Here is a 91,149-nt window from a genome sequence, read left to right as displayed (position 1 = left end):
CCCCCCTCCACCCCACCTAACGGCGGGGGGGGCCTGCTCTTTTTATAAAACCCCCCCCCCCCCCCCACCCCCCCCCCCCGGCCGGGGGGGGGGGGGGGGCCCCGCCCCGCGCGGGGGGGGGGGCCTCGACTGTTCATCAGATCCATACGAATGATCAGTTCATCAACAACATTGATCAAAAATCGGTCGGCGCGCCGCCTTCGGACGTGCGCTTTTCGACGAAGTCGTTGAGCTCTTCGCGGATCGCCGGGTCCATATAAGGTTCCTCGTAGGATGCCAGCCGCTCCTTCCAGACCTTGTTGGCCTTTTCCAGCGCGGTCGGCGATCCGGCTTCGGCCCAGGTCTCGAAATTGCGCCAGTCGGAGAGGATGGGCGAGTAGAAGGCTGTCTTGTAGCGGTCCTGCGTGTGCTGGGTGCCGAAGAAATGGCCGCCGGGGCCGACCGACTGGATGGCGTCGAAGCCGAGCGCTTCGTCGGACAGGTCGAGCGGGGTGAGGAACTCGGCCACCATCTGCAACAGGTCGATGTCCAGCATGGTCTTCTCGTAGGAACAGCGCAGGCCGCCTTCGAGCCAGCCGGCGCCGTGCATCATCAGATTGCCGCCGCCCTGGATGGCGCCCCACAGCGAGAACACACTTTCATAGGCTGCCTGCGCGTCGACGGTGTTGGCGGCGCAGGTATTGGAGGTGCGGTAGGGGATCTTGTAACGGCGGGCAAGCTGGCCGCCGACAAGCTGCGCCTTCATATATTCAGGCGTGCCGAAGGCCGGCGAGCCCGACTTCATGTCGACATTCGAGGTGAAGCCGCCATAGCCAACCGGCGCGCCCTTTCTCACCATCTGGGCAAAGGCGATGCCGGACAGCGCCTCGGCATTTTGCTGCACCAGCGCACCGGCGATGGTCACCGGCGCCATCGCGCCGGACAGGGTGAAGGGCGTGATGACGACGACCTGACCCTTGCTCGACATCTGGATGATGCCTTCCATCATCGGCACATCCAGTTTCAGCGGCGAATTGGTGTTGATGATGGTGAAGACGGACGGCTCTTCGAGCATCTGCTCATGGCTGATGCCGCGGGCGATCCTGGCGATCTCGATGCCGTCGACATTGCGCTCCTTGCCGAGCGAATAGATGTGGAACACCTTGTCGGTCAGCGTGGCGAGGTCGCGGATGCATTCGAGGTGGCGCACGGAAGGATGGATGTCGGTCGGCTCGACCGGATAACCGCCGGTGCAGTTCAGGATGTTGTGCATCTGCGCCAGGCGCAGGAAGTTGCGGTAGTCCTGCTGGTTGCCCGGACGGCGGCCGCGATCGAGATCGGAGCAGTTCGGTGCCGACGCCATCATCGACAGGATCACATTGTTGCCGCCGAAGCGCACATTGTGCGCCGGGTTGCGGGCATGGAGCGTGAATTCCGACGGGCAGTTGGAGATGAGATCGAGGATCATGTCGCTGTCGAAGCGCACGCGCTCGCTGCCCTCGCGGACATCAGCGCCATTTTCCTTCATGATGCGGCGCGCTTCGTCATGCAGCACGTCGACGCCTATTTCCCTCAAGACGCGCAGCGAGGCGAGGTGGATCGATTCCAGCTCGTCGTCCGAGATCAGCTTGGTCGGCGTCAGCGGATTTCTCAGTTGTCGAAAAGCCGGCTGTTCGAAGGCGGCCGAGCCGCCGGCGCGCTTGCCCGCACGGCCACCGCGACGGGCACGGTCGGCTGCCAAAGGCGGTTCGGCTGGATGCAGGGCGGCGGTCATGATGGTCCTCGTACGATGCTGGTAGCGGGCGGCATAATGGACCGGCGGCTGTCCGGCCATTGCGGAGGCGGCGACCACTAGGACGAGGGAAGCGACATGCCCGAACGGCAGTCCGATAGCTGACAACCTTGCCGGGGATTGGCGGACAGGACGCGCCCACTGCGGCTCTTGGCGCAAGGGGATTTCAGGCGCGGCCCTTCCTTTCCCTAAATCGAACCGCTAGCTCAATGGTTTGCCGCTGGATCGGGCCGGCAATTCATGTGGAAGGCATCATGGCTGCGACCGGTTCGAGCGATGGCGAAGCGGGGACGCAATGGGCGGCGCTTGCCGGCGTAACTGCCGCCCTCGCGATGTTCGGTGCGGCGCAAGGGCTGAGCTCGCCGCTGTTTACGCTGCTGATGCAGAAGCAAGGCATGTCGCCGGCGCTGATCGGCTTGTCGGCAGCGATGATGCCGCTTGGCCTGATCCTTTCGGCCTCGTTCGTGCCGGCAGCCGTTCGGCTGGTCGGCGCGCGCAACCTGGCTGTGGGTTGCTCATTGATTGGGGCGCTGTGCTTCCTCGGCATCGGCTACCTGCAGGACTGGGTGGGCTGGTTCGTCATCCGCTTCATCATCGGTATCGTCATCAACCCGCTCTATATACTGGGCGAAGTATGGGCGCTGTCGCTGGCGCCGCCGTCGCGCCGCGGCAGGGTGATGGGGGCATTCAACACCGTGCTGGGCGCTGGCTATGCTGCGGGGCCTTTGGTCCTGACCGCGGTTGGGATATCGGGCTGGGTTCCTTTCCTGGTCGGCATGGCCGGCTTCATCCTGTGCGCCGCGATCCTTCGTGCTGTTTCGTCAAGCCTCGCCGGCTTCGAGGATGACGGCCAATTGCCCGGCGGCTTTTTCGGTTTCGCCAGGCTGGCGCCGGCGCTGTTGTTTGCCGTGCTGGTTTCGGCGGCGGTCCAGCAGGGCACCTACGCTTTGATGCCGGTCTTCGGTGCCGCCTATGGCCTGCCCGAAAGGACGCTGGCGGCCCTGGTGATGGCACTGTCGCTGGGAAACATCTTCCTGCAAATCCCGCTCGGCCTGCTGGCCGAGCGTTTCGGCGGGCGGGCGATGATCATCTTCTGTGCGTTGGCGACAACGGCCTGCGCGGTTTTGCTGCCGTTGCTGATCACGACGCCGGCGATCTGGCTCGTCCTTCTCGTCATGGGCGCTGTAGGCTACGGCGTCTACACCATGGCGCTGGTGGAGCTCGGCAGCCGCTTCAGGGGAACCGTGCTGGTCGCCGGCAACGCCGCCTTCGCATTGATGTGGGGCGCCGGCGGCATTGTCGGCCCGCCTGGCGCCGGTGCCTTGATGCAGATCATCGGTCCGCTCGGTCTGCCGGTGGTGATCGCCGGCCTCGACGCGCTGCTGGTGAGCTTCGCGCTCTATCGATCGTTCAAGCGCCAAAACTCCTGACGGCCCAAAACTCCTGACAGGCCAAAACTCCTGACAGGCCCAAAAACTCCTGACAGGCCAAAACTCCTGACAGGCCCAAAAACTCCTGACAGGCGTTGTCTGGAGCAAACGGTTTTTCCCGGGGCGGGGCTTACCCGCGTCGGACAGAAAAGCTAGTCCTGAACCTGGTTTAGGTGCCAATGATGAACCTGGCGGAAGCTGACAACGAGAAGATGCAGTGGGCGGCGATCAGCGGCGTGATCGCGACCGTCTCGGTGTTCGCCATCGCGCAAGGCCTGTCCTATCCGTTGCTGAGCTTCATCCTGCAACGCCAAGGCGTTTCGCCGGCCATCATCGGGCTCTCGGCGGCAATGACGCCGATCGGCTTCATCGTCTCGTCGCCGCTGATCCCGGCACTGGCGCGCCGGTTCGGCGCAGGACGCACCGCGCTTACCTGCGCGGCCCTTTCGGCTATTGTGCTTGCGCTGATCGGCTGGACGCAGAATGTCTATCTGTGGTTTCCGCTGCGCTTCTTGATCGGCGTGGTGACCAATCCGCTCTATGTCTTGAGCGAAATCTGGGTCATCGCACTGGCGCCGCCATCGCGCCGCGGTCGCGTCATGGGTGTCTATTCAACCATCATCTCGGCCGGCTTCGCTGCCGGGCCGCTCTGCCTGCTCGCTGTCGGCACCGTGGGATGGCCGCCATTCCTGGTGGGGATCGCCGCCTTCATCTTTTGCGGCGCCTGCCTGGGGCTGGTGCTGCCGCGACTGCCGAAGGTCGACGAAGCCGGGCGCAGGGTTTCGGTCATGGGCTTCGTGCCACTGGCATGGCTACTGCTGTCGGCGGTGGTCGTAGCCGCCGGTTTCGAACAGGGCGTGCTGGCGCTGCTGCCGGTCTACGGCACGCACCATGGCATCGCGGAAGCGCGCATGTCGGCGCTGCTGTCGGTGATGATCGCAGGCAACATCGCCATGCAGGTGCCGCTCGGCTTGCTGGCGGAACTGCTGACGGCGCGGCTGGTGCGATTCATCTGCGTCGTGGTGACGGTGCTGGGCTGCGCCCTGTTGCCGCTGCTCATCGAGACGCCGCTGATCTGGCCTTGCGTCTTTATCTGGGGCGCGGTCTCCTATGGCATCTACACCATGTCGATCATCGAGCTCGGCGACCGCTTTACCGGCTCGGCGCTGGTCGCCGGCAATGCCGCCTTCTCCCTGATGTGGGGCGTCGGCGGCATCGTGGTGCCGCCGCTGGCGGGTGGCGTCATGGATGTGATCGGCGCCTCCGGCCTGCCGATCACGCTGGGCACGATTTGTCTGGCACTGGCTGTGGCCACGGTCCTGCGCCGGCGGATGGTTTGAGGCCGCATTCCCCCGATGACCTGACGTACCATCTTGAATAAAACCGCTTGCAACGCGATGTAGGCAGGGCTGCCCGCCACTAGCCTGGAGACCATGCGTGACCCAATCGACGACAAAACGCCAGACGGATGCCACCGCAGAGGACAAGTTCCTCTGGCTGGAGGACCGGACCAGCAAGGAATCGCTCGACTGGGTGCATCGCCAGAACGAGATCACCGTGGCCGAACTACAGGGCGATCCATCCTACCAGGCGGCCTTCGAGACGGCGCTCGACCTGATGACGGCCGAGGACAACATTGCGGTCGGTGCCGCGCTCAACGGCCAAGTCTATAATTTCTGGCAGGACAAGACCAATGTGCTCGGCCTCTGGCGCCGCACGACGGTTGCTTCCTACAAGACCGAGAAGCCTGTGTGGGAGACGATCATCGACTTCGACGTGCTGTCGGCCAAGGAGGGGGTGAAGTGGGTGTTCAGCGGCGCCAGCCGCCTTTACCCCGATTTCAACCTTTGCCTGGTGGCGATGTCGCCGGATGGCGGCGATGCGAGCGAGATGCGCGAATTCGACATCGAGACCAAATCATTCATCGAGGGCGGCTTCCGCGCTCCCGCCTCGAAATCCGGCTTTTCCTGGCTGGACAGGGACACGGTCATTGTCTCGGCTGCCTTCGATGAAGACGACAAGACCCAGTCCGGTTATCCGCGCGTCGTCAAGCTGTGGAAGCGCGGCACCCGGTTGGAGGAGGCGACGCCGATCTTCGAGGCCGAGAAGCAGGATCTCGCGGCCGGCGCGGGGGTCGAGCATGATGGCGACAGGCAGTATTTGTTTCTGGCCCGCACGATCGCCTTCTTCTCCTCGCACAGTTTTCTGCGCCTGCCGTCGGGCGAAAACCGGCGCATCCCGCTGCCGGACGATGTCACCGACACCGCGCTGTTCAAGGGCCGGTTCGTGTTCGGGGTGCGCAGCCCATGGACGGCGCCGGGCGGCACTGAGTGCTTGCCGGACGGCCTCTATTCCTTCGATTTCGAACACTGGATGGACACCGGCGACCTGGGCCCTGTTGAAACCATGCTCGCGCCAGCGCACCGTGTTTCGGTCGCCGGCATTGCCCGCACTCAGGACCGGCTGTTCATCAATCTGATGGACAATGTGCGCGGCAAGGTCGTTGTCGCCGAGCGCAGCGGCGACCGCTGGTCGCTGAAGCCGGTGGCGCTGCCCGAGAACGGCAATGTCGGCATCGCGCATGCCGAGCATTTCGGTTCCAGCGTCTCCTTCTCCTTCACCGATTTCCTGACGCCGAGTTCGATCATCTGGTCGGATGATAACGGGGCGACGCTGGCCACCGTGAAATCGCAGCCGGCTCGGTTCGACGCCGCGCCGCTGGTCTCCGAACAGTTCGAGGCGCGCTCGAAGGACGGCACAATGGTCCCGTATTTCGTCGTCAGGCGGCGCGACCAGAAGGGTCCGGTGCCGACGCTGCTCTACGGCTATGGCGGCTTCGAAATACCGCTGCTGCCCGGCTATGCCGGCGTGCGCGGCAGGCTGTGGCTGGAAAAGGGCAACGCCTATGTGCAGGCCTGCATCCGCGGTGGCGGCGAGTTCGGGCCGGCCTGGCATCAGGCCGCGCTGAAGGGCAATCGCCAGACTGCCTTCGACGATTTCGCCGCGGTGGCTGAGGACGTCGTCAGGCGCGGCATAGCCACGGCTGCTTCCCTCGGCATCCAGGGCGGCTCGAATGGCGGCCTGCTTACCGGCGTTTCCCTGACGCAGCATCCCGAACTGTTCGGCGCCGTCATCATCGAGGTGCCGCTGCTCGACATGCTGCGCTACACCGAACTGCCGCCAGGCGCCTCGTGGATCGGCGAATATGGCGATCCGGCAAAACCGGAAGAGGCCAAGTGGCTCGCCGCCTATTCGCCGTACCATCATGTCTCGGCCGATGCCGACTATCCCCCGGTGCTGCTCACGACATCGACCGCCGACGACCGCGTCCATCCCGGCCATGCCCGCAAGATGGCCGCGAAGCTGCAGGAAGCAGGTCACGGCAAGACGTTGTTCTTCGAGGAGACGGAAGGCGGCCATGGCGGGCGCGGCGACCGCCGGCCGCAAGCGGCGCAAACCGCCATGAAATACGTGTTCCTGCAAAGGGTATTGAGCGGCACCGCTTGAATTCCGGGCCTCGGGCGGCATAGACTGCCGCCATGGTCTACATGAGCACATCCGGCGCCTTCGGGGTCGCGGTGACACCGTCGCCGCGCACGCTGCGCGCCGAACTGCTCAGGCTGTGCGCCCGCATCGGCTATTCGCCGCCCGCCGTCCTCTGACGAAGTCGCCCCGGCAGCTTGCCGGTTTGATTCCAGAGGAAAGAGCAAACCCATGACTTACCAGAACTATTCGCTGAAGCAGCTTCAGCAGATTGACGCCGCGCATCATCTGCATCCCTTCACCGACCACAAGGAATTGCGCGAGACCGGCTCGCGCATCATCACCCACGCCAACGGCCCGTTCATCTACGATGCCGACGGCACCGAAATACTCGACGGCATGGCCGGGCTGTGGTGCGTCAATGTCGGCTATGGCCGCGACGAGCTGGCCGACGCCGCTTACGCGCAGATGAAGGAATTGCCCTACTACAATTCCTTCTTCAAATGCTCGACGCCGACGCCCGTGCTGCTGTCGAAGAAGCTGGCCGAGCTGGCGCCCAAGGGCATCGCCCAGGTGTTTTACGGCTCCTCCGGCTCGGAGGCCAACGACACGGCGCTGCGGCTCGTGCGCCACTATTGGGTGCTGGAAGGCAAACCGGAGAAGAACCGCATCATCTCGCGCAAGTCGGCCTATCACGGCTCGACCGTCGCCGGCACGTCGCTCGGCGGCATGGATTTGATGCACAAGCAGCTCGGCGGGGCGGTTCCCAACATCGTCCATGTGATGATGCCCTATGCCTATGAGTTGGCGTTGCCTGGCGAAAGCGACCATGATTTCGGCCTGCGCGCGGCCAAGGCGGTCGAGGATGCCATTCTGGAGGCCGGCGCCGACAAGGTCGCCGCCTTCATCGGCGAGCCGGTGATGGGAGCGGGCGGGGTGAAAATACCGCCGATGAGCTATTGGCCGGAAGTGCAGCGCATCTGCCGCAAATACGATGTGCTTTTGATGCTGGACGAGGTCATCACCGGCTATGGCCGCACCGGCGAATGGTTTGCGGCGCAGACCTTCGGCGTCGAGGCCGACACCATCACCACGGCCAAGGCACTGACCTCGGGCTATCAGCCGCTGTCGGCGCTGCTGGTCGGCGACCGTATCGCGGCGACGCTGGTCGAAAAGGGCGGCGAATTCTACCACGGCTATACCTATTCGGGTCACCCGGTGGCCTGCGCGGTGGCGCTGAAGAATCTCGAGATCATGGAGCGCGAAGGCCTGGTCGACAGGGTCAGGAACGACACCGGACCTTACTTCGCCCAGGCGCTGCAAGAGCGCATTGCCGGCCACGAACTGGTCGGCGAGGTGCGATCGATCGGGCTGATGGGCGCGATCGAGATCGTCAAGGACAAGGCGACCAAGGAGCGCTTCCTGCCGGCGGGCAGTGCCGCCGTCACCGTCCGCGACCACGCCATCGCCCAAGGCCTGATGCTGCGCGCCACCGGCGACACGATGATCCTGTCGCCGCCGCTGATCTGGACCCGCGCGACGATCGACATGGCTTGCGATCGCATCGCCAAAGCGCTGGATCTGGCGCAAGCGGATTTGCGCAAGAAGTAGATGGAACGAGCGCCGGGCGCCTTGCAAACAGGGCGCCCGGACTGTGCGCCTGCTTATCGTCAGGGTCGACGGGGTCAGCGCACCGATCGTGCTGGTCAATGAAGACCATGAGGCAATTCCGAACGCTGCAATCGGAATAATAATTCAGACTGAGCAGTATAGGACTGCAAAACGCAAAAACCGCGCTCCATGGGAACGCGGCTTTGCCAGATACGCATGGCATTTCGCCAACAATACACTTGCGAAACTTACGGGCTCCGGTACGCGAGACCTGATCCGGAGCGCCGGGCGGATGCGATATGTCCGCCTCGCCATCCCTTATATAGGCACATCGTTACCGCCGGGTTATCGAGAGCTTAAGCAAATCTAAATTTGCAATTTTTCCGCGCAATAAAAATGAGAAAAGCGCTGCCAAATTCGAAACTTATAGAGAACTGCCGCGAAGGAAATTTATGATGCCGGAAAAATCCGATCCGCCATTTCCCTGGGCGTTGAACAGCGCATAAAGCTGGGCCGCTTCGGCCCCCATCGGCGTCACCGCGCCGGCGCTTTGGGCGGCTTCCTGCGCCAGCTTCAGGTCCTTCAGCATGAGTGCCGCGGCAAAGCCCGGTTTGTAGTCGCGGTTGGCGGGTGAGGCCGGCACGGGACCCGGCACCGGGCAGTAGGTGGTCAGCGACCAGCACTGGCCCGACGAGGTCGAGGCAACGTCGAACAGCGCCTGATGCGAGAGGCCGAGCTTTTCGGCCAGCACGAAAGCCTCGGCAACCCCGATCATCGAAATGCCGAGCATCATGTTGTTGCAGATTTTGGCTGCCTGACCGGCGCCGTCGTCGCCGCAATGGACGATGCGGCCTGCCATCGGCTTCAGGACCGGTTCGGCCTTGGCGAAGGCATCCTTGGCGCCGCCGGCCATGAAGGTCAGTGTTCCCGCAGCAGCACCGCCGGTGCCGCCGGAGACGGGGGCGTCGATCGAATGCAGCCCGTGTTCCCTTGCTACGGCATGCGCCTTGCGGGCCGACTCGACATCGATGGTCGAGGAATCAATGAACAGGGCGCCTGGTTTGGCCTTGGGTGCGATGTCCTCGTAGACCGAGAGCACGTGCTTGCCGGCGGGAAGCATGGTGATCACGACATCAGCGTCTTTCACCGCCGCCACGGCATTCGCCGTGACAATGACGCGATGCTCGTGGGCGACGGTGAGGTTTTCCGGCATCAGGTCAAAGCCGTGCACCGCGTGCCCCGCCTTGACGAGATTGGCAGCCATCGGGTTGCCCATATTTCCGAGACCAATGAAGGCGACAGTGGTCATAGTGGTGCTCCATGATGAGTAGGCAGTAGGCAGTAGGCAGTAGGCAGTAGGCAGTAGGCAGTAGGCAGTAGGCAGTAGGCAGTAGGCAGTAGGCAGTAGGGCGACCTATTCGGGTGCGAGTTTGAGAATAAGTTGGCGAAGCATCTTTCCGATGGCCTCGGCCGCCAGAAGCAGGTGCTCAGCTTGCCCATGCGTGGCAACGCCAATGCGTTGAGCGATTTGGAGGTGTGTCTCGAACTCCTTCAGCGAGCCTTGGGCTATCCTGAGAAATTGCTGATAGGAGCCTCGGTTGTCTCGGCCATAGCCTTCCGCGATGTTTGCAGGGATAGAGGTTGCTGAACGGCGGATTTGGCTGGTCAGCCCATACAATTCCTCTTTGGGCCATGTCTTGGTCAATGAGTAGGTGCTGACAGCCAGATCCATCGCCTGCTGCCATACGATAAGATCCTTGTACGAGTTGATCTTGGCGGTCATCCTTTGCCTACTGCCTACTGCCTACTGCCTACTGCCTACTGCCTACTGCCTACTGCCGACTGCCTACTGCCGTCCGATCAACGCCCGCGCGATGATGACGCGCATGATCTCGTTGGTGCCTTCGAGGATTTGGTGGACGCGCAGGTCGCGCACCAGTTTTTCGATACCGTAATCATGAAGATAGCCGTAACCGCCATGCAGCTGCAGCGCCTCGTTGGCGACGTTGAAGCCGATGTCGGTGACGAACCGCTTGGCCATGGCCGACCATTTGCCGGCATCCGGCGCCTTGCGGTCGAGTTTCGAGGCGGCGGCGTAGAGAAAGATCCGCGCTGCCTGCAATTCGGTCTCCATGTCGGCCAACCTGAACTGCAGCGCCTGGAACTGGTTGATCTTCGAGCCGAAAGCCTTGCGCTCGGCGGTATAGGACAGCGCCTTGTCGAGTGCAGATTGCGCGCCGCCGAGCGAACAGGCGGCGATGTTGAGGCGGCCGCCATCAAGCCCGGCCATTGCGATGCCGAAACCGGCGCCTTCGCCCGACAGCAGATTCTCTGCAGGCACCTTGCAGTCCTCGAAGATAACTTGGCGGGTCGACTGCATGTGCCAGCCCATCTTGTGCTCGTTGGCGCCGAAGGACAGGCCGGGCGCATCCTTTGATACAACGAAGGTGGAAATGCCTTTCGGCCCGTCGGCGCCGGTGCGCGCCATGACGACATAGAGGTCGCTGTCGCCGGCCCCGGAGATGAACTGCTTGGCGCCGTTAAGCACATAGTCGACGCCGCTCTTCACCGCGCGCGTCTTCAGCGCCGCGGCATCCGAGCCGGAGCCCGGCTCGGTCAGGCAGTAGCTCGCCAGCCATTCCATCGAGGTCAGCTTCGGCAGGAAGCGTTGGCGCTGCTCGTCGTCGCCGAAGCGGTCTATCATCGACGCCGCCATATTGTGGATCGAGATGAAGGAGGAAAACGCCGGATCGGCGTGCGACAGTGCCTCGAAGATCAGCACGGCGTCGAGCCGGCCGAGCGCCGAGCCGCCGACATCGTCCCTGACATAGATGCCGCCGAGGCCGAGCGGGCCGGTCTCGCGGATTACATCGGCGGGAAAGTGTCTTGCCCGGTCCCATTCGAGCGCATTGGGCGCAACGCGATCGGCGGCGAAGGCCTGTGCCATCTCCTGGATGGCGCGCTGTTCCTCGTTGAGCTCGAACTGGCTGGTGCTCGCATCGACCGCGGCGTCCATGGCGTGCTCCCTGTGTTCCCCAGCTGGGGTTGGCTTGCTGGCCTGTTGTTTTTGGCTTTGCGCGCCGCTCAATCTAGACCAATGATGCCGCCGCGCAACCCGGCTCGCCGCGCAGCCGCTGTGCATGAATGGATCAACGGAGCATTGCGTGCCGACATATTTCGACGAATTGCTCGACCGCTTCCATGCCTATCTCCGGGGCGTGGACAACGCGCTGGTGCGGGACGCCGTGACCCGGATCGGCTGGAATATGACGGCGCGCGTGCTCGAAGCGCATCCGCTGCCTTGCCTTGGTCTGCTCGACCGCATTGTCGAACTGGCGCCGCCGGACCCGCAGCCTCTGGTGCAACTGCTGGCGGAGCGTCGTGACGATCTGTGCTGGGGGCAGACCTACAACGCGAGCGATTTTGGTGAAGCGTTCTTGCAAAAATACGGCTGGCTGGAGGTGTTTGGCACGCGCGGCCATTTCGCCAATGAAGAGGTCGCGGCCGGATTGCTGATCCTGGGACCCGGCATCACCTATCCCGACCATCATCACATTGCCGAGGAGATCTACATTCCGCTGACCGGCGGCACCGAATGGCGCATGGGCGAGGGCGGCTTTCACATCCGCCAGGCGGGCGAAATTATCCATCACGCCTCCAATGTCAGCCATGCCATGCGCACCGGCAGCGAACCGTTGCTGGCGCTCTACATCTGGCGCGGCGGGCCGCTGTCGCAGAAGTCGACCGTTTCCGGCGCGCAGGGCAGGGGCTGAGCATGGCCAAGGCGATCATGCTGCAAGGCACGGGTTCGGATGTCGGCAAGACGGTGCTGGTGGCGGGGCTCTGCCGCGCGGCCAGGAATCGCGGGCTGAAAGTCAGGCCGTTCAAGCCGCAGAACATGTCGAACAATGCCGCCGTCGCCGTCATTCCGGGCGACAACCGCCCCGGCGGCGGCGAGATTGGCCGTGGGCAATGGCTGCAAGCGCTGGCGTGTGGTGTTCAGCCGACCGTGCATATGAATCCGGTGCTGCTCAAACCCCAGAGCGATATCGGTTCGCAGGTGATCGTGCAAGGCAAGGTGTTCGGCGACGCGCGAGCGCGCGACTACCAGACAATGAAAGCGGGGCTGATGGACGCCGTGCTGGAGTCCTGGACGAAGGTCGGTGAGGGCGCCGATCTGGTCATCGTCGAGGGCGCCGGATCGCCGGCCGAAATCAACCTGCGCAGCCGCGACATCGCCAATATGGGCTTTGCCACACGCGCCGACGTGCCGGTGATTCTGGTCGGCGACATCGACCGCGGTGGCGTCATCGCTTCGGTCGCCGGCACGCATCTGATCCTACCGGAGGAAGACAGGCGCATGATCGTCGGCTACCTCATCAACAAGTTCCGCGGCGATGTCTCGCTGTTCGACGACGGCATCCGGTCGATCGAAAGCTTCACCGGCTGGCGCTGCTTTGGCGTCGTGCCGTGGCTGAAGGCGGCGGCGCGATTGCCGTCCGAGGATTCGGTCGTACTCGAACGCCTGACGTCGGGCGAGAAGCGGGCGTTGAAGGTCGCCGTGCCGATGCTTGGCCGCATCGCCAATTTCGACGACCTCGACCCGCTCAAGGCCGAACCGCAGGTCGAAGTGGTGTTTGTGCCGCCGGGGCAGCGCTTGCCGGAGGATGCCGGCCTGGTGGTCATTCCCGGTTCCAAATCGACGATCGGCGATCTCATGAAGTTCCGCGAGAATGGCTGGGATCGCGATCTCCTCGCGCACCGCAAACGCGGCGGCCATATCGTCGGCATTTGCGGCGGCTTCCAGATGCTCGGCCGCCTGGTGCGCGATCCCGATCGCATCGAGGGCAGCGTCACCGAGGCCGAGGGACTCGGCCTGCTCGACATCGAGACGGTGATGGAGCCGGAAAAGACGGTGCGCAATGTCAGCGCCCGCTCGGTGCCGTTCGGCCTGGCGCTCGAGGGCTACGAAATTCATCTCGGCCGCACCACCGGGCCGGACATGGCGCGGCCGTCGGCTGTGATCAACGGCATCGACGACGGTGCTATTTCCGCCGATGGCAAGGTTTTTGGCACCTATCTGCACGGCCTGTTTTCCGCCGACGCTTTCCGGGCGAGATTCCTGGAAAGCCTCGGCGTGAAAGGCGGCGGCATCGACTATCGCGCGGAGGTGGAAAAAGCGCTGGACGAGATCGCCACCGAGCTGGAGCGCCATCTTGAGTGCGATGCGATTTTTGGGTTAGCAAGGTAGGGACCATCCACCGTTTCGTCATCCTCGGGTCTGCGCGTCCGCTTTGCTTCATTGTCATCCTTCCGCGCGGAAGAGCCTAACAGACCATGCATCCAAAGCAAAAGCGCCCGGCTTTTGACCGGGCGCTTCGAATTGCAGAGGTCGCGGGTGCCTAGGCGCCGCGCATCAGGCAGGCGGCGGCAAGCACAATGTATGCGATGAGGACAATCCACACCGCAGCCAGAGGAATGAACGCAAGAACGCCAAGCGCGGCGAGCACGCCGATGATGGCGATAACAAGGGAGATGATGAAAACAAGCTGAGTGGGTGCACTAAGATTCATGTGTGGTCCCTCCAACATGATTCGTACAACGGCACTCTATCAGGCGTGAGGCTTATACACCAATCAGCTGGCGCAATGGGTTCGCCGGGTCGGCCAGCAGCTTCACCGCCAGAGCCAGGCAGATGATCACCAGCAGCGGCTTGATCAGCCGGGCGCCGATGCGGATGGCAAGGCTGGCGCCGAGCCGGGCGCCGAGGAACTGGGCGACGCCCATCATCAGCCCGATCTTCCAGTAGACGACGCCGGCGACGGCAAAGACGATGAAGCCGCCAATGTTGGAGGCGAAATTGAGCAGCTTGGTGTGTGCCGTCGCCTTGAGCACGCCGAAGCCGGCAAGGCTGACGAAGGCCAGCATGTAGAAGGAGCCGGCTCCCGGCCCGAACAGCCCGTCATAGAAGCCGACCAAAGGGGCGATGATCAGCCCGAACAGGAAGGGCGACAGGCGCTCGGCGCGGTCGACATCGTTCATGTTGGGTTTCACGGCGAAGTAGATCGCGATGGCGATCAAAAGCAGCGGCAGCAGCGCCCGCAGGAGATCACCTGGCACGAATGCCGCCAGCAAGGCGCCGACGGCACTGCCGGTAAGGGCCAGAAGCGCCGATGGCAGCTGTCGACGCAGATCGACATGGCCATTCCTGGCATAGTGGATGGTCGCCGAAGCGGTGCCGAAAATGCCCTGCAGCTTGTTGGTTCCAAGTGCTGCGACCGGCGGGAATCCGGCAAGCAGCAGGGCCGGGATGGTGATCAGCCCGCCGCCGCCGGCTATCGAATCGACAAAGCCGGCTGCAAAGGCGGCGAAGGCAAGCATGATGACGGTGTGGGTAGCGAGGTCGAGCATCGGGATTTCTGAACATTCCGGCGGGAAAGGTGATGCCGCGCCTTCTCATGGCCATCTGGTTTGCGCAAGGCCGATTCCGCGCTACGTCCATCCAAGCGCGTTGCGCTTGGATTTCCTGTGGTGCATGTCATTATCCCAATACCGCTGGGCAATTTTGGGTCATGTGCACTGGGCGGACTCGGAAAAGGGATACTGTTGGCGATGGCATTGCTCGACCAGATACGCTCGATCTTCGATGGTGACCCCGGCGTGCGCAAGGTTGCCGACGACCCGGTGCTGTCGGCGGAACTCTTGATGCTGTTTCGCATGATCCTGGCCGACGGCTCGGTTTCGGAGAGCGAGATGGTCGCCTTCCGGCGCATCTGCAAGGACGCCTTCGGCATCCCGGAAACCAGCATCGACGCGGTCATCGAATATCTCAATGATTTCGGCTACGAGACCAACGGTTCGCAAGCCATTGCGCTGTTCCGCGATCTCGATGTCGAACGGCGCAAGTTGCTGGCGCTCCACATGGCGGAGATCGCCAAAGCCGATTCCAAACTGGCAGAGAGCGAAGTGCGGCTGTTGCGCCGCACGCTCGATTTGCTCGACATCAGCCCGGTCGATGTGGTGAAGCCGGAGGAGTGAGGCAGACCAGGGGCAACGGCCGCCCGGCCGGGTCCCCGCTGCTTCGCAGCGTCCCAGCGTTCGTGACCTTTCATCGTGCCACTGGCACGATGAATTCGCTGCGCGAACCGGTCACTCACCCCTGTTCCTGCATACGGTGAGCGATCGCCCGATGCAGATCGGGCGCGGCCGCGACCAGCGCCCTGGCCGCCTCCGACTGCGGATGATCGAGCACGTCGCCGGTCTTGCCGCGCTCGACGATCCTGCCGTCATGCATGACCAGCACCTCATCGGTGATGGCGCGGGCGACGGTCAAATCGTGAGTGATGAAGAGATAGGCGATGCCGAGCTTCTGGTTGAGCTCTGCGAACAGATCGAGGATCTGGGCGCGGATCGAGACGTCGAGCGCCGAGACCGGCTCGTCGGCGACGACCAGCTTCGGCCTGGTGATAATGGCGCGGGCGATCGACAGGCGCTGGCGCTGGCCGCCGGAAAACTCATGCGGATATTTGTCCATGTCGCTGACGCCGAGGCCGACCTCGTGCAGCGCATGCGCCACCATCTCGCGCCGCTCGGCCGGTGTCGGCTTCTTTTCCAGTACATGCAGCGGCTCGGCGACCAGTTTCTCGACCTTCTTGCGCGGGTCGAAAGAGCCGTAGGGATCCTGGAACACCACCTGCATGTCGCGCCGCGCGGCTTTGAGCTCCGCCTCGCTTTTGCCGGTGATGGTCTCGCCGCGAAAGCGGATCGTGCCCGATGTCGATTTGTCGAGCGCCAGGATCATGCGGGCAAGCGTTGACTTGCCGCAGCCGGAGCGGCCGACCAGCGCCACCGATTGGCCCGGCGCCAGCGACAAGGACACGTCGTCGACGGCGCGGATCGGAGACGCTGACTTGAACAGGGAGGTGCGCCGGCCCGGATAGTCCCGTGTCACGCCTTCGACCTCAAGCAGCGGTTTGCCCTGGCCGGTGGCGTGAACCTTGGCGCGCGCGGGCACGTGCATGGAGGCCAGCGCCAGCTGGCGCGTGTAGGGATGCAGCTGTTCCGATAGCGTGCGTGCGGTGTCGCCGGCTTCCATCACCTCGCCATGACGCAGGATGGTGATGCGGTCGGCCATTTCGGTGACGACGGCGAGATCGTGCGAGATCAACAGCAGGCCCATTCGGTTTTCGCTGACAAGGCCGCGCAAGAGGTCGAGGATCTGCGCCTGCAGCACCACGTCGAGCGCCGTGGTCGGCTCGTCGGCGATGAGCAGCTTGGGTTTCAATGCGCAGGCAATGGCGATGACGACGCGCTGGCGCTGGCCGCCCGACAATTCGTGCGGATAGCGCGACAGCGGGAATTTCGCCTCGGGCAGGCCGACGCGGTCGAGCATTTTGCGCGCGCGGTCTTCGGCTTCCGCGCGGCTGGCTTTGGTGTGCCAGCGTATGCCTTCGGCGACTTGTTCGCCGATGGTCTTGACCGGGTTCAGCGCCGTCATGGGCTCCTGGAACACCATGCCGATGTCATCGCCGCGCAACGCGCACATCTGGTCCTCTGTGGCCGCGAGGATGTCGATGCCCTCGAAGGTCACGCAGCCGGTGGCGCGCGCAGCATGCGGCAGAAGCTGCATGATGGTCAGCGCCGTCATCGATTTGCCCGAGCCGGATTCGCCGACCAGCCCCATCACCTCGCCGGGCGCGACGGAGAGGTCGACCCCTTTGAGGATCGACGTGTCGCCGATCGCCAGCGACAGGTTCTCGATCTGCAGCAGGCTCATCGTTGCCGCCGCGACTTCGGGTCGAGTATGTCGGCGATGCCGTCGCCGAGCAGATTGAGCCCAAGCACGGTGACGACAATGGCCATGCCGGGGAAGATCGCCATCCACGGCGCCACCACCATGCGCGTCTGGGCGTCGAACAGCATGCGGCCCCAGCTCGGCATTGGCGGCTGGGCGCCGAGGCCGACATAGGAGAGACCGGCTTCGGCCAAAATGCCGAGCGCGAACTGGATGGTGCCTTGCACCAGAAGCAGCGTGGCGATGTTGGGCAGCACGTGCTCGATTGTAATCTGCGTCTTGCTCTTGCCGGCGGCGCGCGCGGCGAGGATGAACTCGCGCGGCCAGATCGCCAGCGCGCCGGCGCGGGCGACACGCGCAAACACCGGGATGTTGAAAATGCCGATTGCGATGATGGCGTTGATTGCGCCCGGTCCGAAGATGGCGGTGATCATGATCGCCGACAGCAGCGCCGGGAAGGCGAAGACGAGGTCGTTCAGCCGCATCAGCGCCTCGTCGACAAACCCGCCGCGCGCCGCGGCGAAGGCGCCGAGCGGCACGCCGACGCCCATGCCGATGCCGACCGCGACCAGCGCCACGGCAATCGAGTTGCGGGCGCCGACCATGATCATCGACAGGATGTCGCGGCCGAAATGATCGGTGCCGAACCAGTGCGCCGCAGAGGGCGCCAGCGTCTTGTCCGAGATCACCAGTTTGGTCACGTCGTAGGGCGTCCAGACGTAGGAGATGACCGCTATTGCAGCCACCAGCACCGTGATGGCGAAGCCGATGAGGAAGGAGCGGTTGCGGAAGGCCTTGGCCAGAATGCTGCCCAACGTCTCCTGCGGGATGTCGATGTGCAGCGTCATTGCCGGCCTCGAAGGCGCGGATCGACGATGGCGTAGGAGACGTCGACGACGAGGTTGACCGCAATGACGGCGACGACCAGCAGCATGACGATGCTTTCCACCACGATCAGGTCGCGCTGAGTGATCGCCTGGAACACCAGCCGTCCGAGGCCGGGGAGATAAAAGACGTTCTCGATGATGATGGTGCCGGCGAGCAGGAAGGCGAATTGCAGGCCCAGAATGGTCAGAACCGGGATCATCGCGTTGCGCAGCGCGTGCCGCCATAGCACGGCGCGGTAAGGCAGGCCCTTGGCGCGGGCGGTGCGGATATAGTCCTCGTTCAGCACCTCGATCAGCGCCGAGCGGGCAACGCGCGCCAGGATCGCCGCCTGCGGCAGAGCGAGGGCGATGGCCGGCAGCAGCAGCGATTTCAGCGCCGGCCAGGCGCCGGCGCTCCAGCCGGGAAAGCCGCCGGCCGGCACCAGCCGCAGCCAGACGGCAAAGAGGTAGATCAGCATCAGCGCGAACCAGAAGTTCGGGATGGCAACGCCGAGCTGGGCGGCGCCCATGGCGATCGTATCGCCGGCCCGCCCGCGCCGGCTGGCGGAATAGAGCCCGACCGGGATGGCAATGATGGTGGACAGCGCCAGCGCGATCAGCGCCAGCGGCAGGGAAACCGCCATGCGCTCGCGGACAAGGTCGATGACCGGCACTGAATAAGTGTAGGAGCGGCCGAAATCGAGGCTGAGCAGACCGCCGACCCAGTGGAGGTAGCGCAGGAGAAGCGGCGCGTTGAGGCCCATCTGGTTGCGCAGGAGTTCGACCTGCTCGGCGCTGGCGTTGAGGCCAAGCATCAGCCGCGCCGGATCGCCGGGCAGGATTTCTAGCACGGCGAAGACGACCATCGAGGCCAGGATCAAGGTTGCGATGGCGATGGCGAGGCGTTTGAGGAGGTAGGCGGTCATGGTGGAGGGGCGCCCGGTGCGGCTGCGCCTTGAAAGTCGAGTTCCCCCCCACCCCCCTCTGTCCTGCCGGACCCGGCCCTTCGCTGTCGCTTCGGGCGTTCGTTGTTCGGAAAGCCAAGCAGTTGGCTTTCCGTCCGCTGCGCGGACCACTCCTCACCCCCCGCAAGGGGGGAGATCAGCAGGTTCTGTGTCGTCGACCAGCGTTCAACGTTCGCGATAGGCGAAAGCGGAGATGAGAGCCCGATCTCCCCCCTTGCGGGGGAGATGCCCGGCAGGGCAGAGGGGGGTGTGACGGAGCGCAAACGCCGCCCTTTGGCCCGCCGCCTCAATCCGTCCACTTCACCTTGGTCAGATCATTCGCCTGGATCGGCGCATTCTCCCACAGGCCCTGCAGCTTGGCGTCCCAGACGCCGACCTTCGGCAGTTCATAGAGGAAGCCGACCACGGCGTCGTCGGCCAGGATCTTCTGTGCTTCGCCGAGCAGCGTGTTGCGCTTGGCGTCGTCGGAGGTGAGGTTCAGCTCGGCGATGATCTTGTCGAAGGCGGGGTTGTCGTAGTTGAAGTAGTAGTCCTTGCGCGAGTAGATATCGATGTCGTTGGGCTCGGTGTGGGAGACGATGGTCAGGTCGTAATCCTTCTTGGTGAACACCTGGTCCAGCCACTGCGCCCATTCGACCGGAATGATTTCCAGGTCGATGCCGACATCGCGCAGCTGCGAAGCGATGATCTCGCCGCCAAGCCGCGCATAGGAAGGCGGCGGCAGTTTCAGCATCGCCTTGAAGCCGTTCTCCAGGCCGGCCTGCTTCAGCAGTTCCTTGGCCTTGTCGACATTGTGCGGATAGAGGCCGGTGAGGTCGACATAGGCCTTGCTGGCCGGCGACATGTGCGAGCCGATCGGCACGCCGAGGCCGGCCGAGGCGCCGTCGATGATCGCCTTGCGGTCGAGCGCGAAGGCAATTGCCTGCCGCACCTCGAGCTTGTCGAAAGGCGGCTTCTTGTTGTTGATCGCCAGAATGGTCTCGCCCTCGGTCGAGCCGATCACCACCTTGAAGCGCGGATCGTCCTTGACCTGCGCGACGCTGTCGGGATCGAAGAAAGGGAAAGCCTGGATGTCGCCGGAGAGCAGCGCCGGCACGGCGGCGGCGGCGTCGGGAACGATGCGGAACTCGGCCTTGTCGAGGAACACCGGGGCGCCCCAGTAAGTGTCCGATTTCACCAGCGTGATCGACGAGCCCTTGGCCCAGCTCTGGAATTTGAACGGGCCGGTGCCGATGGGCTTTTCCTTGTTGGTGTCGGCGCTCTCGGGCGCCACAATCACCGCGTCGCCCCAGCCCAGATTGTAGAGGAACGACCCCTGCGGGTTCTTCAGCGTCACCTTGACCGTCGTCGGATCGACGACTTCGACCGTATCGATGGAGGCGAACAGGGCTTTTTGCGCGTTGACCGAATTGTCGGCGCGGGCGCGGTCGAGCGAGAACTTCACGTCGCCGGCGTCGAAATCGCTGCCGTCATGGAATTTGACGCCGGTGTGCAGCTTGAAGGTGTAGACCTTGCCATCGTCGGAAATGGCCCAGCTCTCGGCAAGGTCGGGCAGCACTTCGCCATTCGGACCGATGCGGGTCAGGCCCTCGAAGACGTTGGCGTAGAGCACTTCGTCGATCGCCGCGGCAGCACCGGCGGTCGGATCGAGATGTGGCGGCTCGAGCGTAATGCCGATCACCAGGTCGGTGCGTGCGGCAAATGCCTGACTGCCGGCCAGTGCCAGCACCGCGGCGGCAAGAATGGTTTTCCACAATTTCATCGTGCAACTCCCAAATGCTCGAACCCTGGTGCGATAGAAGCGTGATTTCGAGGTGGAGTAAATTGCGTTTCGTGCTCCGCAGCGGCGCGGGGAGGAATGTTTTTTCAGCGAAGTCGATGGTTCAGTCCGCGGCCGTGCCCCTAAGCAGCACATTCAGCCCGATCGCCATCACCTTGGCCGACTCCACCATATCAGAGATACCGACCCATTCGTCGGGCCGGTGGGCGAGGTCCAAAATGCCCGGGCCATAGGCGATGCAATCATAGATGTGGCCGATGCGGGCGATGTGCTTCTGGTCGTAAGTGCCTGGTGAAATGACATAATCCGGCTCACGGTCGAAGATCGCCATGATGCCTTGCGCCACCGCCTTGACCACCGGCGCGTCGCGCTCGGTCATCAGCGGCAGCACCTCCATCAGGTCGCGAATCTCGTAGTCGAACTTTTTGCGCTCGCGCTTCAGCCGGTCGAGGATATCGGTCACCTCGCTCTTGACCGTGGCAAGGTCCTCCTCGAGCAGGAAGCGGCGGTCGATGGTCAGCCGGCAGGCGTCGGGCACGTTGGGTGAGGGCAGGCCGGGGCGGAAATCCTCGGTCTGGCCGCCATGGATCGAGTTGATGTTCATGGTCGAGCGCTTTGCGCCTTGGGGCACGACAGGCATGCGCGTCACCTTGCGGTCGAGCGCCGGAAACAGTTCATCCTCGAAGGCCTGCAGCACGGCGCCCATGTGGCGCACCGCATTGTCGCCGAGGAACGGCATCGAGCCATGCGCGATCTCGCCCTTGGTCTCGATCTCCGCCCACCAGACGCCGCGATGGCCAAGACAGATGCGGTCCTTGTTCAGCGGCTCCGGGATGATGACGTGGTCGACCTTGGGTTTCGAGAAATAGCCAAGCTTCGCCAGATGGGCGACGCCGCCGAAGCCGCCGGACTCCTCATCGACCGTGCCCGAAATTTCGATGGCGCCGGGAAAGTCGGGGAATACCTCCATGAAGGCTTCCGCCGCGATGATCGAGGCGGCCATGCCCCCTTTCATGTCGCAGGCGCCGCGGCCGTAGACCTTGCCGTCCTTCACCACCCCGGCAAAGGGATCGACGCTCCAGCCTTCGCCGGCTTCGACCACATCGATGTGCGAGTTGAAATGGACACAGGCTCCAGGCGAGCGGCCGTCGAAGCGGGCGACGACATTGACGCGGGGATAGCGGTCGGTGTCGCCGGGCGTGCCTTCGGCGCGGATGAATTCGGTTTCGAAGCCAAGCCTGCCTAGGCGCGCACCGATATATTCGGCGCAGGGGCGATAGGCTTCGCCAGGCGGGTTGATGGTCGGGAAGCGGATCAGGTCGGCGGTCAGTGCGACCAGGTCATCAACACGGGCGTCTATCGCTTTGAAGAGTCGTTTGTTCATTCCCGGATTTGAGCAGGCAAGGGGGTGGTTTTGCAAGCATCGCGCCACTGGCGCCGAAACTTCGTGTCGCAGCGGCAACTATGGCGGAAAATCGTTCAAATTCGCTGCTTTAGATTGGCGAATTTATCAAGGAGTGTGTGTTAGATCACTCACCTGTCGTTAAAAAGATGAAAAACCGCGTGATGACAGGGCAGGCAAGGGGCATCAAAGGGGTTTGATCTCATGACTAAAATCGTTCTCATGGCAGCTGCTTTTGCGGCGATGCTGTTCGGCACGTCCATCGAAAGCAGGGCTGCCTCGCTGGTGGCCAGCATCGACGTCTCGTCGCAGACCATGACCGTCAGCCAATACGGCCAGGTGCTTTATCGCTGGAGCGTGTCGACCGCCCGCAGTGGCTATTTCACGCCGCGCGGCACCTATCGGCCGCAACGCACGGCGAGGATGTGGTATTCGAAAAAATACCACATGTCGCCAATGCCTTACTCGGTGTTCTTCCATGGCGGCTACGCCATCCACGGCACCGGCGCGGTCAGGCAGCTAGGGCGTCCCGCATCGCATGGCTGCGTGCGGCTGCACACCGCCAATGCCGCGATGTTCTATGCGATGGTGCGCGAAGTCGGCTTCGGCAATACGCGGATCGTTGTGACGAACTGAGGCTTTGGACGACTTAAGATTGACGCTGCCCCTGGCCGGTGGCGTTGGCCTGTCCGCGCCGGCGGCGACGCCGGCCTGAGATTTCCCACCTTTTGTGGAACCACATCCACTGTCCCGGATCCTCGCGCACCCAGCGCTCGACCACGTTGGCGAGCAGTTGGGTGGTGGCCGCGACATCGACGCTGCCGCTTTCATTGCGCGGCAAGGTCAGCTTGTCCTCGATCTCGAGGCGGAAGCGGTTGCCAGGCAGCCGCACACATCGCGCCGGATAGACGTCGCAATCATAGTGACGGGCGAGCATACCCAGAACCGGATTGCTCTGGCATGGGCGGTTAAAGAAGATTGTCTCCAGTCCGCTAGAGAATTTCTGGTCGACCAGCACGCCGATATTGCCGCCTTTCTCCAGAATCGACGCCAGCGCGAAGGAGGCGCCGGTCGAAGACGGCAGCAAGGCGCCCATGCTCGAACGCCGCGTCGAATGGATATAATCGGCGAGGTAAGGATTGTTCGGCGGACGAAACAGCGCCGTGATCTTCATGCCGAACGTCGCGGCAGCCACCGGCAGCAGTTCGAAATTGCCGAGATGGCCGGTGAACAGGATATGCGGTTTGTCCTCGCCAGCTATCTGATGGAAATGATCGGCGCCACCGACTTCGACGCGGCCGGGCGTCGCTGCGTTCGGATCATAGTCGAAGAGGGCGTCAAGAAAGATGTATTCGGCGGCGAGCCGGGCCATGTTGCCCCACATGTCGGAGGCGATGGCCTCGATCTCGACATCGCTCTTTTCGGGATAGGCAAGGCGCAGATTGTTGATGGCGACACGGTGGCGCCCGACCCACGGACCGATGCGCCGTGCCGCCCGGTCGGCGAAATTGAGCGCCCTGTCCGCGGGCAAGAGGCGCAGCAGCGAGATGATCGTCATCGCCACGCGCGCCACCAGCCAGTGCTCCATCTGGCGCAGTCTTCGGCCATAGCGGAACATGAAGTCCCGGCGGGCTTTCTTGAACACCTTGCCGACCATAGTCCTAAGAAACGCGCAGGATGATCTTGCCGAACACGTCGCGGCCTTCCATGCGCTTCAACGCGGCGTCGATGCCGTCGAAGCCGACTTCGGTGTCGATGACAGGTGCGACCTGTCCCGCCGCCATCTTCTGCATGGCGTTGGCCATGTTCTCCATGCGGCAGCCGAAGGACCCAAGCAGCTTCAGCTGCTGCTGGAACAGCTGCATCAGATTGATCTGCGTCGACACGCCGGAGGTCGAGCCGCAGGTGACCAGGCGGCCGCCGCGCTTGAGGCACAGCATCGAGGCGGCAAAGGTGTCGGCGCCGACATGTTCGAAGACGACGTCGACGCCCTTCTTCCTGGTGAGCTTGCGCACGACGCCTTCGAAACGATCGTCGCGGTAGTTGATGACATGGTCGGCGCCGAGCGCCTTGGCCTTGTCGATCTTGTCGTTGGAACCGACCGTGGTGATGATGGTGCAACCCATGCGCTTGGCCAGCTGGATCGCCGCCGAGCCGATGCCGGAGCCGCCGGCATGGATGAGGATGGTTTCGCCGGGCTGCAGCTTGGCATTGTCGAACAGCATGTGCTCGACGGTGCCGAAGGTGACGGGGGCGACAGCCGCGCCGACATCGGTCACGCCGGGAGGAGCAGGGACCAGCAGGCGCGCCGGCAGGTTGATCTTCTCCTGGGCAAAGCCGTCGAGATGGAAGCCGTGGACGCCCGAGACATTTTCGCAGAGATTGTCACGGCCTTCGCGGCAGGCGCGGCAAAGGCCGCAGGTGCGCGCGCCGTAGATCGACACCAATTGTCCGGGCAGCAGGCTGGAGACGCCGGGGCCGACAGCCTCGACCTCGCCGGAGGCTTCGGCGCCGACGACCAGCGGCAGCTTGCGCTTGGCGAAGGCCATGCCGCGCCAGCCCCAGACGTCGATATGGTTCAGCGCCACCGCCTTGATGCGCAGCGTGACTTCGCCCAATGCGGGGGGCGGCGGGGGCGGCAGGTCCACCGTTTCAAGACGGCGGTCCTCGATAAGTTGCAGTGCGCGCATGGGGCCTGTCAGTTCAGTCTGGCTGAAAAAGGTCGCTTAGACCGGTTCCCGCGCCATGACAAGGCAGGTGTTCTGGCCGCCGAAGCCGAACGAGTTCGACAGCACGGTGCCGACTTCGGCATTGCGCTTCTTGTTGGGCACCACGTCGAGCACGATTGCCGGGTCGGGATTGTCGTAGTTGATGGTCGGCGGAATGACGCTTTCGAGCATGGTCATCAGCGAAAACGCTGCTTCGACGGCGCCGGCCGCCGACAGCGTGTGGCCGATCATCGACTTGTTGGACGAGACCGGCATCGAGCCGATGCGATCGCCGAACACGGTCGACAGCGACAGATGCTCCATCTTGTCGTTTTCCGGCGTCGAGGTGCCGTGAGCGTTGACGTAGTCGATCTCGTCCTTGCTCAGGCCGGCATCCGCAAGGGCGGCGCGGACTGCTGCGATCGCCGGCGAACCGTCGGGCTTGGAACGGGTGCGATGGAAATCGTCGGCCTTTTCACCGCAGCCGCGCAGGATGCCGAGAACGCTGGCGCCCCGGGCAAGGGCTGCCTCAAGCGATTCCAGCACCAGAGCGCCGGAGCCTTCCGCCAGCACAAAGCCGTCGCGGTCCTTGGAGAAGGGTTTTGACGCCTTTTCAGGGATGTCATTGTGGGTCGACAGCGCCGAGAGCAGCGAAAAGCGGATCAGCGCCTCGGCGGTTGCCGAACCGTCGGCGCCGATCGACAGCGCCCGGTCGCATTCGCCGCGGCGGATCGCTTCGACGCCGAGCTGGATGGCGGTGGCGCCCGAAGCGCAGGCCGTCGACAGCGTGATCGGCAGGCCGCGCGTGCCAAAGCGGTCGGCCAGCCGGTCGGCGATCGCGCCGAACTGCGTGCTTGCGAACCTATCTGTTTCCTTCAGCCCGCGCGCCACCCTGAGCAGCCTTTCGGCGCCGGCGCCTTTGCCGTCGGAATTGTAGAGCGCGAAGCGGTCGTGCCAGTCGAGTTCGACCGGCGGCGAGGCGAGGAAGAGCGGGCCACCGAAATCAGAGGAATCGAGGCCGGATTCGGCCACCGCCTCATTCGCGGCGGTTTCGGCCAGTTCGTAGGTCAGCAGGCTGGCGCCTTTCGAGCTTGAGTCGAGGAAATCGACCATGCCGGAGATGCGGGTGTTGAGGTGGTCGACGGGAAAGCGGGTGATCGGGTGGATGCCCGATTTGCCGGAGGTCAGTGCCGCCCAATTGTCTGCCTTGCCGATGCCGAGCGAGGTTACCACGCCGATGCCGGTGACGGCGACGATCGGCCTGCCCATGTGATCTCTGAGATTGGCCATCCGGAACCTCTTAACTTTGCAGCATGATCGCGCAGCGCTGCTTCAAGCAGCGTTGACCAGCGCCATGCCCTCGAATTGGTGATAGCCGATTGCCGTTGCGAGCACGGTTTCGGGAATGCCTTCGAACGGCTTCTCGGCCGCGGCGTCGAAAACGGGGTAGGCGGCCTTGCGGTCGACGGCCAGGGCGGCGAGGGCGACCGCGAATGGAAACTGCGCTTCCTTCATATGCCCGGTCAGAGTCGCGAAGCCGCGCGCCGATATCGCCGGATTGGCATCCAGCGCTGCCTTTTCGGCTGACGTTGCGGTATGCGCCCCGGATGCGCCCGACAGGGCCAGCAACTTGCCGTTCGGGAGAGTTGCCTGTTTGAGCAGTGTCGCGATCTCGGCGTCAAGCTCGCCGCGCGAACGCCGGGCGCGGCCTGAGACGACCGGTCCGAGCTCGGCATAGATTTTGCGGCCGCGGCTTTGCGCGTGTTCGCGCTGCTCCAGCACCAGGAACGCGCCGCCGGAGCCGGAGACCAGGCCGCCGCCCTCGGCGCCCTGTCTCTGCCAGACCGGCTTCCATGGGCCGCGATGCAGATAGCCGGCCAATTCATAGCCGAGCAGCATGTCGGAATGTTCGGTCTGGAAGGCGCCACCTACCAGTATGTGGGTCGACTGTCCGGAGCGGATGCGCGCCGCGGCGGTCTCGACGGCGGCGACGCCGGCACCTTCCTCGCCCATGAAGGTCCTCGACGATCCCGTCACCTTGTGGACGATGGAGATGTTGCCGGCGAGCAGATTGGAGAGCTGGGCCAGGAAAAGCGTCGGCCGCAATTCGGTGGTCAGCTTCTCGTTGAGCAGCACGTCGCGGTCGTTGCGGCTCTCGGACGCGGCGAGGATGGCGGCATCGACCGCCTCGTCTCGCTCGCCGCCGCCGGCAGCGACAACCATGTCCATGGTCGTGCAGAGCTCGTCATTGCCCTTGATGCCGGCGTCGTCCAGCGCCATGCCGGCCGCATAGGTGCCGAGCCGCTGCCATGTTTCCATCTGCCGCTGGTCGCCTCGCTTGGCGATCTGCAGGTTCCAGTCGATCTCCGGCAGTGGATGCACGGTGTAGGGCGCAAAGCGCGCGGATTCGAGCACCGGCTGCAGGCCGGGCTGCGCCAGCTTCTGCCAGTGGGTATCCGGACCCTCTCCCAGCGAGGAGACAAGGCCGATACCGGTGATGACGACGTCGCGAGGGCTGCTCATGAGCGGCTTTGTGGGTCAGGCGGCGCAGCCCGTCAAGGCCGCGCGCCAGCCGATATCAGGCGGTCTTGGCGGCGACCAGCGCGTCGATCTTGGCGCACAGGTTCTTCATGACGAAGTAATCGTCGGTCGAAGCCTTGCCGTCATTGACTTCCTGGGTCCACTTTTCCAGCGGCACCTTGATGCCGAATTCTTTGTCGATGGCAAAGACGATATCGAGGAAATCGAGACTGTCGATGCCGAGATCGTCGATCGTGTGGCTCTCGGGAGTGATGGTGTCGATATCGATCTCGCTGGTGTCGGCAATGATCTTGGCGACTTTGTCGAACGTGGTGGACAAGGGCTCTTCCTTCGGTTGCGGGCGGAATCTGTCCGCATCTGGTTTGGGCGCTGTCTAATCGGTTTTTCCCGGCAGGAAAAGGCCTGATGCGCGGGGCGCAGATGGGATGGCCCTCCCGTGAAGACAAGAAGGGCCGCCCGACAAGCCGGTGGCCCTTCCAGTTGACGTTACGTCAGCTTAGTTTTCACGGAGCTTGACCACTGGCTCTCTCAGAACGTGACGCGGCCGAGCACGCGCAAGCCATCGCCCTGCGGCTCGACCACCACCGCTTCGCCCTCGCGCGGCGAGACGCCGGTCAGCGCGACGATGTTTTCGAGATGCGTGACCATGACCAGATTGTCGGAACCGGTGTAGGCGCGGATTTCCTTCATCACCGCGTCGAGCTGCGCGGCCTTCTCGGTCGGATCGCTCCTCAGGAGGTCGAGCGGCGCAAAAAGCTCCGGCTCCGCTTCGAAGGCGATGCGGGCAGTGTCGAGGCAGCGGCAATAGCGGCTGGACAGCACCCGCTCGATGGGGGCGGCGCGGGCGCCGAACAGCGCGCCGATCTTGCTCGCCTGCTGCTTGCCGCGCGCCGATAGATTGACCTGGGTGGCACAGTTGTCGATGACGAAATTGGCGGGGTCGGTGGTGCCGGTGACCAGTGCGTGGCGAAGCAGCACGACATGGCCGCCGTCACGCAGCAGCGCCCAGCCGGCGTCGGTCGCGTGGGCGACGGCGGGAACAGCAAGCAGGAACAGCGACAGCACAAATCGAATCATCGAAACCTTTCCGGGAGCCGGATGCCGGCTCCGGTCATTCTGATATAGGGATCGGAAAGCCGGCACAAAGACAAGCGAAAGGCGAACCCTCGGTTCGCTTCACATTTTCGCCATTTGCTTCTTCGCCAGCTCGATCTTCTGATCGGTGAGCGGGATAGGGATCGTGTAGCCGGCTTCGGTGAAGCCCTGCTTGGCGTTCTCGAAGAATTCGATCGCCTTGAGATATTCCGGCTTGCCCGCGCCATAGCTGGCGCGGTTCCAGTGGACGTCGCCGATATTGTTCTGCTCGAAGGCCCACTGCAGCGGCTGACTTTCGCGCGTAAACACCTTCAGCGCCGCCGTGAACGCCGCTTCGGCGTCGTTGAGATATTTGTCGGTCCGCTGGAGATTGCCGAGATTGAGCAGGCTCATACCGATGCCATTTTGAGCGTTGGCCCAGTCGACCGGCGCGGCCTCGATGGTGAGTATTTCGAGCGCTGCCCGCCGCGCCGCAATCGAATCCTGCAGCGTCTTGGCATCGCCATTGCTCATGCTCAACCAGTGCAGCGTCGAGCCCAGGCCGGCCTGGGCCATTGCCCATTGCCGCGGGTTGGTCTCGCGCTTGTACTCGCGCAACGCATTGCCGTAGGCGTCGACCGCCTCGCTGTAATGCTCGGGCTTGTCGGTGACGCCGCCGAGAAGCTGCAGCGTGTTGCCGAGATTGTAGTAGCTCATCGCCCAGTCCTGCGGGAACTTCCGCCTGACATAGACCTGCCGTGCCGCCTGGAAGGCTGCCGCCGACTGTTCCAGCTTGGCCGCATCACGGGTGCGCTGGCCCAGCGTCTGATAGATCGAGCCGAGATTGTTCTGGGCTGACGCCCAGTCCATCGGGAAGCGCTTGCGGGTAAACACCGTCAGAGCGTCGTCATAGGCAGCAGCAGCTTCTTCGAGCGTAGCCGTGCCCATATCGAAGCGGGCGATACCGCTCAGCGCATTGCCCAGGTTGAGGCGGCTGGTCGCCCAGGACACCGGGAAAGTTTCGCGGGTTCGCACTTCCAGCGCGGCGCGAAACGCGTCGGCCGCCTCGTTGATCTTCGCCTTGTCGTTGAGCTGGATGCCAAGCGTTACAAGCGTGTTGCCGAGATTGTTCTCGACCATCGCCCATTCCACGGGTGCTTTCTCGCGTGTGTATTCCTCAAGCGCCAGCCGGTAGGCTGCTTCCGCCTGGGTGAGATGCTCGCCGGCAGGCTCACGCTCGGAGAGTGCATAGAGCGCGAGGCCTAGATTGTTCTGCGAACCGGCCCAGTCCAACGGCAGCTTGTCGCGCGGACGCTTCTCAAGGGTGGCGCGCGTCGCCGCCACCGCCTCATTGAGACGCTGCGGGTCGCTCTCGCGTTCGCCGATCTTCAGAAGCACGTTGGCCAGGTTGTTCTGCGCCGCGGCCCAGTTGCGGTCGTCCTTCTCGCGCTCGAACACCACCAGCGAATCGCGGAAAATCACCGCTGCTTCTTCGAGATGCGCAGTCTCGGTTTCGCGCTCTCCAATGGTCTGCAGCACCACCGCCATGTTGTTGCGGGTGATTGCCCAGTCGCGATTCTGTTCGCCGTTGGGGATGAAGTTCAAGATGGTGCGATAGGCCTCGATGGAGTGCTGCAGCGCATCGAGGTCGCCGGTGGCGTAGCCATGAGCGTTCAACGCCTCGGCCTCCTGGTTCTTGTAGTTCCAGCGCAGCTTTTCGTCCCACTTCTCGACCAACGAATACGCCTTGGCATAGTCGTTGGCGGCGGATTTGTAGTCGAAGACCAGCGCGGCGGCGTCGGCGCGTTTGGCATAGATGGCGGCGTCGGCGATGCGCTTTTGCCGGAGCAGGTCCTCGGCCTCGTCGACCGCACCGCTGTTTTCCTCGATCCGGCCGACCGCGTCGTCGAGGAATTTGCGCGCCGTCACCATCGCGCCCTGGCCTATGGCCTTGTCGGCGGATGCGACCAGGCGACTGATCTCGGGATCGTCGGTGCGTAATGCGGCGCGTTCGGCCATCATCTTCTTCAAACGCTCGGCCTGGCCGTCCAGCACCTTCTGCAGGTCGTTCGGATCCTCCGGGATCTTTTCCGTGCCGAGCGCCTTGAGCACGCCGTAGAGAGCGTCAAGGGGCACGCCGTCCTGCAGAGAAGCCAATTCCACCTGAGCCCGTTTGGGATCGGGCAGGTCGGAAATGGTCAGCAGCAATTGCCGCCTCTCACCGGTGATCAGCCCGTCGTCGCCGGTCGGTTCCGGCGGCGCGACGCCGAAATAGAGCAGGCGGCGCAGGCTCTCGCTGACCCAGGGGCGCTGCTTTGCCTTGGTGTCGAGATAGACTTCCTCGGTGACCATGCGCATGACCGAGCCGAACTCGGTGCCTTTCATCGCCGTGAGGTGGCGCAGCAGGGCGGCGGCGTAGGGGCTGTTTTCGCCGGCGGCGCCATCGAGCGCCGGTCGGCCCGGCTCGGCGGCGAAGCCGACCACGGTTCCCAGGCTGGCATCATCCACTGAGGCACTGGCAAGCGCCTTGGCGCCGCGGACCGGTTCCAGCCCGCCGGCGCCGACAGGCTCGGCGGAAGCCGTCGGCCCGCGTCGCACGACCGCGTCCGGCGGAAACGGGTTGGTGCGGCAGGCGTCAAGCAGCACGATCGTCACCGGCACGGTCTTTTTCAGCTCGTCCATGACGGCTGAAATCGGCACCAGCGCCTCACCGGCATTTTTCAGCGACGAGACGTCGGCGTCGACCGGCACCAGATAGTTCTCGCCGCCCGCCTCGATGCCGTGACCGGAATAATAGATGAAGGCGACGTCGGCGCCGTCGGCATCCTCGACAAACCGATCGAGATCGCGCTTCAGCTTGGCGGCATCGCGATCGGTGACGTTGCGGGCGTCGAAGCCGAGATCGGTCAGCATCTTGGCCATGTCGCGGGCGTCGTTGGCCGGGTTGGCAAGGGCTGCGATGTGTTCGTATTTCGACTGGCCGATGATCAGCGCAACGCCCTTGAGGCTTTTGGTCTCGGCGGCCTGAGCCACAGATACGGCAAGGCAAAGCAGCATAGCGACGAAACCCGCCAGCCACCCCTGTCTGAAATGACGCTGTTTCGGCGTCGCACCCATTCGCTGTCTATCCGCCCTGATGATCCCAAACCTGTATAGCGCTGCCACCCGACCATGATCAAATTCAGGCGCCGGGCGGATCGAGGATCAGTTTCTGAAGATCATGGCGATTGCGCTGGAATCCGGGCTCGCCTATCCCTGAAAAATGTCTCCGCTCACCGAAACCGTTCTTTTCGTCTTCAGCCTCGTCGCGCTCGGCTATGTCACCGGGCTCACCGGCTATCTGAAACCGGCCAGCGGGGACGGCATCTCCGAATTCGCCATCAACGTCGCGATGCCGCTGCTGCTGTTTCGGACGATGGTGAATTCGGATTTCCACGGCGTGGCGCCCTGGTCGCTGTGGGGTGCTTATTTCGCGGCGGTTGCAATGACATGGGCCGCCGGCCATCTGGTGACGACACGGATCTTTGGGCGGGACGCGCGCACCGGCATCGTCGGTGGAGTGTCGTCATCCTTCTCGAATGTGGTGTTGCTGGGCATTCCCTTCGTTCTCGGCGTATTCGGGTCCAGCGGATTCGAAGTGCTGTCGCTGCTCGTTTCCGTGCATCTGCCGACCATGATGATGGCTTCGATCATCATGTTCGAGATATTTGGCCGCGGCGGCAGCGAGCCCGTACACCCGCTGCGCATCATCCAGAGCTTTCTGAGAAGACTGTTCACCAATCCGTTGATCATCGGCATCCTGGCCGGGCTGGCATGGCGCCTCACCGGCGCGCCGCTGCCGAACCTTGCCATGCGACTGGCCGATGCGCTGGCTAACACCGCCGGGCCGGTGGCGCTGTTCGCCATGGGGCTCAGCCTGCGCCGTTTCGGCATTTCCGGTAACATCCGACCGGCGCTGGCGCTGTCGACGCTGAAACTGTTCCTGATGCCGGCGCTGGTGCTCGGCCTGGTCTGGCTGTTTGGCCTGCCGCCCTTGACGGCCAAAGTGGCGGTCGTGGTGGCGGCGCTGCCGTCCGGCATCAATTCCTATCTCATCGCCGTGCAGTTCAACACCGGCCAGGCGCTGGCGTCGAACCAGATGACCATCGCCACGGCAAGCGCGGTTGTTACAACCGCCTTTTGGCTGACGGTGGTGGTGCATGTCTTTGGGTAGGCTTGGTCTTCTGTAAGGCTGGTCTTTGGCAAGGCTGGTCTTTGGCAAGGCTGCGGCCCAAACTAATTTACATGTGAATTTCTCTGGCGTTGGGCTGGCCCAAAGCCTATATGCCATCTTGCAATTGCTTGCCGGGCTTGCCCTAGGTAAAGAGCAGTGGCTTCAGCGTGTCGGCTCCGCCGCCATTGTGCACGCTCGTTCAAGAGATCCAGGAAACCGGCCCGTCAATGCGCCGAACGGAGGCTAGACCATGCTGCAGAAAACCAGCCATTTCATGCGCCAGGCCAATCTCATCAATGGCGAATGGGTGCAGGCCGACAGCGGCCAAACGGTCGACGTCAACAACCCGGCCACCGGTCTCAAGATCGGCACCGTGCCGAAGTCGGGCAAGGCGGAAACCCGCCGCGCCATCGAAGCCGCAAGCGAAGCCTTCAAGACCTGGCGCAAGACGACCGCGCTGGAGCGCTCGAAGCTGTTGCGCAAGCTGCATGACGCGATGATGGACAATCAGGATGTGCTGGCCGAACTGCTCACCATCGAGCAGGGCAAGTCGCTCGCCGAATCCAAGGGTGAGATCGGTTCGGCTGCCGCCTACATCATGTGGTTTGCCGAGGAAGGCCGCCGCACCTATGGCGATGTCGTGCCATCACCATGGGGCGATCGCCGCATCCTGGTGACCAAGGAGCCGGTCGGCGTCATTGCCGCCATCACGCCGTGGAATTTCCCCTCCTCCATGCTTGCCCGCAAGCTTGGCCCCGCGCTTGCCGCCGGCTGCACCGCCGTGGTCAAGCCGGCTTCGCAGACGCCGTATTCCGGCCTCGCATGGGGCGCGCTCGCCGAGGAAGTCGGCTTCCCCAAGGGCGTCATCAACATCCTGACGGGTGCTGCCGGCGAAATCGGCGACGAGATCTGCGCCAATCCGCTGGTGTCGAAGATCACCTTCACCGGCTCGACCGAGATCGGCAAGCTGCTGATCCAGAAGTCGTCCGTCACCGTCAAGAAGGTCTCGATGGAACTCGGCGGCAATGCGCCGTTCCTGGTCTTCGACGATGCCGACCTTGATCGCGCCGTCGCCGGCGCCATCACCGCCAAATACCGCAATTCCGGCCAGACCTGCGTGTGCACCAACCGCTTCCTGGTGCAGGCCGGCATCTACGACAAGTTTGTCGAGAAGCTGGCCGCTGCCAGCAATGCGCTGAAAGTTGGCTCGGGCCTGGAAGAGGGCGTGCAGCAGGGACCGCTGATCGACGTGAAGGCGGTCGAGAAGGTCGAGGAATTCATCGCCGACGCCACGTCGAAGGGTGGCAAGGTCGTTGCCGGCGGCAAGCGCCACGCGCTTGGCGGCTCATTCTTCCAGCCGACCGTCATCGCCGATGCGAAGCCTGACATGCGCTTCATGAAGGAAGAGATTTTTGGCCCGATCGCCCCGGTGTTCAAGTTCGAGACTGAGGAGGAAGCCATTGCGCTTGCCAACGACACCGAGTTCGGCCTTGCCGCCTATTTCTACACCGGCGACCTCGGCCGCGCCTTCCGGGTCATGGAAGGCCTGAAATACGGCATGGTCGGCGTCAATGAAGGCCTGATCACCACGCCGGAAGCGCCGTTCGGCGGCGTCAAGGAATCGGGCCTCGGCAAGGAAGGCGGACATCAGGGCATCGAGGATTATCTCGACACCAAATATGTCTGCATTGGCGGCCTCGGCCTCTAAATCATTGACGGGCAGGGCAGGGCAGGCCGCGGGCCGGCCCTTGCCAGACGACATTCAGCCGGACTGGAGCGGTTCAGCGTTTCACGGAAACGCCGAACCGCTCCAGTTCTTTGTTTTTTGCAATTCCGGACGGAAAACCGTTTCACACTTTTCCTGGAATTGCTCTAAGTCGATAGATCGACGAATTAGCATTTGGACATAGAAGATGAAGGACGGCGAAGTCTTCGGCACGACGCAGGCAGGCGAACCCGTTCGCCGTTTCACCATCCGGGGCGGCGGCGTCAGCGCCAACATCATCGGGCTCGGCGCAATCATCCAGGATCTGCGGCTCGCCGGTCACGACGCGCCGCTGGTGCTGGGCTACGACCGCTTCGAACCTTACGAGACCGACCGGGCCTTCTTCGGCGCGGTCGTCGGCCGTTACGCCAACCGCATCCGCGACGGCCGCTTCACCATTGCCGGCCAGCGCTACCAGACCGAGCGCAATTTCCTCGGCAAGCACACGCTGCATGGCGGCTCGGAGGGCTTCTTCCACCGGCCGTGGACGGTTTCGCTGCACGGCCGGGATTTTGTCACGCTGACCCTGCACGATCCCGAGGGCACGATGGGCTTTCCCGGCGCGCTCGACGTCACCTGCACCTACCGGCTGAAGATCCCCGGCACGCTCTCGATAGAATTGACCGCCACCTGCGAGGAGCCGACGCTGTGCAACCTGGCGCAGCATTCCTATTTCAATCTCGACGATGGCGGCACCGGTGACATTCTCGACCACCGGCTGATGCTGAATGCCGGCGCCTATACGCCTGTCGATGGCGAGATGATCCCGACCGGCGTCGTCAAACCTGTCGACGGCACGCCCTTCGACTTCCGCCAGGCGCGGCCGCTGCGCATGGAAACGGAAGGCGGGCAGCTTCCTTACGACGTCAATTTCTGCCTGGCGTCAGCCCGGGGCCCGCTTCACCAGGTGGCGTGGGCGCAAGGCGCCAATTCCGGCGTCGAGATGGAGGTCTGGACCACCGAGCCGGGCCTGCAGCTTTACACCGGCCAGTATGTCGCGCCGACCTCGGGCGGCCTGGACGGACGGCGCTACAAGGCGTTTTCCGGCTTTTGCCTGGAAGCGCAGACGTGGCCCGACGCGCCGAACCGGCCCTATTTCCCACAGGCCACGCTGTGGCCGGGCCAGATCTATCATCAGGTGACGGAATATCGTTTCAGGCTTCCCTAAGGTCTTAGCCCTCGAAAGCGGTTCTTAGAACCTCGAACGGCGCCAGCGCGCCTCGCACCTGCACGACAGCGGCGGCGACGCGATGCGCGCGCTGCACGGCATCCGCCGGGGCATGGCCGGCAAGCCGGGCGGCGAGATAGCCGCCATTGAAGGAATCGCCGGCGCCGGTGGTGTCGACCGGGGTGGCGACATGCTGGGCCGGAACCGGCTGCAGGGCTCCGCCAGCAGCGATCAGCGCGGGCTTCTCGCCATTCTTGACGACGACTTCGCCGACGAGTTTTCCGAACCGTTCGGCGGTCGCTTGCGGTGCCGAGTCGCCAAACAGCATCTGCTCGTCGGGAAAGGTCGGCAGCGCGATGTCGGTGACGGCAAGCGCGTCGAGGATCGCGGCTTGCGCCTCCTCGCGGCTCTGCCACAGGCGCGGCCGGTAGTTGGGGTCGAAGGCGACGAGCGAACCGGCAGCCCGCGCCTTGGCCACTTCTGCCAGCAACGTCTTGCGCGCGGCGGCATCCAGAATTGCCAAGGTGATTCCGGAAAAATACACAAGAGCCTGGTTTTCAAGGCTTTTTGCCAAGGCGGCCGGGTCCGAGGCAAGCCGCCTGGCCGCCGCGTCGCTGCGCCAATAGGTGAAGGCGCGTTCGGCGCCGGTCAAGGTGATGGCGTAGAGGCCGGGCCGCGCGCCTGGGATGACCGGGCTGGCGCCGATGTCGATGCCGTTTTCGGCGAAGAACGAAATCTGGCCCTGCGAGAAGGGATCGTCGCCGAAGGCCGAGACATAGGTCGCCGGCCGCTCGCCGCTCAGCGCATGCAGCGCCCACAACGTGTTGAACGTGTCGCCGGCAAAGCCCATGCGCCAGTTCGGCCCGGCCTGGCCGGACAGCTCGAGCATGCATTCACCGATCGAAGCGACGCCGTCTGCTGCCATGTATCTGTCTCCGGACCAGTTCGCTGCTGTAGCTTTTTGCGGCCGGCAGCGCCATGCTTGGCGGCGGCGGTTTTTTGCGCCAGAAGCGTTTTCCCACAGAAGCGGCGGGACGCGAATTGCTTCCCGAGACGTTATGTCCAGAAGAGGAACCGGTTTGGCATCGATATGGCGTTATCTTCTTGCGGGCGTTGGTCTGGCCGCCTTGCTGGCTGGCATATTGGCGATCGTCTATCTGACCGCGCCGCAGTCGGCGCCGGGCCCCGATGTTTCGCGCTCGAAGAAGACGGCGAACGGCTTGTTTGTCGCCAGCATTCAGCCGGAACGCGGCGTTATCCGGCAAGGCGAACTGCAATCCTGGTTGCTGACCCTGAAGACGGTCAAGGGCGATTCCGTGGAAGGTGCGGCGATCTCGGTGTCCGGCGGCATGCCGCAGCACAATCACGGCTTGCCGACCAGTCCGCAGGCGACCGATTATCTTGGCGAGGGGCGTTACCGCATCGAGGGGCTGAAATTCACCATGAGCGGCGTGTGGCAGTTGCGCTTCGCCATTTCGGCGGCGGCCGGTTCCGACACGGTCGTCTTCAACGTGGTGCTGTGAGCGGATGAACGGCCTGTTGCGCCTTCTGGCATTGGCGGCGGTCGTGCTCGTTGCCGGCTGCGGCAAACCGGATTTTTCCGATGCCGAGAAGAAGACCATCGCTTCGCTGGCGCTGAACACCTTGCCGGCGCTCAAACCCGACACCACCAACCGGTTCGCCGACGTGCCGGCCGCCGCCGCCTTGGGCTCCACTCTGTTCTTCGACCAGGGCATGAGCCGCGACGGAAACGTATCCTGCTCGACCTGCCACAAGATCGACCGGCAGTTCCAGGATGACCTGCCGCAATCCGTCGGTGTCGGCCGCACCAACAGGCGCTCGATGCCGCTGGCCGGCATCGCCCGCAATCCGTGGTTCTTCTGGGATGGACGGCGCGACAGCCTGTGGGCGCAGGCGCTGACGCCGCTGGAAAATCCGCTCGAGCAGGCGGGGAACCGCGCGGCCTTCGCGCATTACATCCAGAAGCGGTTCGGCGAGCGCTATGAGCGCATCTTCGGGCCACTGCCGGATCTTTCCGCCGTGCCGGCCAACGCCAGCCCGCTCGGCAATGAGGCCGAGCAGGCGGCATGGAAGGCAATGACCGCGGCCCAAATGGACGACGTCAACCGCGTCTTTTCCAACATCGGCAAGGCGATCGCCGCCTTCGAACGGTCGATCGAACCGGCACAGACGCGCTTTGACCGCTTTGCCATCGATCTTGCGTCAGGCGCCAAGCCGAAAGCCGACGATGCCTTTTCGCCGGAGGAGATGCTCGGGCTGAAACTGTTCATCGGCAAGGCCAATTGCGTCACCTGCCATAACGGCCCGCGCTTCACCGACAACGCTTTCCACAACACCGGCGTGCGGCCGGTCAGGGATTTGCCATTGGATCGCGGCCGTTTCGATGCGGTGGCCCAGGTTCAGGCCGACCCATTCAACTGCTTCGGCGCCTTCCGCGATGGCGACGCCGGCGCCTGCGGAGAACTGCGCTTCATCGTCAAGGCAGCACCCGAACTGATGCGTGCTTACAAGACGCCGTCGCTGCGGGGCGCGGCGACACGGCCGCCCTATATGCATGCCGGACAGTTCTCCACGCTGGAGGAGGTGGTGGCGCACTACGCGAAGGCGGAGGCGGCCGTTGAAGGCACCTCCGAAGTGCACCCGTTGCAACTGTCGGACCGCGAACGCGCGGCGCTGGTGGCGTTTTTGAAGACGCTGTCGGAGTGAGCTAGCGATCCTTCACCGTCTCCATGGCCACGAAGGTCGAGGTCTGCGCAACATGCGGCAGTGCCGAGATGCGCTCGCCGAGCACGCGGCGATAGGCGGCGATGTCGGTGGTACGGACTTTCAGGAGATAATCGAAGCTCGACGCCATCATGTGGCACTGCTCGATCTCCGGCACGGCCTGCACCGCACGGTTGAAAGCATCGAGCGCGGCCGAGCGCGTGTCCGACAGTTTGACCTGGACGAAGGCGACATGGCCTTCGCCCATGCGCTCGCGATCGATGATCGCCTGATAGCCCCTGATATAGCCGTCCTTCTCCAGGCGCTTCACCCGCGCCTGCACCGGCGTCTTCGACAGGCCGACCTTGCCGGCCAGTTCCGACATGGACAGCCGCCCGTCGCGCGCCAGCGCCGACAGGATGTTTTTGTCGATGCGGTCCAATTGGTCTTCTGTCACCGGTATCACAGTCCACCTGATAATAATTTAACCGCAATGATAGACCGATCGGCCTGCCATGTCGATTTCTTTGGACCGGCCGAAAATGCGGCTCTGTGCTAGCTTGCGCCATTCGGTCCGGCGACCGCCGGCCCGCTCCCAGATGCTTGCTCCGCAGGACCGCCATGCCGCTCGACACCATCCGCCAGCAGATCCGCGCCAACTACCTGCCCGACGAAGACGCGGCTGTGAAGCGCTTGGCTGCCGCGACAGAACTTTCGGCCGATGACCGCAAAGCCGTCTCGGCCCGTGCCGCGGATCTGGTGCGCGCGGTGCGCGGCTCGTCCGACCCGCGGCTGATGGAGGTTTTTCTCTCGGCCTACGGCCTCTCCACCAAGGAAGGAGTGGCGCTGATGTGCCTGGCCGAGGCACTGCTGCGCGTGCCTGACACCGAGACTATGGACGACCTGATCGCCGACAAGATCGCACCGCATGACTGGTCGGCGCATTCGGGCGGTTCGAGCTCGATCTTCGTCAACGCCTCGACCTGGGCGCTGATGCTGACCGGCCGTGTGCTCGACGAAGGCGAGGGCGGCATTGAAGGCACGCTGCGCTCGATGGTTCGCCGACTGGGCGAACCGGTGATCCGCAAGGCGGTCGCCGCCGCCATGCGCGAAATGGGCGAGCAGTTCGTGCTCGGCCGCACCATTGCGGAAGCCGTCAAGCGCGGCAAGTCGATGATCCAGAAAGGTTATCTCTATTCCTTCGACATGCTGGGCGAGGCGGCCCGCACCAAGGCCGACGCGCTGCGCTACCTCAAGGCCTATGCCGATGCGATCTCCTCGCTCGATTCAGGCTCCAACGGTCCCGATATCCGCCAGAACCACGGCATCTCGGTCAAACTGTCGGCGCTGCATCCGCGCTACGAAGAGGCACAGAAGGAAAAGATGCTGCCGGTGATGGCCGAGCGGCTGCTGTCGCTGGCGCTGGCCGCACGCCATTCGCGCATGGGCCTCAACATCGACGCCGAGGAGGCCGACCGGCTCGACCTGTCGCTCGACGTCATCGAGCGTGTGTTGTCCGAGCCGGAGCTTGCCGGCTGGAATGGCTTTGGCGTCGTCGTCCAGGCCTACGGCCCGCGCGCGGCCTTCACCATCGACTGGCTCTATGCGCTGGCGGAAAAGTACGACCGCAACATCATGGTGCGGCTGGTCAAGGGCGCCTATTGGGACACCGAGATCAAGCGGGCACAGACGCTCGGGCTTTCCGGCTACCCCGTCTTCACCCGCAAGGCCAACACCGATGTTTCCTACATGGCCTGCGCCAAAAAGTTGCTGTCGATGACCGACCGCATCTATCCGCAATTCGCCACGCACAATGCCCATACCGTCGCCGCCATCCTGTCGATGGCTGACAACCGTGACGCTTTCGAATTCCAGCGCCTGCACGGCATGGGCGAAGCGCTGCATGAGACGGTGCGCCGGGCCGAAGGCACGCGCTGCCGCATCTATGCGCCGGTCGGCGCGCACTCCGACCTCTTGGCCTATCTGGTTCGCCGCCTGCTGGAGAATGGCGCCAACTCCTCCTTCGTCCATCAGCTCACCGACGAGGACGTCGAGCCGGAGGATATTGCGCGCGATCCGCTCGAGACGGTCGAGAGCCAGGGCCCCGCCGCCAATCCGGCAATCGCTCGTCCTGCGACGATCTTCGGCGCTGGTCGGCGCAACTCGAAGGGGTTCGACATCACCGATCCGGTGACGCTGGCGGCGATCGACAAGGCCAAGGCGGCCTTTGCCGGGCCCGAGCGCTGGCATGCCAAGCCGATCACGCGCGCCGCCGGCTACGGCAAGCAGCGCCCGGTGGTCAATCCGGCAAAGCCTGCCGAGATCGTCGGCACGGTCGCCGAAGCCACCGTCAAGCAGGTCGCGACCGCGGTGCGCTTTGCTGTGGAAGCGCAGCCGGCCTGGGCGAAGCGTCCCGTTGCGGAGCGCGCCGCCATCCTCAACCGCGCAGCCGACCTCTATGAGGCCAATGCGGTCGAGTTTTTCGCGCTCGCCACCAGGGAAGCCGGCAAGTCGCTGGCCGACGGCGTGGCCGAAGTGCGCGAAGCCGTCGACTTCCTGCGCTACTACGCTGCCGAAGCGGCCAACAACGAAGCGGGCACCGAGGCGCGCGGCGCGATCGTGTGCATTTCGCCGTGGAATTTCCCGCTCGCCATCTTCACCGGCCAGATCGCGGCAGCGCTCGTCACCGGCAATTCGGTCATCGCCAAGCCGGCCGAACAGACGCCGCTGATCGCCTTCCGCGCCGTCGAGCTGCTGCGCGAGGCCGGCGTGCCGGAAGATGTGATCCAGCTTCTGCCGGGCGACGGCCCGTCGGTCGGCGGACCGCTGACCGCGCATCCGCGCATTGCCGGCGTCTGCTTCACCGGCTCGACCGAGGTTGCAAAGCTGATCGAGAAGCAACTGGCCGAGACGGCCGCGCCCGACGCCATGCTGATCGCGGAGACCGGCGGTCTCAATGCCATGATCGTCGATTCCACAGCACTGCCCGAACAGGCGGTGCGCGACATCCTGGCGTCCGCCTTCCAGAGTGCGGGTCAGCGCTGTTCGGCGCTGCGCGTGCTCTACGTGCAGAAGGATGTCGAGAAGAAGATGCTGGATATGCTGAAGGGCGCCATGGAAGCGCTCACCATCGGCGATCCCTGGCAGATTTCGACCGATGTCGGGCCGGTCATCGATGACGAGGCGCAGGAATCGATCCGCGAGTATTGCACCAAGATGGGGCTTCAGGGCCGGTTGATTGCCAAGCTCGAAGCACCGAAGGACGGCCGCTTCGTTGCGCCGCATGTGTTCCGGGTCAAAGGCATCGAGGAGATGGAGCGCGAAGTGTTCGGCCCGGTGCTGCATGTCGCCAGCTTCGACGCCGACGGGATCGACGCCGTCATCGCCGCCATCAACCGCAAGGGCTATGGCCTGACCTTCGGCCTGCACACCCGCATAGAAGGCCGCGTCCAGCATTTCGTCGACGGCATCCACGCCGGCAACATCTATGTCAACCGCAACCAGATCGGCGCGGTCGTCGGTTCGCAGCCCTTTGGGGGCGAGGGGCTTTCGGGCACCGGGCCGAAGGCCGGCGGGCCGCATTATCTCCGGCGGTTCCGCAAGGGGCCGGAGGCGGGCACGGAGATTGCCGAGGGCCACAAGGTGACTGCGACCGAACTCGCCGACAATCTGCCCGATCCGACGCTTGGCGGCTGGTCGACGAGGCCGGACCGCATCGCCATTTTGAGAAAGCATTTGCGCGGCAAGGGCGCTGCAGCGATCGGCGCTGCAGCCGCCATCGATTTCGGCCAGGTCGACCTGCCCGGACCGACCGGCGAGGCCAACACGCTGTCGCTGTCGCCGCGTGGCCGGGTGCTGTGCCTCGGTCCGGACGCCGACACGCTGCTTGCCCAGACGATCCAGGCGCTGGCCGCCGGCAATGCGGTGCTGGCCGTGGCGCCGGGCGCGCCGGCAGCACTGTCGGCGCTGACCGGCAAGGGGTTGCCGCTGGCGGCCATAGACGGTCGGTCAGACCCAGTCGAAGCGCGTTCGCTGCGCGTCGATGTCGTCGCCTTCTCGGGCAGGCCCGAGGCGGCGCGGATCGTGCGCAAGGTCATTGCCGACCGCAGCGGGCCGATCGTGCCGCTGGTCAGCGAGGTGCTCAACCCGGCGGCCTATGCGCATGAACGCGCTGTCTGCGTCGACACCACGGCTGCCGGCGGCAATGCCAGCCTGCTCGCGGCGGCCTAGGGGGCTTTTCGCGGCTCGCTTGCCTGCGTCGGGTTGCAAGGGTATGCGCAAGGGACAGAGAGCAACTCGAGCGGGGCAGCGGAACAGATGGAAGACACGTCCCGGCCGTTTGAGCTGCCGCGGGTGGCGGTGGTCATCACCTGCTTCAACTATCGGCCGTACGTCGAACAGGCGATCCGCTCGGTGCTTGCGCAGACCTACCGGAATTGGGAATGCGTCATCGTCGACGATGCCTCGACGGACGGCTCGGCCGACCAAGTCCGCCAGCTCCTAAGGGATATAGACGACCCGCGCCTGCGCCTGATGGCGCGCACGGAGAATGGCGGGCAGATCGCCGGATTCCGCGACGGCTTTGCCGCAACCGACGCGCCTTTCGTCGCGTTTCTGGATTCCGATGACGTGTGGCTGCCGGATTTTCTCCTGGCGCATCTGTCCGCCCACCTCAACACGACGCATTCGGCCGCACTGTCGAGTTCCGATGTGTTCCTTGTCGATGGCGGCGGCACCTTGCTGGGCGGCACCTTCCTTGCCTTGCGCAAACCGCGGTCCGGACCGGATCGGAGTGGCGTCGCCATCGCGCCCGGTGGCCGGCTTGCCGGCATGGCGCCTGGGATCGCCTATGCATCGGAGCATCCGGTAACCTATTTCGCACCTGCGGTGACGGGCTGGCTGTGGTCGCCATGCTCGGCGATCATGTACCGGCGTGGCGCGCTGGAACCGGTATTGTCCTTCCCGTTCAAGGCCAAGGTCGGGACCGATTATCTGACGGCGACACTCGCGCACCAGGCCGGCGGCAGCCTCATCCTGTCAGAAGGTCTCGGCCTCTATCGCCTGCATGGCTCCAACCTGTCCACCGGAACTGCCTTTGCCGGCGGCAATGTGCGGCAAACGCCTGCATACAGGAGCTACAGGAGCGTGTTGGCGGCGGATGCCGCAGACTATTTGCTGGCGAATTCTGCCTGGCTCAGCGATCTCAACGGGCGCAATTTCATACCTGCATTCCTGACGCAGCATGTGCGCCAGTTCCCGGAGCTGGCCGGTGATCCGCGGTTGGCGCGCTACCTGACACGCGGACAGCCCTGGCGGCGGCTGCGCCTGCACATTGCCCAGCGGCTTCGGCGACTGGGCGGCCGGAATTCAACCGGAACATGAGGGCATCTGCCCGTCGTCAGATCTCGTCGACGGGTGAAATCTCAATCAGGCCCCTTCGACGACCGAAAAGCCTTCGAACTGCGGATTGCCGAGATAATGCACCTTCGAGGTGCCGGTGTTGCGGTGGGCGGCGCGAAAATTCTCGGATTTGGTCCAGGCGACGAAATCCTCATGGCTTGCCCACACCGTGTGCGAGGCAAACAGCGTGTAACCCTCGGCCTCGTTGACCGGGCCGCGCAGCAAGTGGAACTCTCTGAAGCCTTTCATTTCCGAAAGGCTGGAATCGCGGTTCTTCCAGACATCCTCGAAGGCGGTCTCGGAGCCGTTCTGGACCTTGAAGCGGTTCATGGCGATGTACATTGGGCTTCCTCTTGAATTGGTGGACGATGACATTTGGCGAAGGTCTGCGAGCTGGTTAAAACGGACCGATCCGCGCCCTGAACACCCAACTTGATAATCCGATCTCGGGTGGAATGGGCGGGAACGGGGCTTGCTGGCGCACCAGTTTCAAAGCGAATTGGTCTAGTTCGGCAGACCCTGAACTTTCGACAAGCTGCAAGTCGCTGACGCTGCCGTCAGCCATGACGACGAAATAGACCCTGGCATTGTTGCGAGCCTTAGCTTGAATTTCCTTCGAAACGCGCCGGTTAGCGCGGGCAAGCTTCTTTTGAATTTCACCGCCGTAACGAGATTCCATCGCATTGCCAGCCGCGTCCTGGTTTTTACCCTTGCTGGCAACCGCCGGTGCGTCGCGTTCTTCGCCATCTGCCGCACCGCGGGTATCTCCAGGTCCGGCTGGAGGGGTCGGCCGCGGGCTCGGGACTGGTGGTTTGGCAGCAGGCAAATCAACGGCGGGCTCGTCGGCGGGCGGTGCCTCTGAACTTTGCGTTTGAACCCCTGGCGGAGTCGACGTCTCAGCGCTTGGGGCGACAGTTTGATCATTCGGGATGGCGGCCGTCAGTGTATCTGGCGCGGCGGTCGCCTGTTCGGCGGCTTCCGGCGCAGGCTTGGGCGCCGCCGGCTCCTTTACCGGTTGAGGCGCCTCGGTCGGCGGCACGGGTCGAACGGCCTCGGGCTTGGCCGGCTGCGGATCGGTTACCAGGGTAACATCGACCGCGTCGGGAGCCTGGCTGTCCAAGGCGCTGCCGACCACCTCGGCGCCCGATTGGTCGGTGCCTTCGGATTGTATCGCGTTACTGGAATCGAATGTCCCTGCGGGTCCGATGAAGAACGCCGCTGCGGCAGCGGCATGGAGCAGGCAGGACGCGACGATCGCCACAGTCCATTTGCGGTCCGCGGCTGCCGGCTGTGCGAGCTCGTCCATCGTAATCGCCGGTTCGTTGCCGGCGTCGGGGAGGGGGGTGATGTCCTGCATGGTTCGCGGCGAGACCTGCCGCGAGCGGGGTGGGATTGTCAAATCAAGATCGGTTGCCGGCCATGACGGCGGAGCTGCGACGGGTCGTGTCGCATTGTCGTGCAGGAAGGCGGGATGCAGACCCACCTCAAACGCCGAATGCGATACCGGTCTTGGTCTGCGTCTTCAGGCCGCGCATGCAGGCGCCCGGTTCGACGCCGGCGCATTCGGTGGCGCTGTTGATCAGCACGCGGCTGAGTTTGGTGCAGTCGGTGCCGGCGAGGTCGAAGCGGATCACCTTGGTCTTGCCGGCCGGCAGGTCCTTGAAGTCGAGCACGCTCAGGCGGCCGACCACGCCGGCCTCGTTGAACAGCGCGATTTCGAAAGCCGCCTTGGACAGATCGGCGCCGAGCGCATTGTTGACGACGAAGGTCAGCCGGCAACCCTTGTCCGAGGGCTGCACGGCATTGAGCTCGAGGCTGAGTTGCGGAGCCGGCGCGGACTGAGCCCACGCCGGCGCCAAGCCAAGCGACATCGCCAACGTCGAGGTCAGGAGCCGAAGCGATGCCGTCAAACTTGTCATGGGTGTCAGCCTCCAAAGCGCATGGTTGCGGCCAGCTTCAGCGTGATGCCGGGTTCATAGATGACGGCGGTGGTGCCGCCGTTCAGCGGGTTGGTGTATTTGACGTCGAACAAATTGTCGGCGCGGAAGTCCACCTTCAGATTGTCGGTGGCCTGGTAACTGGCGAAGGCGTTGACCAGAGTATAATCCTTGGCCACGGGGTTGCCCTTCGGCTTGCCGTTGTACTGCACCTCGCCGCCGACGGTCAGCTTGTCCTGAAGGAAACGGAAGCCGAGCTGCCCGGTGACCTGCGACGACGGGATGGTGGCAAGGTCGGCCCGCTCGCCTTCATCGGAGATGGTGTGGCCGTTGATGATCGAGGCCGACAGCCCGGCATAACCCCAGGCGGCATCGTAGACGCTTTCCAGTTCGAAGCCGTTGATCTTGGCCTGGGCGACGTTCTGGTACTGGAAGCAGATCGGAATCCCGGGGCCGAACGGGCAGCCGCTGGTCGGGTCGAATGCCGACAGCGTGACGCCTTCGATGTAGTCGTCGACATCGTTGTGGAAGTAGCCGGCCTTGAGCCGGAACGCGTCGCCGGCCTCGATAAGGTCCTTCAGCTTGTAGTTGACGCCGAACTCGGTCGTCTTGCCGGTTTCTGGCCGCAGGTTCGGATTGGGCAGGAACGGGAAGGTGACGCCCGCCGGATGGTTGCCGCTGATCAGCGTTTCGGTCAGCGACGGCGAGCGGTAGCCTTCCGCGTAGGTGCCATAGAACTGCAGGCCCGCCAGGCTGGCGCTTTCGAAGGGCGTGACACCAACGGTGATGCGCGGCGACAGACGATCACCTGACGTTTCGTGGGTGCTGTCTTCGAGGCTGTAATTGTCGTAACGCAGCCCGGCAATGACCTCGAGCCAGTCCCAGGTGAGCTTGTCCTGGATGTAGGCGCCCGAAACACTACGCTTGCCCGATGGGGTGTAGAAGCTGTCGCCGCCGGCGGTGCCGCCGGTCTCGACATCGTCACCCACCCAGTCGCCGCCATAGGTCAATTCGTGCGCAACACCGGCTGTTTCGAAGCGCGACGTGTTCCAGATGTCGACGCCGGCCGTGCCAACGTCGAAGGTCGAGGTCGAACCGACGGGCAGCAGCACGGGAAGGCCGGTCGACGGATCGAAGCGGTTCTGCGGGACCAGCGTGGTGAGGTCGAGATTGGTCTTGTTGTAGGAGGCGTTGATGTGGAGGTCGAGCCAGCTCTTGGCGTCGTCAGTGATGTTGTAGCGGGCGGTGAAGGTGTTCGACTTCAGGTCGACGTCGTTGGCCGGCACGCCGCCGCTGGTTTCCGTCCAGCCGTCGCTCGAGCCGACCCAGCCGAGCTTCAATTCGCTGTTCTCGCTCGGGCGGATTGTGGTCTTGAGCAGGCCGCTCAGCACGTCGAAACCGGTACCGGCGACGGTGTCGCCGCTGCCATTCTTGTAGTCGCCGTAGTCGCGGTAGACGATGTTGCCCAGCACATCCAAATCGTCGTTGAATTTGTAGGCGCCGCTGGCGCTGGCGGTCCAGCCCTTGCCGTTGCTTTCATAGCGCCCGGTGACGGAGCCGGCCCAGGTTTCGCCCGATCTGAGGAAATCCACCGCATCCTTGGTGTCGAAGAAGACGACGCCGCCAATGGCGCCGGAGCCGTAGGTGTTGGCGGTCGGTCCGCGAATGACGTCAACGGATTTGATGAGCTCGGGATCGACATAGAAGGTCGACTGCGTGCCGTGGTCTGAGCGCTGGAAATTCTGCCTGGCGCCGTCGACGATGACGGCGACGCGACCGAAATCCTGCAGGCCGCGGATGTTGATGCTAGAGCTGACGCGTCGCGCATCGGCCTGCACGGCGACACCAGGCACACCGAGCAGCATTTCGTTCGGCGTCGTCGCCATGCGGCGGTCGAGCTGTTCCTGGTCGACATGGCTGGCTGAGGCCAGCGATTCGATTGCCGTCTCGCCGGTGCGGCTGATGACGAGGATCTTGTCCAGCAGGGTCGCGCCGGCGGGCGCCGGCTTGGTGTCTTCGGTTTTCCTGGTCTGGTCGGCCTGGTCAGCGGCCGGCTGAGCAGCCTGCTGAGCGCTGGCCGGCGATGTCAGCAGCGCGATCGTCGCTGCCCCCGCAAGCAAGGCTGCCATTGCCTTTGCCATAGGCCGATGCACCGGATCGGCGTTCGCCAGACCCAGTCGTCCACAATTTCCCAAGCCCATGCCCCAACTCCAAAATTCCAGGTTCGATGCTGGCTGGCTTGGTGCTCGCTGGCATTTTTCATTCTGTCCGGCGTCTTAAATGTTGACTCATTTTGTCCGGTATTGCACTGACTAATAAACATGATTATTCGAGTCAAGAAATGAATCGGCATTTTTACAACGCTAGCCAGTTGCCCGGCACAGGAAAGGGATCGAAAGAGATGAACACCCACAATCCCAACGACTTCCGTTACCGCGTCCGCCGTTCCGAGGAGACGCCGACCCGCTTCGACCGGGTGCCGCTGGCGGTGCGGACGCTGTCCTCCAACACGCTGTTCCAGGGCGAGCACGAGATCGGCATCGAGCACCATGGGGCGCTCTATCGGCTGAAGATCACCCGCCAGGGCAAGCTCATCCTCAACAAGTGACGAAACAGCCAGGCAGGCCAAAACGCCAGGCAGGACAGGTAAGCAGGACATGGACCAGCGCGTAAAACCCGCACCGCATGAAATCCGGCGAGCGCGGGCAGACAATCCGAAAGCGCGCGAGCGCGATCTTGCCGCCGAGCTCGGTATTTCCGAAGCCGAGCTGGTGGCCGCGCATTGCGGCGACGGTGTCGTGCGCGTCGAGCCCAGGGTCAACGATCTTCTGACCGGCCTCGACGCCGTCGGCGAAGTGATGGCGCTGACCCGCAACGAAAGCGCGGTGCACGAGAAGATCGGCGTCTACGACAAGGTTGTCACAGGCGCGCACAATGCCATGGTGCTGGGCGAAAACATCGACCTGCGTATCTTTCCAAAGGTCTGGGCGCATGGCTTTGCCGTGGAAAAGCGCGACGGTGGCGACATCCGCCGCAGCCTGCAATTCTTCGACGCGGCCGGCGATGCGGTGCACAAGGTGCATCTGCGGCCGGCGTCCAATCTCTATGCCTACCAGAAGCTCGTGGCCGCACTCGAATCGCCGAACCAGGAGGCGACCGTGTCTATCGCAGGCCTGGCCGACGACGACGCGGAGACGTCGGGCATTGCCGCAGACATCGATGATCTGCGCGACCGCTGGAGCCGGCTGACCGACGTCCACCAGTTCTTTGGCATGTTGAAAGCGCTGAAGCTCAGCCGCCGCCAGGCCGTGCGCATGGTCGGCCAGGACTATGCCTGGCTGCTCGACAATGACGCCATCGGCGCCATGTTCCACCATGCCGCCGCCGACGGCATGCCGATCATGTGTTTTGTCGGAAACCGAGGCTGCATCCAGATCCATTCCGGTCCCGTCAAGTCGATCAAGCCGATGGGGCCGTGGATCAACGTCATGGACGAGACGTTCCACCTGCATCTGCGCACCGACTACATCCAGGAGGTGTGGGCGGTGCGCAAACCGACCAAGGACGGTCATGTTACCTCGCTCGAAGCCTATGGCGCCGACGGCAAGATGATCATCCAGTTCTTCGGCAAGCGCCATGAAGGCGAGCGCGAGCGCGACGACTGGCGGTTCCTTGCCGAGAACCTGCCGCGCATTCCAAGCCCGACCGCAGCCTGAGGAAACGACGATGATTTCACTGTTCAGGACGCTTGCCGCGGCCATGGGCCTGTCGCTGTTTATTGCCGCCCCAGTGCCGGCCAGCGAGAACGTGGCCGTGTTTGCCGACACGTCGCGGATCGTGGCGATCGGCGGTTCGATCACCGAGATCGTCTACGCGCTTGGCGAGGAAGGTCATCTCGTCGCCCGCGATTCGACCAGCCGCTACCCCGCCGCCGCGGTCGCGCTGCCCGACGTCGGCTATATGCGCCAGCTGTCGCCGGAAGGCGTGTTGTCGGTCAATCCTTCGGGCATTCTGGCGCTGCATGGCAGTGGGCCGAAGGAAGCGGTCGATGTGCTGAAAAAGTCGAGCGTTCCGTTCATCGACGTGCCCGAGCATTACAGCCATGACGGCATCCTGGAAAAGATCCGCATCGTCGGCAAGGCGCTTGGCGTCGACGCCAAGGCCGAGACGCTGGTGGCTGAGACCGACGCCAAGCTGAAGGCGGCCGAGAAGCAGACGGCGTCGATCAAGCAGCGCAAGCGCATCCTGTTCGTGCTGTCGATCCAGGGCGGCAAGATCCTGGCCGCCGGCACCGACACCGCCGGTGATGGCATCATCAAGCTCGCCGGTGCGGTCAACGCCGTCGAAGGTTTTTCCGGCTACAAGCAGATGTCCGACGAGGCCATCGTAACCGCCAGGCCGGACGTGATCCTGGCGATGAAAAATGCCGGACCGCCGATTGCGGAGGCCGAGCTTTTCGCCATCCCGTCGATCACCTCGACGCCGGCGGGTGAAGGCCGCAAACTGATCCTGATGGATGGCAGCTATCTGCTCGGCTTCGGGCCGCGCACGGCCGATGCCATCCACCATCTCGCAGTCTCGCTCTATTGCAGCCAGGTCACGGACTGAGCCGATGGTGGATCAGTCGGTCGCCGGCGCGGCGCGCAAGATGGCCGAGGGCGATCGTTCCGGGCGCGCGCGCCTGGTTATTTTGCTCCTGTGCGTGGCCCTTGCCCTTTCGCTGTTCCTGTCTCTGAGGTCGGGCGCTTCCGATGCATCGGCCGTCGGTGTCATTCGTGACTGGCTAACCGGCGCCGTGCCGGCCGACGCCGCGCTTGGCGCCCGCGACCGGCTGATCGTCTACGACATCCGCATGCCGCGCGTGCTGCTCGGCGTGGTGATCGGTGCGGCGCTGGCCGTATCGGGCGCGGTCATGCAGGGCCTGTTTCGCAATCCGCTCGCCGATCCCGGCCTGATCGGCGTTTCAGCCGGTTCCAGCCTCGGCGCCGTCGCCGTCATCGTGCTCGGCACAACATGGCTGGCGCCGCTCACTTTGGCGCTCGGCGGCATGGCCTTGCCGCTCGCCGCTTTCTGCGGCGGCCTTGCGGTCACGCTGGTGCTCTACCGCGTCGCCACGCGGCAGGGGCGCACCTCGGTCGCCACCATGCTGCTTGCCGGCATTGCGCTCGCAGCCCTTGCCATGGCGCTGACCGGTATCCTGATTTTCATGGCCGACGACCGGCAGTTGCGCGACCTGACCTTCTGGCAGCTGGGCTCGCTTGGCGGCGCGACCTGGCCGAAGATCGCTTCCGTCGGGCCGATCATCGTGCTGGCGCTTGCGGCAATGCCGTTCCTGGCCAAAGGCCTCAACGCCCTGGCGCTCGGCGAGGCGACGGCCGGACATCTCGGCATCCCGGTACAGCGGCTGAAATACACCGCGATCGTCGGCGTCTCGGCAGCGGTCGGCGCCTCTGTCGCAGTCAGCGGAGGCATCGGTTTTGTCGGCATCGTCGTGCCGCATCTCTTGCGGCTGCTGATCGGTCCGGACAATCGCTATCTCTTGCCGGCATCGGCGCTGCTCGGCGCCTCGATGCTGCTTCTTGCCGACGCAGTTGCCCGCGTCATCGTGGCGCCGGCCGAATTGCCAATCGGCATCGTCACGGCGATCGCCGGCGCGCCGTTCTTCCTCTGGATCCTGCTGCGCAAGCGCGGCGTAATCGACTTGTGAGGCGGCATGATCGAAGCACGCGATGTCTCGGTAGCGATCGGCGGCAAGCGCATTGTTGCCAATGTCGATTTCGTCGCGCGGCCGGGCGAAATTGCGGCAGTCGTCGGACCCAACGGCTCGGGCAAGACGACGTTTTTGAAGGCGTTGTCGGGCGATCTGGCGTTTGTGGGGACAGTGGCCGTCAACGGGCGCGATCTCACGGCGATGAGGCCGGTGGAGGCCGCCACTGTGCGTGCCGTGCTGCCGCAGGCCGCGACGCTGTCCTTTCCCTTCACGGTGCACGAAGTGGTCAGGCTCGGCCTTATCGGCGGCCGTTCCGGCGTTCTGCCGGGCGAAGATGATCGTCTGCCCGAGCGGGCGCTGGCGCGGGTCGACCTCGACGGCTTTGCCGGCCGCTTCTATCAGGAGCTTTCGGGCGGCGAACAACAGCGTGTGCAGCTGGCGCGCGTGCTGTGCCAGGTCTGGGCGCCGGTGCTGGACGGCAAGCCGCGCTATCTCTATCTCGACGAGCCGGTCTCCAGCCTTGATATCAAGCACCAGCTGATCATCATGAACATCGCCCGCGATTTCGCCCGGCGCGGCGGCGGTGTGATCGCCATCCTGCACGACCTCAATCTGACGGCCATGTATGCCGACCGGATTTTCGTGATGCATCGCGGCCGGCTCGCCGCCGACGGTTCACCGCAGGAGGTGCTGAGCGACGATCTGATCGAAAAGGTGTTCGATTGTCGGCTAAGGGTCGGTGTGTTGCCGGCGGCGAACATGCCGTTTGTCTTGCCGCAGTCAGCCGCCTAAAGCGCGTCGCGTTTGAACGAACTCAGGCGACGCGCTTTAGGTCTTTGTCTTTATGCATGTCGTTGTCTCAAAACCGGGGCCACTTTTGAGCGACATGCACTAGAAAACTCAGGCGGCCGGTGCTCGCTGGACCAGCATGTCGATGCCGAGCAAATGACGCACATTCGGGCGCGCCGCCACCATATCGGCGATGGTGTAGCGGGAGAGTACGGCAAAGAAGGCGTTGAGCGCCTCGCGCAGCGCCGAATTCAGCTGGCAGCTGTCGACCAGCGGGCATTCGGCGGCGTCGTTTTCGAAGCACTCGGCCATGGCGAAGCTCTCTTCGGTCACCCGTACGACGTCGAACAGGCTGATCTGCTCGGCGGGGCGGCCGATCCTCACGCCGCCATTCCTGCCGCGCACCGTCTCGACCAGGCCATGCTCGACCAGCGGCTGCAGGATCTTGAACAGGAAAAGCTCCGACACCGAATAGGCGGCCGCAATCTCGGGGATGCGGCTCAGGCGATCGTTGTTGGCGGCGCAATACATCAGGATGCGCATGGCGTAGTTGGTCTGGCGCGTCAGCCGCATTTAATTCCTCACCCGAGTGCTGGCGCGCTGGAACTGCACCAGATTTTAGATTGTGCTGGTGCGGCTTTCTCACCCGGAGTTTCGGATTCGCCCACACTGGCCTGATCGGAATATGGCCTATACCTTGGAACAATTCCAGACTGGGATTGCATGATAGATGAACATTCTTGTCAACTTTGCGTGCGAAACCGGCAATCCCCGGACGAAATCGGCCCATCCGATCATGCTACGGGCCCAAACACCCCCTAAATAGCCCATGCCAGATAGCCAAGAGATCGATGAGGAGCGGCGTATCATGTCCCAATCGGCTTCGTCCCTGGCGCCTGGCGGTTTTGATGCCGAGACGGGCGCCAAGCTTTTCGCGTTGCGGCGGACAAAGTTCCTCGCCACGGCTGCGCTGGTGCTTTGCGTCGTGGTTTTTGCCGTGGCCAAATCGTCCGAGGCCAAGTATCCGTGGCTGGGCTTCGTGGCGGCCTTCGCCGAGGCGGCGACCATTGGCGGCCTGGCCGACTGGTACGCGGTGGTGGCGCTGTTCAAGCGGCCGCTGGGCCTGCCGATCCCGCACACCGCCATCATCCCAGCGAACCAGAACCGCATCGCCGATAATCTGGGCCGCTTCATCGAGGTCAATTTTCTGGCGCCGGAGCCGGTGCGGGAAAAGCTGGCCGAGGTCGATTTTGCAGCACTCGTCGCCGACTGGCTGACTGACGCCGAACGCTCTGCCGGCCTGTCACGCTTCGTCGTACGGCTGGTCCCGCAGACGCTTGCGGCGATCGAGCAATCCGGCCTGCGCGGCTTCGTCACCAGCCGCATGCTGGAGCAGATCGACAAGGTGCCGCTGGCGCCGCTCGCGGCCGAATTGCTGTCGGCACTGACCGACGACCGCCGCCACCAGAAACTCTTCGACGAATTCACCAGGGTGATCGGCCGGTTCCTGAACGATGAAGAGGCGCTGGCGACCATGCGCGAGAAAATCCGCGAGGAATTGCCGTCGCTGTTCAACCTGTTCAGAGCCGACGCCTATCTGCTGAAGAAGATAGTCGCTTCCGCCGGTTCGCTGCTTGACGAGGTGCGGGCCGACCCCGACCATCCGATGCGCGCCGAATTCGACCGTTTCGCGCACAGCTTCATCGAGCGGCTCAGAACCTCGAAGCAATACGCCAAACGGGCCGAGAAGCTGAAACGCGATTTCCTGGCGCGGCCGGAAGTGAAGTCGCTCGCCGGCGACATGTGGCAGAGCCTCAGCCTGTTCATCGAACAGGACGCCAAGGCGGAGAATTCGATTGTTCGCGCGCATCTCGCCAACATGTTCGTCGAGGTCGGCCGCCATCTCTCAGGCGATCCGCAGATCAGGGCCGACATGAACCAGGGCTTTGTCGTGGCGCTGTCGTCGTTCGTCGAGAGCCAGAAGAGCGGTGTGTCGACATTCATCGCCGACCAGGTCAAGCGCTGGGACCTTGCCCAACTGACGAGGCTGATCGAGATGAACATCGGCAAGGACCTGCAATATATCCGCTTCAACGGCATGATTATCGGCGGATTGGCGGGTATCGTGCTCTACACGGCGGAGAGGCTGTTTCTCGCTGGCTGATGCTGCATTTGCCGCTGAATTGCTTGGGCGTCCGAATGGACACACGGCGCGCGAGTGCTATTGTCCAGAACAGGGTTCAGCATTTGCGACACTGGGGAGCACGAGCAATGGCCAAACAACCCGACTCCGATTCGTTCCTTGACATGTTCAGCCGGTTCGGCCGTGACCTGAAGGTGCCGAATGTCGAGGCGATCCTCGCGCATCATCGCAAGAACCTCGAGGCCCTGGAAAGATCGGCGCGGGCGGGAGCTGCCGGCGCGACCTCATTGTTGTCCAGACAGCGCGAGATGCTGCAGGACACGCTGCGTGAAGTCAGCGACATGGCGCAGAGCTACAAGGCGCCGGGCAATCCCCAGGAACTGATGACAAAACAGGCGGAGTTCGCCAGGAAATCCTTCGAAGCCGCCCTGAAAAATGCCGGCGAAGTGGCCGAGCTGGTCAAGAAATCCGGCACCGAATCGATCGAAATCCTGCGCAGCCGCATCAAGGAAGCGATGGAGGAAATCCGCTCGGGCTATGACAAGAAGTGACTCTCAACGCAACCATGAGAGGAGCGGGCCGGTTGCGGCGCATGAGCATGGACGAGGGACGCTGTTTGGCGGAAAATGGCGGAACGGAATCGCAACGGGCGAATTGACAGGAGCCGTCCGTTCGTGGTCCGAGGCACTGGGAGCCACCGGGAAAGCAGGAATGACGGAACTACGGCCGAAAACGCCGCCGACCTTCGAGCAGTTAAGGGCGATGGCCGGGCAGGAGCTCGGCGTGTCGGAATGGACGACCGTCGACCAGAACCGCATCAACCAGTTTGCCGAATGCACAGGCGACCATCAGTGGATCCACGTCGATCCGGAGCGGGCGAAGCGGCAGAGCCCATTTCGCACCACGATCGCGCATGGCTATCTGACGCTGTCGATCATCGGCGCGCTGGCGCTGGGCATGGGCATCGTCCCCGAAAACACGCAAGCCGCCTTCAATTACGGCTTCGACAAGGTGCGGTTCCTGGCGCCCGTCAGGGTCGGCGCACGCATCCGGCTGCGCACGACGCTGTTGTCGGTGGAGGACAAGGGGCCGGGCCAGTATCTGATGAAGGCCGCCAATACGGTCGAGATCGAGGGCGAACAGAGGCCGGCGCTGACCGCCGAAACGCTGGTCATGCTTTATGAGCGGCGCAAGCGGGCGGGAGCGTAAGCTCCCTATCTTCGGTCATGATGGCTGTTGCCGCACCGACAGCCTGCCGCCGGCGCGGGTCGAGAGCAGTGCCAGCAACAGCGCAGCCACCGCCAGGACCGTTGCCGTCTGAAAGGTAACCTGCATGCCGTGCGCGGCTGCCGCTGAGGTCAGCATGTCCTGGCTTTGCCGTTCTCCCGTCGAGGCAGCCGCAAAAATGGCGCCCATAAGCGATGCGCCGGTGATCAGGCCGAGATTGCGCGACAGATTGAGCAGGCCGGACACCACGCCGCGCTCGCCGGCAGCGACACCGCTCATGACGGCGGCATTGTTGGATGTCTGGAACAGGGCGTACCCGAAGCAGGTGACGGCGATCGGCACGATATAGCTGGCAATGCCGAGTTTTGTTGCGGCGAGCGACAAAAGCAAGGTGCCGTTGACCAGGCCGAATAGTCCGGCGATCATCATCCTGTTGGTACCGAAGCGATCGGTGAGGCGGCCGGCGATAAGTGCCGAGAGCGCGGAGACCAGCGGACCTGTCGACAGGACCACGCCGACCATCGCAGCATTGAGCCCCAGCCCTCGCGACAAATAGAACGGAGCGACCACCAGGGTCGCCATCATCACTGTGGCGACAACGAGGTTCGTGGCGAGGCTGGCGCTGAGCCGGATGTCGTACAACCGGGCAAGCCGGATCAAGGGATTCTTCGCCCTCTTCTGCGCGACGCCGAACAGAACGACGCCGATGCCGGCGGCAACCAGCAGGCCGGTGTTGAGGGCGCCGAAATGGCCGTGGCCGAGCGTCATGGCCAGTGCATAGGCGGCGAGCGTCAGGCCTAGCAAGACCGTCCCGATCGCGTCGAACCCGCCTTGAACGCCCGCAGCCTTGCCGCGGGCAGGCAGGGCCAGCCAGGCGAGGGCAAAGGTCAGGAGGCCGAGCGGCACATTGACGAGGAAGAGCGCCCGCCAGCCAAAGCCGGCGATCAGCAAGCCGCCGAGGGAGGGTCCGAGCGTCGTGCCGATCGCCGACATGGCGCCGAGCAGGCCCATGGCGCTGCCGGTTCTCTCCTTGGTCACGGTCTCCGCGACAAAGGCCAGCGTCAACGCCATCATCAGCGCGGCACCCAGCCCTTGCACGGCGCGCGCCGCAATCAGCAGCCAGAGCGTCGGCGCCAGGCCGCAGAGCACCGAGGCCAGTGTGAACAGCGCGATGCCGCCGAGCAGCAACGGCCGGCGGCCGACCATATCGGCCAGCCGGCCGGCGCTGACGATCAGGGCCGTGATGGCGAGCAGATAGGCGAGAACCACCCATTGCACGGACTGGAACGGCGCACCGAACGCCTGCATGAGGGAAGGCAGTCCGACGCTGGCAATGCTGGTTCCAAGCGACGACAGCAGCGTGGCGAGCGACAGGCTGGCCAATGCCAAGACAGGAGAGTGGGCCAGGCCTGCGGACCGGGTGTTCTGCGGCGCCGATGCGCACTCGTTCTGCTCGGCAGTTGCCATGGCGATTTCCTCCTTGTCAGTCCCGCAACCGGACCTGTCGGAGATCTAGTCGTCAGGGTGGAATGGCGGAAGGCGCAGCATTTGCATCTTATTCGTGCACCAAACGCCATGGCATGTGCTACAATCCGCCAATGACATCGCCCGACCTCAATCTGCTGTTCGCTCTCGACGTCCTGCTGACCGAAGGTAGCGTGGCTCGCGCGGCAACCCGGCTGCGGCTCAGCCCTTCGGCGATGAGTCGCACCCTGGCGCGACTGCGCGAAGCGACCGGCGACCCGCTGCTGGTTCGGGCCGGTCGAGGCCTTGTGCCGACGCCGCGCGCGGAGGCATTGCGGCAGCAGACCGGCCGTGTCGTCCAGGAAGCAGAAACGTTGCTGCGCCCTGCCAGGCCTCTCGATCTCGCGAAGCTGAACCAGATCTTCACGCTGCGCACCAATGAAGGGTTCGTCGAGGAGTTCGGGCCGCGTCTTGTCGCTCGCATCCAGGCCGAGGCGCCGGGCGTGCGGCTGCGATTTGCGCCGAAAGCCGACAAGGATGTCGCCTCGTTGCGCGACGCAGCGATCGATCTGGAAATCGGCGTTGCCGGCGAGACCGGACCTGAAGTGCTGATACAGGCGCTGTTCCGTGACCGGTTCGTCGGCGCCGTAGGAGCCGGCCATCCCTTGAGCGAAGGCGCGGTGACGCCTGAACGCTACGCGGCCGGCCGCCACATCAGCGTTTCACGGCGGGGTCGGGAAAGAGGGCCGATCGATCAGACTTTGGCGCTGCTCGGCCTGCAGCGAACCGTGGCGTGCATGGTCTCCGGCTTTTCGGCTGCACTCGCCATGGCGCGCGCTTCGGACCTTATTGCCAGCGTGCCCGAACGGCACACGCAAGGCGCACGCGCCGGCATGGTCAGCTTTCTGCTGCCGGTCGCCACGGTGGAGGTCACCATCTCGATGCTCTGGCATCCACGGCTCGATGCCGATCCGGCGCAACGCTGGCTGCGAGATTGCGTTCGGAAGGTCTGCGCGGCCTCCCGCTGAGCGCTCAGCGCGCCATTGCCGCCTTGAGCACCCTGAAAATCCGCTCGTCTTGGCATTGGGCAACGTTGAAGCGCAGGAACCGGCTGGCGGTTCCCGACAGGCTGAATGCATTGCCGGGCGCCAGCACGATGTTGTCGGCCAATGCACGGCGAGCAATTTCAGCCGCATCCACGCCATCCGGCAGGCTGCACCACAGGAACAAGCCGGCCGGTTGGTCGATCCAGGGCGTGATGCCGATCGCCTTCAGGCGCGCGCCCGTCTCACCCATGGCGCGGGAAAGCCGCGCGCGCAGCAATTCCATGTGCTTGCGGTAGCTGCCGTCCCTAAGCAGCGTCAGCACCAGTTCGGCCGCCAGCCGGCCGCCGCCGAAGGTGGTGGCAATCTTGAGGTCGGTGAGTTGCTCGATCCAGTCGCGCGGTGCCGCGATGAAGCCGCAGCGAACCGATGCCGATAGCGTCTTGGAGAAGCTACCGATATGGACGACGCGGTTGAGGCCGTCGAACGCCGCCAGCCGGGGCGCGGGACTGTGCTCGAAATCGGCGAAGATGTCGTCCTCGACGATGGTCAGGTCCGACTGGTCGGCGAGCTTCAGCAGCCGGTGCGCGGTGACCGGCGACAGGATCGCGCCGGTCGGGTTGTGGATGGCGGAATTGGTGATGTAGAGGCGCGGCCTGTGCTCGGCGAGCGCCTGCGCGAACAGCTCGATATCAGGCCCCGATGGCGTGTAGGGCACGCTGACGACCTTGGCGCGGTGGGCGCGCAGCAGCGCGTGAAAATTGAAATAGCAGGGGTCGTCGACCAGCACGGTATCGCCCGGTTCGATCAGGAAGCGGCACAGAAGATCGATGGCCTGCGTGCCCGATTCGGTCAGCATGATCTGTTCGGGCGAGACCTCGATGCCGTGGCCAGCCATGCGCCGCGCGAGCAATTGCCTGAGCGGCGGCAGGCCGAGCGGCGTGCCGTAATCGGCTAGGTCGACATCGTCGGCGCGCGCCACGGTGCGCAGCGCCCGGCGCAAGGCCCCCTGCGGCATCCATGAGGCCGGCATCCAGCCGCAGCCGGGTTTCAGCATCTCGTCGCCGGCTTCCAGTGACTGGCGCGAAACCCAAAGCGGATCGACAGCGCGGTCGAGCCGCGGGCCTATCTCGGCCAGCGACAGTGGCGCCAGCGATCCGGCGGCATAAAAACCCGAACCCGGCCGTGAGCGTATCGCGCCTTCGGCAGCGAGCCGCTCATAGGCTTCGACCACGGTCGACTTGGACACCTGCATGGCCTTGGCAAAGGCGCGGATCGAAGGTAGCCGCGCGCCTGGCGTCAGGCTGCGCGCCGATATCCGCTGGCGGATGGTCGCCATGACAGTTTCCACAAGCGTGGTCGCGACAGGAGGGTGCGCATTGCCGGTTTCCAAAATGAGTTCGGTCATCTGTATTGCTCTGATAGCCATTACAGTTTTGCGGAATTGTACTGCATTGTCTCTGGCTGCACCATAGGCACTTGCCCGATAGAGGGCGAAAGCAATGGAGCCTGGAATGGACAAAACCGCGAGCGGCTGGATGAACGGATTCATCGGCGTGCTGATCTTCTCAGGCTCGCTGCCGGCAACGCGCGTGGCCGTGGCCGATTTCGATCCGATATTCCTGACCTCGGCCCGCGCCGCGATTGCCGGACTTCTCGGTCTCGCCATGCTGATGCTGTTTCGGCAGAAACGCCCGGAGCGCGGCGATTTTCTGTCGCTGGTGATCGTCGCCCTTGGCGTGGTTGTCGGCTTTCCCTTGCTCACCGCGCTGGCGCTGAAGCACGTCACCTCCGCCCATTCCATCATCTTCGTCGGCCTGCTGCCGCTGGCCACCGCGATCTTCGGCGTGCTGCGCGGTGGCGAGCGTCCGCGCCCGGCCTTCTGGCTGTTTTCCTGCATCGGCAGCGCGCTGGTCGCCGGTTTTGCCCTGATGCAAGGCGTGACGGCCTCACCTGTCGGCGACGGCCTGATGCTGGCCGCCATCATCGTCTGCGGCCTGGGCTATGCCGAGGGGGCGGCATTGTCGCGCAGGCTGGGCGGCTGGCAGGTGATCTGCTGGGCGCTGGCGATCTCGCTGCCGATCATGCTGGTTCTGACCTTTGCGACGCTGCCGTCGTCCTTCGCCGGCATCGGCTCTCACGCCTGGATGGGTCTCGCCTATGTCTCGCTGTTCAGCATGCTGATCGGCTTCGTGTTCTGGTATCGCGGCCTGGCCCAAGGCGGCATCGCTGCCGTCGGGCAGTTGCAGTTGCTGCAGCCCTTTTTCGGCCTGGCGCTGGCAGCGTCGCTGCTGCACGAGCAGGTCAGCCCGCTGATGGTGGTCGTGACGCTCGGCGTGGTGGCTTGCGTGTTCGGGGCGAAGAAATTTGCGCGCTAGGAGTTTGGTGGTGGAGGGCGACTCCGCCCTAGAACTTCGTCACCACCCCAATGCCAATCCCCTCGAACCCGCCCATTGCCACCAGCGCCGCAGGCGCCTCATCAAGGCTGATCTTCTTGCCGACCAGCAGTTCGGGCTTGAGCTTGCCGGTGCGGATCATCTCCATCATGGCGGGGTAGCGGTGGGCCTGCATGCCGTGGCTGCCGAGGATTTCCAGCTCGAAGGCGATCACCTTGTCCATCGGCACTTGCGGGCGGGCGTGTTCGCCCAGCATCAGGCCGACCTGCACATGGCGGCCGCGCCGGCGCAGATTGGCAATCGAGTTGAACGATGTCGTGGGGTGGCCGAGCGCGTCCATCGACATATGCGCGCCGCCATTGGTGATCTGCTTGATCGCCTTGACCACGTTCGGCGTGGTCGAGGCGTTGATGGTCGCCACGGCGCCGATCTTTCTGGCGAAGTCCAGTTTCTCGTCGGTGAGGTCGATGGCGATGACATTGGCGCCCATGGAACTGGCGATCATGATCGCCGACAGGCCGACGCCGCCGCAGCCATGCACCGCCACCCATTCGCCCGGCGTCACCCGGCCCTGGTCGACAATGGCGCGAAACGAGGTGACGAAGCGGCATCCGAGGCTGGCGGCGGTGGCGAACTCCATCTCCTCGGGCAGGCGCACGAGATTGGTGTCGGCATGCTCGATGGCGACATATTCGGCAAACGATCCCCAGGCGGTGAAGCCGGGCTGCGTCTGGTGTTCGCAGACCTGATGATTGCCCGAATTGCATTCGAAGCAGCGGCCGCAGCCGACGCAGAACGGCACGGTGACGCGCTCGCCGGCCTTCCAGCGGGTCACCCGCTTGCCGACGGCGACGACGATGCCGGCCAGTTCATGGCCCGGCACATGCGGCAGCGTGATGCCGTCATCATGACCCATCCAGCCATGCCAGTCGCTGCGGCAGAGCCCGGTCGCCTCGACCTTGATGACCACACCGTCCGCGGCCGGTTTCGGATCCGGCACGGTCTGGATTCTCGGCGCCTCGCCGAATCTTTCGAAGACGACAGCTTTCATCGGCAACTCTCCGTGCTCTGCTCCGGCATTGTGAGCCTATTCGGCATCTATCTGATTCTCCGGTGCTGCCTTCTGAAAGGCCGGCAGCGCCATGCAGGCGGCGTGGATGCGCGAGATCTCGGGGTAGGGTGTCAGGTCGACGCCGAAGCGGGCGTTGCTGGCGATCTGGGCGACCAGGCAGATGTCGGCGAGGCCCGGTGCGTCGCCATGGCAAAATGTGCCGGTCTCATCCGATGAAGCCAGAATCTTTTCAAGCGGCTGGAACCCTTCGTTCACCCAGTGGCGAAACCAGTGGATGACATCCTGGTCGCCGGCGCCGAACAAAGTGCGCAGCGAGGTCAGCACGCGCAGATTGTTCACCGGGTGGATGTCGCAGGCGATCATCTGCGCCAGCATTCGCACGCGCGCCCGGCCGAGCGCGTCCTTCGGCAGCAGCGGCGGTTCGGGGTGGGTCTCGTCGAGATATTCGATGATCGCCAGCGACTGCGTCAAAAGCGTGCCGTCGCCCAGGATCAGCGCCGGCACCAGCCCCTGCGGATTGACCGCCAGGTAAGCCGGCTCCAGATGGTCGCCATGACGCAGATGATGCGGCACGTAATCGTAGCCCAGCCCCTTCATCTCGAGCGCAATGCGGACGCGGTAGGAGGTGGAGGAGCGGTAGTAGTTGTGGAGGACGAGGTCGCTCATCGGATCACGGCTTGCCGGTGGAATTTTGGCCGATCGAATCTTGGCCGACAGTGATCTCGATGGTGCCGATGCCGTCGACGCCGCCGGTCATCGTCTGTCCCGGCGCCACCGCACCGACACCGGCCGGCGTGCCGGTGAAGATCAGGTCGCCCGGTTGTAGTACAACCGCACCGCTGCAGATCGAAACGATATCGGCGATCGGCCAGATCAGTTCGGCGAGGTCGCCCTCCTGCTTCACCGCGCCGTCGACGGCGAGCCAGATGCGGCCCTTTTGCGGATGGCCGGATTTGGCGGCCGGCACCAGCGGACCGCAGGGCGCCGAGCGGTCGAAGGCCTTCGACCAATCCCAGGGCCGCGCCGCCTTCTTGGCTTCGTCCTGCAGGTCGCGGCGAGTGAGGTCGATGCCGACGCCGTAGCCCCAGACATGGTCGAGCGCCTGCGCGCGAGGAATGCGGAAGCCGGCCTTGCCGACCGCCGCGACCAGCTCGATCTCGTGATGCAGGTTCTTGGTCAAGGGCGGGTAGGGGATCGTGGTGCCGGAATCGGTCACCGCGTCGGCCGGCTTGGTGAAGAAGAAGGGCGGGTCGCGTTCGTCATTGCCGAGTTCGCGGGCGTGCGCGGCGTAGTTGCGGCCGACGCAGAAGATGCGGCGCACCGCAAAACGCTCGGCCGAGCCGGCGACGGCGACCGATGGTGTTGCGGGCAGGGGGAGGACGAAGTCTGTCATGCCAGGTCTTTCTGCTTCAACTGCCGGCACATTTGACCGATTTGGACCGCCGGGCAAGGCAGGAGCCTCCGCAAAAGCGTCGGCTGCGCCTTGATTGTCTGATAAAGTCGGCTTCGCCTCCTGGGGTTAAGATGGCGATAGACTATTTGCCAATAAGCTGGCCATACCAGCGGGAGTATCGTGCCCAGGGAGGACTGAAACGAACACCATGACCGCAGTCAACGATCGCGCCCGGTTTCTGATCATCGACGACCATCCGCTGTTTCGCGAGGCGCTGCACAGCGCCGTGCAGATGGCCTATCCGGAAGTCGACACGGTGGAGGCGCGCTCGATCGCCGAGGCGCTCGATCTTCTGGGTGGGATAAAGCCATTCGATCTGGCGCTGCTCGATCTCAACATGCCCGATGTGCATGGCTTCGATGGACTGCTGCAACTCAGGACCCGCCATCCGCGGCTGCCGGTGGTCGTCGTCTCGGGCTATGAGGAGCCGAAGATCATCTCCGAGGCGCTTTCCTATGGTGCAGCCGGCTTCATCCCGAAATCGGCGCGCAAGAGCGATCTCGCCGCCGCAATCCGCTCGGTGATGGAGGGCGCGATCTATGTGCCGGAGACATATGAGGGACAGCCGCCCGACGCCGACAGCGCCGACCGCGCCGACATGGTGCAGCGGCTGGCCAAACTGACGCCGCAGCAGCTGCGCGTGCTGCAGATGCTGCGCCAAGGCCTGCTCAACAAGCAGATCGCCTACGAGCTGCAGGTCGGCGAGACCACGGTGAAGGCGCACGTCTCGGAGATATTGCGCAAACTCAATGTGTATAGCCGCACGCAGGCGGTGATCGAGGTGTCGAAGCTCGACAATGCGGAGTTGTTTCGCGATCAGGCCGGGTTTTGATCTTTACCCTCCCCCTTGTGGGGAGGGTCGATCCGCGAAGCGGAGCGGGGTGGGGGAGCTTGGCGCTGCACCCCGCCCCGGCGCTGCGCGCCGACCCTCCCCATCGAGGGGAGGGTATGGGGCTCAAGCCAGCAGATGCGCCAGCAGCGCCCTTAGTTGCGCCGGCTTTAGCGGCTTCCGCATCAGCTCTATGCCTGCGGCGCGGGCTGCCTTGGCGACGGCCTCCGATCCGTCGGCGGTGACGATCAGCGCCGGCACGGCGCGGCCGAGATAATCGCGGACTTCGGCGATGGTGGCGGTGCCGAGGTCGCCGTCGTCGAGATGCTGGTCGGCAATGACGATGTCGGGCACCCAGTCGGTGTCGCCAAGCAGGCTGACCGCAGCCTCGGTCGAGGTCGCGGCGCGCACCAGGCACTGCCAGCGCTCGAGCAGGAAAGTCATCGCCTGCAGCACGTCGGCGTCGTTTTCGACCAGCAGCACCTTGGTGCCGAACAGGCCGTAGCCGCGCGGCCGCTCCATTTCGGCAAGGCTGGCGATGGCGTCGGCGCTGGCGCCGATGCCGACCGGCACGTCGATGTGGAAGATGGTGCCGCGCCCAACCCTCGAGGAGAACGTCACGGGATGACCGAGCGCGGCGGCCATGCGCCGCACGATGGCAAGGCCCAGGCCCAGCCCGCCGCCGGAGATCCCGGTGTCGGCTGGAATGGCGGAGCCGCGATGGAACTCCTCGAACACCGCCTCGCGCTGGTCGTCGGGAATGCCGCAGCCGGTGTCGGCGACATCGATGCGGATGGTATCGCCGCGATGCCTTGTGCCGACAAGCACGCCGCCCGAAGGGGTATAGCGCAGCGCATTGGACAGGATGTTCTGCAGGATGCGGCGCAAGAGCGTGCGGTCCGAACGCACCACGGCGCTGACCGGGCGGAACTTCAGCGCCAGCCCCTTCATCTCGGCCACCGGCAGGAAATCCGACCGAAGCGAGGAAAACAGCGTCTCCAGATTGACATCGCCGATGTCGGGCTGGACCACGCCGGCATCGAGCTTGGAAATGTCGAGCAGCGTGCGCAACAGGTCTTCCATGGTCTCCAGCGAGCGCTCGACCTGGCGGACAAGTTTCTTGCCCTCGTCGCTGGTCTGCACTTCGGCCAATGCCGAGACCGAGAGGTGGGCGGCGTTCAGCGGCTGCAGCACGTCATGGCTGGCGGCGGCCAGGAACCTGGTCTTGGACAGGTTTGCCAGTTCGGCGTTTTCCTTGGCGGCGCTGAGGTCGATGTTCGACTGTTCCAGCCGGCGCAAGGTCGAGTGTAGTTCCTCGGTGCGCATGCGCACGCGGTTTTCCAGTGAAATTGCGGTCTGGAACAGCGAGAAGGCGTTGCCCTGCTGGTCCATCGAGCGCTCGACGCGGCTGACCAGAGCGGCGTTGATCTTCTTCAGCCTGTCGACGTCGTTGATGTCCCTGAGCGGCATGCGCTATTCCGCCGCCTGGCGTTCGCCGAAGGCGATGCCGGTGAAGGTTTGGTTCAGATGCATCGAACGGTACTGTTCGCCATAGGTGCCGAAGCCGATGACATTGTTGACCCGGTAGAGCTCCGAAATGTCGCGGAACACCTGGCGGTTGCGGGCGTCGAGCCGGCGCAGCACGCAATCGAAGCCGAGGATCATGTCGATGCCGCCGAGCCGTTGCTCGACGTCGCGCAGTGCGGCGCGCGTGGATTCCACCATGTCCTTGGGCTGGGCGATGGACAGCACGACGCCGTCGTCTATGGCGCAAAAGAATGACAGGGAACCGTCGGCATGCATCTTCTGGATCGAGCGGCAGTAATATTCGCCGCCCACTTTCACCACCACCGGGTGCGAGGCGAAGCTCATCGGCGTCAGGTTCTGCGCAACGATGCCGACCGAGGCTGCATATTCCTCAGCCGCGTTGGTGGCGTTGAATTCGCGCACGGTGCGGTGGTCCGGATCGGATGCCGTCACCACCAGCTTCTCGTCGGTTGGGATGAAATTGTCGGTCTTGAAGACATGGAACGGGATCTCGGTGGCGATCAGCACAATGATGGCGCTGTCGGACGCAACCTTGCCGTTCGAAATCAGCCTGGTGGTTTCGAATTTCAAATCGTCGCCCGCCGAACCGCCTATCAGCGGGATGTCGTCCAGCCCCCAATGGATGGCCGAGGTTACAGCTTCCTCGGCAAAGGACAGGCCGTCGATGAAGCAGAGCGCGAAGGTGCTTTTGGCATGGCAACTGCCGGTGCGTCCGCGCAGCAACCGCCGCAAGCCCTCGACTTCATCAGTGATCCTGTCCATGCCCGACGAGGAGAGATTGTCGACCATGGTGCTGACCGCCGAAAACGACGCGGAGGGAAAGAGCATGGCGAGCACATGACCTTCCTCCAGGCCTTGCGGGGTGATCTCGCCGGCGGTCGAGCAGGCGGCGTAGGCCAGCGTCGGCGCGTGGGTCTTCAGCGCTTGCGAAAGGACGCTCGCATCAAGCAGGCTCTGGGAAAAGAACAGCAGGGCAAAGCCGGCATCGATGGCTGCGGCCTCGACGGCGACCGCCAGGGCGAATGCATCGGCGTCGGGCTCGTCGGTGGTGAGCGCCGACAGACCGGATGCATAGCTCGTCCGTGAACTGGCCAGAGGCTTCCTCCCGATATCCTCCGACGCTTCCTGCGCGCGCCCGTTTTATGTCTCTCGGCGCGTTGGCGTCGAGGGCATTGTTGCCCCCTATTCGCTCTTTGGCAATGGGGCGGACAGGCCCATGATTTTCGTTTTCTCCATGACCGAAAGTACAATGAGCGCCGTGTGTTTTTTGCGCTTTTTGCAGTGTACCAATAGCGCATGGCCGAGCGCCAAAGCCGCATCGGCAGCATGACTACCAAGGTCGATACCCAGGGAGGATGCATGTCGGACGTTTCGTTTGTCGTGAACGGAAAACGGATCAGCGGCGCTGCCGAGGACCGAACGCTTCTGGTTCATTTCCTGCGCGAAAATCTTGGTCTCACCGGAACGCATGTCGGTTGTGACACCTCTCAATGCGGCGCCTGCGTCGTGCATGTCGACGGCAAGGCGGTGAAGTCCTGTTCGATGCTGGCCGTGCAGGCCTCCGGGTCGACCGTGGTGACGATCGAAGGGCTTGCCAATGGCGGCGACCTGCATCCGATGCAGGCCGCGTTCAAGGAACATCATGGGCTGCAATGCGGCTTCTGCACGCCGGGCATGATCATGACGGCGACCGACATGATCGCGCGCCATCCCGAAGGCCTTGACGAGGCGACGGTGCGCGCCGAGCTCGAAGGCAACATCTGCCGCTGCACCGGCTACCACAACATCGTCAAGGCGATCCTCGCCGCATCGCAGACGATGGCGAAGGTGCCGAAGGGCAGGGCGAAACAGGCAGCGTAAGAAAGAAGCGAGTAGTGAATAGTGAATAGCGAGTAGTCGGTTTAGCCGAACCGCTCCGAGCACAATTCCCTACTCACTGTTCACTATTCGCTACTCACTATTCGCTATTCCGGAGGAATTCCTATGGGCATTGAAGGCATCGGCGCTCGGGTCGTGCGCAAGGAAGACAAACGGTTCATCACCGGCGCCGGCCGCTATGTCGACGACATGGTGGTTCCCGGCATGAAGCATGCCGCTTTCGTGCGCAGCCCGCACGCGCATGCTCAGATCAAGAAGATCGACGTCAGACGAGCGCAGGCGATGCCCGGCGTCATCGGGGTCTTGACCGGCAAGGAGCTCAAGGCCGACGGCATCGGCAACCTGATCTGCGGCTGGATGATCCATTCCAAGGACGGCTCGCCGATGAAGATGGGCGCGTGGTCGCCGCTGGCCGTCGACAAGGTGCGCTATGTCGGCGACGCGGTCGTCATCGTGGTGGCGGAAACCAAGGGCCAGGCCCGCGACGCGGCCGAAGCGGTCGAGATCACCTACAAGGAATTGAAGGCGGTGGTCGATGCCACCAAGGCGCTGCAAAAAGGTGCGCCGCAGGTCCATGCCGAAGCCGAGGACAATCTTATCTTCGACTGGGAGATCGGCGATGCCAAGGCGACCGACGCGGCGATCCAGGCGGCGGCCCATGTCACCCGCATGAAGATCGTCAACAACCGGCTGGTTCCCAACGCCATGGAGCCGCGCGCGGCCCTTGGCCATTACGACAAGGCCGAGGACCATTTTACCTGCTGGACGACGTCGCAGAACCCGCATGTCGCGCGGCTGGTGATGAGCGCCTTCTACAATGTCGCGCCGGAAAACAAGCTGCGCGTCATTGCGCCCGATGTCGGCGGCGGCTTCGGCTCGAAGATCTACATCTATCCCGAAGAGATCGTCTGCCTGTGGGCGTCCAAGAAAACCGGCGTCCCGGTCAAATGGGTCGCCGACCGCACCGAAAGCTTCCTCACCGACGCACATGGCCGCGACCATGTCTCGACGGTCGAAATGGCGTTCGACAAGAACAACAAGATCACCGGCTTCAAAGTCGACACCATCGCCAATCTCGGCGCCTACATGTCGCTGTTCTCGTCTTGCGTGCCGACCTATCTCTACGCGACGCTGCTGTCGGGCCAGTACAACATCCCGACGATCCACGCCAATGTGCGCACCGTCTACACCAACACGGCACCCGTCGATGCCTATCGCGGGGCAGGGCGGCCGGAAGCCACGTATCTGCTCGAACGGACAATGGAGACCGCCGCGCGTGAACTTGGGGTCTCTCCGGCGGAGTTGCGGCGCATCAATTTCATCACCGAGTTTCCGCACCAGACGCCGGTCATCATGAACTATGACGCCGGCGACTATGGAGCTTCACTCGATGCGGCGACACAGGCGTCCGACTATGCCGGCTTTGCCAAGCGCAAAGCGGCGGCCGCCAGCCAGGGCAGACTGCGCGGCATCGGCATGAGCTGCTATATCGAGGCCTGCGGCATCGCGCCGTCGGCGGCGGTCGGTTCGCTCGGCGCCGGCGTCGGTCTGTGGGAATCGGCCGAGGTGCGGGTCAATGCCGTCGGCACGATCGAGGTGCTGACCGGCTCGCACAGCCACGGCCAGGGCCATGAGACGACCTTCGCGCAACTCGTCAACCAGCGTTTTGGCGTGCCACTGGACTCGGTCTCGATCGTCCATGGAGATACCGACAAGGTGCAGATGGGTATGGGCACCTACGGCTCGCGCTCGGGCGCGGTCGGCATGTCGGCAATTGCCAAGGCGCTCGACAAGGTCGAGGCCAAGGCCAAGAAAATCGCCGCCCATCTGCTCGAAGCCGACGAGGGCGACATCGTCATCGAGAATGGCGAGGTCAAGGTCGCCGGCACCGACAAGAGCCTGCCCTGGTTCCAGGTGGCTCTTGCCGCCTACACCGCTCACAATCTGCCGGCAGGCATGGAGCCGGGACTGAAGGAAACCGCCTTCTACGATCCGGCGAACTTCACTTTCCCGGCCGGCTGCTACATCTGCGAGGTCGAGATCGATCCGGAAACCGGCACGACCGAGATCGTCCAGTTCGTCGCCGCGGACGATTTCGGCAACATCATCAACCCGATGATCGTCGAGGGCCAGGTGCATGGCGGCATCGCCCAGGGCATCGGCCAGGCGCTGCTGGAAGGCGCGCACTATGACGATAGCGGGCAGCTGCTAACGGCGAGCTACATGGACTACACCATGCCGCGCGCGGACGACCTGCCGTCATTCAAGGTGTCGACCTCGAACACGCCGTGTCCGAGCAATCCGCTCGGCATCAAGGGCTGTGGCGAGGCCGGCGCCATCGGCTCGCCGCCGGCGGTCATCAACGCCATCACCGACGCTTTGGGGATTGTGGACATCGCCATGCCAGCCTCGCCGTCAACGGTGTGGGCGGCGATTAGGGCGAAGAAATGAGTGAGTAGGGAGTAGTGAGTAGGGAATGGGCATTACCGGAGATGACAGCGTCCCTATTCCCTACTCACTACTCACTACTGCCTAACCACTTCAGGGGAGGATCCCATGTACGCAGTCAACTACCACCGCGCCGCCTCGGTCGCCGACGCCGCCAAGCTGGTGAAGAGCGGCGACGCCAGGCTTTTGTCAGGCGGCATGACGCTGATCCCGGCGATGAAGACGCGGCTCGCCGCACCGTCCGACCTGATCGACCTGTCGCGGATCAAGGAGCTGCAAGGCGTCAAGGTGTCGGGCAAGACCGTCACCATCGGCGCCGCCACAACCCATTACGACGTCGCCAATGACGAGAAGCTGCGGAAGGCCTGTCCGGCGCTTGCCCACCTTGCGTCGCTGATTGGCGATCCGGCGGTGCGCCACAAGGGCACGATCGGCGGCTCGGTCGCCAACAACGACCCAGCCGCCGATTATCCGGCGGCGCTCTTGGCGCTGGGCGCCACCATCGTCACCAACAAGCGCGAGATTTCAGCCGCGAAATTCTTCACCGGCCTGTTCGAAACGGCGCTGAAAGAAGGCGAGATCATCACCGCGGTGAGTTTTACCGCGCCGGCCAAGGCTGCTTACGAAAAATTCCGCAACCCGGCCTCGCGCTATGCGATCGTCGGCGTGTTCGTGGCAAAGGGCAAGGACGGGGTCAGCGTTGCCGTTACCGGCGCCGGCAATGACGGTGTGTTCCGCTCGAAGGAGATCGAAGCAGCACTGGCGAAGAATTTTGCCGCATCGGCGCTCGACGGCGTGAAAGTGCCGGCGAAGAATTTGATGACCGACCTCCACGCTTCGGCCGAATACCGTGCCAATTTGATCGCCGTGATGGCCAAGCGCGCGGTGGCGGCAGCCAACGCCTGACATCATAAAGCTACTGACAAGGAAAGGGGCCATCGCGGCCCCTTTGTTCGTCTGTGGCGGGCTGTAACTGCCCAGTCCTTGCGGGTTCGCTGCCACGCGCAAATCCGTTGTTTCAGGTAATTCCCGTGCAAGAACAGGCGCATACTTCCCAAGGGACTGCCCAGCCCCATTCTCGCACTTGCACAATCTGATATTGCACTGCAATATGTATAGCTTGGCGGAACACGGGGTGGATTCTGCGCGCGGCGGTGTGAGCTGCGCCAAGATCTTGCGTCGTAGAGGATCGGCATGGCCGACATCTCCGCAGCGTCTGTTGCCCTGCCGCGGGCCACAGCCGACAAAGCAGCCAGAGCAAGACTGGCCTATCTCGATGGTTGGCGCGGGCTTTCGATCGCACTGGTGCTGATCGGCCATTTCTTCCCCGTTCCCGGGATCAATCTCGGCGTGCTCGGCGTCGAGTTCTTCTTCGTGCTCTCAGGCCGGCTGATGGGCGAGATACTGTTCATCGAACGCTTTCCGCTGAAAAAATTCTTCAAGCGCCGCTTTTCGCGCATCTATCCCGCGCTGCTGGTGTTCGTGACATCAGCCATGATCGGGCTCTCCGGCACCTTTATCGCCTTCAAATGGAAGGCGGCGCTGACCGCGCTGACATTCACCTACAACTATGCCGGAATTCTCATCACCCGCGCCGGCGCGCTCGACCACATCTGGTCGCTATGCGTGGAAGAGCATGCCTACATCATCCTGGCGCTGATCAGCGTGGTGGTGACCGGGCGGGGTAATGTCGTTCGGCTGCTGGTGACGCTGTCGCTGCTGGCGATGGCCAATGGCGCCATTTCGTACTGGGTACTCGGCATGGATTACGAGCACAGCTATTGGCGCACCGATGTGCATATCGCCTCGATCCTGCTGTCGGCATCGATCTGCCTGCTCAAGCACGATGATCGGCTGCCGGCATTCCTGAAGAGCCCCTATGTCAGCCTCGTGTCGGCGGCGGCGGCTATATTGCTGTTCCTCGATCCGGTGCCGACGCCGATCCATTACCTACTGGCGGTGCCGTTGCTGGCGCTTGCCGTCAATACGCTGGACACCAGCAACTGGCATCTTACCGGCCTGCTTTCATCCAGGCCGATGGTGATGATCGGGCTATGGTCGTACTCGCTCTATCTCTGGCAACAGCCCTTCTACAAATTCGTCGCCGAGCAGGGCAGTGCACCGATCCCGATGCTGGCGGCTGTCTTCGCCTGTGCATTATGCAGCTACTATCTGGTCGAGAAGCCCGCGCGGGCCTGGCTGAACCGGAATTGGTGACAGGCGGGCCACCAAGGGCCTGTGGCGCCCAGCGATGTGTCAGCCCGCGATCTGCCTGAGGTAGTAGCGCACGGTCTTCTGGCCGCCATGGATCGCCGCTTCGCCGACCTCGCCGAAGCCAAGCGCGGCATGGAAGGCGTCCGAAGCCGGATTGGGCGGTTCGGCATTCACCTCGCAGGTGACGATGCTGTGGCCCGCGCGGGTGACTTCCCCGAACAGATCCTCGTAGAGCCGGCGGGCATGGCCGCGGCCGCGCGCTTGCGCCGCGACGACGACGCGGTCGACATAGACGAAGCGTGGATAGCGCTCGCGGAACCAGAGGAAATTCGGGCTGTCGTAGGCCGCATTCTGGTCGAAGGTCATGATGAAGGCTTCGAGCGTGCCGATGCGCCTGATGTAAAACGCTTCGCCAAGCAGGAAGGACAGCCGTTCGGGCTCGAGCCATGACAGTTCGGCGGCGTGCTCGTTGTTGAGTGCGAGAATGGCCGCTTCGTCCTGAGGCGAGACACGGCTGATCGGCGACGGCCCAGTCACGGCTTCGCTCATCATGCTCTGGCCGCCGCAATCGTCGCGGCAACCAGCGCCCCATCGGTGACTGTGGTGCGGTATTCGCGGTCCAGATCGCCGCCGCCCATGCCGACTTGCGGGTTGCGGTAGGCCATGGCGCTCGGTACGTCCTTGAGCGCGGCGAAATGCAGTTCCGTCAGCCCGGTTGATGCCAGCACCCCGGCGATGTTTTCGGGGTCCAGCGCGCCGCAGCCGAGGATGATGATGCGGCCGTCGGCCTGGCGGACGAGATCCGCCAACAGGCCGGCGCCTTCCACCGCGGTGTCCCTCTGGCCGCTGGTCAGCACGCGGCCGACCTTGCAGCGGATCAGCGCTTCCAGCGCCTCGGCCGGGTCGCGCGTCATGTCGAAGGCGCGGTGGCAGGTAACGGCGAGCGGACCGGCGGCATCGACCAGCGCGCCCATGCGGGTTTCATCGATGGTGCCGTCGGCATTGAGGCAACCGACGACGACACCGGCGACGCCGAGGTCACGAAGCGCTGCGACATCGGCGAGCATCGAGCTGTATTCGGCCTCGCTGTAGAGGAAATCGCCGCCGCGCGGCCGCACGATGACATGGAAGGGAATGGTCGCGCTCTCGAGTGCGGCGCGCACCGTGCCGAGGCTGGGCGTGATGCCGCCTTCGACCAGGCTGGCGCAGAGCTCGACCCGGTCGGCGCCGGCGGCCTGCGCGGCAAGCAGCCCATCGATGCCTTCGACGCAGATTTCGATCAGGGGGCGAGCATTTCCGGCCAAGGGGCGATCCTTCATGATTGCATGATGGCCAGCCCTAGCATCGGCTCGGTTGGTGGGGAAGCCGGAACAGCCAGTCGCTGCTTGGGCCAGCCGGGCAACCCGGCCTAGTCCGTAGCGAGAGATCTATTGTTTCTGCAGCACCGTGTTCTTGGCGCCTTGTTCGATCTGGTCGATGACCAGCAGCTTGACCGGGGCGTCGCCGATGTTGGTGGCCTGGTGCCATTGGCCGATCATCTCGATGATGAAATCGCCCGTCTTGTAGGTGTTGCTGTTGCCGGTGTCGACATTCGTCACTTTGAGTGTCCCGGCCTCCACATAGGCGTAGCGGGCAAACGGGTGCTTGTGCACCGGCAGAGTGGCGCCGATCGCGATGTCGTAGCTCGAAACCAGCACCTGGACATTTTTCTGCGGCAGTACGATCGGCTGGCCGGACGCCGTCTGGGTGCGATCGGCAAGCGGCGTGACGACCACCGGCGGGCTGGTGCTGTCCAGCGCCCGAGCGGGGTTTGCAGATAGCGCCGCCGCGAACAGCAGCATCGATGCCAGAATCTTTCGCATGGGTCCTCCAGGTTTTACCGCCACCGCGCGGCGCGACGCCAAGTTCTAACTCTCGTCAGTTACTGGAGACACAACGTCATCCGCCGGTGCCGTCGTCCATCATCGTATTCGTGAGCGCTTCATAGATGTTGCTGCATACCTGAGACCGCGGACAGTGTTTTACGATGAATGCCGGCACGACAGTCAGTGCGGCGGCGATCAGGATTTGCAGGAAGAGAGGAGCAGGCTCGAAGCGTTTGCCAAACAAGGCTCGGCAAGCGAAGTAGAGACTTTGAGCCAGGCACGCCCAGACAAGGACATGCAACAGCGTGCTCGTTGCTCTTGCATAGGGCGTTATGTATCCGTCGGGAAAGCCGACCATGCCAAGGTCGACGAGCCACTGCAGAGCCAGCAGGCAGGACAGGCATGCCCACAGAAAGGGCGCTACGCGGGTAACCAAAACTCTGCTGCGATCCACGCTCATGTGCGATCGAAGCACAACTGCGCTCGGCCTTCCAGAGCGGCTGCTGCGTGGCTTGGAGTATCGCCTATTTAAGAGTGCGCAGCGTGATGGAGTAGCGGTGACCGGCGACCGGCGGAATGCTGTGCTCCCACTCGTGGCGCGCCGGACCGTCCATGAGATAGAGGGACCTCGGTTCGACCTCGATCGTCTCGCGATCCCATTTGGAGCCGTTTTTGCGGCGCAGCCGAAAGCTGCAGGGCGCCAGCAGCGAGACGCCGGCGACGAGATCGAAATGCGGCTTGTCGCGATGCCAACCTATGCCCGCGCCCGGCGGATACTCGTTGATGAGCACTTGGGCGAATTCCGTGGCCTGCCTGCCGGCAAAATCCGCGACCTTGTCGCGAAGCGGCAGCAGGAATTTCGGGATGGGCGGCGCTTCGACGACCTGGCGCCGGTCGTAGTCATAGCGCCAGCCGAAGCCGGCGACCTGCCGGTTGGCAATATGGCCATGGAAATCGAACGGCTTGAAGGACAGTTCATTGAGGTGACGGACCAGTTCCGCCTCTTCGTCCGTTGTGATCAGGCCCGGCCGGTAGGAAAATCCTTCCGGCAGCGTGTCGGCCGCGCCGAAGAGATCGCCCTGGCTGGCATACGCTGTTGTGCTGGATTTCGTCTGTGCCATCTGACGGAGAGATAGGAAGCCTCGCCGCCTGGGCAAGATTTTCGGCGTTGTGATGCGCCTCCCTGACGGAACCTCCGCATCGTTGCGGCATTACGCATTTTCGAAGCAGGATCTGGGGCGAAGCAAGATTTTGGGACGAAGCAGGATTTTCGACATGCCGTCCACTGCCATCCGCAACACCCATTACGACCCGTCGACGAAAATCCTCTCGGTCTGGTTCGTTCCAAGCGGAGCCCGCTACGACTATGAAGAGGTCGAGCCTGAGACCTATGCGGCGTTCCGGGCCGCCTTCTCGAAAGGGCAATTTTTCAACGAGTTCGTGCGCGACCGCTACCGGTTTCACTTGGTTGAAGAAGGGCGTCCGCGAGCAACCGGGTTCTGAAGGTGCGGTGATCCGTATAAGGTCGCGAACCCCAATTGCTTTTCAAATTGACTTGTTTCAACCTGCTTTGTGGGGACGGACAATGCCGTGGTCGAGATGGCCGTAACATTGGGGGAGGCAGCTTTTGAAATGCATATTGATTATACTCGGCGTGGTAGGTGTCCTGTCTTCCGCTGCGTCTGCAAAAGATAATCGACAACACATCGACCCTGCCTATCAAAAAAACATCAACTATCTGGCCGGGCTGTCCGACGCCCAGTTGAAATTGGTCGTAACATGGTCAGCCAACGTCATCGCCGTTACGACGCGATGCCCGGCGCTGCAGCTGACTCCAGACGGAAAATCCAAAATAACGGCGATATACATCTTGTACGATGTGCAAGATAAACACCTGATGCCCAATCCCCCCAAATTCAAGAGAGCCATCAGGTTTTATGAAGGCGCTTTCCGCACGGCGGCGCAACGCACGGACAGCTGTCGGGCGGAGAAAGCCAAGGACCCGGGAAGCTACCGGTAAATAATTGTCGGCATGATCGACTAGAAGTGATTTGGCTCGCCGGAACCCCGGCGAAACGCTCTCTATAGCCCTTCGCCAAATCGCCGCGAGAACTCACGGCCCGAAAACGCGACCGGACCGCGCGGACGCGCTTCGCCTTGCTGGTGGCCCCCCACCGTCACCTCGCGACCGAGCCCCCGCAAAAATGGACCTGGAGGCTTCTAACGCGGGCATCGAACGTCTGGAAAGGCAACGGCGCTCTGGCTTGGTTGAATTCTCGGCCGCCACCGCGGAAATCGTGCGGACGGAAGCCAAACGGCGACTGCATAGCCGCTCATCAAAGCCCTGTTCAACTCCTCAATTCGTGGTAAGGTGATCATACCAGTTGATAACGTGACGATCGGCGCGGCCGTCGTTTGAATCGGGAGTAGGGATTACATGACGACGATTGCGCTACTCGGTGCCGGCGGCAAAATGGGTTACCGCCTGTCGACCAATTTTCGCGGATCGCTCTACACGGTACGCCATGTCGAGGTGAGCGAGGCCGGCCGCGAGCGGCTGAAGACCGGACTGGGCTTTGACGCGGTCAGTGCCGATGCGGCGCTGGACGGGGCGGACATCGTCATCCTGGCCGTTCCCGACACGCATATCGGCAAGGTGGCGGCTGATATCGAGAGCAAACTGGCGCCGGGCACAATGGTGATAGTGCTCGATGCGGCCGCACCCTTCGCCGGCCATCTGCCCAACCGGCCGGACCTGACCTATTTCGTCACCCATCCCTGTCATCCGCCGATCTTCAACGACGAGACCGACATGGCGGCCAAGAAGGACTATTTTGGCGGCGTCAAGGCCAAGCAGCATATGGTCAGCGCGCTGATGCAGGGACCGGAAGCGGATTACGCCAAGGGCGAGGCGGTCGCGAAAATCATCTGGGCGCCGGTCATGCGCTCGCACCGTGTCACTGTCGAACAGATGGCGCTGCTGGAGCCCGGTCTATCGGAGACGGTGTGCGCGTCACTGCTTGTCGTCATGAAGGAAGCCGTCGACGAGGTCGTCGCGCGTGGCGTCGACCAACAGGCGGCGCTCGACTTCCTGCTCGGCCACATGAACGTGCTCGGCGCCGTGATTTTCGGCGAGACCAAGGGCGTATTCTCGGATGCCTGCAACAAGGCGATCGAATTCGGCAAGCCGGTGCTGATGCGCGACGACTGGAAGCGAGTGTTCGAGCCGGAAGAGATCGCCGCGAGCATTCGGCGCATTACCTGAGACAGGCCGAGTCGGGCGCTTGCCGGAGCGCCTCGATGGCTCGACACACCCGCCATGACGAACAGATGTTTTGCTCAGTGGGAACATGTCACCTCAATTAGTGATTGACTCATCATACCAGTTGGCTTAGCTGTTAATGGCTTGGGCAAGGGTTCGCGGGAAGTACGAAGCCTGGGCGAGTGGAGGGACGGCGGGGGAGCAGCGATCGTTTGGGAAGCCGGCACCGGCATTCACCCTGAACCGATCGGCGGCCCGCGTTGCGCGATGAATTCGAATGCAGAGGCCTTGATTTATCAAGGCAATTTTTCAAACGGGAGGACATCATGAAACTCACACGCAGAATGACACTTGCGGCGTTCGCCGGCATGCTGGCGCTTGGCACGGCGGTACCCGCCTATGCGGCCGACCTCATTGCCATCATCACGCCCTCGCACGACAATCCGTTCTTCAAGGCGGAAGCCGTCGGCGCCGAAGCCAAGGCCAAGGAACTCGGCTACGAAGCGCTTGTGCTCGTCCATGATGACGACGCCAACAAGCAATCCGAATTGATCGATACGGCGATCGGTCGCGGCGCCAAGGCGATCATCCTCGACAATGCCGGCGCCGACGCCACTGTCGCTGCCGTGCAGAAGGCCAAGGACGCGGGCGTGCCGTCGTTCCTGATCGATCGCGAGATCAACGCCACCGGCGTCGCCGTGGCTCAGATCGTCTCCAACAACTACCAGGGCGCCCAGCTCGGCGCGCAGGAGTTCGTCAAGCTGATGGGCGAGAAGGGCAATTTCGTCGAGCTGGTCGGCAAGGAATCCGACACCAATGCCGGCATTCGCTCGAAGGGCTATCATGACGTCATCGACGATTATCCGGATTTGAAGATGGTCGCCCAGCAATCGGCCAACTGGAGCCAGACGGAAGCCTATTCCAAGATGGAATCGATCCTGCAGGCCAACCCGGATATCAAGGGCGTCATCTCCGGCAACGACACCATGGCGATGGGCGCGTATGCGGCGCTGGTTGCGGCGAACCGCAAGGACGTCATCGTCGTTGGCTTCGACGGATCCAACGACGTGCGCGACTCCATCACCGCGGGCGGCATCAAGGCAACCGTCCTGCAGCCGGCCTATGCGCAGGCGCAGATGGCGGTCGAGCAGGCCAACGACTTCATCAAGAACAAGAAGTCGCCGGCCAAGGAAAAGCAGCTGATGGACTGCGTCTTGGTCAATGGTGACAATGCTGCCAAGCTGGAAACGTTTGCGCTGACCAACTGAGCCGGCGTGACATGAATAGCGAGGGGCGAGCCAAGGGTCGTCCCTCGTCGCCATTTTCCGTGGGTGCCGACCACCATGCTGAACAACAAACCATCATGCTGAACAACAAGCCGAACTGGCCGATCCTTGTCGTTGCAGTCGGCATCAGCCTGACCGCCTGCAAGATCCTGCCGACGCCCTCGGGGGACAGCGGCAGCGCCGCCGCCTTCAATCCGGACAAGATGGTCGAGGAGATCTGGGCCGCGAAGGTCGTGCCATATCTCCAAAAAAAGGCCGGACCGTTTGCGCAAGTCCACGCTCTGGCGAAAACCGATCCTGCTTCCGCCGGCGCCAAATATGGCAATCCGAACAAGCAGGCGAATTCGCCCTGGACCTTCGCGGTTCGCGTCGAGGGCAAGATCATCGCCGCCAACACGCAGTCGCGGGCAGCGACCATGGATGTCGATGTCGACGGCGACGGCAAGGCCGATGCGCGGGTCCAGATCGGGCCGGCGATGCGCGGAACCGCGCTGCGCGACAGCCTCGATTTCATCCAGTTCAACGATTTTACCAATCAGATCGACTTTGCCCAGTTGGGCAAGGCGTTCAACGCCTATGCCGTCAAGGCCGTGCTTGCCAAACTGCCGCGTGACGCGCTGGAAGGTCGGACCGCCAAGGTTCTCGGCGCCTATACGCTCGAGAGCGGCCAGGACCTGCCGCTGGTGACGCCGGCGGAGACAGAAATCTGGCCGAAGCCATGAGCGCTGCGGTTGCTCACGATGTCATCCTGAAACTGGAGGACGTCTCCAAGGTGTATTCAGGCACCGTCGCGGTCAAGCGCGCGAATTTCGAGGTGCGCAAGGGCGCGGTCAATGTGCTGGTCGGCGAAAACGGCGCCGGCAAATCGACGCTGATGAAGATCATCGCCGGCGTCGAACAGCCGACGCTCGGCCGGATCCTCCTGGAAGGGGAAGAGGTGTCCTTCTCGTCATCGGGCGACGCGGTGAACCGCGGCATCGGCATGGTGTTCCAGGAGCTGAACCTGTTTGGCAATATGACCGTCGCCGAGAACATCTTCGCCACGCGCGAGATCACCAACCGGTTCCGCAAGATCGACCGCAAGGAGCAGGAGCGTCGCGCGGCGCAATTTCTCGAACGCCTGCAGGCCGGGATAAGGCCCGACATGCTGGTCGAGGATCTGCGCATCGGCCAGCAGCAGCTGGTCGAGATCGCCAAGGCGGTTTCGCTCGATGCGCGCATCCTGATCATGGACGAGCCGACCTCGGCGCTCAGTGCGGCGGAAGTCGAGATCCTGTTCAAGGTGATCGCCGACCTCAAGGCGCGCGGCGTGGCGATCGTCTACATCTCGCACCGGCTGGAAGAACTGATCCGCATCGGCGACTACATCACCGTGCTGCGCGATGGGCACATCACCGGCCAGGAGGAGATGAAAAACGTCGACACGCGGTGGATCGTGCGGCAGATGATCGGCTCCGACGCCAAGGATTTTGCCAAAGCCGACGGCCATGTTCGCGGCGAAGAGATATTCCGCGCCGAGGACATCTGCCTGCCGCGGGCTACCGGCGGGCTGGCGGTCGATCACGTCTCGCTGTCGCTGCGCGCCGGCGAGATACTCGGCATATACGGCCTGATGGGCGCCGGGCGGAGCGAGCTGTTCGACTGCATCATGGGCCGCCATGGCCAGGCGACCGGCGCGATCTTCATCGCCGGCAAAAAGGTCAAGGAGCGCGACACGACGCGGCGTATCCGGCGCGGGCTGGCGCTGATCCCCGAAGACCGCCAACGCGAAGGGCTAGTCTCGATCCTGTCCGTCGCGAGCAATCTGACACTGGCCAGCCTGTCGCGTTTTGTCCGCCTGTTTCACATTCGCGGCGGCCACGAGAAGCAGGCGGTGACGCAGATGGTGCGGGAACTGGCGATCAAGGTCGCCGACCCGGCGCAGGAGGTCTCATCGCTGTCGGGCGGCAACCAGCAAAAGGTGGTGATCGGAAAGGCGCTGCTCACCGGGCCGAAGGTGCTGCTGATGGACGAGCCGAGCCGTGGCATCGATGTCGGCGCCAAGGCCGACGTCTTCCGCACCATGCGCAAACTGTCGCGAGACGGGCTCGGCATTCTGTTCGCCACCTCGGATCTCGATGAGGTGATGGCGCTGTCCGATCGCATCGCGGTGATGAGCAATGGAAAACTGACGGGCATGTTCGATCGCGCCGAGGCGACGGAGGCAGCCCTTGTCGCCGCCTCGGCACTTGGCCACGGACCGGCCCCGCACACGGAGAACCCATGACTGACATCCCGGCCAAGGCGGCTGTCTCCTCCGTTTCGAGCGGCTCGCTGCTGCTGACGCTGATGAAGGCGAGGACCTTCATCGCGCTGATCGCCGTCTTGATCTTCTTCTCGATCGCGGCGCCGAATTTCCTGTCGACAGCCAATCTGATCCTGATGTCGAAACATGTGGCGCTGAACGCCTTCCTCGCCATGGGCATGACCTTCGTCATCATCACCGGCGGCATCGATCTCTCAGTCGGCTCGATCGTCGGCCTGTGCGGCATGGTCGCCGGCTACCTCGTGCTCAACGGCATCGACCTGCAATTCGGCTACACCGTCTATTTCAACGTCGTCGAGATCGCGCTGATCACGCTGGCGGTCGGCATATTGATCGGCGCCGTCAACGGACTGCTGATCACCAGGCTGAACGTCGCGCCGTTCATCGCCACGCTCGGCGTGCTCTATGTCGCGCGCGGCCTGGCGTTGCTGTCGTCGGACGGCCGCACCTTCCCCAACCTCGTCGGCAAGCCGGAGCTTGGCACCACCGGGTTTGGTTTCCTCGGCGCCGGGCGGCTGCTCGGCCTGCCGGTGGCGATCTGGATACTGATCGTCGTTGCGCTGGCGGCGGCCTACCTCGCCAAATACACCCCGCTCGGCCGCCACATCTTCGCCGTCGGCGGCAATGAACGGGCGTCGCGAATTTCGGGCGTTCGTGTCAACATGGTGAAAATGTTCGTCTACATGTTCTCCGGCTTCTGCGCGGCGATCGTCGGCCTGATCATCTCGTCCGAACTGATGGCCTCGCACCCGGCAACAGGCGAAAGTTTCGAGCTCAACGCCATTGCGGCGGCGGTGCTCGGCGGCACCTCGATGTCGGGTGGGCGCGGCACGATCGGCGGCACCATTGTCGGCGCCTTCGTCATCGGCATTCTTTCGGACGGGTTGGTGATGATGGGCGTGAGTTCCTTCTGGCAGATGGTGATCAAGGGCCTTGTCATCATCGTCGCCGTCGTCGTCGACCAAGCGCAGCGCCGGCTGCAGAGCCGGGTGACGCTGATGCAGATGGCAAAGGCAGGCTGAGCATGGCGGAGTTGCGGGGAGGGCTCATCGGCTGCGGCTTCTTTGCCATCAACCAGATGCATGCCTGGCGCGACATTGAAGGCGCCGCGATGGTCGCCATTTGCGACCGCGACCCGGAGCGGCTGCGCATCATCGGCGACCAGTTCGGCATTGCGAAGCGCTACACCGACGCGGCAGAGATGTTTGCAAGCGAAAGCCTCGACTTCGTCGATATCGCCACCACCGTTCCCAGCCATCGTCCGCTGGTCGAGATGGCGGCGCTGCACCGTGTGCCGGTGATTTGCCAAAAGCCGTTCGCGCCGACGCTTGCCGACGCCAAGGCGATGGTGAGGGCCTGCGTGGAAGCCGGCGTACCGCTGATGGTGCATGAGAATTTTCGCTGGCAGTCGGCGATCCAGGCGGTGCGTGCCGTGCTCGACAGCGGCGAGATCGGCACGCCGTTCTTCGGGCGCATCTCCTTCCGCTCTGCCTATGACGTGTTTTCCGGCCAGCCCTATCTCGCCAAGGGAAAGCGCTTCATCATCGAGGACCTCGGTATCCACAGTCTCGACATCGCCCGTTTTCTACTGGGCGACGTGTCGACGATCACGACGCGAACCGCGCGCATCAACCCCGGCATCGCGGGCGAAGATGTCGCGACGATGCTGATGGACCACAAGAGCGGGGCGACGTCAGTGGTCGACTGTAGCTACGCGACGAAGCTCGCCACCGAACCGTTTCCCGAAACGCTGATCGAGATCGACGGCAGCGACGGCACGATCCGCTTGGCGCAGGGATATCGGCTCACCGTCACCGGCAGGAGCGGCACGAAGATCACCGACGTTTCGCCGCCCGTACTCGCCTGGGCATCGCGCCCATGGCACAACATCCAGGAGAGCGTCGTCGCCATCCAGCAGCACTGGGTCGACTGCCTGGCAAAGGGAACCGAGCCGGCGACCTCGGGCGCCGACAACCTCAAGACATTCGCGCTGGTCGAGGCGGCCTATCTGGGCGCCGCGAGCCACGAACCTGTCCACCTGGATGGCTTGCTGACATGACAGCCGACGCCTTCCTCCTCTACGGTACGCATGCCGTCGAGGCGGAGCCGGTCAGGCTGAATGCCGGTCTGCTCAGCGCCGACTTTGTCAACGGCAACCTGCGCACCATCCGTTACGGTGGCATCGAAGTGTTGCGCGCCATCGCCTACATCGTGCGCGACCGCGACTGGGGCACCTATGAACCGGCGCTGACGGACCTTGCCGTCGATCAGGACGCCGACAGCTTCTCCGTCAGCTACTCCGCAACTTGCTTAGCGCCGGGCGGAAGCCGGCTAGACTTTCGCGCTACGATCAAGGGCTCCGCCAACGGTAACCTGGTGTTCGACGTCTGCGCGGTCCCTGAAAGCGATTTCGAGACCAACCGTTGCGGTTTCTGCATCCTGCATCCGATCGCCGGCCTCGCCGGCAGTGCGGTGACGGTCGAGCATACCGACGGCAGCGTGGTGGCGACGAAACTGCCGCTGTTGATCGATCCCTGGCAGCCTTTCAAGGATTTGCGCGCGATCACCCATGAGGTCCGGCCGGGCATCACTGCCGAATGCCGGATGGAGGGCGACACTTTCGAGATGGAGGACCAGCGTAACTGGTCGGACGCGTCCTACAAGACCTATGTGCGGCCACTGGCGCTGCCTTGGCCCTATGTGCTGCCGGCCGGCCAAACTGTAAGCCAGACGGTCAGGCTTCGCATCACCGGCGAGGGGGGAATGCCGGCCGCAGCATCTGCCGCCGAACCGGTCAGCGTCGAACTCGGCGAGACCGGGCAGAGGCTGCCGGATCTCGGCGTGATCATCTACCCGGATGAGGTCGAAGCAGCGCTCGCAAATCTTTCGACATTGACCGAGCTCGGCCCGCAGCAACTTGTCTTCCACTACGATCCGACGCGCGGCCACGGTCTCGAAGCATTGCAGTCTTATGCAAGGCTCACCGCCGCCTATCCGGTGCAGACGACGCTGGAATGCGTCGTTGCCTGCGCGGGCGACCTCGATGCCGAGCTGTCAGGCGTTGCCGACATGGTGCGTCAAGCCGGGTTGAAGCTTTCGGCCATTGCCGTCTCGCCTTCGGTTGACCGGCAGTCGACACCGCCGGGCAGTGCGTGGCCGGACTGTCCGCCGCTCGAAGACGTCTATGACGCGGCGCGGCGCGCCTTTCCCGATATCCGGCTTGGTGGCGGCATGTTCAGCTATTTCACCGAGCTCAACCGCAAGCGCGTGCCGGGGGGCCTGCTCGATTTCGTCACCCACTGCACGTGCCCGATCGTGCACGCTGCCGACGATCTCAGCGTCATGCAGTCGCTGGAGGCGCTGCCCTTCATCACCGCGTCGACGCGGGCGATCTTCGGGGCAAAGCCCTACCGCATCGGTCCGTCGACGCTCGCCATGCGCCAGAACCCCTATGGCGGCGCGACCAAGGGCAATCCCGGGGGACAGCGCATCGCCATGGCCGATCGCGACCCTCGTCATGCCGGCCTGTTCGCTGCCGCATGGACGATCGGCTATGCCGCGCGTGTCGCGCCGGCCGGGCTGGAACTGCTCACGCTGTCCGGCTTCGCCGGGCCCTTCGGCGTGCTCGCAGCATCCGGCGAACCCGTCGCGGAAGGATCGCCTCGGCCGATCTTCGATGCCATCAAGGGGCTTTGCGAACTGGCCGGCCTTGCCCATGTTGCGGCAAGGACGAGCGACGAGACCAAGGTGCTGGCGCTGGCCGGCCGCTCCGCTTCGGGCAAGACCGTGGCGTGGCTGGCGAACCTGACGGCGGACGACGTGACGGTCGACATCTCAGCGTTTGGCCGAGGCCAACTGGTGATGACCCCTTACGCGATCACGCGGATCAGCTGAAATCAGTTGCCGGAGTTCATCACATAAAGCGCGCGCGAGCGCTCGAGGTGCTTGATCATCGCCTTCTCGGCGCCGTCGGCATCCTTCTTCTCAATGCGGCCGATGATCTCTTCATGCTCGGTCAGCGTGAACTGTTCCTTGCCGGTCCAGATCAGCATTTCGGTGTGATATTCCTTCAGCCAACCGAGCATCGCCTCGCTGACGGCGATATAGATCGGGTTGCCCGAGATCGCCGCGATCTGGGTGTGAAACTTCATGTCGGCGGAGATGAAGGCTTCGGAATCGCCGCGAAAGCCACGCTGTTCGGCAATTGTGGCCCGCAGCTGCTCAACGTCCTCGGCAGTGGCGTTTTCGGCGGCTTCCCTGACCATACCGCGCTCGAAGAAGATGCGCGCCGTTTTCAGGTGTTCCAACGTGTCCTTCGACGACGACAGGATGATCTTGGCTGCGCCATCGACCTGCTTGATGATCGACTTGGCGGTCAGCTGGAGCACCTTGGCGCGTTCCCCATGCGAGATCGCGACGAGGCCCATATTGCTCAGCGCCTGCATCGCCTCGCGGATCGCGGGACGGCCGACCTCGAAGCGCTCCATCAACTCGCGCTCCGACGGCATGTCGTCGCCCGGCGTCAATTCTCCGCTGGTGATCAGGCGCTTCAGCCGCAAAAACACTTCGTCGGAAAGTTTGCGCCGGACGATCGGCTCCGAACGGTTCATCGTCGCGAATCACTCCCTTGACCTGTGTCTATCTAGCACTGCCGCAGCTGTTCCCGGAATGGCTGTCGCCCCGATCGCCCATAGCCGCCAGACAGGATATTGCTTGCAAAGCTTATGTACTCATTATACCAGATTCCGACGATCAAGGAACTCTTTTCGAACCCCCTGCGGCCTCAGACAACGAACCATGATCACGCTCACCTACCGCATCGAGACATCAGGCAGCATCGAGACGCTGGCAGCCAAGATCGCCAGCGACCAGTCGACTGGAACCTTCGTCGCGCTGCCCGGCGAGACCGAGGAACTGAAAGCCCGGGTGGCCGCGCGTGTCCTGGCCATTCGGCACCTGCCGGACGCACTTCGCCCCTCCATTCCCGAGGCCGGTAACGGGCCGTTCAAGCGCGCGGATGTCGACATCGCCTTTCCATTCGATGCCATCGGCCACGACCTGTCGGCTCTGATGACCATTGCCATCGGCGGCGCCTATTCGATCAAGGGCCTAACCGGCATTCGCGTTGTCGACATGAAGCTGCCGGAGCAATTCCGCGGCGCGCATCCAGGTCCGCAATTCGGCGTCGCCGGCAGCCGCAGGCTGACAGGTGTCACGGATCGGCCGATCATCGGCACCATCGTCAAGCCGGCGCTGGGGCTGCGGCCCCCCGAGACCGCCGCGATGGTGGGCGAGCTGATCGCCGCCGGTGTCGATTTCATCAAGGACGATGAGAAGCTGATGAGCCCAGCCTATTCGCCGCTGGCGGAGCGGGTAAAGGCAATCATGCCGCTGATCCTCGACCACGAGCAGAGGACCGGCAAGAAGGTGATGTATGCCTTCGGCATCTCGCATGCCGACCCGGACGAGATGATGCGCAATCACGATCTGGTGGCCAAGGCCGGCGGAAATTGCGCGGTGGTCAACATCAACTCCGTCGGTTTCGGTGGCCTGGCCTTCTTGAGAAAACGCTCCAGCCTGGTGCTTCACGCTCATCGCAACGGCTGGGACATCCTCACCCGCCATCCCGGCCTCGGTATGAACTTCAAGGTCTGGCAACAGTTCTGGCGGCTGCTCGGCGTCGACCAGTTCCAGATCAACGGCATCCAATCGAAATACTGGGAGCCGGACGCGTCCTTCGTCGAGTCCTTCAAGGCGGTGACGACGCCGATTTTTGCGCCTGAGGATTGCGCCTTGCCTGTGGCGGGCTCCGGCCAATGGGGCGGGCAAGCGCCCGAGACCTATGAACGGACCGGCCGGACAGTCGATCTGCTCTATCTGTGCGGCGGCGGCATCGTCAGCCATCCGGATGGACCGGGCGCCGGGGTGCGTGCCGTGCAGCAAGCCTGGCAGGCGGCGGTCGACGGCATTCCGCTGGCGGATTTCGCCTTGAGCCATCCTGAGCTGGCGCGGTCGATCGAAAAATTCGGCGACGGCAAAGCGGCCTGAAGCAATGCAAGACCTGCTTCTCAGCTATTATGGCGACGACCTCACCGGCTCGACCGACGTCATGGAAGCGCTCGAACTCGGCGGCGTGCCGACCGTGCTATTTATGCGCCAGCCGGACGCGGCCATGGTTGAGCAGTTCAGCCATTGCCGCGCCATTGGCCTGGCCGGCACCAGCCGCAGCGAGACCCCGCAATGGATGAACACGCATCTGAGCGATGCCTTCGCTTGGCTGAAGACGCTGAATGCCGCGATCTGTCACTACAAGGTCTGCTCCACCTTCGATTCCAGCCCGACCATCGGCAGCATCGGTCGCGCCATCGAGATCGGCCGTTCGGTCTTCGCGCAGGACAGCGTGCCGCTGCTGGTCGGGGCGCCGCAACTCAAGCGTTACACTGCCTTCGGTCATCTATTCGCGGCCTATCGTGAAAAGTATTTCCGCATCGACCGCCATCCGGTGATGAGCCGCCACCCGACGACGCCGATGGATGAATCCGACCTGCTGATCCATCTGTCGCGGCAGACGGAGCTCACATCGGGGCTGGTCGATCTCGCGACGTTGCAGTCGGCGTCGCGCTCGGAAGCCTTCGACCGCTTGCTCGCAAAGGGCACCGACATCGTACTTGTCGATGTCGACAGCCTCGAGACGCAGGCGCTTGCCGGCAAGGAGATATGGCGCGCCCGCAAGCCGGGCGGTTCGTTCGTCGTCGGCTCGTCGGGGATCGAATATGCGCTACTGGCCGAATGGGTGTCGAGTGGGACAGTCAGAGCTGAGCCAGGATTTTCGCCGCCAGGTGCCGCCGACCGGATCGCGGTCGTCTCGGGCAGTTGTTCGCCGACGACCGAACGACAGATCCGGCACGCTTTGACCGACGGCTTCGATGGCATCGAGGTCGATCCCGTCGAACTGATCTCCGAAGCTTCCGGAGATGCGATCGCACGCGCGACGGCAGCCGGTCGCGCCAGTCTGGAAGCCGGGCGCAGCGTCGTTCTCTACACGGCCCTTGGACCCGCGGCCGATAGGGGGGGCGAAATCGACCGCCAGGAAGGCGCCCGCCACAAGCTCGGGCGGGGCCTCGGCGAACTGCTTCGCGCGCTGACCATCGAGCAGAGGTTGCAGCGCGTGGTCGTTGCCGGCGGCGATACGTCGAGCCACGCGCTCGGCCAGATGGGTGTCGATGCGCTGACCGTGCGGATGCCGTTGCCGGCGTCGCCGGGCTCGCCGCTTTGCGTCGCTCACTCGCGCGTCAAGGCGATCGATGGGCTGGAGGTGGCACTCAAGGGCGGGCAGGTTGGAACCGACCGCTATTTCAGCGCCATCCGTGACGGCCTTAGCAGCTGATTACGCGTCGCCTGGCAACGGCGAGATCCATTCATGCCCTCTAACGGCGCCGTAGCGGTTTTTGTCGCGCATGTTGACGTTAAATTCACATAAAGATATGGGTGTTTTGTCGGGGCAAGGTACTTTTGCCATTTATCCGCCTTGCTCTATCGGGGTTGTCGCCATGTGTTTCGCCCTTGCATCAGACTGCAGGATCGCCCTGTAGCAATCGCCAATGCTGAAAGAGGCGGTGATCATGCCCAGCCTGCTCGGAATCGATAACGGCCTCACGGTCACCAAGGCGGTCATCTTCGATACCGACGGCACGCAATTGTCCGTGGCGCGTCGCCGGGTGCCGCAATCGATGCCCCACGCGCGCTGGGCGGAGCGCGACATGTCAGGCCTGTGGCAAGCAACAGCCGACGCCATCAAGGAGGCGATCGCGCTCTCCGGCAGGCCGGCGGAAGACATCAAGGCGGTGGCGGCGACCGCGCATGGCGATGGTCTCTATCTGCTCGATCATGATCGTCAGCCTTTGGGACCAGGCATCCTGTCGCTCGACAGCCGCGCCGGCGACATTGTCGACAGGTGGTCCGCCGGTACCGTTTTCACCGATGCGCTGGCGACGACGGGCCAGACGCCGCATGTTTCGGCGCCGTCGGCGCTGCTGGCGTGGCTTAAGCAGAACGATCCTGATCGCTATGGCCGCATCGGCCATGTGCTGGCCTGCAAGGACTGGCTGCGCTTTTGCCTGACCGGCACGATCGGGACCGACCGCACGGAGGCCAGCACTTCATTCACGGATTTTCGCACGCAAGCCTATGCGCCTGAAGCGCTGCGCATCTTCGGGTTGGAGGATCTGTTCAACGCGCTGCCGCCGGTGGCGCATTCCGCTGACATCGCCGGTCAAGTCACAGCCGATGCCGCCGAAAGGACCGGCCTTCGCAAGGGAACACCGGTCGCCTGCGGCCTGCACGACGTGGCCGCCTCGGCGCTTGGCATGGGCGGCCATGAAGACGGCGTGCTCGCCATCGTCGCCGGCACCTATTCCATCAATGAAGTCGTCTCTTCGCAACCGCGCGTCGACCGGCGTTGGTTCTGCCGCAACGCCATCGACGCGGGCCGTTGGAACAACATGTCGATCTCGCCGGCCTCGACCGCGAACTACGACTGGTTTCTCGACACGTTTTGCCGCGCGGAGCAGGACAGGACGGATGGCGGCTCCCTCCACGAATTGCTGGCGGGAGAGATCGACGCGGCGTTGAAGAAGCCTTCGACCATCCTGTTTCATCCCTATCTGTTCGGCTCTCCCTATGGCGATTTGGCCAGCGGCAGCTTTGTCGGCCTGCATGGCTGGCACAATCGCGGCGACATGCTGAAGGCGGTTCTGGAAGGCATCGCCTTCAATCACCGCACCCATGTCGAGGCTTTGCGCGACGGCTTTGCTATCAGCGAGATCCGCCTGACCGGCGGCGGCTCGCGTAATCCTGCCTTCGTGCAGATGTTTGCCGACGTGCTGAACGCCCCGGTCACCGTCACCTCGACGGATGAGACCGCGGCCCTCGGTGCCGCGCTTTGCGCAGGTGCCGCGGTCGGGATCTTCGCGACGCCGCAACAGGGCGCCAGGCAGGTCGGGATGACGGAGCGGACGTATCAACCCGTGCCCGCCTCCAGTGCTGTGTTCAATGAGCGGTTTTCGCTCTACTGCCGCATAGCCGAGCAGCTGAAGTCGCATTGGCCTGATATCGAAAGGCTGGCGGGGGTAAACGCATGATCAAGGCCGACGAACGACGCGAAGAGATCGCCGATTATGTGATCAAGCTCGGCCAGGTGCGCATCGATGATCTGGTCGAGCATTTCGGCGTGTCGCGCATGACCATCCACCGGCATATCGACCGGCTGGCGCAGCAGGGCGTGCTGCGCAAGCTGCACGGTGCGGTGACGGTCCAGCCTTCCGGCCTCTACGAGAGCGCTTTCCGCTACCGGGTGACCGTCAATCGAGCCGAGAAGGATGCACTGGCGCGAGCGGCACTGGATTATATCGAGGCCGGCCAGGTGGTGATGCTGGACGATTCATCGACGGCAAACGCGGTCGCGACGCTGCTGCTCGACGTCAAGCCGCTGACCGTCATTTCCAACAGCGTCTCGACGGCGGGCCAATTGATCAATGTGGACGATATGGATTTCATCTGCCTCGGCGGCCAGTATCATCCCACTTACAATGCCTATATCGGCATTGTCTGCGAGAACGCCGTGGCGCAGTTGCGCGCCAATGTGCTGATCTGTTCGGCTTCGGCCGTCACCGGAACCACGGCTTTCATCCAGGATCCGAATGTCGTGCGGGTCAAGCAGGCGATGATGACCGCCTCCGTGAAGCGCATCCTTTTGGTCGACCACGCAAAATTCGACCGGATCGCGCTGCATGTCTTCGACGATCTGACCAGTTTCGACGCCGTGCTGGTGACCGAGGGCCTGGGCGATGCGCAGGCGCAGAGCCTCGAACGGGCGGGGGTGAAGTTGCGCATCGTCAAGACGAAGGCGCCATGAACCCAGCAGATGGAGCCGGGGCGGACAATCCCGCCGGGCGTCTCGCCGCGATGGCCGGGACCGGCGAAGTCGACGTCGTCATTCTTGGCGCCGGCATCAACGGGGCTGGGCTGTTTCGCGATCTGTGCGCGCAAGGTGTCAGCTGCCTGATCGTCGAAAAGGCGGATTTCGGCTCGGGCACCAGTGCCGCGCCGTCGAGGCTCATCCACGGCGGCTTGAAATATCTCGAGACCGGCGAGTTCGGGCTGGTGGCGCAGTCGACGCTCGAACGCAATCTGCTTCTTCAAAACGCGCCGCACTATGTCAGCCCGCTGCCGACCGTCATCCCGATCTTCTCGTGGAGCAAGGGCATGCTCGCGGCGTTGCGAACGCTGTTCGGCTCGACCAGCGCGCCGCGCAGCCGCGGCGCCATGCTGATCAAGATCGGCTTGATGATCTACGATTTCTACGGTTCACGAAACCAGGTCATGCCGCGCCACCGCATGGTCGGGCGGCGGCAGGCGCTTGTTGAGATGCCGGCGCTCAATCCGGCGATCGTCGCCACCGGCACCTACTACGACGCCAAGATAAGTCACCCGGAAAGGCTGGTGCTGGAACTGATCCTCGACGGCTTGCAGGCTCACGCGGCGTCTGCCGGTGCCAACTACACGACACTGGCGGCTTCAGCCAATG

Annotated in this window: 83 protein-coding genes (1 of these 83 running past the window's edge); 45 read left to right on the top strand and 38 right to left on the bottom strand. The window is 63.7% G+C overall.

Translation table 11 applies throughout. From position 1 onward, the window contains the following. Positions 1-175: 175 nt before the first annotated feature. Positions 176-1,753, bottom strand: coding sequence for a trimethylamine methyltransferase family protein (locus NKJ58_RS09435; RefSeq protein ID WP_023741571.1), 1,578 nt, complete (start codon positions 1,751-1,753; stop codon positions 176-178). A 272-nt stretch (positions 1,754-2,025) separates the two neighbouring features. Here NKJ58_RS09435 and NKJ58_RS09430 point away from each other — a divergent pair, with 272 nt between their 5' ends. The 5 genes from NKJ58_RS09430 to NKJ58_RS09410 all read left to right on the top strand — a co-directional run bounded on the left by NKJ58_RS09430 (position 2,026) and on the right by NKJ58_RS09410 (position 8,295). Beyond that, the gene (locus NKJ58_RS09430; protein WP_023821495.1) at positions 2,026-3,201 is read left to right on the top strand and encodes an MFS transporter; all 1,176 of its coding nucleotides are present in this window, start codon (positions 2,026-2,028) and stop codon (positions 3,199-3,201) included. A gap of 182 nt (positions 3,202-3,383) precedes the next feature. After that, on the top strand, positions 3,384-4,541 hold the full coding sequence (locus tag NKJ58_RS09425; RefSeq protein WP_352519682.1) for an MFS transporter: 1,158 nt from the start codon (positions 3,384-3,386) through the stop codon (positions 4,539-4,541). A 97-nt stretch (positions 4,542-4,638) separates the two neighbouring features. Beyond that, on the top strand, positions 4,639-6,708 hold the full coding sequence (locus NKJ58_RS09420; protein WP_352519683.1) for a prolyl oligopeptidase family serine peptidase: 2,070 nt from the start codon (positions 4,639-4,641) through the stop codon (positions 6,706-6,708). A 32-nt stretch (positions 6,709-6,740) separates the two neighbouring features. Next, positions 6,741-6,863, top strand: coding sequence for a hypothetical protein (locus tag NKJ58_RS09415; RefSeq protein WP_023670422.1), 123 nt, complete (start codon positions 6,741-6,743; stop codon positions 6,861-6,863). 52 nt (positions 6,864-6,915) lie between these two features. Beyond that, positions 6,916-8,295: an aspartate aminotransferase family protein gene (locus NKJ58_RS09410; protein WP_023805456.1), complete on the top strand. Its 1,380-nt coding sequence runs from the start codon at positions 6,916-6,918 to the stop codon at positions 8,293-8,295. Positions 8,296-8,719: 424 nt separating this feature from the next. Here NKJ58_RS09410 and mmsB read toward each other — a convergent pair whose 3' ends face one another. The 3 genes from mmsB to NKJ58_RS09395 form a co-directional block, all read right to left on the bottom strand. Then, a complete protein-coding gene (gene mmsB / locus NKJ58_RS09405) occupies positions 8,720-9,604 on the bottom strand; it encodes a 3-hydroxyisobutyrate dehydrogenase (protein WP_352853024.1) in 885 nt (294 codons plus the stop codon). Between the two features lie 105 nt (positions 9,605-9,709). Then, positions 9,710-10,078, bottom strand: a complete 369-nt coding sequence (locus NKJ58_RS09400; RefSeq protein WP_023744726.1) for a four helix bundle protein — start codon at positions 10,076-10,078, stop codon at positions 9,710-9,712. Positions 10,079-10,141: 63 nt separating this feature from the next. Next, positions 10,142-11,311 carry an isobutyryl-CoA dehydrogenase gene (locus NKJ58_RS09395; RefSeq protein ID WP_352518709.1) on the bottom strand — a complete coding sequence of 390 codons (1,170 nt, stop codon included), beginning with the start codon at positions 11,309-11,311 and terminating at the stop codon, positions 10,142-10,144. 148 nt (positions 11,312-11,459) lie between these two features. On the opposite strand from NKJ58_RS09395, the gene NKJ58_RS09390 reads away from it, so the two are divergent. Further along, positions 11,460-12,068, top strand: a complete 609-nt coding sequence (locus tag NKJ58_RS09390; RefSeq protein ID WP_352459147.1) for a dimethylsulfonioproprionate lyase family protein — start codon at positions 11,460-11,462, stop codon at positions 12,066-12,068. Between the two features lie 2 nt (positions 12,069-12,070). After that, entirely contained in the window at positions 12,071-13,546 is a 1,476-nt protein-coding gene (locus NKJ58_RS09385) for a cobyric acid synthase (RefSeq protein WP_352518708.1), read from the top strand. A gap of 151 nt (positions 13,547-13,697) precedes the next feature. Here NKJ58_RS09385 and NKJ58_RS09380 read toward each other — a convergent pair whose 3' ends face one another. Then, complete coding sequence (locus NKJ58_RS09380; RefSeq protein ID WP_023670429.1) at positions 13,698-13,868, bottom strand: hypothetical protein; 171 nt, start codon at positions 13,866-13,868, stop codon at positions 13,698-13,700. Positions 13,869-13,920: 52 nt separating this feature from the next. Then, a complete protein-coding gene (locus NKJ58_RS09375) occupies positions 13,921-14,706 on the bottom strand; it encodes a TSUP family transporter (RefSeq protein WP_352518707.1) in 786 nt (261 codons plus the stop codon). Between the two features lie 195 nt (positions 14,707-14,901). Here NKJ58_RS09375 and NKJ58_RS09370 point away from each other — a divergent pair, with 195 nt between their 5' ends. Next, on the top strand, positions 14,902-15,333 hold the full coding sequence (locus NKJ58_RS09370; RefSeq protein WP_023688142.1) for a TerB family tellurite resistance protein: 432 nt from the start codon (positions 14,902-14,904) through the stop codon (positions 15,331-15,333). 115 nt (positions 15,334-15,448) lie between these two features. Here the strand turns inward: NKJ58_RS09370 and NKJ58_RS09365 are convergent, their stop codons facing one another. The 5 genes from NKJ58_RS09365 to NKJ58_RS09345 all read right to left on the bottom strand — a co-directional run bounded on the left by NKJ58_RS09365 (position 15,449) and on the right by NKJ58_RS09345 (position 22,084). Continuing rightward, positions 15,449-17,071, bottom strand: a complete 1,623-nt coding sequence (locus tag NKJ58_RS09365; RefSeq protein ID WP_352518705.1) for an ABC transporter ATP-binding protein — start codon at positions 17,069-17,071, stop codon at positions 15,449-15,451. Further along, entirely contained in the window at positions 17,068-17,937 is an 870-nt protein-coding gene (locus tag NKJ58_RS09360; RefSeq protein ID WP_023700306.1) for an ABC transporter permease, read from the bottom strand. The genes NKJ58_RS09365 and NKJ58_RS09360 overlap by 4 nt, the downstream gene beginning before the upstream one ends. Then, a complete protein-coding gene (locus tag NKJ58_RS09355) occupies positions 17,934-18,881 on the bottom strand; it encodes an ABC transporter permease (RefSeq protein ID WP_023710755.1) in 948 nt (315 codons plus the stop codon). The genes NKJ58_RS09360 and NKJ58_RS09355 overlap by 4 nt, the downstream gene beginning before the upstream one ends. A gap of 325 nt (positions 18,882-19,206) precedes the next feature. After that, complete coding sequence (locus NKJ58_RS09350; RefSeq protein WP_023751596.1) at positions 19,207-20,682, bottom strand: ABC transporter substrate-binding protein; 1,476 nt, start codon at positions 20,680-20,682, stop codon at positions 19,207-19,209. Positions 20,683-20,803: 121 nt separating this feature from the next. Next, on the bottom strand, positions 20,804-22,084 hold the full coding sequence (locus NKJ58_RS09345; protein ID WP_023706064.1) for an acetylornithine deacetylase/succinyl-diaminopimelate desuccinylase family protein: 1,281 nt from the start codon (positions 22,082-22,084) through the stop codon (positions 20,804-20,806). Between the two features lie 222 nt (positions 22,085-22,306). Between NKJ58_RS09345 and NKJ58_RS09340 the strand changes: the two genes are divergently transcribed. Beyond that, a complete protein-coding gene (locus tag NKJ58_RS09340) occupies positions 22,307-22,738 on the top strand; it encodes a L,D-transpeptidase (RefSeq protein WP_023681747.1) in 432 nt (143 codons plus the stop codon). 13 nt (positions 22,739-22,751) lie between these two features. On the opposite strand, the gene NKJ58_RS09335 is transcribed toward NKJ58_RS09340, so the two are convergent. The 7 genes from NKJ58_RS09335 to NKJ58_RS09305 all read right to left on the bottom strand — a co-directional run bounded on the left by NKJ58_RS09335 (position 22,752) and on the right by NKJ58_RS09305 (position 31,542). Continuing rightward, complete coding sequence (locus NKJ58_RS09335; protein WP_352518704.1) at positions 22,752-23,759, bottom strand: lipid A biosynthesis lauroyl acyltransferase; 1,008 nt, start codon at positions 23,757-23,759, stop codon at positions 22,752-22,754. 4 nt (positions 23,760-23,763) lie between these two features. Further along, positions 23,764-24,792 carry a zinc-binding dehydrogenase gene (locus NKJ58_RS09330; protein WP_027050309.1) on the bottom strand — a complete coding sequence of 343 codons (1,029 nt, stop codon included), beginning with the start codon at positions 24,790-24,792 and terminating at the stop codon, positions 23,764-23,766. 36 nt (positions 24,793-24,828) lie between these two features. Next, complete coding sequence (locus NKJ58_RS09325; RefSeq protein ID WP_352518703.1) at positions 24,829-26,100, bottom strand: beta-ketoacyl-ACP synthase; 1,272 nt, start codon at positions 26,098-26,100, stop codon at positions 24,829-24,831. A 42-nt stretch (positions 26,101-26,142) separates the two neighbouring features. Then, positions 26,143-27,333, bottom strand: a complete 1,191-nt coding sequence (locus NKJ58_RS09320; RefSeq protein WP_023833824.1) for a beta-ketoacyl-ACP synthase — start codon at positions 27,331-27,333, stop codon at positions 26,143-26,145. 55 nt (positions 27,334-27,388) lie between these two features. After that, a complete protein-coding gene (locus NKJ58_RS09315; RefSeq protein ID WP_010909964.1) occupies positions 27,389-27,670 on the bottom strand; it encodes an acyl carrier protein in 282 nt (93 codons plus the stop codon). 209 nt (positions 27,671-27,879) lie between these two features. Continuing rightward, entirely contained in the window at positions 27,880-28,428 is a 549-nt protein-coding gene (locus NKJ58_RS09310; RefSeq protein ID WP_023670442.1) for a histidine phosphatase family protein, read from the bottom strand. 99 nt (positions 28,429-28,527) lie between these two features. Continuing rightward, positions 28,528-31,542: a caspase family protein gene (locus tag NKJ58_RS09305; protein ID WP_352518702.1), complete on the bottom strand. Its 3,015-nt coding sequence runs from the start codon at positions 31,540-31,542 to the stop codon at positions 28,528-28,530. 145 nt (positions 31,543-31,687) lie between these two features. On the opposite strand from NKJ58_RS09305, the gene NKJ58_RS09300 reads away from it, so the two are divergent. The 3 genes from NKJ58_RS09300 (at position 31,688) to NKJ58_RS09290 (ending at position 35,571) form a co-directional block, all read left to right on the top strand. Continuing rightward, entirely contained in the window at positions 31,688-32,638 is a 951-nt protein-coding gene (locus NKJ58_RS09300) for an AEC family transporter (protein WP_023681741.1), read from the top strand. 250 nt (positions 32,639-32,888) lie between these two features. Then, a complete protein-coding gene (locus tag NKJ58_RS09295; protein ID WP_023670445.1) occupies positions 32,889-34,346 on the top strand; it encodes an NAD-dependent succinate-semialdehyde dehydrogenase in 1,458 nt (485 codons plus the stop codon). Between the two features lie 205 nt (positions 34,347-34,551). Further along, a complete protein-coding gene (locus NKJ58_RS09290; RefSeq protein ID WP_023739073.1) occupies positions 34,552-35,571 on the top strand; it encodes an aldose epimerase family protein in 1,020 nt (339 codons plus the stop codon). Positions 35,572-35,575: 4 nt separating this feature from the next. Here the strand turns inward: NKJ58_RS09290 and NKJ58_RS09285 are convergent, their stop codons facing one another. Further along, positions 35,576-36,496: a sugar kinase gene (locus NKJ58_RS09285; protein ID WP_023739072.1), complete on the bottom strand. Its 921-nt coding sequence runs from the start codon at positions 36,494-36,496 to the stop codon at positions 35,576-35,578. 154 nt (positions 36,497-36,650) lie between these two features. Here NKJ58_RS09285 and NKJ58_RS09280 point away from each other — a divergent pair, with 154 nt between their 5' ends. After that, positions 36,651-37,094: a FixH family protein gene (locus tag NKJ58_RS09280; protein ID WP_023739071.1), complete on the top strand. Its 444-nt coding sequence runs from the start codon at positions 36,651-36,653 to the stop codon at positions 37,092-37,094. 4 nt (positions 37,095-37,098) lie between these two features. Further along, positions 37,099-38,298: a cytochrome-c peroxidase gene (locus tag NKJ58_RS09275; RefSeq protein WP_023739070.1), complete on the top strand. Its 1,200-nt coding sequence runs from the start codon at positions 37,099-37,101 to the stop codon at positions 38,296-38,298. 1 nt (position 38,299) lies between these two features. Here NKJ58_RS09275 and NKJ58_RS09270 read toward each other — a convergent pair whose 3' ends face one another. Then, positions 38,300-38,752, bottom strand: a complete 453-nt coding sequence (locus NKJ58_RS09270; protein ID WP_023739069.1) for an Lrp/AsnC family transcriptional regulator — start codon at positions 38,750-38,752, stop codon at positions 38,300-38,302. Positions 38,753-38,916: 164 nt separating this feature from the next. Here NKJ58_RS09270 and putA point away from each other — a divergent pair, with 164 nt between their 5' ends. Both putA and NKJ58_RS09260 read left to right on the top strand, forming a co-directional pair. Further along, positions 38,917-42,525, top strand: coding sequence for a bifunctional proline dehydrogenase/L-glutamate gamma-semialdehyde dehydrogenase PutA (putA, locus tag NKJ58_RS09265; RefSeq protein ID WP_023739068.1), 3,609 nt, complete (start codon positions 38,917-38,919; stop codon positions 42,523-42,525). Positions 42,526-42,612: 87 nt separating this feature from the next. Further along, entirely contained in the window at positions 42,613-43,677 is a 1,065-nt protein-coding gene (locus NKJ58_RS09260) for a glycosyltransferase (protein ID WP_023681735.1), read from the top strand. A 45-nt stretch (positions 43,678-43,722) separates the two neighbouring features. On the opposite strand, the gene hmuQ is transcribed toward NKJ58_RS09260, so the two are convergent. From hmuQ to NKJ58_RS09240, 4 genes are all read right to left on the bottom strand, one after another. Beyond that, positions 43,723-44,037, bottom strand: a complete 315-nt coding sequence (hmuQ, locus tag NKJ58_RS09255; protein ID WP_023739067.1) for a heme-degrading protein HmuQ — start codon at positions 44,035-44,037, stop codon at positions 43,723-43,725. Between the two features lie 55 nt (positions 44,038-44,092). Then, positions 44,093-45,052, bottom strand: coding sequence for an energy transducer TonB family protein (locus tag NKJ58_RS09250; RefSeq protein WP_352853022.1), 960 nt, complete (start codon positions 45,050-45,052; stop codon positions 44,093-44,095). A gap of 127 nt (positions 45,053-45,179) precedes the next feature. Further along, positions 45,180-45,614: a hypothetical protein gene (locus NKJ58_RS09245; protein ID WP_023739066.1), complete on the bottom strand. Its 435-nt coding sequence runs from the start codon at positions 45,612-45,614 to the stop codon at positions 45,180-45,182. 5 nt (positions 45,615-45,619) lie between these two features. Further along, entirely contained in the window at positions 45,620-47,761 is a 2,142-nt protein-coding gene (locus tag NKJ58_RS09240; RefSeq protein WP_352853020.1) for a TonB-dependent hemoglobin/transferrin/lactoferrin family receptor, read from the bottom strand. Positions 47,762-48,033: 272 nt separating this feature from the next. On the opposite strand from NKJ58_RS09240, the gene hemP reads away from it, so the two are divergent. The 5 genes from hemP to NKJ58_RS09215 are packed head-to-tail and all read left to right on the top strand — an operon-like array spanning position 48,034 to position 52,134. Then, positions 48,034-48,240 carry a hemin uptake protein HemP gene (hemP, locus tag NKJ58_RS09235; RefSeq protein WP_023673860.1) on the top strand — a complete coding sequence of 69 codons (207 nt, stop codon included), beginning with the start codon at positions 48,034-48,036 and terminating at the stop codon, positions 48,238-48,240. A 49-nt stretch (positions 48,241-48,289) separates the two neighbouring features. After that, a complete protein-coding gene (locus NKJ58_RS09230) occupies positions 48,290-49,348 on the top strand; it encodes a hemin-degrading factor (protein ID WP_352853019.1) in 1,059 nt (352 codons plus the stop codon). Between the two features lie 10 nt (positions 49,349-49,358). Then, positions 49,359-50,240, top strand: coding sequence for a heme/hemin ABC transporter substrate-binding protein (locus tag NKJ58_RS09225; protein ID WP_027050319.1), 882 nt, complete (start codon positions 49,359-49,361; stop codon positions 50,238-50,240). A gap of 4 nt (positions 50,241-50,244) precedes the next feature. Then, the gene (locus tag NKJ58_RS09220; protein WP_027050320.1) at positions 50,245-51,339 is read left to right on the top strand and encodes a FecCD family ABC transporter permease; all 1,095 of its coding nucleotides are present in this window, start codon (positions 50,245-50,247) and stop codon (positions 51,337-51,339) included. Positions 51,340-51,345: 6 nt separating this feature from the next. Next, positions 51,346-52,134, top strand: a complete 789-nt coding sequence (locus tag NKJ58_RS09215) for a heme ABC transporter ATP-binding protein (protein WP_023707864.1) — start codon at positions 51,346-51,348, stop codon at positions 52,132-52,134. Between the two features lie 108 nt (positions 52,135-52,242). On the opposite strand, the gene rirA is transcribed toward NKJ58_RS09215, so the two are convergent. Next, entirely contained in the window at positions 52,243-52,704 is a 462-nt protein-coding gene (gene rirA, locus NKJ58_RS09210) for an iron-responsive transcriptional regulator RirA (protein WP_023672640.1), read from the bottom strand. Between the two features lie 295 nt (positions 52,705-52,999). Between rirA and NKJ58_RS09205 the strand changes: the two genes are divergently transcribed. The 3 genes from NKJ58_RS09205 to NKJ58_RS09195 all read left to right on the top strand — a co-directional run bounded on the left by NKJ58_RS09205 (position 53,000) and on the right by NKJ58_RS09195 (position 55,483). Further along, entirely contained in the window at positions 53,000-54,295 is a 1,296-nt protein-coding gene (locus NKJ58_RS09205) for a DUF445 domain-containing protein (protein ID WP_023691056.1), read from the top strand. Between the two features lie 107 nt (positions 54,296-54,402). After that, complete coding sequence (locus NKJ58_RS09200) at positions 54,403-54,825, top strand: phasin family protein (protein WP_023672638.1); 423 nt, start codon at positions 54,403-54,405, stop codon at positions 54,823-54,825. A 160-nt stretch (positions 54,826-54,985) separates the two neighbouring features. Further along, on the top strand, positions 54,986-55,483 hold the full coding sequence (locus NKJ58_RS09195; protein WP_023681725.1) for a MaoC family dehydratase: 498 nt from the start codon (positions 54,986-54,988) through the stop codon (positions 55,481-55,483). Between the two features lie 15 nt (positions 55,484-55,498). On the opposite strand, the gene NKJ58_RS09190 is transcribed toward NKJ58_RS09195, so the two are convergent. Next, a complete protein-coding gene (locus NKJ58_RS09190; protein ID WP_023706044.1) occupies positions 55,499-56,968 on the bottom strand; it encodes an MFS transporter in 1,470 nt (489 codons plus the stop codon). Between the two features lie 131 nt (positions 56,969-57,099). On the opposite strand from NKJ58_RS09190, the gene NKJ58_RS09185 reads away from it, so the two are divergent. Next, on the top strand, positions 57,100-57,993 hold the full coding sequence (locus tag NKJ58_RS09185) for a LysR family transcriptional regulator (RefSeq protein ID WP_023691058.1): 894 nt from the start codon (positions 57,100-57,102) through the stop codon (positions 57,991-57,993). Between the two features lie 4 nt (positions 57,994-57,997). Here NKJ58_RS09185 and NKJ58_RS09180 read toward each other — a convergent pair whose 3' ends face one another. After that, on the bottom strand, positions 57,998-59,416 hold the full coding sequence (locus NKJ58_RS09180; RefSeq protein ID WP_023739060.1) for an aminotransferase-like domain-containing protein: 1,419 nt from the start codon (positions 59,414-59,416) through the stop codon (positions 57,998-58,000). Between the two features lie 106 nt (positions 59,417-59,522). On the opposite strand from NKJ58_RS09180, the gene NKJ58_RS09175 reads away from it, so the two are divergent. Further along, a complete protein-coding gene (locus NKJ58_RS09175; protein ID WP_023706042.1) occupies positions 59,523-60,386 on the top strand; it encodes a DMT family transporter in 864 nt (287 codons plus the stop codon). Positions 60,387-60,414: 28 nt separating this feature from the next. Here the strand turns inward: NKJ58_RS09175 and NKJ58_RS09170 are convergent, their stop codons facing one another. The 3 genes from NKJ58_RS09170 to NKJ58_RS09160 are packed head-to-tail and all read right to left on the bottom strand — an operon-like array spanning position 60,415 to position 62,869. Next, the gene (locus NKJ58_RS09170) at positions 60,415-61,455 is read right to left on the bottom strand and encodes a zinc-dependent alcohol dehydrogenase family protein (protein ID WP_023825747.1); all 1,041 of its coding nucleotides are present in this window, start codon (positions 61,453-61,455) and stop codon (positions 60,415-60,417) included. A 36-nt stretch (positions 61,456-61,491) separates the two neighbouring features. Beyond that, positions 61,492-62,142 (bottom strand): maleylacetoacetate isomerase, encoded by a 651-nt coding sequence (gene maiA, locus NKJ58_RS09165; protein ID WP_023746798.1) that lies wholly within the window; start codon positions 62,140-62,142, stop codon positions 61,492-61,494. 4 nt (positions 62,143-62,146) lie between these two features. Then, entirely contained in the window at positions 62,147-62,869 is a 723-nt protein-coding gene (locus NKJ58_RS09160; RefSeq protein ID WP_352853018.1) for a fumarylacetoacetate hydrolase family protein, read from the bottom strand. Between the two features lie 208 nt (positions 62,870-63,077). On the opposite strand from NKJ58_RS09160, the gene NKJ58_RS09155 reads away from it, so the two are divergent. Beyond that, positions 63,078-63,761, top strand: a complete 684-nt coding sequence (locus tag NKJ58_RS09155) for a response regulator (RefSeq protein WP_023701705.1) — start codon at positions 63,078-63,080, stop codon at positions 63,759-63,761. A 123-nt stretch (positions 63,762-63,884) separates the two neighbouring features. On the opposite strand, the gene NKJ58_RS09150 is transcribed toward NKJ58_RS09155, so the two are convergent. Both NKJ58_RS09150 and NKJ58_RS09145 read right to left on the bottom strand, forming a co-directional pair. Then, positions 63,885-65,228: an ATP-binding response regulator gene (locus tag NKJ58_RS09150; RefSeq protein WP_352459128.1), complete on the bottom strand. Its 1,344-nt coding sequence runs from the start codon at positions 65,226-65,228 to the stop codon at positions 63,885-63,887. A gap of 3 nt (positions 65,229-65,231) precedes the next feature. After that, positions 65,232-66,323, bottom strand: coding sequence for an FIST N-terminal domain-containing protein (locus tag NKJ58_RS09145; protein ID WP_352545384.1), 1,092 nt, complete (start codon positions 66,321-66,323; stop codon positions 65,232-65,234). A gap of 342 nt (positions 66,324-66,665) precedes the next feature. Here NKJ58_RS09145 and NKJ58_RS09140 point away from each other — a divergent pair, with 342 nt between their 5' ends. From NKJ58_RS09140 to NKJ58_RS09125, 4 genes are all read left to right on the top strand, one after another. After that, on the top strand, positions 66,666-67,166 hold the full coding sequence (locus NKJ58_RS09140) for a (2Fe-2S)-binding protein (RefSeq protein WP_023681712.1): 501 nt from the start codon (positions 66,666-66,668) through the stop codon (positions 67,164-67,166). Between the two features lie 123 nt (positions 67,167-67,289). Continuing rightward, positions 67,290-69,635, top strand: coding sequence for a xanthine dehydrogenase family protein molybdopterin-binding subunit (locus NKJ58_RS09135; RefSeq protein WP_023688177.1), 2,346 nt, complete (start codon positions 67,290-67,292; stop codon positions 69,633-69,635). 105 nt (positions 69,636-69,740) lie between these two features. After that, on the top strand, positions 69,741-70,538 hold the full coding sequence (locus NKJ58_RS09130) for an FAD binding domain-containing protein (protein ID WP_352853017.1): 798 nt from the start codon (positions 69,741-69,743) through the stop codon (positions 70,536-70,538). A 288-nt stretch (positions 70,539-70,826) separates the two neighbouring features. Beyond that, positions 70,827-71,849, top strand: coding sequence for an acyltransferase family protein (locus NKJ58_RS09125; protein WP_352853016.1), 1,023 nt, complete (start codon positions 70,827-70,829; stop codon positions 71,847-71,849). 39 nt (positions 71,850-71,888) lie between these two features. On the opposite strand, the gene NKJ58_RS09120 is transcribed toward NKJ58_RS09125, so the two are convergent. The 5 genes from NKJ58_RS09120 to NKJ58_RS09100 form a co-directional block, all read right to left on the bottom strand. Continuing rightward, positions 71,889-72,395, bottom strand: coding sequence for a GNAT family N-acetyltransferase (locus NKJ58_RS09120; protein ID WP_352853030.1), 507 nt, complete (start codon positions 72,393-72,395; stop codon positions 71,889-71,891). Continuing rightward, the gene (locus NKJ58_RS09115) at positions 72,395-73,165 is read right to left on the bottom strand and encodes a copper homeostasis protein CutC (RefSeq protein WP_488377191.1); all 771 of its coding nucleotides are present in this window, start codon (positions 73,163-73,165) and stop codon (positions 72,395-72,397) included. Before NKJ58_RS09115 ends, NKJ58_RS09120 begins: the two co-directional genes overlap by 1 nt. A gap of 108 nt (positions 73,166-73,273) precedes the next feature. Beyond that, positions 73,274-73,708 (bottom strand): cupin domain-containing protein, encoded by a 435-nt coding sequence (locus tag NKJ58_RS09110; RefSeq protein ID WP_352853014.1) that lies wholly within the window; start codon positions 73,706-73,708, stop codon positions 73,274-73,276. Positions 73,709-73,784: 76 nt separating this feature from the next. Continuing rightward, on the bottom strand, positions 73,785-74,171 hold the full coding sequence (locus tag NKJ58_RS09105) for a hypothetical protein (protein WP_352497809.1): 387 nt from the start codon (positions 74,169-74,171) through the stop codon (positions 73,785-73,787). Positions 74,172-74,235: 64 nt separating this feature from the next. After that, on the bottom strand, positions 74,236-74,832 hold the full coding sequence (locus NKJ58_RS09100) for an alpha-ketoglutarate-dependent dioxygenase AlkB (protein ID WP_023701700.1): 597 nt from the start codon (positions 74,830-74,832) through the stop codon (positions 74,236-74,238). A gap of 154 nt (positions 74,833-74,986) precedes the next feature. Between NKJ58_RS09100 and NKJ58_RS09095 the strand changes: the two genes are divergently transcribed. From NKJ58_RS09095 to apnL, 9 genes are all read left to right on the top strand, one after another. Next, positions 74,987-75,214, top strand: a complete 228-nt coding sequence (locus NKJ58_RS09095; RefSeq protein WP_023691072.1) for a KTSC domain-containing protein — start codon at positions 74,987-74,989, stop codon at positions 75,212-75,214. A 136-nt stretch (positions 75,215-75,350) separates the two neighbouring features. Beyond that, entirely contained in the window at positions 75,351-75,731 is a 381-nt protein-coding gene (locus NKJ58_RS09090; protein ID WP_023805419.1) for a hypothetical protein, read from the top strand. Between the two features lie 417 nt (positions 75,732-76,148). Further along, complete coding sequence (locus tag NKJ58_RS09085; RefSeq protein ID WP_023706030.1) at positions 76,149-76,976, top strand: phosphogluconate dehydrogenase C-terminal domain-containing protein; 828 nt, start codon at positions 76,149-76,151, stop codon at positions 76,974-76,976. A 323-nt stretch (positions 76,977-77,299) separates the two neighbouring features. Further along, the gene (locus tag NKJ58_RS09080; protein WP_023681704.1) at positions 77,300-78,241 is read left to right on the top strand and encodes a D-ribose ABC transporter substrate-binding protein; all 942 of its coding nucleotides are present in this window, start codon (positions 77,300-77,302) and stop codon (positions 78,239-78,241) included. Between the two features lie 95 nt (positions 78,242-78,336). Continuing rightward, the gene (locus NKJ58_RS09075; RefSeq protein ID WP_352853012.1) at positions 78,337-78,981 is read left to right on the top strand and encodes a DUF2291 family protein; all 645 of its coding nucleotides are present in this window, start codon (positions 78,337-78,339) and stop codon (positions 78,979-78,981) included. After that, on the top strand, positions 78,978-80,525 hold the full coding sequence (locus tag NKJ58_RS09070) for a sugar ABC transporter ATP-binding protein (RefSeq protein ID WP_352853011.1): 1,548 nt from the start codon (positions 78,978-78,980) through the stop codon (positions 80,523-80,525). Before NKJ58_RS09075 ends, NKJ58_RS09070 begins: the two co-directional genes overlap by 4 nt. Beyond that, entirely contained in the window at positions 80,522-81,586 is a 1,065-nt protein-coding gene (locus tag NKJ58_RS09065; protein ID WP_023688190.1) for an ABC transporter permease, read from the top strand. Before NKJ58_RS09070 ends, NKJ58_RS09065 begins: the two co-directional genes overlap by 4 nt. Positions 81,587-81,588: 2 nt before the next feature. Next, on the top strand, positions 81,589-82,623 hold the full coding sequence (locus NKJ58_RS09060; RefSeq protein ID WP_023681700.1) for a Gfo/Idh/MocA family protein: 1,035 nt from the start codon (positions 81,589-81,591) through the stop codon (positions 82,621-82,623). Then, complete coding sequence (gene apnL / locus NKJ58_RS09055) at positions 82,620-84,458, top strand: D-apionate lactonase (RefSeq protein WP_352853009.1); 1,839 nt, start codon at positions 82,620-82,622, stop codon at positions 84,456-84,458. The genes NKJ58_RS09060 and apnL overlap by 4 nt, the downstream gene beginning before the upstream one ends. Before the next feature lie 2 nt (positions 84,459-84,460). Here the strand turns inward: apnL and NKJ58_RS09050 are convergent, their stop codons facing one another. Beyond that, entirely contained in the window at positions 84,461-85,174 is a 714-nt protein-coding gene (locus NKJ58_RS09050) for a transcriptional regulator NanR (RefSeq protein WP_023672607.1), read from the bottom strand. A gap of 187 nt (positions 85,175-85,361) precedes the next feature. Here NKJ58_RS09050 and oiaX point away from each other — a divergent pair, with 187 nt between their 5' ends. The 5 genes from oiaX to NKJ58_RS09025 all read left to right on the top strand — a co-directional run. Beyond that, the gene (gene oiaX, locus NKJ58_RS09045) at positions 85,362-86,612 is read left to right on the top strand and encodes a 3-oxo-isoapionate-4-phosphate decarboxylase OiaX (protein ID WP_023697638.1); all 1,251 of its coding nucleotides are present in this window, start codon (positions 85,362-85,364) and stop codon (positions 86,610-86,612) included. Between the two features lie 4 nt (positions 86,613-86,616). Beyond that, a complete protein-coding gene (locus NKJ58_RS09040) occupies positions 86,617-87,951 on the top strand; it encodes a four-carbon acid sugar kinase family protein (RefSeq protein ID WP_352853007.1) in 1,335 nt (444 codons plus the stop codon). Positions 87,952-88,186: 235 nt separating this feature from the next. Further along, entirely contained in the window at positions 88,187-89,704 is a 1,518-nt protein-coding gene (locus tag NKJ58_RS09035; RefSeq protein WP_352853029.1) for an FGGY-family carbohydrate kinase, read from the top strand. Beyond that, positions 89,701-90,477, top strand: a complete 777-nt coding sequence (locus tag NKJ58_RS09030; protein WP_031201827.1) for a DeoR/GlpR family DNA-binding transcription regulator — start codon at positions 89,701-89,703, stop codon at positions 90,475-90,477. Before NKJ58_RS09035 ends, NKJ58_RS09030 begins: the two co-directional genes overlap by 4 nt. Beyond that, positions 90,474-91,149, top strand: the 5' portion of a protein-coding gene (locus NKJ58_RS09025) for a glycerol-3-phosphate dehydrogenase/oxidase (protein WP_502902280.1). 1,040 nt of this gene lie beyond the right edge of the window; 676 of the gene's 1,716 nt are visible here — the first part of the coding sequence; the start codon lies at positions 90,474-90,476; the stop codon falls past the right edge of the window. The genes NKJ58_RS09030 and NKJ58_RS09025 overlap by 4 nt, the downstream gene beginning before the upstream one ends.

Source organism: Mesorhizobium sp. M0139 (assembly GCF_040322455.1).
Classification (GTDB): domain Bacteria; phylum Pseudomonadota; class Alphaproteobacteria; order Rhizobiales; family Rhizobiaceae; genus Mesorhizobium.
The sequence above is the reverse complement of the archived record's forward strand: the minus strand, read 5'-3'. Positions and strand labels throughout refer to the sequence as shown.

Excerpts from the sequence above, each read along its gene's own strand:
- NKJ58_RS09435 (WP_023741571.1), bottom strand. The coding sequence starts at position 1,753 with ATGACCGCCGCCCTGCATCCAGCCGAACCGCCTTTGGCAGCCGACCGT.
- NKJ58_RS09430 (WP_023821495.1), top strand. The coding sequence starts at position 2,026 with ATGGCTGCGACCGGTTCGAGCGATGGCGAAGCGGGGACGCAATGGGCG.
- NKJ58_RS09425 (WP_352519682.1), top strand. The coding sequence starts at position 3,384 with ATGAACCTGGCGGAAGCTGACAACGAGAAGATGCAGTGGGCGGCGATC.
- NKJ58_RS09415 (WP_023670422.1), top strand. The coding sequence starts at position 6,741 with ATGGTCTACATGAGCACATCCGGCGCCTTCGGGGTCGCGGTGACACCG.
- NKJ58_RS09410 (WP_023805456.1), top strand. The coding sequence starts at position 6,916 with ATGACTTACCAGAACTATTCGCTGAAGCAGCTTCAGCAGATTGACGCC.
- mmsB (WP_352853024.1), bottom strand. The coding sequence starts at position 9,604 with ATGACCACTGTCGCCTTCATTGGTCTCGGAAATATGGGCAACCCGATG.
- NKJ58_RS09400 (WP_023744726.1), bottom strand. The coding sequence starts at position 10,078 with ATGACCGCCAAGATCAACTCGTACAAGGATCTTATCGTATGGCAGCAG.
- NKJ58_RS09395 (WP_352518709.1), bottom strand. The coding sequence starts at position 11,311 with ATGGACGCCGCGGTCGATGCGAGCACCAGCCAGTTCGAGCTCAACGAG.
- NKJ58_RS09385 (WP_352518708.1), top strand. The coding sequence starts at position 12,071 with ATGGCCAAGGCGATCATGCTGCAAGGCACGGGTTCGGATGTCGGCAAG.
- NKJ58_RS09380 (WP_023670429.1), bottom strand. The coding sequence starts at position 13,868 with ATGAATCTTAGTGCACCCACTCAGCTTGTTTTCATCATCTCCCTTGTT.
- NKJ58_RS09375 (WP_352518707.1), bottom strand. The coding sequence starts at position 14,706 with ATGCTCGACCTCGCTACCCACACCGTCATCATGCTTGCCTTCGCCGCC.
- NKJ58_RS09365 (WP_352518705.1), bottom strand. The coding sequence starts at position 17,071 with ATGAGCCTGCTGCAGATCGAGAACCTGTCGCTGGCGATCGGCGACACG.
- NKJ58_RS09360 (WP_023700306.1), bottom strand. The coding sequence starts at position 17,937 with ATGACGCTGCACATCGACATCCCGCAGGAGACGTTGGGCAGCATTCTG.
- NKJ58_RS09355 (WP_023710755.1), bottom strand. The coding sequence starts at position 18,881 with ATGACCGCCTACCTCCTCAAACGCCTCGCCATCGCCATCGCAACCTTG.
- NKJ58_RS09350 (WP_023751596.1), bottom strand. The coding sequence starts at position 20,682 with ATGAAATTGTGGAAAACCATTCTTGCCGCCGCGGTGCTGGCACTGGCC.
- NKJ58_RS09345 (WP_023706064.1), bottom strand. The coding sequence starts at position 22,084 with ATGAACAAACGACTCTTCAAAGCGATAGACGCCCGTGTTGATGACCTG.
- NKJ58_RS09340 (WP_023681747.1), top strand. The coding sequence starts at position 22,307 with ATGACTAAAATCGTTCTCATGGCAGCTGCTTTTGCGGCGATGCTGTTC.
- NKJ58_RS09335 (WP_352518704.1), bottom strand. The coding sequence starts at position 23,759 with ATGGTCGGCAAGGTGTTCAAGAAAGCCCGCCGGGACTTCATGTTCCGC.
- NKJ58_RS09330 (WP_027050309.1), bottom strand. The coding sequence starts at position 24,792 with ATGCGCGCACTGCAACTTATCGAGGACCGCCGTCTTGAAACGGTGGAC.
- NKJ58_RS09325 (WP_352518703.1), bottom strand. The coding sequence starts at position 26,100 with ATGGCCAATCTCAGAGATCACATGGGCAGGCCGATCGTCGCCGTCACC.
- NKJ58_RS09320 (WP_023833824.1), bottom strand. The coding sequence starts at position 27,333 with ATGAGCAGCCCTCGCGACGTCGTCATCACCGGTATCGGCCTTGTCTCC.
- NKJ58_RS09310 (WP_023670442.1), bottom strand. The coding sequence starts at position 28,428 with ATGATTCGATTTGTGCTGTCGCTGTTCCTGCTTGCTGTTCCCGCCGTC.
- NKJ58_RS09305 (WP_352518702.1), bottom strand. The coding sequence starts at position 31,542 with ATGGGTGCGACGCCGAAACAGCGTCATTTCAGACAGGGGTGGCTGGCG.
- NKJ58_RS09300 (WP_023681741.1), top strand. The coding sequence starts at position 31,688 with ATGTCTCCGCTCACCGAAACCGTTCTTTTCGTCTTCAGCCTCGTCGCG.
- NKJ58_RS09295 (WP_023670445.1), top strand. The coding sequence starts at position 32,889 with ATGCTGCAGAAAACCAGCCATTTCATGCGCCAGGCCAATCTCATCAAT.
- NKJ58_RS09290 (WP_023739073.1), top strand. The coding sequence starts at position 34,552 with ATGAAGGACGGCGAAGTCTTCGGCACGACGCAGGCAGGCGAACCCGTT.
- NKJ58_RS09285 (WP_023739072.1), bottom strand. The coding sequence starts at position 36,496 with ATGGCAGCAGACGGCGTCGCTTCGATCGGTGAATGCATGCTCGAGCTG.
- NKJ58_RS09275 (WP_023739070.1), top strand. The coding sequence starts at position 37,099 with ATGAACGGCCTGTTGCGCCTTCTGGCATTGGCGGCGGTCGTGCTCGTT.
- putA (WP_023739068.1), top strand. The coding sequence starts at position 38,917 with ATGCCGCTCGACACCATCCGCCAGCAGATCCGCGCCAACTACCTGCCC.
- NKJ58_RS09260 (WP_023681735.1), top strand. The coding sequence starts at position 42,613 with ATGGAAGACACGTCCCGGCCGTTTGAGCTGCCGCGGGTGGCGGTGGTC.
- hmuQ (WP_023739067.1), bottom strand. The coding sequence starts at position 44,037 with ATGTACATCGCCATGAACCGCTTCAAGGTCCAGAACGGCTCCGAGACC.
- NKJ58_RS09250 (WP_352853022.1), bottom strand. The coding sequence starts at position 45,052 with ATGCAGGACATCACCCCCCTCCCCGACGCCGGCAACGAACCGGCGATT.
- NKJ58_RS09245 (WP_023739066.1), bottom strand. The coding sequence starts at position 45,614 with ATGACAAGTTTGACGGCATCGCTTCGGCTCCTGACCTCGACGTTGGCG.
- NKJ58_RS09240 (WP_352853020.1), bottom strand. The coding sequence starts at position 47,761 with ATGGCAGCCTTGCTTGCGGGGGCAGCGACGATCGCGCTGCTGACATCG.
- hemP (WP_023673860.1), top strand. The coding sequence starts at position 48,034 with ATGAACACCCACAATCCCAACGACTTCCGTTACCGCGTCCGCCGTTCC.
- NKJ58_RS09230 (WP_352853019.1), top strand. The coding sequence starts at position 48,290 with ATGGACCAGCGCGTAAAACCCGCACCGCATGAAATCCGGCGAGCGCGG.
- NKJ58_RS09225 (WP_027050319.1), top strand. The coding sequence starts at position 49,359 with ATGATTTCACTGTTCAGGACGCTTGCCGCGGCCATGGGCCTGTCGCTG.
- NKJ58_RS09220 (WP_027050320.1), top strand. The coding sequence starts at position 50,245 with ATGGTGGATCAGTCGGTCGCCGGCGCGGCGCGCAAGATGGCCGAGGGC.
- NKJ58_RS09215 (WP_023707864.1), top strand. The coding sequence starts at position 51,346 with ATGATCGAAGCACGCGATGTCTCGGTAGCGATCGGCGGCAAGCGCATT.
- rirA (WP_023672640.1), bottom strand. The coding sequence starts at position 52,704 with ATGCGGCTGACGCGCCAGACCAACTACGCCATGCGCATCCTGATGTAT.
- NKJ58_RS09205 (WP_023691056.1), top strand. The coding sequence starts at position 53,000 with ATGTCCCAATCGGCTTCGTCCCTGGCGCCTGGCGGTTTTGATGCCGAG.
- NKJ58_RS09200 (WP_023672638.1), top strand. The coding sequence starts at position 54,403 with ATGGCCAAACAACCCGACTCCGATTCGTTCCTTGACATGTTCAGCCGG.
- NKJ58_RS09195 (WP_023681725.1), top strand. The coding sequence starts at position 54,986 with ATGACGGAACTACGGCCGAAAACGCCGCCGACCTTCGAGCAGTTAAGG.
- NKJ58_RS09190 (WP_023706044.1), bottom strand. The coding sequence starts at position 56,968 with ATGGCAACTGCCGAGCAGAACGAGTGCGCATCGGCGCCGCAGAACACC.
- NKJ58_RS09185 (WP_023691058.1), top strand. The coding sequence starts at position 57,100 with ATGACATCGCCCGACCTCAATCTGCTGTTCGCTCTCGACGTCCTGCTG.
- NKJ58_RS09180 (WP_023739060.1), bottom strand. The coding sequence starts at position 59,416 with ATGACCGAACTCATTTTGGAAACCGGCAATGCGCACCCTCCTGTCGCG.
- NKJ58_RS09175 (WP_023706042.1), top strand. The coding sequence starts at position 59,523 with ATGGACAAAACCGCGAGCGGCTGGATGAACGGATTCATCGGCGTGCTG.
- NKJ58_RS09170 (WP_023825747.1), bottom strand. The coding sequence starts at position 61,455 with ATGAAAGCTGTCGTCTTCGAAAGATTCGGCGAGGCGCCGAGAATCCAG.
- maiA (WP_023746798.1), bottom strand. The coding sequence starts at position 62,142 with ATGAGCGACCTCGTCCTCCACAACTACTACCGCTCCTCCACCTCCTAC.
- NKJ58_RS09160 (WP_352853018.1), bottom strand. The coding sequence starts at position 62,869 with ATGACAGACTTCGTCCTCCCCCTGCCCGCAACACCATCGGTCGCCGTC.
- NKJ58_RS09155 (WP_023701705.1), top strand. The coding sequence starts at position 63,078 with ATGACCGCAGTCAACGATCGCGCCCGGTTTCTGATCATCGACGACCAT.
- NKJ58_RS09150 (WP_352459128.1), bottom strand. The coding sequence starts at position 65,228 with ATGCCGCTCAGGGACATCAACGACGTCGACAGGCTGAAGAAGATCAAC.
- NKJ58_RS09140 (WP_023681712.1), top strand. The coding sequence starts at position 66,666 with ATGTCGGACGTTTCGTTTGTCGTGAACGGAAAACGGATCAGCGGCGCT.
- NKJ58_RS09135 (WP_023688177.1), top strand. The coding sequence starts at position 67,290 with ATGGGCATTGAAGGCATCGGCGCTCGGGTCGTGCGCAAGGAAGACAAA.
- NKJ58_RS09130 (WP_352853017.1), top strand. The coding sequence starts at position 69,741 with ATGTACGCAGTCAACTACCACCGCGCCGCCTCGGTCGCCGACGCCGCC.
- NKJ58_RS09125 (WP_352853016.1), top strand. The coding sequence starts at position 70,827 with ATGGCCGACATCTCCGCAGCGTCTGTTGCCCTGCCGCGGGCCACAGCC.
- NKJ58_RS09120 (WP_352853030.1), bottom strand. The coding sequence starts at position 72,395 with ATGAGCGAAGCCGTGACTGGGCCGTCGCCGATCAGCCGTGTCTCGCCT.
- NKJ58_RS09115 (WP_488377191.1), bottom strand. The coding sequence starts at position 73,165 with ATGAAGGATCGCCCCTTGGCCGGAAATGCTCGCCCCCTGATCGAAATC.
- NKJ58_RS09110 (WP_352853014.1), bottom strand. The coding sequence starts at position 73,708 with ATGCGAAAGATTCTGGCATCGATGCTGCTGTTCGCGGCGGCGCTATCT.
- NKJ58_RS09105 (WP_352497809.1), bottom strand. The coding sequence starts at position 74,171 with ATGAGCGTGGATCGCAGCAGAGTTTTGGTTACCCGCGTAGCGCCCTTT.
- NKJ58_RS09100 (WP_023701700.1), bottom strand. The coding sequence starts at position 74,832 with ATGGCACAGACGAAATCCAGCACAACAGCGTATGCCAGCCAGGGCGAT.
- NKJ58_RS09095 (WP_023691072.1), top strand. The coding sequence starts at position 74,987 with ATGCCGTCCACTGCCATCCGCAACACCCATTACGACCCGTCGACGAAA.
- NKJ58_RS09085 (WP_023706030.1), top strand. The coding sequence starts at position 76,149 with ATGACGACGATTGCGCTACTCGGTGCCGGCGGCAAAATGGGTTACCGC.
- NKJ58_RS09080 (WP_023681704.1), top strand. The coding sequence starts at position 77,300 with ATGAAACTCACACGCAGAATGACACTTGCGGCGTTCGCCGGCATGCTG.
- NKJ58_RS09075 (WP_352853012.1), top strand. The coding sequence starts at position 78,337 with ATGCTGAACAACAAGCCGAACTGGCCGATCCTTGTCGTTGCAGTCGGC.
- NKJ58_RS09070 (WP_352853011.1), top strand. The coding sequence starts at position 78,978 with ATGAGCGCTGCGGTTGCTCACGATGTCATCCTGAAACTGGAGGACGTC.
- NKJ58_RS09065 (WP_023688190.1), top strand. The coding sequence starts at position 80,522 with ATGACTGACATCCCGGCCAAGGCGGCTGTCTCCTCCGTTTCGAGCGGC.
- NKJ58_RS09060 (WP_023681700.1), top strand. The coding sequence starts at position 81,589 with ATGGCGGAGTTGCGGGGAGGGCTCATCGGCTGCGGCTTCTTTGCCATC.
- apnL (WP_352853009.1), top strand. The coding sequence starts at position 82,620 with ATGACAGCCGACGCCTTCCTCCTCTACGGTACGCATGCCGTCGAGGCG.
- NKJ58_RS09050 (WP_023672607.1), bottom strand. The coding sequence starts at position 85,174 with ATGAACCGTTCGGAGCCGATCGTCCGGCGCAAACTTTCCGACGAAGTG.
- oiaX (WP_023697638.1), top strand. The coding sequence starts at position 85,362 with ATGATCACGCTCACCTACCGCATCGAGACATCAGGCAGCATCGAGACG.
- NKJ58_RS09040 (WP_352853007.1), top strand. The coding sequence starts at position 86,617 with ATGCAAGACCTGCTTCTCAGCTATTATGGCGACGACCTCACCGGCTCG.
- NKJ58_RS09035 (WP_352853029.1), top strand. The coding sequence starts at position 88,187 with ATGCCCAGCCTGCTCGGAATCGATAACGGCCTCACGGTCACCAAGGCG.
- NKJ58_RS09030 (WP_031201827.1), top strand. The coding sequence starts at position 89,701 with ATGATCAAGGCCGACGAACGACGCGAAGAGATCGCCGATTATGTGATC.